Origin of the sequence: Rhizobium sp. ARZ01 (assembly GCF_014851675.1) — a bacterium.
GTDB lineage: Bacteria > Pseudomonadota > Alphaproteobacteria > Rhizobiales > Rhizobiaceae > Mycoplana.
In genome coordinates, this window is the sequence record NZ_JACVAE010000002.1 from 397,133 (window position 1) to 510,186 (window position 113,054).

Annotated in this window: 103 protein-coding genes, 3 tRNA genes and 1 pseudogene (2 of these 107 running past the window's edge); 50 read left to right on the forward strand and 57 right to left on the reverse strand. The window is 62.3% G+C overall.

The features are described from left to right. Positions 1 to 352: the 3' portion of a 5'-methylthioadenosine/S-adenosylhomocysteine nucleosidase gene (locus IB238_RS16045; protein ID WP_192248866.1), read on the forward strand. Its footprint begins 287 nt before the window's first position; the window shows 352 of its 639 coding nt (coding positions 288-639); its start codon lies beyond the left edge, outside the window; its stop codon occupies positions 350 to 352. A gap of 60 nt (positions 353 to 412) precedes the next feature. Next, positions 413 to 1,975, forward strand: a complete 1,563-nt coding sequence (guaA, locus tag IB238_RS16050; RefSeq protein WP_192248869.1) for a glutamine-hydrolyzing GMP synthase — start codon at positions 413 to 415, stop codon at positions 1,973 to 1,975. Positions 1,976 to 2,224: 249 nt separating this feature from the next. Here guaA and IB238_RS16055 read toward each other — a convergent pair whose 3' ends face one another. After that, a complete protein-coding gene (locus tag IB238_RS16055; protein WP_192248872.1) occupies positions 2,225 to 2,785 on the reverse strand; it encodes a methylated-DNA--[protein]-cysteine S-methyltransferase in 561 nt (186 codons plus the stop codon). Positions 2,786 to 3,108: 323 nt separating this feature from the next. Here IB238_RS16055 and IB238_RS16060 point away from each other — a divergent pair, with 323 nt between their 5' ends. After that, complete coding sequence (locus IB238_RS16060) at positions 3,109 to 4,167, forward strand: succinylglutamate desuccinylase/aspartoacylase family protein (protein ID WP_192249726.1); 1,059 nt, start codon at positions 3,109 to 3,111, stop codon at positions 4,165 to 4,167. 166 nt (positions 4,168 to 4,333) lie between these two features. Beyond that, entirely contained in the window at positions 4,334 to 5,797 is a 1,464-nt protein-coding gene (locus tag IB238_RS16065) for a phospholipase D-like domain-containing protein (RefSeq protein ID WP_192248876.1), read from the forward strand. 10 nt (positions 5,798 to 5,807) lie between these two features. Here the strand turns inward: IB238_RS16065 and IB238_RS16070 are convergent, their stop codons facing one another. Next, positions 5,808 to 6,656, reverse strand: coding sequence for an endonuclease/exonuclease/phosphatase family protein (locus IB238_RS16070; protein ID WP_192248879.1), 849 nt, complete (start codon positions 6,654 to 6,656; stop codon positions 5,808 to 5,810). Between the two features lie 263 nt (positions 6,657 to 6,919). On the opposite strand from IB238_RS16070, the gene IB238_RS16075 reads away from it, so the two are divergent. After that, a complete protein-coding gene (locus tag IB238_RS16075; protein ID WP_192248882.1) occupies positions 6,920 to 8,089 on the forward strand; it encodes an amino acid aminotransferase in 1,170 nt (389 codons plus the stop codon). A gap of 106 nt (positions 8,090 to 8,195) precedes the next feature. Beyond that, positions 8,196 to 8,546: an ArsC family reductase gene (locus tag IB238_RS16080; RefSeq protein WP_192248885.1), complete on the forward strand. Its 351-nt coding sequence runs from the start codon at positions 8,196 to 8,198 to the stop codon at positions 8,544 to 8,546. A gap of 61 nt (positions 8,547 to 8,607) precedes the next feature. Here IB238_RS16080 and IB238_RS16085 read toward each other — a convergent pair whose 3' ends face one another. Next, complete coding sequence (locus IB238_RS16085; protein WP_192248888.1) at positions 8,608 to 9,921, reverse strand: calcium-binding protein; 1,314 nt, start codon at positions 9,919 to 9,921, stop codon at positions 8,608 to 8,610. 329 nt (positions 9,922 to 10,250) lie between these two features. Here IB238_RS16085 and IB238_RS16090 point away from each other — a divergent pair, with 329 nt between their 5' ends. Continuing rightward, the gene (locus IB238_RS16090) at positions 10,251 to 12,209 is read left to right on the forward strand and encodes a HAMP domain-containing methyl-accepting chemotaxis protein (protein ID WP_192248891.1); all 1,959 of its coding nucleotides are present in this window, start codon (positions 10,251 to 10,253) and stop codon (positions 12,207 to 12,209) included. A 132-nt stretch (positions 12,210 to 12,341) separates the two neighbouring features. On the opposite strand, the gene IB238_RS16095 is transcribed toward IB238_RS16090, so the two are convergent. The 10 genes from IB238_RS16095 to pcaD form a co-directional block, all read right to left on the reverse strand. Next, positions 12,342 to 13,058: an ABC transporter ATP-binding protein gene (locus IB238_RS16095; RefSeq protein WP_192248894.1), complete on the reverse strand. Its 717-nt coding sequence runs from the start codon at positions 13,056 to 13,058 to the stop codon at positions 12,342 to 12,344. Beyond that, positions 13,039 to 13,803, reverse strand: a complete 765-nt coding sequence (locus IB238_RS16100; RefSeq protein WP_192248897.1) for an ABC transporter ATP-binding protein — start codon at positions 13,801 to 13,803, stop codon at positions 13,039 to 13,041. Before IB238_RS16100 ends, IB238_RS16095 begins: the two co-directional genes overlap by 20 nt. Next, entirely contained in the window at positions 13,800 to 14,807 is a 1,008-nt protein-coding gene (locus tag IB238_RS16105) for a branched-chain amino acid ABC transporter permease (protein ID WP_192248900.1), read from the reverse strand. The genes IB238_RS16100 and IB238_RS16105 overlap by 4 nt, the downstream gene beginning before the upstream one ends. Then, complete coding sequence (locus tag IB238_RS16110; protein WP_192248903.1) at positions 14,807 to 15,670, reverse strand: branched-chain amino acid ABC transporter permease; 864 nt, start codon at positions 15,668 to 15,670, stop codon at positions 14,807 to 14,809. The genes IB238_RS16105 and IB238_RS16110 overlap by 1 nt, the downstream gene beginning before the upstream one ends. A 161-nt stretch (positions 15,671 to 15,831) precedes the next feature. Then, positions 15,832 to 17,004: an ABC transporter substrate-binding protein gene (locus tag IB238_RS16115; protein WP_192248906.1), complete on the reverse strand. Its 1,173-nt coding sequence runs from the start codon at positions 17,002 to 17,004 to the stop codon at positions 15,832 to 15,834. Positions 17,005 to 17,254: 250 nt separating this feature from the next. After that, entirely contained in the window at positions 17,255 to 18,316 is a 1,062-nt protein-coding gene (locus IB238_RS16120; protein WP_192248909.1) for a 3-carboxy-cis,cis-muconate cycloisomerase, read from the reverse strand. Positions 18,317 to 18,438: 122 nt separating this feature from the next. Next, complete coding sequence (gene pcaG / locus IB238_RS16125) at positions 18,439 to 19,053, reverse strand: protocatechuate 3,4-dioxygenase subunit alpha (RefSeq protein WP_192248913.1); 615 nt, start codon at positions 19,051 to 19,053, stop codon at positions 18,439 to 18,441. 1 nt (position 19,054) lies between these two features. Further along, complete coding sequence (pcaH, locus tag IB238_RS16130; RefSeq protein ID WP_192248916.1) at positions 19,055 to 19,804, reverse strand: protocatechuate 3,4-dioxygenase subunit beta; 750 nt, start codon at positions 19,802 to 19,804, stop codon at positions 19,055 to 19,057. Between the two features lie 20 nt (positions 19,805 to 19,824). Beyond that, the gene (gene pcaC / locus IB238_RS16135; RefSeq protein ID WP_192248919.1) at positions 19,825 to 20,229 is read right to left on the reverse strand and encodes a 4-carboxymuconolactone decarboxylase; all 405 of its coding nucleotides are present in this window, start codon (positions 20,227 to 20,229) and stop codon (positions 19,825 to 19,827) included. Further along, positions 20,222 to 21,034 carry a 3-oxoadipate enol-lactonase gene (pcaD, locus tag IB238_RS16140; protein ID WP_192248922.1) on the reverse strand — a complete coding sequence of 271 codons (813 nt, stop codon included), beginning with the start codon at positions 21,032 to 21,034 and terminating at the stop codon, positions 20,222 to 20,224. The genes pcaC and pcaD overlap by 8 nt, the downstream gene beginning before the upstream one ends. Positions 21,035 to 21,147: 113 nt before the next feature. On the opposite strand from pcaD, the gene pcaQ reads away from it, so the two are divergent. Continuing rightward, the gene (gene pcaQ / locus IB238_RS16145; RefSeq protein WP_192248925.1) at positions 21,148 to 22,071 is read left to right on the forward strand and encodes a pca operon transcription factor PcaQ; all 924 of its coding nucleotides are present in this window, start codon (positions 21,148 to 21,150) and stop codon (positions 22,069 to 22,071) included. 64 nt (positions 22,072 to 22,135) lie between these two features. Further along, entirely contained in the window at positions 22,136 to 22,873 is a 738-nt protein-coding gene (locus tag IB238_RS16150; protein WP_192248928.1) for a 3-keto-5-aminohexanoate cleavage protein, read from the forward strand. Here the strand turns inward: IB238_RS16150 and pobA are convergent. Next, a complete protein-coding gene (gene pobA, locus IB238_RS16155) occupies positions 22,867 to 24,039 on the reverse strand; it encodes a 4-hydroxybenzoate 3-monooxygenase (protein WP_192248932.1) in 1,173 nt (390 codons plus the stop codon). The two genes, IB238_RS16150 and pobA, sit on opposite strands and share 7 nt — an antisense overlap. Before the next feature lie 120 nt (positions 24,040 to 24,159). Between pobA and IB238_RS16160 the strand changes: the two genes are divergently transcribed. After that, a complete protein-coding gene (locus IB238_RS16160; RefSeq protein WP_192248935.1) occupies positions 24,160 to 25,041 on the forward strand; it encodes a helix-turn-helix domain-containing protein in 882 nt (293 codons plus the stop codon). A 38-nt stretch (positions 25,042 to 25,079) separates the two neighbouring features. Here IB238_RS16160 and IB238_RS16165 read toward each other — a convergent pair whose 3' ends face one another. Together IB238_RS16165 and IB238_RS16170 are read right to left on the reverse strand one after the other, a co-directional pair. After that, entirely contained in the window at positions 25,080 to 25,742 is a 663-nt protein-coding gene (locus IB238_RS16165; protein ID WP_192248938.1) for a sulfite oxidase-like oxidoreductase, read from the reverse strand. A 67-nt stretch (positions 25,743 to 25,809) separates the two neighbouring features. Beyond that, positions 25,810 to 26,565 (reverse strand): IclR family transcriptional regulator, encoded by a 756-nt coding sequence (locus tag IB238_RS16170; RefSeq protein WP_192248941.1) that lies wholly within the window; start codon positions 26,563 to 26,565, stop codon positions 25,810 to 25,812. 210 nt (positions 26,566 to 26,775) lie between these two features. Here IB238_RS16170 and IB238_RS16175 point away from each other — a divergent pair, with 210 nt between their 5' ends. From IB238_RS16175 to pcaF, 3 genes are read left to right on the forward strand one after another with little or no spacing between them, the layout of a single operon-like run. Next, positions 26,776 to 27,633 (forward strand): CoA transferase subunit A, encoded by an 858-nt coding sequence (locus tag IB238_RS16175; RefSeq protein WP_192248944.1) that lies wholly within the window; start codon positions 26,776 to 26,778, stop codon positions 27,631 to 27,633. Between the two features lie 12 nt (positions 27,634 to 27,645). Continuing rightward, positions 27,646 to 28,434, forward strand: a complete 789-nt coding sequence (locus IB238_RS16180; protein ID WP_192248947.1) for a CoA-transferase subunit beta — start codon at positions 27,646 to 27,648, stop codon at positions 28,432 to 28,434. Between the two features lies 1 nt (position 28,435). Then, positions 28,436 to 29,641, forward strand: a complete 1,206-nt coding sequence (pcaF, locus tag IB238_RS16185; protein WP_192248950.1) for a 3-oxoadipyl-CoA thiolase — start codon at positions 28,436 to 28,438, stop codon at positions 29,639 to 29,641. A gap of 59 nt (positions 29,642 to 29,700) precedes the next feature. On the opposite strand, the gene IB238_RS16190 is transcribed toward pcaF, so the two are convergent. Then, positions 29,701 to 30,609, reverse strand: coding sequence for a ribokinase (locus IB238_RS16190; RefSeq protein ID WP_192248953.1), 909 nt, complete (start codon positions 30,607 to 30,609; stop codon positions 29,701 to 29,703). A gap of 47 nt (positions 30,610 to 30,656) precedes the next feature. Further along, on the reverse strand, positions 30,657 to 31,790 hold the full coding sequence (rmuC, locus tag IB238_RS16195; protein ID WP_192249727.1) for a DNA recombination protein RmuC: 1,134 nt from the start codon (positions 31,788 to 31,790) through the stop codon (positions 30,657 to 30,659). A 225-nt stretch (positions 31,791 to 32,015) separates the two neighbouring features. Between rmuC and def the strand changes: the two genes are divergently transcribed. From def to truA, 3 genes are all read left to right on the forward strand, one after another. Then, on the forward strand, positions 32,016 to 32,540 hold the full coding sequence (gene def / locus IB238_RS16200) for a peptide deformylase (protein WP_192248956.1): 525 nt from the start codon (positions 32,016 to 32,018) through the stop codon (positions 32,538 to 32,540). A gap of 94 nt (positions 32,541 to 32,634) precedes the next feature. Further along, positions 32,635 to 33,573, forward strand: coding sequence for a methionyl-tRNA formyltransferase (gene fmt / locus IB238_RS16205; RefSeq protein ID WP_192248959.1), 939 nt, complete (start codon positions 32,635 to 32,637; stop codon positions 33,571 to 33,573). Next, a complete protein-coding gene (truA, locus tag IB238_RS16210) occupies positions 33,573 to 34,316 on the forward strand; it encodes a tRNA pseudouridine(38-40) synthase TruA (protein ID WP_192248962.1) in 744 nt (247 codons plus the stop codon). Before fmt ends, truA begins: the two co-directional genes overlap by 1 nt. 6 nt (positions 34,317 to 34,322) lie before the next feature. Here truA and IB238_RS16215 read toward each other — a convergent pair whose 3' ends face one another. The 4 genes from IB238_RS16215 to dapD all read right to left on the reverse strand — a co-directional run bounded on the left by IB238_RS16215 (position 34,323) and on the right by dapD (position 37,459). Continuing rightward, positions 34,323 to 34,937, reverse strand: coding sequence for a hypothetical protein (locus tag IB238_RS16215; RefSeq protein WP_246723682.1), 615 nt, complete (start codon positions 34,935 to 34,937; stop codon positions 34,323 to 34,325). Then, the gene (gene dapE / locus IB238_RS16220) at positions 34,906 to 36,099 is read right to left on the reverse strand and encodes a succinyl-diaminopimelate desuccinylase (RefSeq protein ID WP_192249732.1); all 1,194 of its coding nucleotides are present in this window, start codon (positions 36,097 to 36,099) and stop codon (positions 34,906 to 34,908) included. Before dapE ends, IB238_RS16215 begins: the two co-directional genes overlap by 32 nt. A 115-nt stretch (positions 36,100 to 36,214) precedes the next feature. After that, positions 36,215 to 36,598: a DUF805 domain-containing protein gene (locus tag IB238_RS16225; protein WP_192248965.1), complete on the reverse strand. Its 384-nt coding sequence runs from the start codon at positions 36,596 to 36,598 to the stop codon at positions 36,215 to 36,217. Between the two features lie 3 nt (positions 36,599 to 36,601). Beyond that, the gene (dapD, locus tag IB238_RS16230) at positions 36,602 to 37,459 is read right to left on the reverse strand and encodes a 2,3,4,5-tetrahydropyridine-2,6-dicarboxylate N-succinyltransferase (protein ID WP_192248969.1); all 858 of its coding nucleotides are present in this window, start codon (positions 37,457 to 37,459) and stop codon (positions 36,602 to 36,604) included. Between the two features lie 219 nt (positions 37,460 to 37,678). Here dapD and IB238_RS16235 point away from each other — a divergent pair, with 219 nt between their 5' ends. Beyond that, positions 37,679 to 38,572 (forward strand): LOG family protein, encoded by an 894-nt coding sequence (locus tag IB238_RS16235; RefSeq protein WP_192248972.1) that lies wholly within the window; start codon positions 37,679 to 37,681, stop codon positions 38,570 to 38,572. 127 nt (positions 38,573 to 38,699) lie between these two features. Here IB238_RS16235 and IB238_RS16240 read toward each other — a convergent pair whose 3' ends face one another. Further along, positions 38,700 to 39,410 carry a pyrimidine 5'-nucleotidase gene (locus IB238_RS16240; protein WP_192248975.1) on the reverse strand — a complete coding sequence of 237 codons (711 nt, stop codon included), beginning with the start codon at positions 39,408 to 39,410 and terminating at the stop codon, positions 38,700 to 38,702. 98 nt (positions 39,411 to 39,508) lie between these two features. On the opposite strand from IB238_RS16240, the gene IB238_RS16245 reads away from it, so the two are divergent. The 4 genes and pseudogenes from IB238_RS16245 (at position 39,509) to IB238_RS16260 (ending at position 43,420) form a co-directional block, all read left to right on the forward strand. Next, positions 39,509 to 40,414: an EamA family transporter gene (locus IB238_RS16245; protein WP_192248978.1), complete on the forward strand. Its 906-nt coding sequence runs from the start codon at positions 39,509 to 39,511 to the stop codon at positions 40,412 to 40,414. Between the two features lie 71 nt (positions 40,415 to 40,485). Then, entirely contained in the window at positions 40,486 to 41,577 is a 1,092-nt protein-coding gene (locus IB238_RS16250; RefSeq protein ID WP_192248981.1) for a trifunctional transcriptional activator/DNA repair protein Ada/methylated-DNA--[protein]-cysteine S-methyltransferase, read from the forward strand. After that, positions 41,562 to 42,665, forward strand: a complete 1,104-nt coding sequence (locus tag IB238_RS16255; protein ID WP_192248984.1) for a methylated-DNA--[protein]-cysteine S-methyltransferase — start codon at positions 41,562 to 41,564, stop codon at positions 42,663 to 42,665. The genes IB238_RS16250 and IB238_RS16255 overlap by 16 nt, the downstream gene beginning before the upstream one ends. After that, positions 42,650 to 43,420: pseudogene (locus IB238_RS16260) on the forward strand (isocitrate lyase/phosphoenolpyruvate mutase family protein). Before IB238_RS16255 ends, IB238_RS16260 begins: the two are co-directional and overlap by 16 nt. A gap of 39 nt (positions 43,421 to 43,459) precedes the next feature. Here IB238_RS16260 and argB read toward each other — a convergent pair. Beyond that, positions 43,460 to 44,347 carry an acetylglutamate kinase gene (gene argB, locus IB238_RS16265; protein WP_192248987.1) on the reverse strand — a complete coding sequence of 296 codons (888 nt, stop codon included), beginning with the start codon at positions 44,345 to 44,347 and terminating at the stop codon, positions 43,460 to 43,462. Positions 44,348 to 44,617: 270 nt separating this feature from the next. Here argB and IB238_RS16270 point away from each other — a divergent pair, with 270 nt between their 5' ends. Together IB238_RS16270 and IB238_RS16275 are read left to right on the forward strand one after the other, a co-directional pair. Next, positions 44,618 to 45,157 (forward strand): sigma-70 family RNA polymerase sigma factor, encoded by a 540-nt coding sequence (locus IB238_RS16270; RefSeq protein WP_192248990.1) that lies wholly within the window; start codon positions 44,618 to 44,620, stop codon positions 45,155 to 45,157. Further along, positions 45,154 to 45,876, forward strand: coding sequence for an anti-sigma factor (locus IB238_RS16275; RefSeq protein ID WP_192248994.1), 723 nt, complete (start codon positions 45,154 to 45,156; stop codon positions 45,874 to 45,876). Before IB238_RS16270 ends, IB238_RS16275 begins: the two co-directional genes overlap by 4 nt. A 125-nt stretch (positions 45,877 to 46,001) precedes the next feature. Here IB238_RS16275 and IB238_RS16280 read toward each other — a convergent pair whose 3' ends face one another. From IB238_RS16280 to rpmH, 6 genes are all read right to left on the reverse strand, one after another. Continuing rightward, a complete protein-coding gene (locus IB238_RS16280; RefSeq protein WP_192248997.1) occupies positions 46,002 to 46,532 on the reverse strand; it encodes a DUF1269 domain-containing protein in 531 nt (176 codons plus the stop codon). Positions 46,533 to 46,697: 165 nt separating this feature from the next. Next, positions 46,698 to 47,351: a ribosome biogenesis GTP-binding protein YihA/YsxC gene (gene yihA, locus IB238_RS16285; protein WP_192249000.1), complete on the reverse strand. Its 654-nt coding sequence runs from the start codon at positions 47,349 to 47,351 to the stop codon at positions 46,698 to 46,700. 75 nt (positions 47,352 to 47,426) lie between these two features. Beyond that, the gene (locus tag IB238_RS16290; RefSeq protein WP_192249003.1) at positions 47,427 to 48,335 is read right to left on the reverse strand and encodes a DMT family transporter; all 909 of its coding nucleotides are present in this window, start codon (positions 48,333 to 48,335) and stop codon (positions 47,427 to 47,429) included. 156 nt (positions 48,336 to 48,491) lie between these two features. Continuing rightward, the gene (gene yidC / locus IB238_RS16295) at positions 48,492 to 50,285 is read right to left on the reverse strand and encodes a membrane protein insertase YidC (RefSeq protein ID WP_246723683.1); all 1,794 of its coding nucleotides are present in this window, start codon (positions 50,283 to 50,285) and stop codon (positions 48,492 to 48,494) included. Continuing rightward, on the reverse strand, positions 50,282 to 50,671 hold the full coding sequence (rnpA, locus tag IB238_RS16300; RefSeq protein WP_192249008.1) for a ribonuclease P protein component: 390 nt from the start codon (positions 50,669 to 50,671) through the stop codon (positions 50,282 to 50,284). Before rnpA ends, yidC begins: the two co-directional genes overlap by 4 nt. A gap of 33 nt (positions 50,672 to 50,704) precedes the next feature. Next, entirely contained in the window at positions 50,705 to 50,842 is a 138-nt protein-coding gene (rpmH, locus tag IB238_RS16305) for a 50S ribosomal protein L34 (protein ID WP_108001706.1), read from the reverse strand. A 414-nt stretch (positions 50,843 to 51,256) separates the two neighbouring features. Between rpmH and IB238_RS16310 the strand changes: the two genes are divergently transcribed. The 3 genes from IB238_RS16310 to IB238_RS16320 all read left to right on the forward strand — a co-directional run bounded on the left by IB238_RS16310 (position 51,257) and on the right by IB238_RS16320 (position 55,310). Then, positions 51,257 to 53,260: a methyl-accepting chemotaxis protein gene (locus tag IB238_RS16310; RefSeq protein WP_192249011.1), complete on the forward strand. Its 2,004-nt coding sequence runs from the start codon at positions 51,257 to 51,259 to the stop codon at positions 53,258 to 53,260. A gap of 366 nt (positions 53,261 to 53,626) precedes the next feature. Then, on the forward strand, positions 53,627 to 55,093 hold the full coding sequence (locus IB238_RS16315; RefSeq protein ID WP_192249014.1) for a HAMP domain-containing sensor histidine kinase: 1,467 nt from the start codon (positions 53,627 to 53,629) through the stop codon (positions 55,091 to 55,093). Positions 55,094 to 55,233: 140 nt separating this feature from the next. Then, a tRNA-Arg gene (locus tag IB238_RS16320) sits at positions 55,234 to 55,310 on the forward strand. Between the two features lie 171 nt (positions 55,311 to 55,481). Here IB238_RS16320 and IB238_RS16325 read toward each other — a convergent pair. The 14 genes from IB238_RS16325 to IB238_RS16390 form a co-directional block, all read right to left on the reverse strand. Continuing rightward, entirely contained in the window at positions 55,482 to 56,675 is a 1,194-nt protein-coding gene (locus tag IB238_RS16325) for a succinylglutamate desuccinylase/aspartoacylase family protein (protein ID WP_192249736.1), read from the reverse strand. Positions 56,676 to 57,024: 349 nt separating this feature from the next. Then, positions 57,025 to 58,557 (reverse strand): gamma-glutamyltransferase, encoded by a 1,533-nt coding sequence (gene ggt, locus IB238_RS16330; protein WP_192249017.1) that lies wholly within the window; start codon positions 58,555 to 58,557, stop codon positions 57,025 to 57,027. A 374-nt stretch (positions 58,558 to 58,931) separates the two neighbouring features. Further along, positions 58,932 to 59,189 carry a hypothetical protein gene (locus IB238_RS16335; RefSeq protein ID WP_192249020.1) on the reverse strand — a complete coding sequence of 86 codons (258 nt, stop codon included), beginning with the start codon at positions 59,187 to 59,189 and terminating at the stop codon, positions 58,932 to 58,934. Between the two features lie 279 nt (positions 59,190 to 59,468). Continuing rightward, positions 59,469 to 60,014: a DUF2478 domain-containing protein gene (locus IB238_RS16340; protein ID WP_192249023.1), complete on the reverse strand. Its 546-nt coding sequence runs from the start codon at positions 60,012 to 60,014 to the stop codon at positions 59,469 to 59,471. Between the two features lie 21 nt (positions 60,015 to 60,035). Next, positions 60,036 to 60,737, reverse strand: coding sequence for a carbonate dehydratase (gene can / locus IB238_RS16345; RefSeq protein WP_192249049.1), 702 nt, complete (start codon positions 60,735 to 60,737; stop codon positions 60,036 to 60,038). 99 nt (positions 60,738 to 60,836) lie between these two features. After that, the gene (locus IB238_RS16350) at positions 60,837 to 61,736 is read right to left on the reverse strand and encodes a peptidylprolyl isomerase (RefSeq protein ID WP_246723707.1); all 900 of its coding nucleotides are present in this window, start codon (positions 61,734 to 61,736) and stop codon (positions 60,837 to 60,839) included. 25 nt (positions 61,737 to 61,761) lie between these two features. Next, positions 61,762 to 62,481, reverse strand: coding sequence for a respiratory nitrate reductase subunit gamma (gene narI / locus IB238_RS16355; protein ID WP_192249055.1), 720 nt, complete (start codon positions 62,479 to 62,481; stop codon positions 61,762 to 61,764). Between the two features lie 13 nt (positions 62,482 to 62,494). Continuing rightward, positions 62,495 to 63,208, reverse strand: a complete 714-nt coding sequence (narJ, locus tag IB238_RS16360; RefSeq protein ID WP_192249058.1) for a nitrate reductase molybdenum cofactor assembly chaperone — start codon at positions 63,206 to 63,208, stop codon at positions 62,495 to 62,497. Beyond that, a complete protein-coding gene (narH, locus tag IB238_RS16365; RefSeq protein WP_192249061.1) occupies positions 63,208 to 64,746 on the reverse strand; it encodes a nitrate reductase subunit beta in 1,539 nt (512 codons plus the stop codon). Before narH ends, narJ begins: the two co-directional genes overlap by 1 nt. After that, the gene (locus IB238_RS16370; RefSeq protein ID WP_192249063.1) at positions 64,743 to 68,501 is read right to left on the reverse strand and encodes a nitrate reductase subunit alpha; all 3,759 of its coding nucleotides are present in this window, start codon (positions 68,499 to 68,501) and stop codon (positions 64,743 to 64,745) included. Before IB238_RS16370 ends, narH begins: the two co-directional genes overlap by 4 nt. 16 nt (positions 68,502 to 68,517) lie before the next feature. Continuing rightward, positions 68,518 to 71,256: an MFS transporter gene (locus tag IB238_RS16375; protein WP_192249066.1), complete on the reverse strand. Its 2,739-nt coding sequence runs from the start codon at positions 71,254 to 71,256 to the stop codon at positions 68,518 to 68,520. A 491-nt stretch (positions 71,257 to 71,747) separates the two neighbouring features. Further along, positions 71,748 to 72,371, reverse strand: a complete 624-nt coding sequence (locus IB238_RS16380) for a TerC family protein (RefSeq protein WP_192249069.1) — start codon at positions 72,369 to 72,371, stop codon at positions 71,748 to 71,750. A 200-nt stretch (positions 72,372 to 72,571) separates the two neighbouring features. Further along, positions 72,572 to 72,647 (reverse strand) — tRNA-Ala (locus IB238_RS16385). 147 nt (positions 72,648 to 72,794) lie between these two features. After that, a complete protein-coding gene (locus tag IB238_RS16390) occupies positions 72,795 to 73,184 on the reverse strand; it encodes a TIGR02300 family protein (protein WP_192249072.1) in 390 nt (129 codons plus the stop codon). Positions 73,185 to 73,502: 318 nt separating this feature from the next. Here IB238_RS16390 and aroA point away from each other — a divergent pair, with 318 nt between their 5' ends. The 4 genes from aroA to rpsA all read left to right on the forward strand — a co-directional run bounded on the left by aroA (position 73,503) and on the right by rpsA (position 78,133). Beyond that, positions 73,503 to 74,861 carry a 3-phosphoshikimate 1-carboxyvinyltransferase gene (aroA, locus tag IB238_RS16395; RefSeq protein ID WP_192249075.1) on the forward strand — a complete coding sequence of 453 codons (1,359 nt, stop codon included), beginning with the start codon at positions 73,503 to 73,505 and terminating at the stop codon, positions 74,859 to 74,861. Between the two features lie 70 nt (positions 74,862 to 74,931). Then, on the forward strand, positions 74,932 to 75,534 hold the full coding sequence (locus tag IB238_RS16400; RefSeq protein WP_192249078.1) for a hypothetical protein: 603 nt from the start codon (positions 74,932 to 74,934) through the stop codon (positions 75,532 to 75,534). A gap of 150 nt (positions 75,535 to 75,684) precedes the next feature. Beyond that, a complete protein-coding gene (gene cmk, locus IB238_RS16405; protein WP_192249081.1) occupies positions 75,685 to 76,314 on the forward strand; it encodes a (d)CMP kinase in 630 nt (209 codons plus the stop codon). A gap of 112 nt (positions 76,315 to 76,426) precedes the next feature. After that, positions 76,427 to 78,133, forward strand: coding sequence for a 30S ribosomal protein S1 (rpsA, locus tag IB238_RS16410; RefSeq protein ID WP_192249084.1), 1,707 nt, complete (start codon positions 76,427 to 76,429; stop codon positions 78,131 to 78,133). 99 nt (positions 78,134 to 78,232) lie between these two features. Here the strand turns inward: rpsA and IB238_RS16415 are convergent, their stop codons facing one another. After that, a complete protein-coding gene (locus IB238_RS16415; protein ID WP_192249087.1) occupies positions 78,233 to 79,879 on the reverse strand; it encodes a hypothetical protein in 1,647 nt (548 codons plus the stop codon). 388 nt (positions 79,880 to 80,267) lie between these two features. On the opposite strand from IB238_RS16415, the gene IB238_RS16420 reads away from it, so the two are divergent. Next, on the forward strand, positions 80,268 to 80,594 hold the full coding sequence (locus IB238_RS16420; protein WP_192249090.1) for a DUF6665 family protein: 327 nt from the start codon (positions 80,268 to 80,270) through the stop codon (positions 80,592 to 80,594). Between the two features lie 28 nt (positions 80,595 to 80,622). Here IB238_RS16420 and IB238_RS16425 read toward each other — a convergent pair whose 3' ends face one another. Continuing rightward, positions 80,623 to 81,849, reverse strand: coding sequence for a hypothetical protein (locus IB238_RS16425; RefSeq protein WP_192249093.1), 1,227 nt, complete (start codon positions 81,847 to 81,849; stop codon positions 80,623 to 80,625). 104 nt (positions 81,850 to 81,953) lie between these two features. Beyond that, on the reverse strand, positions 81,954 to 82,580 hold the full coding sequence (locus tag IB238_RS16430) for a ribonuclease D (protein WP_192249096.1): 627 nt from the start codon (positions 82,578 to 82,580) through the stop codon (positions 81,954 to 81,956). Positions 82,581 to 82,689: 109 nt separating this feature from the next. On the opposite strand from IB238_RS16430, the gene IB238_RS16435 reads away from it, so the two are divergent. Continuing rightward, on the forward strand, positions 82,690 to 83,019 hold the full coding sequence (locus IB238_RS16435) for a hypothetical protein (RefSeq protein ID WP_192249099.1): 330 nt from the start codon (positions 82,690 to 82,692) through the stop codon (positions 83,017 to 83,019). A 70-nt stretch (positions 83,020 to 83,089) separates the two neighbouring features. After that, entirely contained in the window at positions 83,090 to 84,121 is a 1,032-nt protein-coding gene (locus IB238_RS16440; protein ID WP_192249102.1) for a hydroxyacid dehydrogenase, read from the forward strand. 40 nt (positions 84,122 to 84,161) lie between these two features. On the opposite strand, the gene IB238_RS16445 is transcribed toward IB238_RS16440, so the two are convergent. The 3 genes from IB238_RS16445 to IB238_RS16455 all read right to left on the reverse strand — a co-directional run bounded on the left by IB238_RS16445 (position 84,162) and on the right by IB238_RS16455 (position 87,248). Continuing rightward, positions 84,162 to 84,911: a F0F1 ATP synthase subunit A gene (locus tag IB238_RS16445; RefSeq protein ID WP_192249105.1), complete on the reverse strand. Its 750-nt coding sequence runs from the start codon at positions 84,909 to 84,911 to the stop codon at positions 84,162 to 84,164. 174 nt (positions 84,912 to 85,085) lie between these two features. Then, positions 85,086 to 85,832, reverse strand: coding sequence for a type 1 glutamine amidotransferase (locus IB238_RS16450; protein ID WP_192249108.1), 747 nt, complete (start codon positions 85,830 to 85,832; stop codon positions 85,086 to 85,088). 189 nt (positions 85,833 to 86,021) lie between these two features. Further along, a complete protein-coding gene (locus IB238_RS16455) occupies positions 86,022 to 87,248 on the reverse strand; it encodes an ROK family transcriptional regulator (RefSeq protein ID WP_192249111.1) in 1,227 nt (408 codons plus the stop codon). Positions 87,249 to 87,520: 272 nt separating this feature from the next. On the opposite strand from IB238_RS16455, the gene IB238_RS16460 reads away from it, so the two are divergent. The 6 genes from IB238_RS16460 (at position 87,521) to pyrC (ending at position 92,778) form a co-directional block, all read left to right on the forward strand. Then, positions 87,521 to 88,546: a sugar ABC transporter substrate-binding protein gene (locus IB238_RS16460; protein WP_192249114.1), complete on the forward strand. Its 1,026-nt coding sequence runs from the start codon at positions 87,521 to 87,523 to the stop codon at positions 88,544 to 88,546. A 175-nt stretch (positions 88,547 to 88,721) separates the two neighbouring features. Beyond that, the gene (locus tag IB238_RS16465; protein ID WP_192249116.1) at positions 88,722 to 89,807 is read left to right on the forward strand and encodes an ABC transporter permease; all 1,086 of its coding nucleotides are present in this window, start codon (positions 88,722 to 88,724) and stop codon (positions 89,805 to 89,807) included. Next, positions 89,807 to 90,589, forward strand: coding sequence for an ATP-binding cassette domain-containing protein (locus IB238_RS16470; protein WP_192249119.1), 783 nt, complete (start codon positions 89,807 to 89,809; stop codon positions 90,587 to 90,589). Before IB238_RS16465 ends, IB238_RS16470 begins: the two co-directional genes overlap by 1 nt. Continuing rightward, complete coding sequence (locus tag IB238_RS16475) at positions 90,586 to 91,212, forward strand: nucleoside triphosphate hydrolase (protein ID WP_192249122.1); 627 nt, start codon at positions 90,586 to 90,588, stop codon at positions 91,210 to 91,212. The genes IB238_RS16470 and IB238_RS16475 overlap by 4 nt, the downstream gene beginning before the upstream one ends. A 98-nt stretch (positions 91,213 to 91,310) precedes the next feature. After that, a complete protein-coding gene (locus tag IB238_RS16480) occupies positions 91,311 to 91,661 on the forward strand; it encodes a DUF805 domain-containing protein (protein ID WP_192249125.1) in 351 nt (116 codons plus the stop codon). 76 nt (positions 91,662 to 91,737) lie between these two features. Next, positions 91,738 to 92,778: a dihydroorotase gene (gene pyrC, locus IB238_RS16485; protein WP_192249128.1), complete on the forward strand. Its 1,041-nt coding sequence runs from the start codon at positions 91,738 to 91,740 to the stop codon at positions 92,776 to 92,778. A 5-nt stretch (positions 92,779 to 92,783) separates the two neighbouring features. Here the strand turns inward: pyrC and IB238_RS16490 are convergent, their stop codons facing one another. Then, positions 92,784 to 93,536 carry a Crp/Fnr family transcriptional regulator gene (locus tag IB238_RS16490; RefSeq protein WP_192249131.1) on the reverse strand — a complete coding sequence of 251 codons (753 nt, stop codon included), beginning with the start codon at positions 93,534 to 93,536 and terminating at the stop codon, positions 92,784 to 92,786. A 212-nt stretch (positions 93,537 to 93,748) separates the two neighbouring features. Here IB238_RS16490 and IB238_RS16495 point away from each other — a divergent pair, with 212 nt between their 5' ends. Further along, positions 93,749 to 94,186: a hypothetical protein gene (locus IB238_RS16495; RefSeq protein ID WP_192249134.1), complete on the forward strand. Its 438-nt coding sequence runs from the start codon at positions 93,749 to 93,751 to the stop codon at positions 94,184 to 94,186. Here IB238_RS16495 and IB238_RS16500 read toward each other — a convergent pair. Next, positions 94,123 to 94,572: a DoxX family protein gene (locus tag IB238_RS16500; protein ID WP_192249137.1), complete on the reverse strand. Its 450-nt coding sequence runs from the start codon at positions 94,570 to 94,572 to the stop codon at positions 94,123 to 94,125. The two genes, IB238_RS16495 and IB238_RS16500, sit on opposite strands and share 64 nt — an antisense overlap. A 176-nt stretch (positions 94,573 to 94,748) precedes the next feature. Here IB238_RS16500 and IB238_RS16505 point away from each other — a divergent pair, with 176 nt between their 5' ends. Then, complete coding sequence (locus tag IB238_RS16505; RefSeq protein ID WP_192249140.1) at positions 94,749 to 95,033, forward strand: SelT/SelW/SelH family protein; 285 nt, start codon at positions 94,749 to 94,751, stop codon at positions 95,031 to 95,033. 19 nt (positions 95,034 to 95,052) lie between these two features. On the opposite strand, the gene IB238_RS24620 is transcribed toward IB238_RS16505, so the two are convergent. After that, positions 95,053 to 95,532 (reverse strand): BA14K family protein, encoded by a 480-nt coding sequence (locus IB238_RS24620; RefSeq protein WP_246723685.1) that lies wholly within the window; start codon positions 95,530 to 95,532, stop codon positions 95,053 to 95,055. Between the two features lie 196 nt (positions 95,533 to 95,728). On the opposite strand from IB238_RS24620, the gene IB238_RS16515 reads away from it, so the two are divergent. Beyond that, entirely contained in the window at positions 95,729 to 97,153 is a 1,425-nt protein-coding gene (locus IB238_RS16515; RefSeq protein ID WP_192249143.1) for a phosphomannomutase, read from the forward strand. A gap of 85 nt (positions 97,154 to 97,238) precedes the next feature. After that, positions 97,239 to 97,325, forward strand: a tRNA-Leu gene (locus tag IB238_RS16520). Between the two features lie 1,010 nt (positions 97,326 to 98,335). Here the strand turns inward: IB238_RS16520 and IB238_RS16525 are convergent. Continuing rightward, entirely contained in the window at positions 98,336 to 99,751 is a 1,416-nt protein-coding gene (locus IB238_RS16525) for an XRE family transcriptional regulator (protein WP_192249146.1), read from the reverse strand. Between the two features lie 120 nt (positions 99,752 to 99,871). On the opposite strand from IB238_RS16525, the gene IB238_RS16530 reads away from it, so the two are divergent. From IB238_RS16530 to scpA, 4 genes are all read left to right on the forward strand, one after another. Continuing rightward, entirely contained in the window at positions 99,872 to 101,404 is a 1,533-nt protein-coding gene (locus tag IB238_RS16530; protein ID WP_192249149.1) for an acyl-CoA carboxylase subunit beta, read from the forward strand. A gap of 16 nt (positions 101,405 to 101,420) precedes the next feature. Continuing rightward, positions 101,421 to 101,798, forward strand: coding sequence for a hypothetical protein (locus IB238_RS16535; protein ID WP_192249152.1), 378 nt, complete (start codon positions 101,421 to 101,423; stop codon positions 101,796 to 101,798). 2 nt (positions 101,799 to 101,800) lie between these two features. Beyond that, entirely contained in the window at positions 101,801 to 103,807 is a 2,007-nt protein-coding gene (locus tag IB238_RS16540) for an acetyl/propionyl/methylcrotonyl-CoA carboxylase subunit alpha (protein ID WP_192249155.1), read from the forward strand. Positions 103,808 to 103,923: 116 nt separating this feature from the next. Beyond that, positions 103,924 to 106,065, forward strand: coding sequence for a methylmalonyl-CoA mutase (gene scpA / locus IB238_RS16545; RefSeq protein ID WP_192249157.1), 2,142 nt, complete (start codon positions 103,924 to 103,926; stop codon positions 106,063 to 106,065). Between the two features lie 311 nt (positions 106,066 to 106,376). Here the strand turns inward: scpA and IB238_RS16550 are convergent, their stop codons facing one another. Beyond that, positions 106,377 to 107,936, reverse strand: a complete 1,560-nt coding sequence (locus tag IB238_RS16550) for a D-aminopeptidase (protein ID WP_192249159.1) — start codon at positions 107,934 to 107,936, stop codon at positions 106,377 to 106,379. A gap of 192 nt (positions 107,937 to 108,128) precedes the next feature. On the opposite strand from IB238_RS16550, the gene IB238_RS16555 reads away from it, so the two are divergent. Beyond that, positions 108,129 to 108,719 (forward strand): sugar O-acetyltransferase, encoded by a 591-nt coding sequence (locus IB238_RS16555; protein WP_246723686.1) that lies wholly within the window; start codon positions 108,129 to 108,131, stop codon positions 108,717 to 108,719. Continuing rightward, a complete protein-coding gene (locus tag IB238_RS16560; RefSeq protein WP_192249161.1) occupies positions 108,716 to 109,219 on the forward strand; it encodes a GNAT family N-acetyltransferase in 504 nt (167 codons plus the stop codon). The genes IB238_RS16555 and IB238_RS16560 overlap by 4 nt, the downstream gene beginning before the upstream one ends. A 61-nt stretch (positions 109,220 to 109,280) precedes the next feature. On the opposite strand, the gene lepA is transcribed toward IB238_RS16560, so the two are convergent. Together lepA and IB238_RS16570 are read right to left on the reverse strand one after the other, a co-directional pair. After that, positions 109,281 to 111,113: a translation elongation factor 4 gene (lepA, locus tag IB238_RS16565; protein WP_192249163.1), complete on the reverse strand. Its 1,833-nt coding sequence runs from the start codon at positions 111,111 to 111,113 to the stop codon at positions 109,281 to 109,283. Positions 111,114 to 111,177: 64 nt separating this feature from the next. Beyond that, positions 111,178 to 112,437, reverse strand: coding sequence for an MFS transporter (locus tag IB238_RS16570; RefSeq protein ID WP_192249165.1), 1,260 nt, complete (start codon positions 112,435 to 112,437; stop codon positions 111,178 to 111,180). Positions 112,438 to 112,594: 157 nt separating this feature from the next. On the opposite strand from IB238_RS16570, the gene IB238_RS16575 reads away from it, so the two are divergent. Then, positions 112,595 to 113,054, forward strand: the 5' portion of a protein-coding gene (locus tag IB238_RS16575; protein ID WP_192249167.1) for a helix-turn-helix domain-containing protein. It continues 119 nt past the right edge of the window; 460 of the gene's 579 nt are visible here — the first part of the coding sequence; it begins with the start codon at positions 112,595 to 112,597; its stop codon lies off the right edge, out of view.

The window sequence follows — 113,054 nt, forward strand, 5'->3', positions numbered from 1 at the left end:
CGGATTTGCCAAGGGCGTGACGCCGTTCCTCGACCTGCCCGCGACCGTTCCCCTGCCGCTGCGCGTGCCTGGTATTGCCGAGGCGCGGCTATCGACCGGGGCCAACATCGTCACGGGCGCTGCCTATGAAACGATCGATGCGGACATGGTCGAGATGGAGACCTTTGCCGTCCTTCGTGCCTGCCAGGCCTTCGGCGTCCCCTTGATCGGCCTGCGCGGCATTTCCGACGGCAAGGCGGAACTGAAGCATGTCGGCGACTGGACCGAATACCTGCACGTCATCGACGAGAAACTTGCGGACGCCGTCGACCGTCTCGAACAGGCCATCCTGGACGGATCGATCGCCGTTTGAAGCCTCAATTTCCGGGCTGCCCCGGTTGCGCGCTGCGGCAAATTTCATTAAAGGCTCGCCATGACCCAGACACCCCATCCCGACAGCGTTCTCATCATCGATTTCGGCAGCCAGGTGACCCAGCTCATCGGCCGGCGCGTGCGCGAAGCAGGCGTCTATTGCGAAATCATCCCCTTCCAGTCCGCCGAAGAGGCGTTCCACCGGATGAAGCCGAAGGCGATCATCTTCTCCGGCGGCCCGGCCTCCGTGCTCGACCACGGCAGCCCGCGCGCGCCGCAGATCGTGTTCGAGTCCGGCCTGCCGATCCTCGCCATCTGCTACGGTCAGCAGACGCTGGCAACCCAGCTCGGCGGCAAGGTGGAAGGCGGCCACGCGCGCGAATTCGGTCGCGCCGACGTGGCGATCCTGAAAGATAGCCCGCTGTTCGATGGCATCTGGGAAGTCGGCAAGAAATATCCGGTCTGGATGAGCCACGGCGACCGCGTCACAGTGGCGCCCGAAGGCTTCGAAGTGATCGGCGTATCCGAGAACGCGCCCTTTGCCATCTGTGTCAACGAGGCGAAGCGCTACTACACCACGATGTTTCATCCGGAAGTGGTGCACACGCCGGACGGGGCGAAGCTTCTGTCCAACTTCGTGCACAAGATCGCCGGGATTACCGGCGACTGGTCGATGTCGGCCTACCGCGCCCGCGCCGTCGAGGCGATCCGCGAGCAGGTCGGCAACAAGCGCGTCATCTGCGCCCTGTCGGGCGGCGTCGACAGCTCGGTTGCCGCGCTTCTCATCCACGAGGCCGTCGGCGAGCAGCTGACCTGCATCCTCGTCGACCACGGCCTGATGCGCAAGAACGAGGCAGCCAACGTCGTCGCCATGTTCCATGAGCACTACAACCTGCACCTGATCCACGTTGACGCCTCCGATCGCTTCATCGGCGAACTGGAGGGCGTCAGCGACCCGGAAACCAAGCGCAAGATCATCGGCCGCCTGTTCATCGAGGTGTTCGAGGAAGAGGCGAAGAAGCTCGGTGGTGCAGAATTCCTGGCACAGGGCACGCTTTATCCTGATGTCATCGAGAGTGTTTCCTTCACCGGCGGCCCGTCAGTGACGATCAAGTCGCACCACAATGTCGGCGGCCTGCCCGAGCGCATGAACATGCAGCTCGTCGAGCCGCTGCGCGAGCTGTTCAAGGACGAAGTGCGCGTGCTCGGCCGCGAACTCGGCCTGCCCGACAGTTTCATCGGCCGCCATCCCTTCCCCGGACCGGGCCTGGCCATCCGCTGCCCCGGCGGCATCTCCCGCGAGAAGCTGGAGATCCTGCGCGAGGCGGACGCGATCTATCTCGACGAGATCCGCAAGGCCGGCCTCTACGACAAGATCTGGCAGGCCTTCGCCGTGCTTCTGCCGGTGCAGACTGTCGGCGTGATGGGCGACGGACGCACCTACGAGTTCGTCTGCGCGCTGCGCGCCGTCACCTCGGTGGATGGCATGACGGCCGACTTCTACCACTATGACATGAACTTCCTCGGCCGTGCGGCCACGCGCATCATCAACGAAGTTCGCGGCATCAACCGTGTCGTCTACGACGTGACGAGCAAGCCGCCCGGCACGATCGAGTGGGAATGAGGGCGCGCCCCTCGCTTTCGTGACATTTGAAAGCCCCGGCGCTGCACGTCGGGGTTTTTGTTTTGCCGCGGACGGCGCAGCGCTGACGCGCCTTCTTCGAGGCTTGCCTGCTGGGCGATGCGACGGTGGCGGCAAGATGCTTCCCGAAGGCCGTGGGAAATCGTAGAGGGCCAGATCGCCGCCATCCACATAAACCCGCGACCCGGGCAATCTGGCCGGAGCAAGATGGCTCGGCTCACCGCAATCCAACTAGAACCCGAACGACTGTTGCGCCGGTTCCGGCCCAGCGAAGGAGACGCCCTCCAGCGCCAACATCTTCAGCTTGGACGAGGCGCCGCCCGGGGCGGAGAAGCCGCCGATCTTGCCGCCGGCGGCGAGCACCCGGTGGCAGGGGATGATGAGGGCGACGGGATTCTTCGCCATGGCCTGACCGACATCACGCGCCGCTTCCGGGCCGGCGCCGAGTTGGCGGGCGAGCGCGCCGTAGGTGATTATCTCCCCCCAGCGGACTTGCCGGACGGCATCGTAAATCGCCTTGAAGAAGGGCGACTGGCCGGTAAGGTCGACGGGTACGCCAGTAAGGTCGACCTCCTTACCGGAAAAATAGCGATCAATCGCCGCGACCGCCGCCGCAATGGCCGGCGGAGGCTCCGCCGGCTCGGCGGAAGGCAGCCGATGCTGCAGCAGGCGGCGCGTCGTGTCCGCGTCCTGCCCCGGCAGTTGGAAGCGCACGACGCCGGCATCGTTCCAGGCGATGGCGCAATGACCGCCCGCCGTTTCAAAGACCAGGTAACTGACCGCGCCGGACATGATGAAAACTCCGTGTTCGCATATGTCCCAAGATTATGCTTCGCCGGCAGGAGTTCAACCCGATTGCCGTCTATGCCGGCATCAGCGTTTGTGGGAACAGCTCTGCGGCGAAACTTCGTATCCACCTTTCGCCTGAATAACCAAGCCCCCGACCCGCGGGGCATACATCGCCGGGACGGCGTTTCGTGCTGAAGTTGCCAAATCCCGACCTTGCGACCACAAGGAAAGGAATTTCTTGTCGACCGATGCTCGGTCAGCTAACCATGGAACGCTCCGGCAACGACCGTCGTTCAGCCGAAGACAGCACAGGCATCGAGCACGACATGAATATTTCCGAACTCATTATCCCCGGCGACACCCCTGGCATCGAATGGCGGATCCCGGTGCTGCGTTTTGCCGGCACATCGGCCGCCGCACCGAAGGTCTATATCCAGGCCGCGCTGCATGCCAACGAACTGCCTGGAACGGCTTTGATCCATTTCCTGTGCGAGCGCCTGCGCGAAGCGGAATCCGAAGGGGCGATTCTTGGCGACATCACGATCGTGCCGCAAGCGAACCCGATCGGCGCGGCGCAATCGCATTTCGGCGAGATGCAGGGGCGTTTCGACCTTGCCTCACGGACCAATTTCAACCGGGATTTCCCGCTGGTCGCGCTTGCCGAGCGGGACAGCCTGCTTTCGGATCTCGACGACCAGACGGCGGTGAACTGTTTGAAGCGGAAGCTGTTGCATGTCGCGCTCGGTGCCGAACTCGTGCTCGATCTGCATTGTGACGACGAATCCATCCAGTATGCCTATATCGACGAGGCTTTCTGGCCGGAGGCCTCCGATCTCGCCAGCGCGCTTGCAATGAAGGCGGTTTTCCTGTCGGACGGCGAAAGCACGGCATTCGAAGAGGCAGTGGGTTATGCCTTCAAGCGGCAGGGCGGGGACAAGCTGGCGCAGGTGCCGGGACGACTTGCCGTCACCGTCGAGCTTCGCGGGCGGCGCGACGTCTACCCGGACACGGCGAAAGAGGACGCAGCCGGGCTCTGGAAGTTCCTTGCCGCACGCGGCGCTGTTCGCGATCAGAACGTTCGACTGCCCGAATACACCGGACCGGCAGTGCCGCTCGACAATATCGAGATGGTACGCGCGGTCGAGGCCGGAACGGTCCTGTTCCACAAGGACATCGGCGATACGGTCGAGGCGGGCGACGTGCTTGCCACGCTGATCACGCAACCCGGCGCGGCAGACGGCTCCGTCGAGATCCGCGCCGCCCGGGCAGGACTGGTTGCGACCCGCGCCTCCGATCGTTTCGTTCGCCGTGGGGGTGACCTGATGAAGATCGCCTGCAGCGAAGTAACCCGCGAGAATCGTAAGCCGGGCACGCTCGAGGACTGAACGACGTCCGGCACGAGTTCCAGAAAACAACGGCCAGTGCTATTGGCAGTCCATCTCAACAAGGCACGCGGCGAGTGCCGGCGAAACGGCTTTCATTGCCCCGTTCACCGTTCTAAGGTGGTTTTCGCTAACGCGTTCAATCACTAGGGCGGTGACCGGGACCATTATGCTGCAGACGATATCCGACTACTGGCCACATTTTCTGGTCGTCCTGTCGATCGTTCTCGGCACACCCGCTGCCATTCACGCAACGATGACGAAGGAGGAGGTGCGCGCGGCGATCGGCTGGGTCGGCGTCATCCTGCTTTCACCAATCCTCGGTGCCGTCATCTATTATGTCGTGGGTGTGAACCGCGTCCGCCGCAAGACGCTGGCGTTTCAGCGCTCAGGGCGGGTGGCAAAGAGGGGCCAACACCATCCGGTTCATTACGATGTGGCGGACGAAGCGGTCCATGCCCGATATGGCGGCGCGCTCGCGGCCATGAAGCATCTCGGCGACAATGTCGGACGCTTCCCTCTCACCTCGGGCAACCGGATCGAGGTACTGGAAACCGGTGACGCCGCCTATGCAGCCATGCTCGACGCGATCAGCGCAGCCAATCGCAGCATCCTGCTAGAAACCTACATCTTCGATCGCGACAGCATGGGCATGCGCTTTGCCGAAGCACTGGCGGCCGCGGCGGCACGTGGCGTTGCGGTCCATGTCCTGATCGATGCAGTGGGTGCGCGCTACTCGACGCCCAGCATCGTTCATACGCTGTGGCACGCCGGCGTCTCGGCACGCGTATTCAACGGCAACATTATCATGGGGCTACGGCTGCCCTATGCTAACCTTCGCACACACCGGAAGATCCTGGTGGTCGACGGACAGGTTGCCTTCACCGGCGGCCTCAATATTCGCGCAGCCTTCACGAGCGAGTTCGCGGGCGAACTGGTTGCCAAGGACACACATTTTCGCGTCACAGGTCCGATCGTCGGCGACATTTTTCACATCGCCTATGAAGATTGGCGCTTTTCCGGCGGCGAGGCGCTCGACAGCGAGGCCTGGCAGGTTGAACCGCCGATGGTCGAACCGAACACGGAACTTTTGGCCCGCGTCGTGCCCTCCGGCCCTGACAAAAGCATCGAAACCAACCAGCGCATGCTGATGGGCGCGATCTCGGTCGCCAAGAGCCACATCCGCATCATGTCACCCTATTTCCTGCCCGAACGCGATCTCATCAGCGCGCTGGCAACGGCGGCACGGCGCGGTGTGCGCATCGACATCGTCGTGCCGGGAGCCAACAACCTGAAGCTGGTGGACCTGGCCATGACCGCGCAGTTCGACCAGTTGTTGAAAGCAGGATGCCGGATTTGGCGGGCGAGCGGCACCTTCAACCACTCGAAGCTGACGGTCATCGACGGCGTCTGGGCCTATATCGGCTCATCGAACCTGGATCCGCGCTCGCTCCGCCTGAACTTTGAGATCGACATCGAGGTGTTCGACACATTCTTCGCCGCCGAAATCGAGGCGCGAATCGGCAAGGCCCTGAAATCTGCCAAAGTGATTGACCTGCAGGCACTGCGTGCGCGACCGTTCTCCCGCCGTCTTGTTGAGCGGATCGTCTGGCTGGGATCACCCTATCTTTAGGGCGCAGACGTCAAACGGCTTCAAGCACCCTGGGTCCCGGCTGGCGATAGGACCGCTCCCAAATCGCTTTCAGATCGATGTGCGCCTTGATCGGCAAGTGGTCGGACGCAACCTTGGCAAGTGGGCTGTCGTGCACCTCGACGGCGGCGACGAGATCGTGGGGGTGACCCAGCACGCGATCGAGCGCGAGAACCGGGAAACGCGAGGGAAAGCTCGGCACGGCCCCCGAGGTCGGGTCGAACACCGGTGACAGCGGGGAAAGCGAGGAGCGCCGACCGATGCGCCACTCGTTGAGGTCGCCGATCAGGATCGTCGGCATTTCCTCCTCCTGTGCCACGGATGCGAGGACGTGCTTGGCCTGCAACTCGCGCGAACGCTTGAGAAGGCCGAAGTGAGCAGCGACGACCCGGAGCTTGCCGGTCGGAAAGTCGATGTTGACCACCAAGGCGCCGCGGGGTTCGACCCCCGGCAGCTTCAACTGACGGACATTCAGCACCGTGCCCTTGCGGAACATCAGCATGTTGCCGTGCCAGCCGTGACCAGTGCTGGATAGCGAGGCGATCGGCACGGGCACGAGGCCGCTGACCCGCTCCAGTGTCGCGAGGTCCAGCAGGCCCGAACGGCAGCCGAAGCGCTTGTCCGCTTCCTGTATCGCAATCACGTCGGCATCGATTTCGGAAATGACCTCGGCCACGCGCTCCGGATCGAATTTCCGGTCAACGCCGACGCATTTGTGGACATTGTAGGAGGCGATGACCGTGTCGCCGCCGTCGCGATTGGCGGAAATCGGCCGATGCCCACGGCGGTTGCGGATCGCAGACAGGGCTGCGGTACTCACCTTTTCGTTCAGTTTTTTCAACGAACCTTCCTTCGCACGATCGTGCAGTCAGAAGATAGGGGACGCTACGGTGCACCGCAACCGTAAAGCCATAAAATGTGCCGGGATGGCTGGGCCTCGGCGCCGGCACGAAAGATCACGCTCGAAATCCGCCGCGATATCCCGTAAACCGTCGCTCAAAGCGCGTCGCGATCTTCAGGCCCGTCGCGCTTTTTGGTCTTTGTTGTTTCGCTGTCTCGCGAAATCGAGGCACGCTTCGACTTCCACGCAGCAGGGGTTCTGCCATGTTCGATACGCTCGCCCGCCAGCCCGACGATCCACTCCTTGCCCTGATTGGGCTCTACAAAGCTGATCCGAGACCCGGCAAGGTCGACCTTGGCGTCGGCGTCTACCGCGACGAAGAGGGTGCCACGCCGATCTTCCGGGCCGTGAAGGAGGCCGAACGGCGCCTGCTGGAGGGCCAGATCACGAAGTCCTATGTCGGCCCCGAGGGGGACCCCGTATTCCTTGAGCGGCTCTGGAATCTGACGACCGGACCGGCTGGCCACGATCTTGCGACCGCTGCCGTGCAGACACCGGGCGGATCAGGCGCCGTCCGCCTCGCCGCAGACCTCATGGTTCGATTGGGCATCAAGAAGATCTGGCTCGGCCTGCCGACCTGGCCCAACCATGCAGCCATCTTCAAGGCGGCTGGCCTCGAGGTCATTTCCTACCCGTTCTTCGACGTGCCCTCGCAGACCGTGTTGTTCGACAGCATGATGGAGGCGCTGCAGGGGGCGAAAGCCGGCGATGCCGTATTGCTGCATGCAAGCTGCCACAACCCGACCGGGGGCGTCCTCTCGCCTGAGCAATGGGCAGCCGTTTCCGCATTGATCGCAGCGCGCGGCCTGCTGCCGCTCGTCGACAGTGCCTACCAAGGCTTCGGCAGGGGGCTCGAGGCGGATTCGGAGGGCTTGCGCACACTGCTTGCAGCCGTGCCTGAAGCCCTCGTCGCGGTCTCTTGCTCGAAGAACTTCGGGCTCTACCGCGAGCGCACCGGCGCCATCTTTGCCGTGGCTTCATCAAAGGCATCTGCGGACTCCGTGCGGACAAACCTCGCCGGTCTCGCCCGCACCAGCTACTCCATGCCGCCGGATCACGGCGCAGCCATCGTCAGCACGATTCTCGGCGACGCCGCGTTGACGGCGGACTGGATGGCGGAACTGGAGACGATGCGCAGCCGCGTCGCATCGATCCGCGAACGGCTTGCCGCGGGCCTTGCACGTCGCTGGCAGGTGATGACGGCCATCGCCGGGCAGGAAGGGATGTTCTCGCTGCTGCCGCTGAAGGAGGCCGACGTCATGCGCCTTCGCGCCGAGCATGCGATCTACATGCCGGGTTCCGGTCGGATCAACATCGCCGGCCTCAAGAGCGCCGAGGTCGACTCGGTGGTCGAGAAATTCCTCAGCCTTTGACAACGTGACGAGGGCACGGGACCGTGCCGATGTCCGGAGCATTGACCACCGGCGGATGATGTCCGCCGGCAACGTCGTGCCAGGTGGGCACGCAAAGGAGCAAGTGGTGACGGTCACCCTTTACGGCATCAAGAACTGCGACACGATGAAGAAGGCGCGGACATGGCTGGATGACCGGCAGATCGCCTACCGCTTCCACGACTACAAGGCAGAAGGCATCGATGCGACCTCGATCGGGCGCTGGATCGATGCGCTCGGCTGGGAGACGGTCCTCAATCGTGCCGGAACGACCTTTCGCGCGCTTGCGCCAGCCGACAAGACCGACCTGAACGCGCAAAAGGCTGTTGCGCTCATGCTCGCGCAGCCCGCAATGATCAAACGCCCCATCCTCGATCTTGACGGCAAGTATCTGGCCGGCTTCAAGCCAGAGCTCTACGAAGCGGCATTCTCCGCCTAACGGCAAGCGCGGCCGGGACGCCTTTCGAAGCGTCCCCTTTTTCCCGCACTGTTCGGCGACATCAAAAGGTAAAGAAGTCGTCAGCCGTCATCTTCAATCCAGCATCCAGCACTGCGAAGAGCACGCGACCGCCGGATGCACTCCCGTTCCAATCGTAGTAGAGATTTCCAGCATCCTTTTCGTAGATGATCCGATCGCTCGCGTCCGCGGCAGTGCCGGTATTGTTGGCGCAGAACTGCGCGGCGGTCAGTACTCCAGTCCCCGTCAGCTTCGTAAAAATCGCGTTCTCGAGTCTGATCGTATCGTAAACGACGTTGAAGTCGTCGATCTCGTCGACATTGGTGCTCGCGCTCAGCTTCGTATTGAAGACGAACGAATCCTTTCCGCTGTCGCCGCGCAGCAAGTCGTTGCCGAGACCGCCCGCAATCATGTCGTTGCCGCCGTCGCCGCGCAGCCAGTTGTCGCCTGAACTGCCCGTCAGCTTGTCAGCAAACGCGGTGCCGCGCACCCCCTCGATGCTCGTTAAGGTGTCCGTCTTTCCGAAGCCATCAACGGCGGTGCCGGCCTGCAGGTTGACGGTGACACCGACCTTGCCGCCGTCATTGTTCTGGTCCCGGTGATAGCTGACCGTATCGAAGCCGCCGCGGCCATCGATGATGTCCCGGCCGCCAATGCCCTGAAAGTCCTCGTCTCGCGCCGACCCCTTCATGACGTCCCTGAACTGGGTGCCGCGGAATGTCTCGAAATTCTGAAAGGTCTCGACATTGCCGTAAGGGTCCGTGACCTTACCCGTCGCAGCGTCCAGCGATATGCCGCCACGGGCATTGGAATTGTGGCGGGCGTCCTGAAAACTCAGATTGTCCCACCCCGTACCGCCGTCATAGGTATCCTTCCCCTCGCCGCCGATGACGAAGTCATCGCCGCCATTGGCATTGATAACGTCGTTGCCGGCGAACCCCTCCAGGTCGTCATTGCCGGCCGATCCGTTCAGCTTGTCGCTGCCCTTCAATATCCAGGCCTGGAGGTTCCATGGATCAAAGGACTGGGCGGCATTGTCGAGCGCCTCCAGAGACAGGCTGAGCCCCTCGATCTTCGACACCAGAGTGGTGCCGTTCGACTGAAACAATTCGATCTTGGTCACCTTGCCGCCCGTAGGACTTCCATCGGAACCGTAGGTGAAATCGGTTCCGGAAAACCGTAGCTTAAGGCCATTGTCCAGCTTCATATCCACTTTGGTCGGCGTTTTGGTGACGACGGTTGCAGTCGAGGGATCCACAAGCTCCCCGAACATCGGATTGTAGTCGAAACCTGGTATCGCCGGCGAATAGCTCTGCGGATATTTGCCGTTGGGAAAGAAAACCGTGTAGGTCGCCATCTCTCTTCACCTCCCAATATTAGGTGGCGAGAATGTACCGCGCACTGTTCGAAGCTGTCGATAGAACCCCCTTTCACTCGAAGGAGGTAAGCGCACGCATGGTGATCGGCGCTTCAGCATCGCCTTCACCCCGATCGGATGTCTGCCGTTGTTCGCGCGCCGTTCGACAACAGGATTTCGTGGGGTGATCACTTAATCCTTTCTTTAGGCGGGCTACTTACTGATCTGATGAGCGGACCCCGCGCCTCGCCATGAAAGCGTTGATCACACCTCCCAATCATTTCCTTTCGTCGCCCCTGCGCATGTTCGCGGGCGGTTAGGTCACATCCATGAACATTCTGAACAACCTCTCGATCCGAACCAAGATCATGTCCATCGTCGCCAGCCTTGCGGCAGTTATGGCGATCGGCGCGATCTTTGCAGCCCAAGCGACCAACTCGCTGGTATCGAGCTACAATGACTTTCTGGCAAAAGAGACCCAAGCGGCAATCAATTTGACCGCGGCAAACCGGAACTTGCAGGGCGTCGGATATGCAGCATATCAGTCGCTGCGTTACGACAGTGGTACCGAGCAGAATCTGGAAGCGGTCAAGAACTATCGTTCGAACGCCAAGAATTATGTCGAGCGCATGAAGCTAGCGGCTACGTCCCTGCCCGAGGAAACTGCAACCTTCGACGGTTTTCTGAACCACTTCGAAGAAATTCAGAAGCTGGTCGACCGGGCCGTCGCCTTGGGCGCCGAAAACCGCAATGATGAGTCTGCAGCCCTCTTGGGGCAGGCGGACGGCATGGTCACCGCCCTAGCGCTGAACATGCAAAAATCAGCCACCGCTTTGCGTGCACAGGTAGACGAACAGACGCAACTGCTGGGCGCTGAGGCGGCAGACATGGTGCTTGCCATCGAGATCGGCGCTGCGGCCGCCATCCTGATCGCGCTCGCGGGCGCCTATTGGTTCGCGTCCAACGGCATCTCCCGCCCGCTGCAGGCTGTAACCGAGCGGATGAAGGCGCTTGCCAACGGCGATACGGATTCGCCCATCGCGGGCGTGGATCGCGGCGACGAAGTGGGAACGGTCGCAAAGGCATTGAACATTTTTCGCGAAGCAGCCCTTGAAAACCGCCGCCTTGGCGAGGAAGCTGACGCCAACCGCTCGCATGCCGAAAAGGAGCGCATCGCCCGCGAAGAACAAAAGGCCCGCGAGGCGGAGGAAATCCGCTTTGCCGTCGACGCTCTGGCATCCGGCCTCGGCAGGCTTTCCGACGGGGATGTCTCGTCCTCGATCGACACGCCCTTTGTCCAGCATCTCGACAAGCTGCGCCATGACTTCAATTCGACAGTTGCTACGCTGCAAAGCACGTTGAAGGCCGTCGGAGACAACGCACGCGCGATCGACTCCGGAGCGAACGAGATCCGCTCGGCCGCCGACGATCTGTCGAAGCGCACCGAGCAGCAGGCCGCATCCGTCGAAGAAACCGCGGCCGCGCTCGAGCAAATCACCACGACGGTCAAGGACGCTTCCCACCGCGCCGAGGAGGCAGGCCAGCTTGTCCAGCGCACGAAGTCGGGTGCAGAGAAATCCGGCGAGATCGTTCAGAGTGCCATCCACGCCATGAGTGAGATCGAGCGTTCCTCGACCGAGATCACCAACATCATCGGCGTCATCGATGAAATCGCGTTCCAGACGAACCTGCTGGCGCTCAATGCCGGTGTAGAGGCGGCGCGGGCGGGTGAAGCCGGCAAGGGCTTTGCCGTCGTCGCACAGGAAGTGCGCGAACTCGCCCAGCGTTCGGCTGCCGCTGCGAAGGAGATCAAGTCGCTGATCAGCGCCTCCTCGCAACATGTCGAGCGCGGCGTCGGTCTGGTAGCCGACACCGGCAAGGCGCTGCAGGCGATCGTCTCCGAGGTGCAGGAGATCAATCGTCTGGTGGCCGGCATCGTCGAATCCGCCCGCGAGCAGTCGGTCGGCCTCAACGAGATTAACATGGCGGTCAACACGATTGATCAGAACACGCAGCAGAACGCGGCGATGGTCGAAGAGTCGAATGCCGCCAGCCATAGCCTTGCCCGCGAAGCCGAGGCCCTGAACCGGCTGATCGCCCAGTTCAACGTGGGCGACGGCAGACAGACGAGGGCACCGGTGGCCGTCTCCGTGCCGTCTGGTACCGGAACGGCACCCCGCGCATCGAAGCCGGCGTCGAACCCTGTGCGAGCGCTGGGCCGCAAGGTCGCAGCCGCCTTCGTCGGCAACGCCGCCGTCAAGGTCAGCGACGACTGGGAAGAATTCTGATCCTGCGCTGACATTTCTGAGGACAGTCACGGCCACGCCCACACGTCGGCCGTGATTTTTTTCACATTGCGGCTGCATGAAGCAGACCCAGATCGCACGTCGATGTCGACCCGCGCCATGTCGCGCAGCGGGCTAGTGCAGCCCGCCAACGCCAAGAAGCGTCTCCACCGCGTGCTGATCGGCCGAAAGCTCGGCGGGCGTCCCGGTCCAGGCGATGCGCCCGCGCTCGAGAACGACAATCTTCTCGGCGAAATCGAGTGCGCTCTGGATGCGCTGCTCGACGAGCAGAATCGTCATCTCGCCCGAAGCAGCCAGCTTGTGGAAGGCAGCCATCAGTTCCTCGCAGATCACCGGGGCCAATCCCTCCAGCGGCTCATCCAGAAGCAACACCGTGGGTCTGCCCAGGATCGTGCGCATCGTGGTCAACATCTGCTGCTCGCCACCGGAGAGCTGGGAGCCGAGGTTTTTCCGCCGCTCCTTCAGCCGCGGAAACATTTCGTAGGCTTCCTCGATTGCCGACTTCGGACGATCCTTCAAGCCAACGAAGAGGTTTTCCTCCACCGTCAGGGTCGGGAAGACATCACGAGACTGCGGCACATAGCCGAGGCCTTTGCGCGCCCGGGAGGCGCTGTCGAGCGCGGTCACATCCGTTCCGTCGATGCGGATCTCGCCGCCGTAACGCCGCGTCTGTCCGGCCAGCGTCGCAAAGAGCGTCGACTTGCCCATGCCGTTTCTGCCGAGCACGCCCAGACGCGAGCCGGCGGGAGCGATAAGCGCAATATCTTCCAGAATGCGCGTCTGGCCATAGCCGGCACTGAGGCCGGAAATTTCAAGCGACGCTGCGGGCATCGGCATAGCTCCCGAGATAGGCCTGTCGGACGCGCGCGTCCTTGATGACGTCGGCCGGAAGGCCGTCGAAGATGATTTCGCCTGCGGCGAGAACGACCACACGCCTGGCAAAGCGGAAGATCAGATCCATGTCGTGATCGATCATCAGCACAGCAAGATCGGACGGAAGCTCGGCAAGGGCGCGCTCGATGCGGGCCGTGTCGCTCTGCGGCACACCGGCAGCGGGCTCGTCCAGAAGGAGGACCTTCGGCTTCAGCGCCAGCGCAAGCGCAAGCTCTAAGAGCCGCTGCTGACCATAGGCGATCTCGCTGACCTTGCGGTTCGCGAGCTCGGAAAGGCCGAGCGTGGCGAGAAGATGGTTTGCCTCCGCCATGACGGCCGGCATCGCCCGGTGGCTGCCGAACATGCGGCCTGAACGGCCCTCGCGCTGGAGGATGGCGAGCGAGAGGTGCTCCTGCGGCGTCATCTCGGAAAAGAGCCGGGTAACCTGGAATGAACGAACGAGACCGCGCCGGACGCGCTGCATCGCGCTCAGGAAGGAGACATCCTCCCCGCCGAGATGGACGTTGCCGGAACTCACATGAAGATTGCCGGTGACGAGATTGACGAAGGTGGTCTTGCCGGCCCCGTTCGGGCCGATCAGGGCCACGCGGTCACCAGGCGCCATCGAAATCGACACATCGTTCGTCACATGCAGGCCGCCGAAAGTCTTCTTCAGATTGCGGACTTCGAAGATCGCGCTCATGCGGATTTCCTCCCGCGCCGTTCGACATAGGCGGCAAGCGTGCCGTAAAGACCTTTTGGCGCAAACAGCACGACCGCGATGAGCAGCGCGCCGACGATCGTCAGCCAGTGGAACGGATTGGCGGCCGAGACAACATCCTCGAACCACATGAACGACAGCGTACCGACAAGTGCACCGACCAGCGAGCCCGTTCCGCCGAGGACAAGCATCACGAGTGCCTCGGCGGAAAGCGTAAACGACAAGCTGTCGAGGCCTACGACCTGCGTGGAGATGGCGTTCAAGGCCCCACCTGCCCCGGCCACTGCGCCGGAGATCACATACATCTTCAGCAGCGTCGCCTGGACCGAGGCGCCCATGGCGCGGACGCGGACCGGATCCTGCTTGATGCCGCGGCAGAGCATGCCGAACGGCGAGCGGACGATCTGGCGCAGGATCGCGAAAACCACAAGCAGCAGCACGATGCCGAAGACATAGGCCGTACGCCCCCAGAGATCGAATTCGAACATGCCGAGGACGGGATCAGGCGTGATGCCGGAAAGCCCGTCGCTGCCGCCGGTCCAACCGGATGCCTTGTTGGCCGCCTCGTGGGCGAGGTGAATGATGGCGATCGACAGCACGAGCTGCGGCAGGCCGTGGGCGCGCAAGATGACCACGCCGGAGACCAGCCCCATGATTGCGCCGGCGACGACACCGACCCCAAGCATGGCGATCGGATCGGTAATGCCGAAATGGACGGCGGCGATGCCTGCACCATAGGCACCTGCGCCGAAGAGCGCCGCATGGCCGAGGGTGGCGATCCCGCAATAACCCGTCACCAGATCAAGGGACAAAACCAGGAGCGCAATGGCCGTGATCCGCGTCAGCAGCGCCAGGTTGTTGGGGAAGAGAAAATAGCCGGCGACCGCAAAGGCCGCGATCACGAGAATGGCGAGCGCATCCCGTGTCAGCCGGGCACGCCGGTCGGCCGCGGTCGTCACGATATCGGTGTTCATGATGACAGCCATTACTTGGCCCTCCCCGCTAGACCGCGCGGGAACAGGCAGACGATGGCGATCACGGCCAGATAGAAGAAGAACTCACCGAACTCGGGCATCAGGTAGCGCCCGGCCGTATCGATCGCGCCGAGCAGCAGGCACGCCGCAAGCGCACCGGGAATGGAACCGGCGCCACCAACCGAGACCACGACGAGGAAGGTGACCATGTAGCGCAGCGCATAGTAGGGTTCGATCGGCAGCAGTTCCGCACCGACCACACCGCCGAAGGCCGCAAGGCCGACGGCGACGGCGAAACTCACCGCATAGACGATCTGGGTGCGGACGCCGAGTGCGCGCGCCATGGCAGCATTGTCGACGGCCGCCCGCAGCTTCACACCGAAGGCTGTGCGTTCGATGAAGTACCAGAGGCCGATCGCAACGGCCACGCCGCAGGCGATGGCGAAGAGGCGGTGGGCGGAAATGCTACGGAAACCGAGGCTGACGGACTGCTGCAATTCGGCGGGAACGGGGATGGTCTTCAGCGTCGGACCGAAGACATAATTGGCGATGCCGATGATGCAGAAGGTGATGCCGATGGTCATCAGCACCTGCGTCAGTTCGGGTGCCCCATAGATGCGGCGATAGAGCAGCCTCTCGATCGGAATGGCGATCAGGATCGTACCGACGACGGCAAGAAGTACGGCTATGCTGTAGCTGAGCCCCATGTCCTTCGCGGCATACGAAGCAATGTAGCCACCGATCATGGCGAAAGCGCCGTGGGCAAGATTGACGACACGCATCAGGCCCATCGTGACCGATAGACCGATGGAAATGACGAAGAGCACCATGCCATAGGCAAGCGCGTCGATGGCAATGCTGAATACCGTTTGCATGGTTCTGTCCTGGGAGCTTCCTGGAACCGTTCGATGTTGCGAGCGCCAAGTGCCGCTGCCCATGGCCCAGAGCTTTCGCATACTTTGAAGGCCGGACCGTTGCCGCATGTCCCTCTCCCCGCCGCCAAGACGGAGAGAGGGACAGACCGCGGCGAACTACCTCATTTCGCCGTGGCGAGACCGGGATCACCCTGCTTTTCGAAAGTCTGGATTTCCTTGTTGTAATAGGTGCCGTCGTCGGCCTTCGTAACTTCACGCAGATAGATGTTCTGCGTGATGTGGCGGCTTTCCGGGTCGATGGTAGCCGGACCGCGCGGGCTTTCCCACGAAAGCCCTTTGACCGCCTCGACCGCCTTGGCCGCATCCTGCTCGCCACCGGTCGCCTCGATCATCTTGTAGATGACGTGCATGCCGTCATAGGCGCCGACCGAGGGGAACGACAGTTCGGCCGGATTGCCGATCGCCTTGGCGGCCGCCTCCACGAACTTCTTGTTCTCAGGAGTGTCATGCGAAACGGCATAGTGGAAGGTCGTCTGCAGGCCGAGCGCCGCGTCGCCCAGCGCCGGCAGGTCGGATTCCTGCGTCAGGTCGCCCGGGGCGAAAAACTTGATACCGCCGTCCTTGAGGCCGTTCTCCTTGAACGACTTGACGAAGCCGAGCGTCGTCGGGCCGGAAGGCAGGAACGCAAAGACGCCTTGCGCGCCGGAGTCCTTGATGCGTTGCATGATCGGCGAGAAGTCGTTCGTCTGCAGCGGCATGCGGATAGCCTCGACAACCTCGCCGCCGGCAGCAGTAAACGCCGCCTTGAAGGCGTTTTCGGCATCGACGCCTGGACCGTAGTCGCTGACGACCGAGATCACCTTCTTCACGCCGGAATCAAAGGCGACCTTGGCGATCGGCGTGGACGTCTGCCAGGTGGTGAAGGAGGTACGGACCACGTAGGGGCTCTTCGTGACGATCGCCGAGGTGGCGGCGTTCATCACGACCATCGGCACGTTTGCCTGTTCCAGAAGCGGGGTCGCAGCCATGGCATCGGGGGTGAAGTAAAAGCCGGCGAGATACTGCACGCCCTCCTTGACCACGAGTTCCTGTGAGAGCGCCTTGGATTGCGCCGGATCGGCCGTCGGAATGTCGCGGTAGATGATCTCGATCGTGTCGTCGCCAACCGTATTGCCGTTGAGTGCCATGTAGGCGTCGATCCCGGCCTTGAAATTCTTGCCCTGTAGCGCGAACGGACCGGAGAACGGCCCGATGACGCCAACCTTGATCGTATCGGCATGAGCAACGCCACCCATCAGCGCGGCCGCAAAGGCGGCGATCGCAAATCTCTTCATGTTTTCCTCCCTTTGGGCCGGCTCTCTCCGACCAGCCGCCTACCTGATACTTGCAGATTGACTAAAGTCAGATTGGCAGATGAAACGGTAATGCAAAAATGAATTCATAGCCCAATGCCATAACCGCCAAGTTATGAGAAGACCAAACACGTGCCTGATGGCAACCTCAGTTCCACTCGGCAAATCTCGCGGCCGACAATGCATGACAACCAAAAAATGCGTCCCATTTTCAATAACTTCCCAAGCTGCCCTACACTCGCCTCTGCCCGATATCGGCGATCGAACTGACGAGGCCGCTCGCCAGCCGCGTTGCGGCGCCTGCAGCGACGACCATCTGCGGCAGGAGCATCCATTCGAGCGTCCAGGCGCTGCCTGACCGTTCCTGCTCGTGCACCAGCGCCTGATGAACCCCCGCGAGGGCAGTGGCATTGAAACGCGCCAGGGTCACGAGGGCTTCCGCCGAAACCGGGTTCTGCTTGTGCGGCATGGCGGAGGAGCCACCACCACCGGAAAGTACGATTTCGTTGCCGTCCTGCGCCATCAGCGCGACGTCCTGGCCGAACTTGCCGAGGCTTCCGGTGATCAGCGACAGCAGATTTGCAAAATCTGCAAGGCGCTCGCGCTGGCTGTGCCACTGGGGCACGTCGGCGAGCGAAAGCGCCTCGGCAAGCAGCGTGCGTACGTCCTGTCCCTTGTCGCCGAATGCCGCAAGCGTCCCTGCCGCTCCGCCGAACTGGAGGGGAAAGCGGCGTTCAATAGCAAGGACGAGCCTTTCCATGTGGCCCTCAAGCGGCCGGCGCCAGGCCGAGAGCCGGTCGGAGACGGAAATTTCGATGGCCGCCTGCATGCGGGTGCGTCCCATCAGCACGCGCTCGCCATGGCGCTCATCTAGCTCGATCAGCCCCCCCACGATAGCGCCGAGGCGCTCGATGAAGATGGGAGCGGCCCGTGACAGGCGGACCATCAGGCCACTGTCGATCACGTCCTGGCTGGTGGTGCCGACATGAAAGTAGGGCGCATCCTCCGGTGGAAGGAACTGCCGGAACTGGCGTACCAATTCCGGAACGACAACACCATCGCGCGCGGTCGCCTGACGCAGGGCCGCAACATCCGGCGCAAACCGTCGCGCTGCGGTTTCGATCGTAAGCGCTGATGTGAGAGGCATCACCCCTTTGGCCGCCTGCGCTCGGGCGAGTGCGACCTCAAAAGCCAGCATCGCCTCCAATTCGGAGGCAACAGAAAAAAGGCCGGCAATTTCCTCGTCTCCGAGGAGCCCGGAGAGATAGGGGTGGTCGAAAGGGGAAACGGTCATCGGGTTCTCCTGAAACTGGAATCACCGTTTGAGGGGCTCGTTCGCCTATCCGGGTACGCAAGCGACGCGGAAGCACTTTGAAACAAGGTACGATCGATCCCGCGCACACGCTCCAGGTGCCCCTAGATGTCGAAGAAGACCGTTTCCTTCTCGCCTTGCAGATGGATATCGAAACGATAGGACGAACCATCGGCGTGCGCAATCAGCGTCGGGACGCGGACGCGATGCTCGATGCGGGCCAGGATCGGGTCCTCGGCGTTCGCAGCCTCCTCGTCGCCGAAATACATCCGCGTGCTCAGGCCCAGATTGATGCCGCGGGCGACGATCCAGAAATTGATGTGCGGCGCCATCCTGTGCCCGTCCTTGAACGGAACGCGGCCGGGCTTGATCGTCTCAAAGCGAAACTCGCCGGTCACGCCATCGGAAGCGCAGCGGCCCCAGCCCGTGAAGTTCGGATCGGCGGCGCCGCGCAACTCCGACGGGCTGTTGTAGAGCCCGGCGGCGTCGGCCTGCCAGATCTCGATCAGCGCATCCTTCAGGGGCGTGCCGGTGCCGTCCAGCACCCGGCCGGTGATGGTGATGCGGCTGCCGAGGGTCTTGTCGTTCACCATCGCAGCGCCGAGATCGGAAGCGTAGACGCCCTCGATCCCGCCGTGATTGGGGGTCAGGCCGATATGCACGTAAGGCCCCGCCGTCTGCGAGGGCGTTTCCTTCAGACAGTTGAGCGGCTGTACCATCTCAGTTGCCCTCCAGCCGGTTTTCGAACAGGGTCGAGCGGCGTCCGCGCAGAACGATGTCGAACTTGTAGGCGCGCGCATCCATCGGGATGGTGTTGCTCCAGTCGAGTGGCGCGATCAGTTGCTCGACCGCGGCACGATCCGGGATCGTCGCGACGATCGGACATTTCCAGATCATCGGGTCGCCCTCGAAATACATCTGCGTGATCAGCCGCTGGGCGAAGCCGTGACCGAAAATGGAGAAATGGATATGCGCCGGCCGCCAGTCGTTGACGCCGTTCGGCCAGGGATAGGGACCGGGCTTGATCGTGCGAAACGCATAGAAACCATCCTCGTCAGTGATCGTGCGACCGCAGCCGCCGAAATTCGGATCGAGCGCGGCGAGATAGGTTTCCTTCTTGTGGCGATAGCGCCCGCCGGCATTCGCCTGCCAGAATTCAAGCAGAGCCCCCGGCACTGGCCGAGCCCGCTCATCCAGCACGCGCCCGTGCACGATGATGCGCTCGCCGATGGCGCTCTCGCCGGGGCGGGCGAAGTTGTGGATGAGGTCATTGTCGAGCTCGCCGAGCATCGAATGACCGAAGACCGGCCCTGATATCTCCGAGATCGTTCCATCGAGCGACAAAAGCGCTTTCTGCGGCGAGCGCAGGACTGACGTCTTATAACCAGGCGTGAAGGCTGGTGGATGCCAGTCGCGGTCGCGCGGAAAAAAGGCGCCCGTCTCCGGCTTGCGGTTCGGTATATCGGTCATCGCTTACCTCAGATGCTCCCTCAGGCCGCCTTCTCGGCGTCCATCTCCTCGAAGACGTGCTTGGCAATCTTGATCGCCCGGTTGGCGGCGGGAACGCCGGCATAGATCGCCACGTGCAGCAGCGCCTCGCCGATGTCCTCGCGCGTCGCACCGGTGTTCGCCGTGGCACGCACATGCATCGCCACCTCTTCGTCATGGCCAAGCGCAGCCAGCAGCGCGATCGTCACCATCGAGCGTTCACGCGGCGTCCAGGTGGGGCGTGACCAGACCGTCCCCCAGGCGCTCTCGGTGATAAGTTCCTGGAACGGCCGGTCGAAATCGGTCGACGCGGACTGAGCGCGATCCACATGGCTGTCGCCCAGAACCGAACGGCGTGTCACCATGCCCTGGCGGTAGCGATCGGAATAGGTGTGCGCATCAGCCATTTGGCTTGTCTCCATGAACCAGCGGATCGATGAATGCCCGGAGGATGCTTGTCAGCGCCTCCGGCTGTTCGACGCAGGGGATATGTCCCGCGCCGGGGATGACTTCGTAGCGCGCACCCGGTATGAGCTTTGCCGTCGAGAGTACAAGGTCCGGCGGCGTCGAGCCATCCTGATCACCGACGATGCAGAGCGTCGGCACGGCGATGCGCAAAGCAGTATCCGTAAAATCGGCGTCCCGGATTGCGGCGCAGGTGGCGACGTATCCGATCGCCGGCTGACGAACCAGCATGTTGCGATAACCATGATAGGCGGTGTTTTCCGGCCGGCGGAAGGCGGGCGTGAACCAGAGTCCCATGACCGCGTCGACGATGCTTTCAATGCCGTCATGCTCGACGGTGGCGATGCGCGCATTCCAGCTTTCGGCCGTGCCGATCTTGTGGGCGGTGTCGCAGAGGACAAGCGCCTTCACCAGTTCCGGCCGCGCCGCGTAGAGGCCCTGTGCGATCAGACCGCCGACAGACAGCCCGACGATGACAGCCTCCTTCACGGCATAGAGATCAAGCAGGCCCGACAGGTCGCTGACGTGGTCGTCGATGGAATACGGCACCTGGCCGATATCCGACAGGCCGTGGCCGCGCTTGTCATAGAGGATCATCGGGTACTCGCCGGCGAGCCGCACGATGACATCGCGCCAGATGCGGAAATCCGTCCCGAGCGAATTGGCGAAGACAAGGACGGGCTTGTCCTTCGGACCGCCGATCACTTGATGGTGAAGGCTGATGTCGTTGATCCGGGCGAACTGCAAGGGATGTCTCCTCCTGACGCCGCACAGTGGTCTCTTGATTTGGTTAGGTAAAATGATATTTCGTGCTTTTTAGCTAACCTCCAAGTTATGAATTGCCAGGCAGAGGCAAAAGCATGGTCGATAACCGCATCAAGTTCCGCCATCTGCAGACCTTTGTCGAGGTCGCACGGCAAAAGAGCGTCATGAAGGCGGCCGAGCTCTTGCATGTCAGCCAGCCGGCCGTGACGAAGACGATCCGCGAACTGGAAGACGTGCTCGGCGTTTCCGTGTTCGAGCGCGATGGGCGCGGCATCAAGATCACCCGCTACGGCGAGGTCTTCCTCAAGCATGCGGGGGCGGCGCTGACGGCGCTGCGGCAGGGCTTCGATTCGGTCTCGCAGGCGGTGCACGGCGATGCCCCGCCGATCCGCATCGGCGCGCTGCCAACCGTCTCGACCCGCATCATGCCGAAGGCCATGCAGCTCTTCCTCGCAGAGGGCACCGGCGCGCGGATCAAGATCGTCACGGGCGAGAATGCCGTGTTGCTGGAACAGCTGCGCGTCGGCGATCTCGATCTCATGGTGGGGCGGCTTGCGGCGCCGGAAAAGATGGCGGGCTTCTCCTTCGAGCACCTCTATTCGGAAAAGGTCGTCTTCTGCGTGCGGGCCGGCCATCCGCTGCTGTCGCAAGGCTCGGTCTTTGCGGGGCTCGATGCCTATCCGGTGCTGATGCCGACGCGCGCCTCGATCATCCGCCCCTTCGTTGAGAGCTTTCTTATCGCCAACGGCATTGCCGGCCTGCCGAACCAGATTGAGACCGTCTCCGACGCCTTTGGTCGCGCCTTCGTGCGCCAAAGCGACGCGATCTGGATGATCTCCGAAGGCGTCGTCGCGGCGGACATCGCCGAGGGCACGCTGGCAGCGCTGCCGGTCGACACCAGCGGCACGCAAGGCCCCGTCGGCCTGACGGTGCGCACCGATGCCGTCCCCTCCATGCCGCTTTCCATCCTCATGCAGACGATCCGCGAGGTGGCGGGCAACGTGTCGCCCGCCGCCTGAGCGATTGCGCGCGCCGCCGACGTGTGTCAGCCTCCCCGCCCCGATTGCTTTTGGCGAGCATGACATGATTGTTCAGGCCTGCATCAACGGCGCGCGTGAAGCGAGCTTTCATCCGGCGCTGCCACTGACCCCAGACGCCATGGCTGCCGATGCTGCAGCCTGCATCGCGGCGGGCGCAGCGGAAATCCATCTTCACACACGCGGGCCTGACGGGCGTGAAAGCCTTGCGGCGGAGGTCGTCGACAGGACGGTCCGGCTCGTGCGCATGGCAGTCCCCGGCACTTTGATCGGCATTTCGACGGGTGCATGGATCGAGGCGAGCGAGATGCGCACGCTTTCCGCCATTGCCGGCTGGCGCGTGCTACCGGATTATGCGTCGGTCAATCTGTCAGAGGCTACGGCACCTGCCGTCATGCGCCAGCTTGCCGCCCGCGGGGTGGGCATCGAGGCAGGCCTTGCCTCTGTCGGCGACGCGGAACGCCTCGTCGGGCTTGCGCTGGAAAGGCCGCCGCTGCGCATCCTCATCGAAATCGGAGAGCAGGACGTCGACGAGGCGACGGATGTCGCCGATCGCATTCATGGCGTTCTGGACAAGGCTGGCATTTTGCGACCGATCCAACTGCATGGCATGGGTGATACGGTCTGGCATTTCGCACGCCGCGCCGCCGCGCGCCGCTGGTCCACGCGGGTCGGGCTGGAGGACGGCAAAACACTGCCGGACGGCGCGCCGGCAGCGGACAATGCCGCCCTCGTCCGCGCTGCCGTCGAGATCTATCGGCAAGCGCGCGCCGCCCTTCAGTAGGGCAAGCCGACGTAGTTTTCCGCCAGCACCGTTTCGGCGGCACGGGAGTGCGTCAGATAATCGAGCTCGGCTTCCTGGATCTTCTGGTCGAAATCGCTGGTCTCGGGGAAGCGGTGCAGCATGGTGGTCATCCACCAGGAGAAGCGGACCGCCTTCCAGACGCGGGCAAGCGCACGGGACGAGTAGGCGTCGATGCCGGCGTTCGAGCGATCCTGGTAGTGTTCGAGGAGACCGGCGAAGAGATAATGCACGTCGCTCGCCGCCAGGTTCAGCCCCTTGGCACCGGTTGGCGGAACGATGTGGGCGGCATCGCCGACGAGGAACATGCGGCCAAAGCGCATCGGTTCGGCGACGAAGGACCGCAGAGGGGCGATCGACTTTTCAAAGGACGGCCCCGTGACCATCGCTTCGGCATGATGGGCGGGGAGCCGGCGACGGATCTCGTCCCAGAAACGGTCGTCGGACCAGTCCTCGATCTTCTCGTCGAGCGAGCACTGGATGTAGTAGCGGCTGCGGGTATGCGAACGCATCGAACAGAGCGCGAAGCCACGCGGATGGTTGGCATAGATCAGTTCGTCGTTGACAGGCGGAACATCGGCCAGGATGCCGAGCCAGCCGAACGGATAGACCTTTTCGAAGGTCCTGATTGCCGCTGCCGGCACCGCTTTGCGGCTTGCGCCATGAAAACCGTCGCAGCCGGCGATGAAATCGCAATCGATCCGATGGCTGACACCGTCCTTCTCGTACGTGACATAGGGCGACTGGCTTTCAAAATCCTGGGGGGTGACGTTCACGGCCTCATAGGCGGTGGGTGTGCCGAGGGCCGTCCGCCGGTCCATCAGGTCATGCGTCAATTCCGTCTGGCCATAGACCATCACGCGCTTGCCGCCGGTCAGTTCGAAGAGATCGATGCGATGATCGCGGCCGTCAAAGGCAAGCGAGAAGCCGTCGTGCGGCAGCCCTTCGGCGTGCATGCGCGCGCCGACCCCAGCCTCGTCCATCAAGCCGACCGTACCTTGCTCCAAAACGCCGGCCCGGACGCGCGACAGCACATGCTCCTTGCTGGAACGCTCGAGAATGACATTGTCAATGCCGGCATTGGTCAGAAGCTGGCCGAGCAGCAGGCCCGACGGACCCGAACCGATGATAACGACCTGGGTGCGCATGTTTTCCTCCCGCCCTCCAAATTTGCTTTTGCGCAAATTGTGAGAAGGACGGCACGATCCAGCAATGGACTTCCATGCCGGAAACTTGCACAAATCGAACATCGAGGCGGAGAGGCACAGATGAAGAGGACGGTCCCGACATACGACCTCTACGGCGAAAAGCCTGCAGGGGCGACAGAGTTCTGGCTGCATTGCGAGACGATCCCCTCGCGCAGCAGTCTGCACCACTGGGAGATCGGCCTGCACCGGCACGAAAACCTCTTCCAGATCCTCTACGCCGCAAACGGTTCGGGCGACGCGGTGTTTGGCGACACGATTGTGCGGATCGTACCGCCGGCAGTCGTGACAGTGCCACCGGCGACTGGCCACGGTTTCCGCTTTTCGACGGATATCGATGGATTTGTCTTCACCATGCCGGTCGGCCATCTGCGCGCCGCCCCCGGCGATCGCAGCCGCCTCGGGGTCTTCCTGGCCGAGCCGCGCGTGACGCCGCTTGATCCGGGCAATCCAGATGCGCGCTATGTCAGCGGTACCCTCGAACGGCTCGGGACCGAATGGCTCGCCCGGCGCAGCGGCCGCACGGATCTGATGGAAGCCTACCTCACGGCGGCGCTGACCCTGGTGACCAGGCTATCTGTTTCGAATGCCGAAGAGGGCGCCGGCGACGAGAACGAGCGGCGGATCGAACTGCTGACGGCACTCGTGCAACAGCACTTCCGCTCCCACAAGCCGGCCTCCTTCTATGCCGATCAGCTCGGCATATCGCCGACGCACCTGAACCGGGTGGTGAAGAGCATGACCGGCGCGGGCGCGCACGAATTCATCAATCGCAAGCTGGTGGAGGAAGCAAAGCGCGAACTGGTTTTCACCTCGACGACTGCGCAGGAAATCGGCTTTCGCCTCGGCTTTTCCGATCCGGCCTACTTCTCTCGCTATTTCCTGCGCCATACCGGACTGACGCCGCGGGCGTGGCGGGAGGCGGAGCGGGAAAAGCGCTCGTGATCTCCGATCACTCTGCGCCCGCGGCATGACGGAGCGGTTCAGTCCCCCGAATAGCGCTCCTCGGTCCAGGGGTCGCCACGCATGTGATAACCGTTGCGCTCCCAGTAGCCCGCCTTGTCTCCCCCCAGAAATTCGATGCGGTTGACCCACTTCGCGCTCTTCCAGAAATAGAGATGCGGCACGACGACGCGAACGGGCCCGCCATGTTCGACGGTCAAGGGCTCGCCCTCCCAATGCGTGGCGAGCAGCGCATCGGTGGCCGCGAAATCCGAGAGCGGCAGATTGGTGGTGTAGCCGTCATAGCTCGACAGCAGGACATGCGTGGCCGAAGGGTTCGGCATGACGAGGTCCAGCAGGTCGTAGGTGGAGACACCCTGCCAGCGATTGTCGTAACGCGACCAGGTCGTCACACAGTGAATGTCCGTGACCTTGTCGCTCTGGGGCAGCGCGTGGAAGGCGTGCCAGTCGAGCGAGATGGCATTCTCCACCTCGCCGCGGATGTCGAGGCGCCAGCTTTGCGGCCGGATCACCGGCTGCTGGCCGAGATCGAGCACCGGCCAGTTCTTGACGAGGTGTTGGCCGGGCGGCAGGCGGACGGAGTCCGGTCGCGCGATCCGGCCGGTGAGGAACTTGCCTTGCTCCGCCCAGCGCCGCTTGGTCTGCGTCAGCTTGGTCTCGGGAGTCTCATTGCCATCGCTCATCTGCCGCTCCTTCCCGCTGCGCAGTACGACTAGGGGCCGACTCCTCCGCGCGTGTCAAGCAGACGGATTATTGCAGCAATGGACGGAGGGCAGATTGTACCTCACGCATCGCCGGCAGGAGGAGCGTCGTCATGTCCTCAACCGGAACCGCCCCCGCCGGCGCGCCGATGTTGAGCGCTGCCACGACGCGCCCGCGGGCGTTTTCGAGCGGGACGGCGATCGAGCGCAGCCCAATCTCGAGTTCCTGATCGATGATCGCGTAGCCCTGAGCGCGGGCGCGGGCGAGTTCCGTCATCAGTTCGTCGGGGTCCGTTATCGTATGGACCGTGTTGGCCTTCATGTCCGTAGCCATAATCAGGGCGCGCGCTTCGGCCACCGGCAAGGCGGCCAACAGCACCCGCCCCATGGATGCGCAATAGGCGGGAAGCCGCGAGCCGGGCATCAGGCTGATCGACATGACCCGCTTCTGCGCGGCGCGCGCGACATAGACGATCTCCGCTCCGTCGAGGACCGAGACGGAGGCGCTCTGGCCGACCTTTTCGGAAAGCTGATCGAGATAGGGCTGCACGAGACGCGGCAGGGGCGTGGCCGAGAGGTATGCATGACCGAGGCGAAGAATGCGCGGCGTCAGCTCAAAGAACTTGCCGTCATAGGCGGCATAGCCAAGCTCGGACAATGTGAGGAGGCAACGGCGCGCCGTCGCGCGATCCAATCCGGTGGCCTTGCCGATGTCGGTTATCGTCATTCGCGGATGATCCTCACCAAAGGCTTCGATCACCTTGAGGCCTTTGGCAAAGCCTCCGAGCAAGTCCGTTTCCCGCATGATCTCCTCCAATTCTTCATGGTCCATTTTTGTGCGATATATGAACAAATGTCAATTATCGCACAAACTGTTTGACGGAGGCATTTTTCCGGCGCCTATTTTCCGCCCAGGAGACCACTCACCACGCTCCCACACCGAACCGGCAAAGGAGCACGCAGCGCGAAACGGGCTGCGCGTGGTGAGGGAGCGCAACAACGGGAAGGAGACGACATGGCGAAGATCACATCGCTGGCGGAGGCGATCACCGAGAACGTGAAGGACGGCGACACCATCTCGATGGAGGGCTTCACCCACCTCATTCCCTATGCGGCGGCACACGAGATCATCCGGCAGGGCAAGAAGGACCTCTTCCTGATCCGCATGACGCCGGACCTGATCTACGACCAGTTGATCGGCGTCGGTGCTGCGCGCGGCATGAAGTTTTCCTGGGGCGGCAATCCCGGTGTCGGCTCGCTTCACCGGTTCCGCGACGCGGTCGAAAACCAGTGGCCGCGGCCGCTGGAGATCGAGGAGCATTCGCACGCGGCCATGGCCAATGCCTACGAGGCAGGCGCTGCGAACCTGCCGTTTGCGACCTTCCGCGGCTATATCGGCGCCGACCTGCCGAAGGTGAACCCGAACATCAGGTCCGTCACCTGCCCGTTTACCGGCGAGGTGCTTGCCGCCGTCCCCGCAATCCGCCCGGACGTTACGATCATCCATGCGCTGAAGGCGGACCGGAAAGGCAACGTGCTGCTCGAGGGCATTGTCGGCGTGCAGAAGGAGGCGGTGCTCGCCGCCAAGCGTTCTATCGTCACGGTGGAAGAGATCGTCGACGACCTGAACCCGCCCTCCCCCAACTCGGTCGTTCTGCCGACCTGGACGATCACGGCGGTCTGTGAAGTGCCGGGCGGCGCCTTCCCCGCTTACGCGCATGGCTACTATCCCCGTTCGAACGCCTTCTACATCGCCTGGGACGAGATCGCCCGCGACCGCGACACTTTCAGGGCATGGATCGAGGAGAACGTGATGAAGGCGACACCGGCAGACTTCGCCAAGCATGCGAAGAAGCCGGGCAAGGTGGCGTAAGGAGCAATGACGATGAGCAGCGATTTCACCCCCACCGAAATGATGACCATCGCCGCGGCCCGGGCGCTGACCAACGACGACGTCTGCTTCGTCGGCATCGGCGCACCGTCCGCAGCCTGCAATGTCGCGCGCCTGACACATGCGCCGGACATTACGCTAATCTATGAGAGCGGCACCGTCGGCACGAAGCCGGATGTGCTGCCGCTTTCGATCGGCGACGGCGAACTCTGCGATACCGCGCTCTTCACAGTGCCGGTGCCGGAGATGTTCCGCTACTGGTTGCAGGGCGGGCGCATCACCACGGGTTTCCTCGGCGGCGCGCAGATCGACCGCTTCGCCAACCTCAACACCACCGTCGTCGGTTCATACGACAAGCCCAAAGTTCGTCTGCCGGGTGGCGGCGGCGCGCCGGAGATCGCCTCGAACTGCGGCCGCATCTTCATCACCATGGCGCTCTCCAAGCGCGGCTTCGTCGACAAGCTGCCCTTCATCACCTCGATGGGCCATGGCGAAGGCGGCGACCACCGCGAGCGGCTAGGCCTCAAAACGGCGGGGCCGACGCAGGTCATCACTGATCTGTGCATCCTCGAGCCAGATCCGCAGACGAAGGAACTCACCGTCACGTCGATCCACAGGGGTGTCTCCCGCGAGCAGATCGTCGAGAATTGCGGTTGGCCGATCAAATTCGCCGACAACGTCGCCGAAACGCCGGTTCCGACCGAAACCGAACTTACCGTGCTGCGCGACATCAATGCGCGGACAAAGAAGGCCCATTCGAGCGAAGGCAAAGAGGCTGCCTGACATGACCGAAGCCTATATCTGCGACTACATCCGCACCCCCATCGGCCGCTTCGGCGGCTCGCTCTCCTCGGTTCGGGCCGACGATCTCGGTGCAATTCCGCTGAAGGCGCTGATGGAACGCAATAGCTCGGTCGACTGGGACGCGGTTGATGACGTGATCTTCGGCTGCGCCAACCAGGCGGGCGAGGACAACCGCAACGTCGCGCGCATGTCCTCGCTGCTCGCCGGGCTACCGGTCAGCGTACCCGGGACCACGATCAACCGGCTCTGTGGTTCGGGCATGGACGCGATCATTGCGGCGGCCCGCGCCATCAAGGCCGGCGAGACCGAACTTATGATCGCCGGCGGCGTCGAGAGCATGAGCCGCGCCCCCTTCGTCATGCCGAAGGCCGACGCCGCGTTTTCCCGCAATGCCGAGATCTACGACACGACGATCGGCTGGCGCTTCGTCAACCCGCTGATGCAGAAGCAGTACGGCGTCGATTCCATGCCGGAAACCGGCGAGAACGTCGCGGAAGACTTCAAGGTCAGCCGCCAGGACCAGGATGCGTTCGCGCTGCGCAGCCAGGCAAAGGCCGCTGCGGCCCAGGCGAATGGCCGGTTGGCGAAGGAAATCACTGTGGTGACGATCCCCCAGCGCAAGGGCGATCCGGTCTTGGTCGAGCGGGATGAGCACCCGCGCGCAACCACCATGGAGGCGCTTGCAAAGCTCGGCACGCCCTTCAGGAAGGAAGGCGGGACCGTGACGGCGGGGAATGCCTCGGGCGTCAACGACGGGGCGGCCGCACTCATCATTGCTTCGGAAGCAGCCGCGAAGAAGCATGGCCTGAGCCCGATCGTCCGCATCCTCGGCGGGGCGACCGCCGGCGTTCCGCCACGCATCATGGGCATCGGCCCGGCACCGGCCTCGCGGAAGCTGATGGCGCGGCTTGGCCTGACGCAGGACCAGTTCGACGTGATCGAGCTGAACGAGGCCTTCGCCAGCCAGGGTCTGGCGACGCTGCGCCAGCTCGACATTGCCGATGACGACGCCCGCGTGAACCGCAACGGCGGCGCCATCGCGCTTGGTCACCCGCTCGGCATGTCTGGCGCGCGCATCACCGGAACGGCCGCTCTGGAGCTGCAACTAACCGGTGGCAAGCGGTCGCTCTCTACCATGTGCATCGGTGTCGGCCAGGGCATCGCGATCGCACTGGAGCGCGTTTGAGACTGTAGCGGCGTCCGTGCCTCGGCGCCTTCACTTCCATCGCTTGTGGGAAGGGGACACTACGTGTCCTGCATCCGCGCATCGACCTCGACGGCATCCGGGATCGACGGCTGGGCGCCGCGCTTCAGGCAGGCGAGCGAGCCGGCGATCGCAGCGCGCCGGAGGCAATCGGCAAACGGCAGGCCCGCATCGAGCGAGGCGGCCAGGTAGCCGCAGAAGCTGTCACCGGCGCCAACCGTGTCGACCGGCTCGATCTTCAGGCCCGGGGCACGAAAAACATTGCCCTTGCGGATCGCGATGACGCCGTCCGCGCCGAGGGTGACGATGATCGTCTGCCCGGTCTGATCGTGGATCGAGCGCATTTCTGCCTCCCGCTCCGCATCGGAAAGGCCGGACTTGCCGGCGAACAGCTCGAACTCGATCTCGTTGGTCACGACGATATCCGCCTTGGCGCCGAGCCTGCGGGCATCCGCCGTCATCGGTGCGAGGTTGATGACGGACGTCACCCGCCGCGCCTTGGCCGCGTCCAACGCCATCTCGACAGCCTCTGGCGGCACTTCGAGCTGCAGCACCAGGATATCGCCGGCCGACATCTGCGACACCGCCGCCTTGGCATCTGCCGCAGTGACATCGCCATTTGCACCGGCGACGACAACGATGACATTTTCACCATCGTCGGCAACAAGGATATGGGCCGTGCCGGTCGGCTCGTCCGCGACCTTGACGAGATCGAGATTCACTGCGGACTGGGTCAACAGCACCAGCGACTCGGCGGCAAATGCATCGCCGCCGACGGCACCCGCCATGCGCACGAGCGAGCCCGCCCGCCGTGCCGCAAGCGCCTGGTTTGCGCCCTTGCCGCCAGCCGCCGTGGTAAAACTGTGTCCCGGCACCGTTTCGCTGGGATTTGGCAGGCGTTCGGTCGTGGCGATGAGATCCATGTTGATGGATCCGAAGACGGTGATCATGGGGTTGCGTTCCTCCGGTATGCCTTAGCGGACACTGCCCGAGTGGATCAGTCCTCGTCAACCACTCTCAGATTCAATTGGCCGGTGCGGCTTTCGACCGCACGCTCCACTGGCGCGGAAGCGGGCATTGCCTGCGATGTAGTCGTCATCGCCTCGAACTCCATTTCGCCGATCCGCGCGCCGCGCCGGGCAAGCTTGTCCGTCGAGGTCAGGATCTGGTCCACGTCCTTCTGCGCCGAGGTGAAGTGACCGTGCAGCTTGCGAACCCTATCGTCGAGACGCCCAAGATCGTCCATCAGACGGATCACCTCGCCCTGGATGACGTGCGCCTGCTCGCGCATGCGCTGGTCCTTCAGCAACGCCTGCAGCACCTGAATCGACAAAAGCAGGAGCGACGGCGAGACGATGACGATGCGGGCGCGATGCGCACGCTGAACGATGGCCTCGAAGCTCTCGTGGATGGCGGCGAAAATCGATTCCGAAGGGACGAAGAGAAATGCGGTGTCCTGCGTTTCGCCCGGCTGCAGGTATTTTTCGGAGATATCGCGGATGTGGACTTCCATGTCCCGCCGGAACTGCTGGCCCGCGACCTTCGAGGCTTCCGCATTCGCAGCCGCACCCATGGCGTTCCAGGCCTCCAGCGGAAACTTCGCATCGATGACGAGCGGCGGCTGGCCGTTCGGCATGCGGATGATGCAGTCCGGGCGGACGCCGTTTGGAAGCTGCGCCTGGAACTGGTAGGCGCCGATCGGCAGGCCATCGGCCACGATCGTCTCCATCCGCGCCTGACCGAAGGCGCCGCGGGTCTGCTTGTTCGCCAGGATCGCCTGCAGGCCGACCACGTCCTTGGCCAGCGACTGGATGTTCGTCTGCGCCGTATCGATCACCGCGAGCCGCTCCTGCAGCCGGCGAAGGTTCTCGTGCGTGGCGCGTGTCTGTTCGCTGATCGACTGACCGAGGCGCTGCGTCAACCCGTCCAGGCGCTGGTTGATCGCCTGGTTCGTCTCGGCCTGGCGCGCCCCGAATACCTCCGCCATCGCAGCGATACGGCCCTGCATCTCGTTCTGCGCCCGCAGGAGTTCGGCAAGACGCAACTCCGCGGCCGCCGCCGCCTCGCGCTGGCGGCTTCCGGTGCGACGGGCAAGGACGATCCAGCCGGCCGCAACCAGTACGGCGAACATGCAGGCCAACTGCAGCGCCGGATCGCGGGCGACCGCATCGAAAAGCCGAATCAACGCGTTCTGGAGGGCTGGTTCTGGATTCATGGGGCAAACATAGCATCATTTGCACGCGAAGATAGATCATAACGTGAACAAACCACGCCGAGCGTCCGACGGACTTCCCTGGGATTTGCGATGAAGCGCAAGACGATTGAAAGCCGGCCGGCAAACCGCTAAGTGAGGCCCATGACGATCAAACCGCTGATTATTCTCCCCGATCCCACCCTTCGCCAGGTCTCCGCGCCGTTGGAGAGCGTCAACGACGAGGCGCGACGCCTCGCCGACGACATGCTGGAGACGATGTACGACGCGCCCGGCATCGGGCTTGCGGCGATCCAGATCGGTGTGGCGCGCCGCATGCTGGTGCTGGACGTGTCGAAGGAAGGCGAGGACAAGACGCCGCTGGTCTTTATCAACCCCGAAATCGTCAAGGCCTCGGACGCGCGCTCGGTCTACGAGGAAGGGTGCCTTTCGATCCCGGACTACTATGCCGAAGTCGAGCGGCCGGCCGAGATCACGGTTCGCTATATCGACCGCGACGGCAAGGAGCAGACAATCGAGGCCGACGGGCTGCTCGCCACCTGCCTGCAGCACGAGATCGACCACCTGAACGGCGTCCTCTTCATCGACCATATTTCCAAGCTCAAGCGTGACATGGTGATCCGCAAGTTCACCAAGGCTGCAAAGACGCGCGGCGCCAAGGCGATCTGACCGCTCTCGCAACGCCTTGCAGCACGCAAGGGCTTGATTGACGCGCGCAAACCCGATTGAACGGACCCCCTAGCTTAGACGGGAGCAATGCCGCATGGCGCTTCGCATCATCTTTATGGGTACGCCGGAGTTTTCGGTACCGACGCTGACGGCGCTTGCCGAGGCCGGACATACGATCGTCGCCGCCTATTCGCAGCCGCCGCGCCCCGGCGGACGGCGCGGCCTGGAATTGCAGAAGTCACCGGTGCACCAGGCGGCCGAGCGACTGGGGATCCCGGTGTTCACGCCGCTGAACTTCAAGGAGGAGGAGGATCGGACCGCCTTTCGCGCGCTGGATGCCGATGTCGCCGTCGTCGTCGCTTACGGCCTTCTGCTGCCCGAAGCGATCCTCACCGGCACGCGGCTTGGCTGCTACAACGGCCACGCGTCGCTTTTGCCGCGCTGGCGGGGCGCTGCGCCGATCCAGCGCGCAATCATGGCCGGGGACGCGGAGACCGGCATGATGGTGATGAAGATGGACAAGGGACTGGACACCGGTCCGGTGGCGCTGACAAAGCGCGTGGCGATCGGCCCCGACATGACGGGCGGCGAACTGCACGACGCGCTGATGCTGACCGGCGGCGGGCTGATGGTGGAAGCGATGGCGCGCCTCGAGGCGGGCGACCTGCCGCTGACATCGCAGGCCGAGGATGGCGTCCTCTACGCCGCAAAGATCGACAAGGCGGAAACCCGCATCGACTTCACCCGCCCGGCGTCGGAGGTGCACAACCACATCCGCGCGCTTGCGCCCTTCCCTGGTGCCTGGTTCGAATTGCCGGTTGCCGGAAAGGCGGAACGGGTCAAGGTACTGGGTTCCAGCCTTGCGGCGGGATCAGGAGGGCCGGGAATGGTGCTTGACTCCGACGGGCTCGTCGTCGCCTGCGGTGACGGCGCCGTCTCGCTGACGCGGATGCAGAAGGCCGGCGGCAAGCAGCTCGATGTGTCGGACTTCCTGCGCGGCACACCCGTCACTGCCGGAACGGTGCTGTCCTGATGCCGCGCTACCGTCTGATCATCGAGTATGACGGAACGCCCTATGTCGGTTGGCAGCGGCAGGAGAACGGGCCCTCCGTACAGGGCGCGGTCGAGAAGGCCATCCTGTCGCTGACCAGCGAAGCGGTCTCGATCCGCGGCGCTGGCCGCACCGATTCCGGCGTGCACGCCATGGGGCAGGTCGCCAATGTCGATCTTACACGCGCCTGGAAGGACCATACGCTGCGCAACGCCCTGAACGCGCATCTGGCACAGAACGGCGAGCGAGTTGCCATTCTTGATGCCGCCCAGGTGGCGGACGATTTCGACGCCCGGTTCTCGGCACTGCGCCGCCACTATCTTTACCGCATCATCTCCCGCCGCGCGCCGCTGGCGCTGGAGGCCAAGCGCGCCTGGTTCGTGGCGAAGCCGCTCGATCACGCGGCGATGCATGCGGCCGCTCAGGTTCTCGTCGGCAAGCACGACTTCACCACCTTCCGCTCGGCCCACTGCCAGGCAAACAGCCCGGTGCGCACGATCGACCGGCTGGATGTGACGCGCAGCGGCGAACTGATCGAGATTCGCGCGACGGCACAGAGCTTCCTGCACAACCAGATCCGATCCTTCGCCGGAACGCTGAAACTGGCCGGCGAAGGCAAATGGAGCGTCGACGACGTGCGCGCTGCGCTGGAAGCGCGTGACCGCAAGGCCTGCGGTCCCGTCGCGCCACCGGAGGGGCTCTATTTCATGCAGGTCGACTACTGAGCGCAGTCAATTCGGCAAAGTGCCCAACGCCACCTGCAGGCCCTGCCCCACCAGAAGCGGCGGCAGCACGAAGAGGGCCGTGAGTGTGGCCGCAAGCAACGTCTGCTTGCCAAGGCACATCAACAGAAGCCGATACTGCAGAACGATGCTGGCGCCAAAGACAGCGTAGAGCAGCAATCCCGAGAAGGCGGAGAAGGCTGGCACCACAAGCGCGAGCGCGAAGGGGATGGCTGTCGCATAGGCGAACGGGACGGCGATCCAGTTGCTTGCAATCACGATGGTCGCCAGATGCTGGGCGTAACCGAGCGGCCGGGCGAGCAACGCCAACAGCGCCAACGGCAGAATCCAGCCGACCACATCGATCACGAACAGCTTCAGGATGAAATCGAGGCCTGCGGTTGTGCCTTCCGGCATGCGGCCGATGAAGTAAAGGCGCCAGGATGCCCAGATGACGGCGAGCGCCGGCAGGCTCCAGACGAAGGCCCAGAAGGAGCGGACAAGCCCGCGCCAGCTCAGATCGAGCCAGCGAAACCCGTCCGGCCTTTGCCGAACGAGCTGCCAGATGCCGGTCAGGTAGTGCAGGACCTCGTCAAGCGCCGGCATTTCCGAACCAGCGCGCAAGGAATGTTTCGTAGATCGCCGTCAGCGTCTCCAGGTCGGCGACTGCGACGCGCTCGTCGACCATGTGCATGGTCTGGCCGACCAGACCGAATTCCACCACCGGGCAGTAGTCCTTGATGAAGCGTGCATCCGAAGTGCCCCCGGTGGTCGAGAGCTTCGGCACACGGCCGATCGCGGCCTCGATTGCGGACGAGAGCGAGGCAATCAGACGGTCGTCGCGGGTCAGGAACACATGGCTCGGGCGCTCGGCCCATTTGATCTCGTAGCGCGCGGCCGCACGGCCGGGCCGCAGGCGGTCGTTGGCAGCCGCCTTGTCCAGGCGCCGCACGATCTCGGCCTTGACGGTTTCAGCCGTCCAGGTGTCGTTGAAGCGAATGTTGAAGCTCGCCGTCGCCCTGGCTGGAATGACGTTGACCGCCCGGTTGCCCACATCGATGGTCGTCACCTCCAGATTGGAGGCCTGGAAATCGGCAGTACCGGCATCGAAGGGCGGATCCATCAACGCATCGGCAAGCGCGATCACGCTGCGGATCGGGTTGTCGGCCAGATGCGGATAGGCGGCATGCCCCTGCACACCATGAACGGTGATGGCGCCCGACACCGAACCGCGCCTGCCGATCTTGATCATGTCGCCGAGCTGGTCGGGATTAGTCGGCTCGCCGACGAGGCAGGCGTCCCATCGCTCGCCACGCGCGGCCGCCCATTCAAGCAGCTTGCTCGTACCGTTGATCGAGGGCCCTTCCTCATCACCGGTGATGAGGAAGGAGATGGAGCCGTTCGGTGGACCGTGCCTGTCGATGTGGCGGGCGACCGCGGCGGCAAAGCAGGCGATCCCACCCTTCATGTCGACGGCGCCGCGACCGTACATTTCACCACCGGCAATCTCGGCGGAGAAGGGGCCATGCGTCCAGGCTGCCTCGTCGCCGACCGGCACCACGTCGGTATGGCCGGCAAACATCAGATGCGGGCCTTCGGTGCCGATGCGCGCATAGAGGTTTTCGACATCTGGCGTTCCCGGCTCGGACATTACCATACGGTCCACCCGGAAGCCGAGCGGTACAAGCATCGCCTCAAGTGCCGCAAGCGCCCCGCCCTCGGCGGGCGTCACGGACGGGCAACGGATAAGGGTGGCGAGGTTCTGGACGGGATCGTTTGCGGTCATTGCCTTGCTGCCTGCCGGCGGGTTGGTCGCGCGAAATGCGTCGCCGGGCTCGCCTTCCGGTCTAGCCCAAAGGCTTGCCGCTGTCATCAGCCTTCGCCCAGGGGCTCCACTGCCGCTAATCCTTCGGTCGGTCAGGCAGGAGGCCATGCGCATTCGGCCCGGGCGTACCGGGCCAGATCATGAATGCGACCAGTGCGAAGAGGGAGATGGCCGGCACGAAGAGGCAAAGGACGAGCGGTGCCGGCAGGGCCATGTCGTGCAGTCGCTTGATCGTCAGCATTACAGAGGAGATCGTCGAAACGACGCCGACGGCGAAGAAAGCAAGCGTCCAGGTGACGAAGGCTGGCTCTTCATGCGGCGTCATCACCATGCGTGTCAGGAAGGCCGCCGCCAGCATCATCCAGAATCCCCAAGCGAGTGCGTAGGGCAAACGGGAAAGGCGGCCGGACCAGCCGAAGAAAAGCCATGTCAGGCTTGGAGGCTGGTCCGGGTTCGCCATCGATCAATCCCTGAGCAATTCGTTGATACCCGTCTTGGAGCGGGTCTTCTCGTCAACGCGCTTGACGATCACGGCGCAGTAGAGGTTCGGCGCGGGTTGGCCGTTGGCCATGGTGCCGCCGGAGGGCATGGAACCGGCAACCACGACCGAATAGGCCGGCACCTCGCCATACGTGATCTCGCCGCTGGCGCGATCGACGATCTTGGTCGACTTGCCGATAAATACGCCCATGCCGAGAACCGAACCCTCGCGCACGATGCAGCCCTCGACCACCTCGGAACGGGCGCCGATGAAGCAATTGTCCTCGATAATGGTGGGACCGGCCTGCATAGGCTCCAGCACGCCGCCGATGCCTACGCCGCCGGACAGGTGCACGTTCTTACCGATCTGGGCGCAGGAGCCGACCGTCGCCCATGTATCGACCATGGTGCCCTCGCCGACATAGGCGCCGAGGTTGACGAAGGAGGGCATCAGGATTGCGTTCGGAGCGATGTAGGCCGAGCGACGGACAACGCAGTTCGGCACAGCGCGGAACCCTGCCCTTTCGAATTCGTTGACGCTCCAGCCGTCGAACTTGGAAGGCACCTTGTCCCACCAGACCGACGCGCCGGGCCCGCCCGGAACGATTTCCATCGGGCTCAGCCGGAAGGACAGGAGAACGGCCTTCTTGAGCCACTGGTTGACAGTCCAACTGCCGTCCGCCCCGCGCTCGGCCACACGCACCTTGCCGCTATCGAGAAGGTTCAAAGCGGCATCGACTGCATCGCGGACCTCGCCGCGGGTCGAGGTGTTGATCGTTTCGCGTTCCTCGAAGGCGCGCTCGACGATGGCTTCAAGGGCGGCAACATTGGAGTTGTTCATCGGAATTCCTTAAACTTCGGCCACTATCCTGACGTATCGGGATGCCGGAGAGGGGCATGATGTTTCCGGTGCCAAGTCCTAGAGCATGATCCCGGAAAGTTGAAGCCCCTTTTCCGGCGGATGATATCGCGACGGCGTCGGTGAGATGCTACAGCCGGAGATAGCGCGAATGACAAAGAAGAACAGGCCGACGCGCAGGCCATCGAAACGGAAAGTGAAATGGCACGACTGAAGAAAAAGAACCTCCGCAACAAGAGTGGCGTATGGGATCCCCTCGCAGACAGCGCGTTCGACAAGCATAGAGCGTCAGTCGTTCCCCAGACCCCCCAGTCGACATCTGCCGCCTATCGCCTCGCCTACGTGGACGACGAGTTTCTCTGCCGCGAGGAACTGCGGCCCGTCCGCCTGCAACTCGAGCTTCTGAAGGTCGAGATGATGCTGGCCGAGCGCGGCATCAACTCCACGGTCGTGATGTTTGGCGGCGCCCGGATCCCGGCACCCGGGCAGGAAGCCTGGGCGGCGCGCAACGAGACCCAGCGACAGAACCTCGAAGCAGCTTCCGTCTATTACGAAGAGGCGCGCAAGTTCGCAAAGCTCTGCTCGGCGCGCTCGGCAGAAACCGGGTACAAGGAATTCGTCGTCGTCACCGGTGGCGGACCGGGCGTCATGGAGGCGGGCAACCGCGGCGCGGCGGAGTCGGGGGCGCCCTCGATCGGGCTGAATATCGTCCTGCCGCACGAGCAGGCGCCGAATGTCTATGTGACGCCCGACCTGAGCTTCAACTTCCACTATTTCGCCGTGCGCAAGATGCATTTCCTGCTGCGGGCGAAGGCGGTCACCGTCTTCCCGGGCGGCTTCGGCACGCTGGACGAGCTGTTCGAGACGGTAACGCTGATGCAGACCGGGCGCATGGCACTGGTGCCGCTGATCCTGTTCGGCAAGGAATTCTGGAACTCGATCATCAATCTCGAGGCACTGGCGGAATTCGGCACCATTTCACCCAGCGATGTCGAACTGATGCAGTTCGTCGACACCGCGGAGGAAGCCTGGAGCATCATCGAGGCCTTCTACGAGAAGCTCGACAAGGAAGGTGCGAACGGAACGGGGAAGTGACCCCCGAGCTTGTGGCCCTTCGGGCGGCTCGGGCTCCTTGATTTTTCCGCATGTTGCGTAAGACCGCTGGATAGTTTTGCGCAACATGCTCCAACTTCGGCCGTCCGAAATTCGACGGCCGGCCGGCTCAACCGTCAATCAAACGTGTCAGGAAACTGGTGAGGTCCGACGTCGTATAGTCGATGTGCTGATCCTCGTCGGTCTTCTTCTCCCAGGCGTCGACGAACTCGTGGTTGTCGTCGCGCGGCATGAGGAGCACGGTCTTCATCCCGAGCGCCTTCGGCACCAGCAGATTGCGGGGAAGATCCTCGAACATCGCGGCATGCGCGGTATCGACGCGGTGCAATGCCATGAACTTGTCGTAGGTGCTGCCGGCCGGCTTCGGCACGTATTCCGCAGCGACGATATCGAAGATGTCGTGGAAATGATCGAGGATGCCAAGCGCGCGCGCTGTCATCTCCGCATGCTTGACGCTGCCGTTGGTGAAAATGAACTTCCGCCCCGGCAACGCACGAATTGCCTCGCCGAGAAGCGGATCGGGCGGGAGCACGCCATAGTCGATCGCATGCGCCATCTCCAGGAACTCCGACGGATCGATGCCGTGGTGTATCATCAGCCCCTGCAGGGTCGTGCCATGTTCCAGATAGTAGCGCTTCTGGATCGCACGCGCCTCTTCACGCGACAGGCCGAGCAACGTGGAGACATAGCTTGTCATGTTGCGGTCGATCTGCGCGAAGAGATCGATGTGGTGCGGATAGAGCGTATTGTCGAGGTCGAACACCCACTCGGTGACATGGGCGAAGTCGGAACGGGTCGGAAGGCGGTGCGTCTCTGTCATGGACGCCCTTATGACACGGGTGCATCAGGAAGCAAAAAGGATTCGTCATCGCAGCGGCCTCGATGGATTTGTGCTGGCGGCCATGCTAGCCGGCAGGCATGGAAGCCTGGGTTGTCATCACCATCTGTGCCGCTTTTTTGCAGAACCTTCGATCGGCGCTGCAGAAGCACCTGCGCAGTTCGCTCGGAACGACAGGCGCGAGTTTCGTGCGTTTCGGCTATGGCTTCCCGCTCGCCATTGCCTATGTGATCGCTCTCCATCACTTCGCCGGCTACGAATTTGCTGCCCTCAATGCGACGTTCGCCTTCTGGTCGGTCGTCGGCGGGCTTGCGCAGATCTTCGCGACCATCCTGCTTGTCTACCTGTTCTCGCTGCGCAACTTCGCCGTCGGCACGGCTTACTCCAAGACCGAGCCCGTGCAGGCGGCGATCTTCGGCCTGATCCTGCTTGGCGAACGCCTAACGCCCGGTGCGGTCGGTGCCATCATCGTCGGGGTCATCGGGGTGATGATGATCTCGGTCGCCCGCATGCCGCTCTCCTGGCGCAACCTGCTATCAGCGATGACAGGACGCACGGCACTGATCGGCATCGCCTCTGGCGCGATCTTCGGAATATCGGCCGTTGCCTATCGCTCGGCAGCCCTCGCGCTGGACGGCCCCAACCCGATCATGCAGGCGGCGGTGACGCTTGCCTGCGTCACGACCTTCCAGACGATTTTCATGCTCGTCTGGATGCTGATCAAGGATCCCGCCGAGATCGGCCGAGTCGCCCGCTCCTGGCGTTCCTCTTCGCTCGTCGGATTGGCCGGCGTGACCGGCTCGGCCTGCTGGTTCACGGCGATGGCTTTGCAGCAGGTGGCCTATGTGCGCGCACTCGGACAGATCGAACTGCTCTTCACCTTCGCCGCATCCGTCTTCGTCTTTCGCGAACGCATCAATCGAATGGAAGTGGCCGGCTGTTTGCTGATCGTCGCGGGGATCCTGCTGCTGCTGATGTGGAAATAGGCCTCACTTTGGGAAAATAGCTGCCCGAAAATCGGCGCCGGCCCGCGCCGAATCGGTGTTAGATATCGCCCATGCTGTTCGATCTTCCCAATGACGACGTCCTTTACGACGCGCTTATCTCTCGCAGCGATGCCTATGAAGGGCGGGCCTATGTCTGCGTCACGACCACGGGCGTCTTCTGCCGGCTGACGTGCCCTGCGCGCAAGCCGCTCAAGCAGAACACCTTCTTTTGCTCATCAATCGGCACCTGCATGGCGGCCGGCTTCCGGCCCTGCCTGCGCTGCCGTCCGATGGATGGCGTGCGCGGCAGGGACGAGACCGTCGATCTCCTGCTGTCGGCCCTCGAGCGGCAGCCGGAACGGCGCTGGTCGGAGGATGACATCGTGGCGCTCGGGCTCGATCCCTCGACGGTCCGTCGCGCCTTCAAGCGCACGATTGGCACCACTTTCCTGGACTATGCGCGCCATCGCCGGCTGGGCCTTGCAGCACGCCACCTGTCCGGCGGCGGCCGCGTGATTGAAGCCCAGTTCGAGGCGGGCTATGAATCCCCAAGCGGTTTTCGGGCGGCCTTTGCCCGGCTTCTGGGTAAGGCGCCGGCTATGTCTTCCGGAAACGATCTGCTGTTTGCCGACTGGACCGAGACTCCGCTGGGACCGATGGTGGTGGTCGGCGACCAGACGCATCTCCACCTCCTCGAGTTTCACGACCGCAAGGCCTTGCCCGCCGAGTTGAGGTCGTTGCAGGCGAAAACGAAGGCCAGTGTCGTTCCCGGCCGCTCACCGCCGATCGAACAGATGGAGCGCGAACTCACGGCCTATTTTTCTGGCGAGTCCGCCGAGTTCAAGACGCCGCTGGCACTCAACGGATCGGATTTCGAGAAGAAAGTCTGGCGGGCGCTGCTGGAAATCCCGGTTGGCGAGACCAGATCCTATGGCGACATCGCCCGCAAGGTCGATACGATCGACAGCGTCCGGGCGGTAGCGCGGGCCAATGGCACGAACCGGATCGCCATTGTCGTCCCCTGCCACCGCTGCATCGGCGCGGACGGATCGCTGACCGGCTATGGCGGCGGACTGTGGCGCAAGCAGTGGCTGTTGCGACACGAGGCCAAGATGCGGCCAGCGGGCCTATTTGCGGTGGAGCAGGCATGGAACAAGCGTTGAGAGCGAAGGCGTTTTCAGAACTGCATCGCAAGGGCGACCCGCTGGTGCTTTACAACATCTGGGACGCCGGCAGCGCAAAGGCGGTCGCGGCCGCTGGCGCCAAGGCGATCGCGACGGGGAGTTGGTCGGTTGCCGCCGCCAATGGTTATCCGGACGGGGAAGCGATACCGTTGCTTCGGCTTGCAGATATCGCCCGTTCGATCGTGGAAGCGACTGAGCTTCCCGTGACGATCGACTTCGAAGGCGGCTATGCCGTCGACCCGGACGATGTCGCGCTGAACGTGGCGCGGATCGTCGAGGATGACATCGTGGCGCTCGGGCTCGATCCCTCGACGGTCCGTCGCGCCTTCAAGCGCACGATTGGCACCACTTTCCTGGACTATGCGCGCCATCGCCGGCTGGGCCTTGCAGCACGCCACCTGTCCGGCGGCGGCCGCGTGATTGAAGCCCAGTTCGAGGCGGGCTATGAATCCCCAAGCGGTTTTCGGGCGGCCTTTGCCCGGCTTCTGGGTAAGGCGCCGGCTATGTCTTCCGGAAACGATCTGCTGTTTGCCGACTGGACCGAGACTCCGCTGGGACCGATGGTGGTGGTCGGCGACCAGACGCATCTCCACCTCCTCGAGTTTCACGACCGCAAGGCCTTGCCCGCCGAGTTGAGGTCGTTGCAGGCGAAAACGAAGGCCAGTGTCGTTCCCGGCCGCTCACCGCCGATCGAACAGATGGAGCGCGAACTCACGGCCTATTTTTCTGGCGAGTCCGCCGAGTTCAAGACGCCGCTGGCACTCAACGGATCGGATTTCGAGAAGAAAGTCTGGCGGGCGCTGCTGGAAATCCCGGTTGGCGAGACCAGATCCTATGGCGACATCGCCCGCAAGGTCGATACGATCGACAGCGTCCGGGCGGTAGCGCGGGCCAATGGCACGAACCGGATCGCCATTGTCGTCCCCTGCCACCGCTGCATCGGCGCGGACGGATCGCTGACCGGCTATGGCGGCGGACTGTGGCGCAAGCAGTGGCTGTTGCGACACGAGGCCAAGATGCGGCCAGCGGGCCTATTTGCGGTGGAGCAGGCATGGAACAAGCGTTGAGAGCGAAGGCGTTTTCAGAACTGCATCGCAAGGGCGACCCGCTGGTGCTTTACAACATCTGGGACGCCGGCAGCGCAAAGGCGGTCGCGGCCGCTGGCGCCAAGGCGATCGCGACGGGGAGTTGGTCGGTTGCCGCCGCCAATGGTTATCCGGACGGGGAAGCGATACCGTTGCTTCGGCTTGCAGATATCGCCCGTTCGATCGTGGAAGCGACTGAGCTTCCCGTGACGATCGACTTCGAAGGCGGCTATGCCGTCGACCCGGACGATGTCGCGCTGAACGTGGCGCGGATCGTCGATGCGGGCGCAGTCGGCATCAATTTCGAGGATCAGGTCGTCGGCGGCTCCGGCATCTAGCCGATCGAGCAACAGGCATTACGGATCCGCGCTATCCGGCTGATGACCGAGAACCGGCAGACGCCGTTCTTCATTAATGCCCGCACCGATCTATTCCTGCAGGAATCGGATGCCGCCCGTCACGGGGCGTTGGTGGAGCAAGCGATCGATCGCGGCAAAGCCTATGCCGATGCCGGTGCAAGCGGCTTCTTCGTGCCCGGGCTTGCCGACCCGGACCTGATCGGACGCATCTGCGAGGCAGTCCCGAAGCCTGTCAATGTGATGATGAGGGCTGGCGTGCCTGACGTCACTGCACTCGCCAGGCTCGGGGTGGCCCGCGTCAGCCACGGGCCTGGCCCCTATCGGGCGATGATCGAGTGGCTCAGCCGTCAGGCTGCTGACGTCTACGGGACCAAATGAACGGTGCGGCGGGTCGCAGTGTCCGGTCTGCCCAGTTTGTCAGGGAACGATCAATGTCCCTGCGCCGCGCTCGGTGAAGATTTCAAGCAGCACCGAATGCGGCGTCTTGCCGTTGAGAATGACGACGCCCTGAACGCCGGCCTTGATCGCGTCGATACAGGTCTCGACCTTCGGGATCATGCCGCCCGAGATCGTGCCGTCCTTGATCAGCGCGCGGGCTTCTGCGACCGACAATTCCTTGATCAGCTCGCCCTGCTTGTTCAGCACGCCGGGAACATCCGTCAGGAACAGAAGGCGGGTGGCGTTCAGCGCACCGGCGATGGCGCCGGCGAATGTATCGGCGTTGATGTTGTAGGTGTGGCCGTCACGGCCGGGCGCAACCGGTGCGATGACCGGGATCATCTCGGATTTCGCCAGGAGGTCGATCAGTCTGCGGTCGACCTCGACCACCTCGCCAACGAAGCCGAGGTCGAGGATACGTTCGATGTTGCTGTCCGGATCGACAACGGTCTTCTTCGCCTTTTCCGCGAACACCATGTTGCCGTCCTTGCCGCAGAGGCCGATTGCCCATTCACCGGTCTGGTTGATCAGCGCCACGATCTCCTTGTTGATCGAGCCAGCCAGGACCATCTCGACGATCTCGACGGTCTTTTCGTCGGTGACGCGCAGGCCGCCTTCGAACTTCGAATCGATGCCCATCTTCGTCAGCATCGCGCCGATCTGCGGACCACCGCCGTGGACGACGACCGGGTTCACTCCGGACTGCTTCAGTAGGGCGATGTCGCTGGCAAAAGCCTTGCCCAGTTCGGGATTGCCCATTGCATGGCCGCCGTATTTCACGACGATCGTCTTGTTTTCGTAGCGCTGCATGTAGGGCAGGGCCTGCGCAAGCAGCCGGGCCTGGGTTTCGCTTTCGGTCAGGGACATGGGGGCCTCGCAAATCTAGCGCATAATCCTGTCTCCAAATCGAGGCCGCTTTGGAGACAGGATTATGCGCAACATCATCAATGACGCGCGCGGTGCTGTCGTCGGGCGCCTGTTTAACGCATGTTGTGTGACGATGGAATGATCCAGACTGGCACCCAGCCAAATTCATCCATTCTGCTAAGGGGTGAACAACTGGCGCCCCTCCTCGCCCGCCTGATATGCTCCGCCCGGATTTGGAAAGCTCGGCCCCGCCAGCCAGGAAGGCCGCCCGTGCGTGACGACGAGATTGCTTACCTGATCGGGCGGATTTGTCTGCAAGACAGGCAGGCGTTTCGCCGTCTGTACGAATTGACGGGCGCGAAACTCTTCCCCATCTGCCTGCGTATGCTGGGCAAGCGCGAGGACGCCGAGGAGGCGCTGCAGGATATCTACGTGAAAATCTGGCAACGGGCGGACCGGTTCGCACCGGACGAAACGAGCGCTTTTGCCTGGCTCGCTGCTGTCGCCCGCTACCATGCGATCGACGTGATCCGAGCGCGAAGACCAGTGGCAAGCGACATCGAGGAAGCATATGATATCGGCGATGCCGAACCTGGCCCCGAGGCACGCTCCACCCTGATATCCGAAGCGCGGCGCATCGAAGCCAGCTTGAAGCAACTGGAGGCTGAAAAGGCTTCGGCAGTGCGACAGGCCTATGTGGAGGCAATGAGCTACGAGGAACTCGCTACGCAATTTGGCGTTCCGCTCAACACCATGAAGACCTGGCTTCGACAAAGTCTACTGATACTGAGAGAGTGCCTGGGACCATGACATCGTCCGACCAGAACAGCAGGGACCCACGCCGCGACGAGGTGATCGCCGGCGAGTATGTGCTTGGGGTCCTGTCGGCCGAGGATCGCCGCAAGGTCGAGGACCGCCTCCGTAGCGATCGCGCCTTCGCGGCGATGGTCAACCGCTGGGAAGAGAATCTCTCTGCCATCAACCAGGAGCTCGAGACAGTGACGCCGCCCTCACGGGTCTATGCGGCTGTCGAACACCGGTTGTTCGACGCAAGCGACGCCCGCCTGTCAGGGTCGGGACGCGGTTTTTGGAATTCGCTCGCACTCTGGCGTTCGGTGGCGCTTGCCTCGCTCGCCGCCATTGCCACGCTGCTTGTGGCCTGGTCCGAGTTGTTGGCCCCTTCATCGCCGAACCGGCTGATTGCCGAACTGTCCGGCAAGGACAATCCAATCAGCCTGGTGGCACATTATGACGAGGCGAAGGGCGTGCTGACCGTGACACCGATGGCAGCGGCGCAGGAAAGTGCAAAATCGCTCGAACTCTGGCTCCTGCAGGAGGGACGACCGCCGGCCTCCCTTGGCGTACTTCCGCAGTCAGGCGAGGGAAAGCTCACCGTTTCGCCGGGAATGCGCTCGAGGCTAACCCGCGACGCCGTTCTTGCCGTAAGTGTGGAACCACTAGGCGGCTCACCCACCGGTGCGGCTACTGGCCCGGTCATCGCGTCCGGCAGGACCCAGTCGGTCCGCTGACCGGGATAAACGGCTCTCAGAACCGCGGCAGCACCACCTCGCTTGCGAAGGTGGTGCCAGCGAGGTGATACAAGTTCGCGTCGGGTGGTTCGCGCCGCAGGTCAGCAGCGGAGCCGTGCTGTAGATCAGGATGTAGTGGGGGCGTTGGTCGCGCCGGACAATGCCTCTTGCAGCTTCTTCTCTTGTTCCGGTGATAGCGATGTCTTCAAGACCCGGCCGCGCAGACCTTCGAACTCGGCCAAGACCTTTTCGGGCTGCACCTTGCGGACAAGCACGAAGAGGGCCGAGGAATTGTTCGGAATCGTTTCGCCCAGCGACTTGATGAACTTGTCATCGATGCCGTAGTCGGTGAGGGAACCGGAAAGCGCCCCTGCGCCAGCACCGACCGCACCGCCGATCGCAAAGCCCGCCAGCGGGTTCAGGAACAGAAGCCCGACAAGACCGCCCCACAACGCGCCGGAGAGCAGGCCGGAGGAAGCACCGATCGCCGTCAGGTTGAGGCTTTGCTTCAGGTGGACCTTTCCGGCCGCGTCACGGACGACGACGACGGCATCCTCCAGATCGATCAGATATTCCTTTTTCAGACCACTCAGCTTCACCAGGACCTTGTCCGCCTCATCCGGCGTGTCGAATCCAATTACAACCAAATCTGACATGAGTGTGCTCCTGTTTGCGAACGTGATGGCGAAAGCCATTCACAAGCAGCTTCCAAACAAAGCTGCGCCCCCTTGCACGCCGAGCGGCGTGCTGCGAGGTAGACATAGGGCAGGTTTCATGACCGGGTAGTGACACCGATCAATTGTTTCGGGGGATGTGCCTTTTCAACGCGCGATAGTGGTCACAATCGCGTTACGCAGGGTATCGAGCCCCCTGCCCTTCTCCGACGACGTGGCAAGGATCTCGGGATAGGCCGCCGGACGCTTCCGGATCTTCTCAGTCGCCTCCCTCACAAGCCGCGGAACGCCTGCTTCCTTGATCTTGTCCGTCTTGGTCAGGACGAGTTGATAGGAGACCGCGGCCTTGTCGAGAAGATCCAGGACGTCCTCATCGTTCTTCTTGATGCCGTGGCGACTGTCGATCAGTACATAGACCCGCTTGAGCGTCGATCGCCCACGGAGATAGTCGAAGACGAGCTTCGTCCACGCGTCGACCTGCTCCTTGGGCGCCTGTGCGTAGCCATAGCCGGGCATGTCGACGAGCGCCATCGGCGGAAGGTCTCCCGCCTCGCCGGAATAGCCGTCGGGCACGAAATAGTTCAGCTCCTGGGTTCGGCCGGGTGTGTTGGACGTGCGGGCAAGCCCCTTGTGGCCGACCAGGGCATTGATCAGCGAGGACTTGCCGACGTTCGAGCGGCCGGCGAAAGCGATCTCCGGCGGACCCTCCGGCGGCAGGAACTTCATGGCCGGCACGCCGCGAATGAAGATCCACGGCCGGCCGAAGAGCGGTTTATCGTCGCCGGAATTTGTCGAAGTCATCGTCTGGCCTTCCCGAACTGTCCGCCCCGGCTTCACGGTTTTGGCCCGCAATGTCAAGCGACAAGCGCTCCACCGTCAGCTACGCCTTTGCCGCCACACCTCAACGCCAAGATAACCAAGTAAAGCGGCAAGCACGATGAAACCGCCGACGATAGTGCGCTCGCCCGGCACTTCGCCAAGAAAGATCGCCACCCAAAGGGGCGCCAAGACAGTTTCCGCCGTGCCAAGCAGCGCAGCAAGCGCCGAGGGGACCAGCCGGGCGCCTGTCACGAACAGTGCAAGACCCAAGCCGAAATTGAACGCGCCGAACACGACAAGGATCCCGAGATCCGACGGGGTGACGGAATAGTCCGTCGCTTGCGTCGCCGCCATACCGCAAGCCAGAACCGTTCCAGTAAAAACCGCCGGCGTCATCCGCACATGGGAAAAACGCCGGGTGATCACAGTGGCGGACGCGAATGCGAAGGCGATTAGCAGCGCGAGCGCATCTCCGATCGGCGAGACCGTGCCGGTGATCGATCCCGAAACCATCACCCCGACGCCACAAATGACGACGGCGATCGCGATCCAGGTATGCAGCGCTATTCGTTCCCGAAAAAGTACCCAACTCATCAGGGCCGCAATCAGAGGAACACTGGCCTGGATCAGGAGGATGTTGGCGACGGTGGTATATGCGAGCGCCAGAATGAATGAAGTCGAGGCAGTTGCAAAGCACACCCCGACGGCGATGCCCGGCAGACCCATTTCAGAGAACATCCGGGCGGTGCCGCGGCGGCCGTCGCGCACGAGCATGAAGCCAAGGAGGAAAAAGGCCGCAAACAGCGAGCGCCAGAAGACAACTGTCCAGCCGTCCTCGATGTCGAGCATTCTCGCAAGCGTACCGCCGAAGCTCCAGACGATCGCCGATCCGAGCACGAGTGCCGCGCCATAGCCGCGCTTGCGGGCCTCGGAGTTGGCGGTTGGGTGGGTCACAGGTGCGGACATGGTTGCTTTCGTGCGAATTGATAAGACATGGCAGATGGCCAGCAAGCAGGGCACGTAGCAGCGACGCCCCTGTGTCGCAAGTGCGGGAATTGGGGATGGCAAACGAAAGAAGCCCCGGCGTACCGGGGCTTCGAAGTGTTGAGAACGAGGGTCCGGCTATTTCGCCGGATCCGCTTTTTTCCCGAACAGGCCCTTCAGGTTGCTGAACAGTTCCACCTTGACGCCATGGCGCTTCATGATGACTGCCTGCTGAATGATCGAGAGCGTGTTGTTCCAGGCCCAGTAGATGACGAGGCCGGCCGGGAAGCTCGCGAGCATGAAGGTGAAGACAACCGGCATCCAGGTGAAGATCATCGCCTGGGTCGGATCGGGCGGCGTCGGATTCATGCGCATCTGCAGGAACATGGTGACGCCCATGACCAGCGGCCATACGCCGATCAGCAGTGCCTGCGGTACGTCAAACGGCAGCAGGCCGAACAGGTTGAAGATCGAAGTCGGATCCGGTGCAGACAGGTCCTGTATCCAGCCGAAGAAGGGCGCGTGCCGCATTTCGATCGTGATGTAGATGACCTTGTATAGCGCGAAGAAGACCGGGATTTGCAGAAGAATCGGCCAGCAACCCGCAAGCGGATTGATCTTCTCTTCCTTATAGAGTGCCATCATCGCCTGCTGCAGGCCCATCTTGTCGTCGCCGAACTTGGCCTTCAGTTCCTCCATTTTCGGCTGCAGCCGCTTCATGTTCGCCATCGAAGCGTACTGCTTGCTGGCGAGCGGGAAAAAGAGCCCCTTCACCACGATCGTGGTGATCAGGATCGCCACACCGAAATTGCCGAAATAGCGGAAGAAGAAGTCCAGAAGCTGGAACATTGGCTTGGTGAAGAACCAGAACCAGCCCCAGTCGATCATCAGATCGAAGCGGGGAATCGAGAGGTTCGTCTTGTAGCCGTCGATAACAGGCACTTCCTTGGCGCCACCGAACACCATGTTCTTGACTTCACCCTTCTGGCCCGGCGCGATGGTGATCGCGTCCTGGCGGAAATCCGCCTGGAAGCGAGGGCGGCCGTCGGTGAAGTGCGAGAAGCGGGTCTGGTAGGGGATCGTCTGCGGCGGGATCAGCGCCGTTGCCCAGTACTTGTCGGTGATACCGAGCCAGCCGCTGGTGGCGCTGCCGGGCTCGATCGTCGTGTCCTCTTCAGCGGCCGAGTACTTCACCTCGTGCAGACCGAGTTCGCCGAGGTAGCCGATAAAGCCCTCGTGCAACACGTAGATGCTGGGTGTCGAGGGCTTGGAGAAGCGGGTGACGCGGCCGTAGCTGGAGAGCGACAGCGGAACGCCCGTCGTGTTCTCGATCGAGTCGGCGATCTGGAACATGTAGTGTTCGTCGACCGAGATGGTGCGGACGAACTTGATGCCCTTGTCGTTGGTGTAGGTCAGCGTGACCGGGGTAGCCATCGTCAGCTTGCCCGTGCCTTCCTGCGTCCAGACCGTCTGTGGGCCGGGCACCTGGCCAGTGGTTTCGTTGCCGACGTAGCCGACCTCCGCGAAATAGCCGTGCTCGGTCTCGGCGGGGCTCAAAAGCGTAATGATCGGGCTTGAGCGATCGACGGTCTCGTGAAACTCCCGCAGCTTCAGGTCGTCAAAACGCGCGCCGGTCAGATTGATCGAGCCCTGCAGCGCGTCGGTCTCGATGGCAACGCGCGGCGACGCTGTGACAGCGGCCTCGCGGCTTTCCGCTGTCGCACCGGGAACTGCAGCACCGGAGGGCGATGGCGTGGTGGTCGTCGCCGTGCCCGTCGCGGCGTCAGGCTTGGCCTTATCCATGTCCGCCTGCAACTCGGCGACCGCCCTTTCGCGCTCGATCTTCGGATTGACGTAGAGGAACTGCCAGCCGATCAGGATCAGCACGGACAGCGCAATCGCCACGAAATAATTGCGGTTGTTTTCCATCATTCTTTCCCGGGGCCCGCGGAAGCCGGCCTCTTGTGTTTCTGCCTGTTGCTGATGCGCTCGCGAAGGCGGTCCTTGATTTCTGCAAAGGACGCATGAAGGATGTCGCGTCTGGCGACAATGACATAGTCGTGTCCGGGCTGCATTGCAAACCCGGCGGATAGTCGCACGGCCTCCTTCAGGCGCCGGCGCATCCGGTTCCGTTCAACGGCATTGCCATGCTTCTTTGTAACGGTAAAGCCGACGCGCGGCAGAGAATCCGGTTCATGCCGGTCGCGCATCTCCAGAAGGAAGAGCGGCCCTTTGCGCTTCTCACCCTCCCGCACATAAAGAAACTGCGGGCGGCTCTTCAGCCGTCCGACAGTCGATTTTTCGTCATTCTTCGTCATTGCCCGGCAATCTCGCTTCGGGCAAGCGCGGCCTTAGGCCGAAAGACGCTTGCGGCCGCGTGCACGGCGAGCGGACAGAACCGCGCGACCGCCCTTGGTGGCCATGCGGGCACGGAAGCCGTGGCGGCGCTTGCGAACAAGCTTGGAAGGCTGATAGGTACGCTTCGACATTTATTTTAATACCGCGGTGTGCGGCCCTTCTTGGGTTTGCGTTAAGCAAGGAGCGTTACGTTCGCTGACACGGCAAGTGCTTCCGGGAAGCCGAGCCTGTCCGAACGTGGGCGGCTTATAGGGCGAAAGCAGCGGAAAAGTCAATTCCGGGTGGCAGCATCGGCCACTACCGAAATCGTTAACGCGAAATGGCAACCAAAGCCTGCGCCAGCGATCGCCTCAACGCGATTGCCTCACGGCGCATCAATTAGAATCCCATTGTATTCTTGATAAAAAACAAAATTGCCCAGCCCCTCGCGCGCTGAAATCATTAGATTTCTCATTAACCTTTAACGAGTAGCGTCGCAAAATACGCGTCAAGACATATCAGCTGGATCGCGATTTTTTCGGCTGTGCATTCGGGGGATACCGCACATGAAGATACGTACAAAGATCTACCTCATCGTCGGGGTCATGGGGTTGATTTCGATCCTCATCGGCGGCATGGCGCTCGGCGTCGTCTACCAATACGATCAGAAGCTGCGGCAATATGAGAACGCCGCCGACCGCGCCTATTTGGGCGAACACCTGAACCGCCAGGTCACCGCCGTCGTCATGGAAGCACGCGGCGTCTACAGCTCGGACACGACCGACGCGGCCAAGAAATTCGCCGACGGCATCCTGAAGCAACTCGACGGCATCGACGCAACCCTGAACGAATGGAAACCGAAGGTTCCGGAAGCGCAATTGCCGGCGTTCGAAGCCGTCGTCAGCCGCGCGGCGGAATTCCGCACCTTCCGTGCGGAGACGGCCCGCCTTGGCACCGACGTCTCGCCGCAGTCTGCAAACGAGCAGGGCAACAACGAAGCAAACCGCGCCAACCGCAAGGCCTTCCAGGAGGAAATCGACGCGGTCGTGCAGACCGACCGGGAAAACCTTGATGCGATCAAGGCCGACATCTCGGCCTTCGAGACGCTGATGCTCACGCTCGTGCTTTCAACTGTCGTTCTCGGCCTTGCCGCAGGCGGTGGCGCGGCTTTCTACGTCGCGACCAACCAGCTCAGCCGGCCGATCCAGAACGTGACCGACACGATGAAGAAACTCGCCGCTGGCGATCTTTCGACAGAAGTGCCTTATGGCGGCCGCAAGGACGAAATCGGTGACATGGCTGCCGCCGTCGCCGTGTTCCGCCAGAACGCCATCGAGGTGCGTGACTTGAACGCCCAGGAACACATCCTGCGCGAGAAGAGTGCCGACTTACAGTCGAGCATCGCAACGGTGGTGAATGCCGCCGCAGCGGGCGACTTCAAGCAGCGCATCCACAAGGACTACGGCAACGACGACCTGAACCGGTTCGCCGCGAGCGTCAACGAACTCGTTGGCAGCGTCGACGCTGGCATCAACGAGACCCGTCGCGTCATCGCCGCACTTGCCGAGGGCGACCTGACCGGCAAAATGAATGGATCCTACCAGGGCGCCTTCGCCGAACTGCAGACGAACGTCAACAATACGCTGGCGACGCTGCAAAAGGCGATGCGTGAGGTTCGCGCCTCGACGGACTCGATCAATGCCAACTCCGGCGAACTTCGCACCGCTTCGGACGACCTGTCCAAGCGCACCGAGCAGCAGGCAGCCGCCCTAGAGGAAACCTCCGCGGCACTGGAGGAAATCACCGCGGCCGTGAAGAACTCCACCGAGCGGGCGCAGGAGGCCACCGTGATGGTGGGCGAGGCAACCCGCAGCGCCAAGCAGTCCGGTGACGTCGTTCGCAACGCCGTCGATGCAATGGGTCGCATCGAACAGGCATCCAACGAGATCACCCAGATCATCAACGTCATCGACGAGATCGCCTTCCAGACGAACCTGCTCGCACTGAACGCAGGTGTGGAGGCCGCACGCGCCGGGGACGCCGGCAAGGGCTTTGCAGTCGTCGCCCAGGAAGTGCGCGAGCTTGCTCAGCGTGCCGCAAGTGCAGCCAAGGACATCAAGGGGCTCATCACCAAGTCCAGCGACGAGGTTGCGATCGGCGTGAAATATGTCCAGGCAACCGGCGAGTCGCTTTCGGACATCGAGAACCGCGTGCTGAAGATCAACGAATACATCCACTCGATCGCAACAGCGGCGCGCGAACAGGCGACCGGCCTCCACGAGGTCTCCACCGCCGTCAACCAGATGGACCAGGTCACGCAACACAATGCGGCGATGGTAGAGGAAAGCTCGGCTGCGACCCACAAGCTCAACACCGAAGCCGACAGCCTCGCAAGCCTCGTCTCGCGGTTCCGCACCGGCGACGCCCCACAGCATGTTGCATCCGCGCAGCCGACACATCGGCCGGTCGCATCCCCTGCACGCCGCATGATGGGCAATGTCGCCCGGGCCTTCGGCGGCCGGGGAAGCGCTGCCCAGGCGGTTGCCCAGGAGGGCTGGGAGGAGTTCTGATCCCACTTCGCATCCATCTCGCCAAGGGGCGGCGGAACCAAATCCGCCGCCCCTTGTCGTTTGAGAGGGGGACAGATCAGCCTGCTGCCAAATGCGACACCCTGCAGTGGTTGACTTCGGATCGCAACCGTTATGATTTGCCGAGTTCCACAGAAGGCCCGGGCCGCGCGCGGTTGGAAATTGGCATCACATCCCCTATGATGTTGCTTGATTTGGAGGGCGCGCAAGCGCCCGCGGATTCGACCTCGAGAGAATGCAACAGCCTGCACTCCGCAGGCTTCGAGGCGTCGCAGACCCGGAGGGGTTTGGTATGGTCCGTCGCCAGCATGCCGCCATGACGTACTGCGGAATGGCCAGGAGTTCGCCATGAAGGATAACGAAGCGCCCCCGATGCTGGGTGATGTGCCGATGCCGAGCGCGCTCTCCGGCCTTTCCGGTAGGCTGCTGCTCCTGACGGTCGCCTTCATCATGTTGGCTGAGGTTCTGATCTTCGTCCCCTACATTGCCAACATGCGGGTGCGCTGGCTCGGCGATCGACTGAACACGGCGGCAGCGGCGGCTGTCGTCGTCGACGGATTTCCTCAGCAGGATCTTTCGCGCGCACTGCAGGACGAAACACTGATGGCGACGGGGACCAAGGCCATCGTACTCAGGCGCCACGACGCCTCGCGGCTAATTGCGATCGCCGACATGCCGCCAAAAGTGGATGCACAATACAACCTGGCGGCTGTGGAACCGATCTCGGCCATCCGCGACGCCTTCGACACGCTGATCTTCGGTGGTGATCGCATTATTCGCGCCTATGGCCCGATCGGCGACAGCAACGCGACGATCGAGATCGTGCTGGCGGACAAGGCGCTGCGCAAAGCCATGCTGGTCTATGCGCGCAACGTCCTCATCCTGACGGTCATTCTATCGGCGATCGCCGGCGGCCTCATTTTTCTGGCCCTCAATCGGATGCTGATCCGGCCGATTCGCCGGATGACCGGCAGCATGCGCGACTTCGCCGCCGACCCGACCGACCCCGCCCGCGTGCTCCAGCCCTCCGAGGGGCATGACGAACTGGCAGTCGCCGGCGTCCACCTCGCGGAAATGCAAAGAGCGCTGCAGGGAACGCTGCGGGAACAGAAGAACCTCGCCGACCTCGGGCTTGCCGTGTCGAAGATCAACCACGACATGCGCAACATCCTTTCGTCGGCACAATTGATGTCGGATCGGCTGGCGGATGTGGACGATCCCGTCGTCAAGCGCTTCGCGCCGAAGCTTTTGCGCACGATCGACCGGGCCGTCGGCTACACCACCGATGTGCTCGCCTATGGGCGGATGCGCGAACCGGCGCCGCGCCGCCGTTTCCTTCCGCTGAAACCCCTTGTGGTGGACGTCTCGGAAATGCTCGCGATCGACCCGCTTTCGGAGATTGATTTCGCCTTGCAGATCGAATCCTCCCTGGAGGTGGATGCCGACAGCGAACAACTCTTCCGGATTATTCACAACATCTGCCGCAATGCCGTCGAGGCGCTGACCCAGCATCCGGGACGCGAACGAGGCCGCCTGAGCGTCTCGGCAGTGCGCACCGGCAGCGTGGTTTCGATCACGATCGACGATACCGGCCCCGGCATGCCGGCCAAGGCGCGCGAGAACCTGTTTACGGCCTTCCGCGGTTCTGCTCGCTCGGGCGGAACCGGGCTTGGGCTCGCCATTGCCCGCGAGCTGGTCCTCGCCCACGGGGGGACAATTGCGCTTGTGGAGAAGGCGAGCGAAGGCACACAGTTCCGCATCGAACTTCCCGACCGCCCGGTTTCGCTTGCCGCCTTCCGTAACAAGGCGTCCTAGTTTCATGCACCCGGTGCCGCTCGTGCCGTGCCGCCGGAACCAGTTCCTGTTTGAATTTTTTTCGAAAAGGCGCTTGCATTAGCGCGGCGGACCCTTTAGGAGATCGCTCGCAGCCGGGCAACACGCCCACCGCTGAAAACGCACCCGTAGCTCAGCTGGATAGAGCACCAGACTACGAATCTGGGGGTCAGGAGTTCGAATCTCTTCGGGTGCGCCATTTCCTTCCACCACGCCAGAACAAACTGGGTACTGCTGTGTTCCGCGATCGACCCAGCAGAAACGCGCTCGTAGTCAACGGCATCTACGACAAGCCCCGCAAAAGACGAGCTAGCCATCGTGAACGGCCACACTGAAGGTCGTGTCATCGGCCTTGACGCTGATGCGGCAACTACTCGGGATAGACCTGAACGTCCTCCGGCCCCGGCCTATTGAAAAGGATGAACACCAAGGGGTTGCCGGGCTCGGACATTGCATCGCTGCGCTGACCCGTTATCTCTCCGGCCACGCCGCTTGTATACTCGGCAACCACCTCACCGAAGCTATCGCGCTGGATGGCAACCTTCTGTCCGGCTTCAACCTTGTCGTTGAGTTTAACCAGATGCTCAACAAGCCCGCCCGCGGTGGCCAGGATCGGGAACGCGCTGTTACCGACAAAGACAGTGACGTCCTTGCTTGTACGTCCGATCGGCCCGGCAACGATGCCGTGATGTTTGAGGACGTTCATCGTGCCTTCCACGAAGAGCGAGATCATCTCAAGATTCAGGACACGCGCAGCGCCGATTTCCGGCGTAAAAGACGGGATGCCCACGTCCATAAACGCGTTGTGCAGGACACCGGGATATACATGATTGTCGAAGATCTGGCCGACGGGATAGAGCTCCACCATCGCCTTGACCTCGGGGACATCCATGCCGCCAATATTGAATGCGGTGACTTCGAAGCCGGTTGTCCCGGTGTGGAAGTCGATCGCGAAGTCGGCGTTCGGCCGCAGCAGCCGGTTGAACAGAAGACCGGCGTGTCGGCTGGCTGCGGTGGCGCCGTTCTCGTTGCCGGGCCACTCCCTGTTCATATCGATCAGATCGATGCCTCTGCCCTGATTGGGCCATCTGCGCTGCATGCTTACCAGGGCCGGGCGTGACACGTCTGTGACCGCCATCACTGTTCCCGACATCTGCGCTGGGTCGAGCTGGTTCATCACGGTCTGGACCGTATGCACAGAACTCATCTCGTCGCCATGGACGCCACTGGTCAGGACGCCGCGCTTGCCTGGCCGCACGCCCTTGGCCACCATCACCGATACATACCAATGCTGTCCGGTCGGCATCTCGACGCCCTGAAAATACAAAAGGTGCTTCTTGCCGGGCTCCAGATCGTCGACGTCGAGCGCACTGACAACCTTTTTGCCTTCGATAACATCGCCGGTGTAGACCGTTCCTGATGCCGGATTGGCAGGGGATGTCGCTGTATCCTTGGCATTCGCAGCACCAGCGCTGACGGCGGCCGCGGCCGCGGCGCCGACCGTGGCAATGGATGCCATTATCAATTCGCGGCGATCGATGCCTTTTGCAGACTTGTCCGGCATGATGAACTCCATTGTGATTGTGAACGGCAACTGTCATCGTGAAAGGCAAGGTTCGTACGACGCCGCGGAATGCACATCGTTTGCAAAATACCGCGTGGCTTAAAATACGGGTATGCCGCTGACGCGCAAGGTTGTGTGATTTCTGCGGGAGGCATGTCGGCGCTTGCGATCTTGCGGCAACGTTCGTCAGGGTCCAGAGATGGCGCAAAGCTGAGCTGCCGCTTAAATATGCCGCGTTCCCAACTTCCTCCTGTCGGGTGCGCCATTTCCTGATCATCGGGGCGCCAAAGCAGAAATGGGGTACCGGCATAGATGCCGAGGCCGAAACGCAGATCGCCCGTTGGCAACCTCAGTAGCCGATGGCGCAGCCGTCCTTGCGGTGGTCGGAGCCGCCAATCAGATTGCCGTTCTCCCAGTCGATGACAATACCCTGCCCGCCACCAAGCGGCATCTGACGGAGCACGATATTGTGTCCGCGTGACCTCAACGCGGAAATCACCTCTTCGGTCACGCCGCGCTCTGCCTCTGTGATCTCGCCCGCGTAAAAAGCGCGCGGCGCGTCGATCGCCTGCTGAATATCCATTCCGTAGTCGACCATGTTGGTGACGAGATGCGCCTGCCCCATCGGCTGGAAGTCTGCGCCCATCACGCCGAATGAGATCGCGCAACGCCCATCGCGCATCGCAAGTGCCGGCATCATCGTATGCATCGGTCGCTTGCCGGGCGCTATGGCGTTTGGGTGGTCCGGCTCGATCACAAACCCACTTCCCCGGTTGTGCAACATCACGCCTGTCTTCTCTGTGCAGATACCGGTGCCAAATCCTGAATAGAGCGAGTTGATGAGCGACACAGCCATGCGGTCGCGGTCCACGACCGTGAGATAGACCGTATCACTCGATGGCGTAGGCGCTGTCGGTAGCGGCACCCGCCTGCCGGGATCGAGCAGCTTCGCAAGCTTCTTTGCAAAATCCTTGTCGAGCAGCCCGGCGGTCGGCTCACGCATGGACTGAGGATCTGCGATGTGCAGATCGCGTATGCCGAACGCGAGCCGTGCGGCTTCGAGCGCAAGATGCAGCCGCGGCGCACCCAGCGGATCGAGACTCTTCAGATCAAACGCCTCAAGGATATTCAGCAATACCAGCGCCGTCAGCCCCTGACCGTTCGGTGGCAATTCGACAATATCAAGCCCACGATAGTTCGTCGAAATCGGCTCGACGACATCGCCTTTGTGACGTGCCAGGTCTTCTGATGTAAGCAGTCCGCCTGCGTCTTGAACGGTTGCGGCGATATCAGCGGCGATCGCTCCCTCATAGAGCGCCTGCGCACCGCCTGCAGCGATCGCTTGCAGGGTCGCGGCAAGCGCCGGCATGCGCATCACCTGTCCAACCCCCGGCGGCTTGCCGTTCACCAGAAAATGCTTCGCCGAGCCAGCATGCGGAATGAGTTTGTCTACCAACATGGCCCAGTCGGTTGCGACGCGCGGTGCGATCGGAAAGCCGTCTTCAGCAAGGCGGATGGCGCACTGCAACACCTTGCCAAGGTCGAATCGGCCGTGTGCCCTGAGGATCGTCTCCCATGCGTCGATCGCGCCTGGCACTGTAACTGCATGCGGCGAGGTCGCCGGAATCTTGCGCGGCAGCCCCTCCGCGAGCATCCGCTGGATCGTGGCGTTAGACGCCGCGCGGCCCGAGCCGTTGTAGCCCCATACCGGCGCATTTGGCTTCGCCACGAGGCAAAAGCAGTCCCCACCGATACCCGTCATCGCCGGCTCGACGACGCAAAGCGTGGCGACCGCCGCGACGGCCGCATCGGCCGCCGTACCGCCAGCCTTGAGAATGTCGACGGCTGCCACGCTCGCAAGCGGATGGGAGGTCGCGGCCATTCCTTCGCGTGCGTAGACAGGCGACCGACCGGGGATATGGAAATCGCGTGGCGTCATGGTCGTTTGAGCAAGGCGGATGAGCACGACGGTACACGCAAGCAGTACTTGGGTCTATGGGCGGATTTCCGGTGGCCACAATCGTGTTGCGCCTGAAATCATACCCGACTCTTTGATCCATCACATATTGAAAGATGGCGGCCAACATGGCTCAATTTCAGGCTATCATGCAGACCAATACTGCCATTACACAGGGAGCGTTAAGCTTGTCCCGCATGCGCAGACGCCCAACCTCTGCGTGAGGGGACTCAACCTCCCGCATTTGGTTATTATCTGCATTTATCCCGATTTCAGTCTCCACTTTCAGGAGAGATGCACTAGTTCACCCTACCTCTATGATAGATTTCCGTCAGGCGATCTGAATTGGTGTGGCGCTTTCGCTTGCGAAAGATCGCCAGATAGACCGAACGATCTCTGACGCCAGCTCTGTAGAGCTGCATTACGCGCTTGGCGACCTCATCAGCGGCTGCGGAGCGGTGGGCGATATGTTCCTGCTGGCACAGGTTGTCGAACAGGTCTTGAAGCGTGGCCAGATCGGCGGGATCCATATCTTGGGAACTCATGAAATTGGGCATTCATGCACCTCCCTTCGAGGCAAGCGCCTCCCGATGGGGGTGGCAAGTTTGCTCCCGACCGCTCCAACCGGCAACCGACTAAGACGATAGTAGCTGATGAATACCTCAGATCCCTGCTTACGCGCCTATTTGGATAGGGTTGGGCATCACCCGGAAGGCTCCGAGGCGTTTGTCCACGCGTAATGACGGGGGGCAATCGCGCGCCGCGAAAGGGCTGGCTCATCACAGGGATCGATGAGCGACGGCGTATCCGGCCCTGGCCCAAATTCAATCTGCCGTTCACGCCGCATCACGCGACCGTCTCGCAGTGGAACTCGCTCGCCGAACCCAATCGACGACGCTGGCCTGTGTGGGGAGCAAGAGTATGCCGAGCTCGCCGGCGAAGGCCAGCCAACTCTCGACATAGCCTTCGCGCACGGCTGTCAGCACCGGAATGCCGCGTGCACAGGCCTCCTCGATCGCGGCGCGAAACCCTTGTCCCTCAGCTTCGCCCTTGCCGAAGCGGTTGAGGATCAACAGATCGGGTTCGCCATCGAGACTCGAATGCAACGGACCGGCAACAGCGGCAAGGGCCTGTGGGTCAAGGCGACAGCCACGTGCTCCTGATCCGAGCGCCTGAGAAATGACGAAGCTGGCGCCGGTGGCGATCTCCTGCAGCTCGATCCGGCCGCAACACTCCCCTTCGCCGGTACTCTCCCGTTGCAGGAAGCCGGCGACCCTGCCTCCGTCGGCGATCAGCGCGTCTGCAGCGGCTTTAAGGAGGTCATCAACTGAATGGTCCTTTTCAGCCCTGATCGCAGCCAGGAGAGGAAGTTCATTGTCCATTATGTGACCTTCCATGCGAAATCAGCGCTCCCGAATGGCACCCACGATAGCGGGGGTGTTGCGGGCATGGAACCCTCCGTCACTCCGATCGAAGCAACGCTCCTCCGTCCCGTCACAGCGAAACTGCGTCGAACTGCGGTCGCAATCGCAATTGAGGTCACGCAGCAGTCCATCTTTCAGCCCATAGATCCAACCGTGAACCGTGAGATTTCGGCCGCGCTTCCAGGCCGACTGCAAGATCGGCGTGCGCGACAGGCTTTCGACCTGCGAGGCCACAGCCATTTCGCAAAGGCGGTTCAATCGATCCTCCGGCTCTGCAAGGGCCGAAAGTTCGGCACAATGGACTTGCGCGACGTCCCGTATCGGTTGCAGCCAATGATCGATGAGCCCGTGGCGGTGCCCGTCCATGGCGGCGCGCACCCCGCCGCAGCCATAGTGACCGCAGACGATGATGTGCGTAACCTCCAGCGTCTCGACGGCGAATTCGAGCACCGACAACAGGTTGAGGTCGGCACGGTGGACGAGGTTCGCCACGTTGCGATGAACGAAGACCTCACCCGGCTGGAGGCCGGTGATGACATTGGCAGGCACGCGGCTGTCGGAACAGCCGATCCAAAGATAATCCGGACGCTGGAGCGCCGACAGTTTGTCGAAGTAATCCGGATCCTCGGTCTGCTTGGCCGCAGCCCAGCGTCTATTGTGATCAAAGAGATCAGAAAGCATGCAAGCACTCCTTTCAGATCGCCCTTCCCGGGCGGTCTGGCAAGGCGGAGCGGAGCGCCTCGTCGAGACTTCTCCACCTTGCGGGTCATCTTCACCGCACTACTGCACCAGGCCGCCATCGGCGCCGAGGAGGTCAATCCCGGTGATCGCGGCCTCGGCAGCGAGGATCGCGATGAATTGCGAAACAGCCTTCGACCAGGTCGACGCTTCCAGCCATCCGCCAATCCGCTCCCGCACGAAGTCGAACGGCAGATCTTCGCCGTCGATCCGGCGCTCCAGCCGGATGATGTGAAACCCGAAACGGCTTTCCACCGGGTTGGTGGTGATCTCGCCCTCCTCAAGCCGCTGCAATGCGCGTTCGAATTCCGCAACGGTGCTGCCGCGCGTCAGTTGCCCAAGATTGCCGCCCTGGGCAGCCGACGGACAGGCGGAATGGGTTCGCGCCATCGTCGTGAACTCGCTTGGGTGCTCAATGAGAACACCGGTCAATCGCTGCGCATCCAGGCATGCCGTGTCGCGCGCCTTCGCGTCCGCCGGATCGGCGGCAATCAGGATGTGGCTCGCCTCGAAGATCGGCTCGCTGCGAAACCTCGCCCGGTTACTCTCATAGAAGCGCAAGCACTCCTCTGCTGTCGCGGACGGCACTTCGACTTCCTGCTCGATGAGCATCCGGATCTTGGCGTCCTCACCCGTCTCGGCGCGTCCCTCGGCATCCTCTTCCGGCTTAGGGGCAAGGCCGATCTCCATCGCCCGCTGCAACAGCAGTTCACGGATTGCCAGCGCCCTTGCCGCAGCGGCGAGTGCAGCACCCGGATTTTCGGCCGGGTGGTTCTGCGCCTCGGCGAGGATGTCGCTCTCGGCAATCTCCACGCCATTGACCGACACCGCGCCAAACAGCGGCCGGGCCCTGGGCGGCACGCGGGTGTCCGGCTCCTGGTAGGTGGAATAGCTGCCCGTGGGAGCATCCTTGGGCGACGGCACGGAGCCGCCATCGCGCATTTTGTCGAAAAGCGTGACCATCGCCCTACTCCGCCGCAACATGACTGGTGGGCGAGCTATGGTTGCGCTGGCGCACCACCTGATAGCCCGGCCGCCGGAGATAGCGCACCGGCGCGCTCAGCATGTGGACGAGCCGTGTGAAGGGGAAGAGAAGGAAGATCGTCAATCCGAGGAAGAGGTGCAGTTTGAACACCAGCGCGGCATCGGCGACATAGGAGGCTGCTGCCGGGTCGAAGGTAAAGATCCCCTGCGCCCAGTTCATGAACTTCACCATTTCATGACCGTCCAGATGGGCAAGCGACGTCGGAATAGTCGAAAGCCCGAGGAACAGCTGAATCCACAGCAGGATAATGATCAGCGTGTCCGAGGTAGTCGATGACGCCCGCACCCGCTCATCGAACAGGCGCCGATGGACGAGAAGCGTCGCGCCGACGATCGCGAAGGAGCCCGCCACGCCGCCGGCGACGACTGCCAGCATCTGCTTGGCGCTGTGACTGATGCCCAGCGCATCGAAAATGGCGATCGGCGTCAATAGGCCGACCAGATGGCCGAAGAAGATGAACAGCACGCCCAGATGGAACAGAACCGAACCCCACATCAATTGCCGGCGCCGCAGAAGCTGGCTCGACCCGGAGCGCCAGCTGTAGGGCTCGCGGTCGTAGCGGATGATGGAGCCGAGGGCCAGAACGACCAGTGCAATGTATGGATAGATACCGAACAGTGCGAAATTGAGATAAGCAGACATCGCCTGTTCTCCTCTAGACTGATGGGGTGATCGCCGGACCGTCCGGCCTGCGGGACGCCGCCCGGATCTGCGTGCGCAGTCGGTCGGGGCCGCAGCTGTTTTCACCGGCATTGCCGCCGAAGGTGACCGCCTCTTCCTCCCAGATGCGATCGAGCGCTGCGAGGTCGTCCGGATCGTCCTCCGTTCCCTTGAGCAACTCATCGAGAAGCTTGCTGTCGGGTTTGTTGCGGCTCAGAAGGCCGAGTGCGGCAAACGCGTTCGCATAAATCGAGCGGCACTTCTTCAGCCGCTCGCCCAACGCTGCCGTGATATGTCCGGTCTGCGCCAGGAGTTCGTCGATCTCCGCCTGCGGCCGGGTCGACAGGTATTCGAGAAAGAGCGGCAGATAGTCCGGCAACTCTTTCGCGTCGATGAGGAAGCCGTTGTCCTCGTACATCGCCATGAGGTCGACCATGGCCTGGCCGCGGTCGCGGCTTTCGCCATGCACATGCTCAAAAAGATGCAGCGACAGCGAGCGCGTGCGATCAAACAGGTGCACGTAGCGCTCCTGCGCATCGTAGAGCTCGTGACCGGCAAGGTCGTCGAGGAGCCGAGCGAGCAGTTGCTTTCCCTCCGGTCCGATCGCCTTTTCCGCCTGCAGCGCCGTTTTCAACTCCCCGCAGGCGGATAACAGTTCCTCGTCCGGATAGCTCAGAAGCAGCGATACGATCTTCAAAACCCGGTTCATCACACATTCTCCTTGAAGATGTCGGTCGGGGTCTGCACGACCTTGCGACGCTTGGCACCGAAGAGATCGCCGTCGGAGCTGCCGCCGGAGCAGCCGTTGCCGAAGGAGAAACCGCAGGAGCCGCGAACGTCGTAAGCGTCCTCGGTGACCTCGCGATGCGTCGTCGGGATGACGAAACGGTCTTCGTAGTTGGCGATGGCCATGATGTGGTACATCTCTTCGATCATCTCGCCGCTCATGCCGACCTTGGCGGCGATGCCCGAGTCGATCACGCCGTCTATGGTTTTGGTGCGCATATAGGCGCGCATGGCGAGCATGCGTTCGAGCGCCGAAACGATCGGCGCTTCCTTGCCGGCGGTCAGCAGGTTAGCGAGGTAGCGAACCGGGATACGCATGGACCGGACGTCCGGCAGCGGGCCGTCCATGCCGAGCTTGCCCGACTGGGCGGCAGACTGGAGCGGCGAGAGCGGCGGAATGTACCAGACCATCGGCAAGGTGCGGTACTCCGGATGGAGCGGGAAGGCGATCTTCCAGTCCATGGCCATTTTGTAGACCGGCGAGCGCTTGGCTGCCTCCAGCCAGGCTTCCGGCACGCCGTCCTTGCGGGCCTGGGCGATGACAACCGGGTCATTCGGATCGAGGAAGATCTTCAGCTGCTCCTCGTAGAGGTCCTGGTCGCTCGCCGTTGATGCTGCGTGCGAAATCCGGTCGGCGTCGTAGAGGATGACGCCGAGATAGCGGATGCGTCCGACACAGGTTTCCGAGCAGACGGTCGGATGGCCCGCCTCGATGCGAGGGTAGCAGAAGATGCACTTCTCGGATTTGCCCGAATTCCAGTTGTAGTAGATCTTCTTATAGGGACAACCCGAGACGCACATGCGCCAGCCGCGGCATTTCTCCTGGTCGATCAGGACGATGCCGTCGTCCTCGCGCTTGTAGATCGCTCCGGACGGACAGGCCGCCACGCAGGTCGGGTTGAGGCAGTGCTCGCACAGCCTCGGCAGGTACATCATGAAGGTGTTCTCGAACTGGCCGTAGATCTCCTTCTCGACGCCGTCGAAATTGTAGTCCTTGGAGCGCTTGTTGAATTCGCCGCCGAGGATTTCCTCCCAGTTGGGGCCCCATTCGATCTTTTCCATCCGCTCTCCGGTCAACATCGAACGCGGGCGCGCTGTCGGCGTTGCCCGGCTCTCGCCGGCGCTCTGCAGATGACCGTAGTCAAAGTCGAACGGCTCGTAGTAGTCGTCGATCTCCGGCAGGTCCGGATTGGCGAAGATCTTTGCCAGGATGCGCCACTTCGCACCCATCTTCGGCTCGATCTTGCCGTTTTTCTTGCGGACCCAGCCGCCGTTCCACTTCTTCTGGTTTTCCCATTCCTTCGGGAAACCGACGCCCGGCTTCGTCTCGACGTTGTTGAACCAGGCGTATTCGACCCCTTCCCGGTTGGTCCAGACGTTCTTGCAGGTGACCGAACAAGTGTGGCAGCCGATGCACTTGTCGAGGTTCAGGACCATACCAATCTGTGCGCGGATTTTCATACTGCCGCCTCCTTCTTGTAAGCCGTCGCGTCCGGGTGCGGGCCTTCCATCCAGTCCACGGTTTCGAGCCTGCGCACGACGACGAATTCGTCGCGGTTGGAGCCGACGGTGCCATAGTAGTTGAAGCCATAGGACTGATGGGCGTAGCCGCCGATCATGTGGGTAGGCTTGGTGATTGCCCGCGTCACCGAGTTGTGAATGCCGCCGCGCTGGCCGGTGAGCGGCGAGCCAGGCGTGTTCACGATCTTTTCCTGCGCGTGATACATGAATATCGTTCCGTCCTTCATGCGCTGGGAAACGACCGCGCGGGCAACAATCGCGCCGTTGGCGTTGTAGACCTCGACCCAGTCGTTGTCGGCAATCCCCGCTCGCTTGGCATCCGGCTCGGAAATCCAGACGACCGGACCACCGCGGTTGAGCGTCAGCATCATCAGGTTGTCGCTGTAGGTGGAGTGGATGCCCCACTTCTGGTGCGGGGTGATGAAGTTCAGCACCAGATGCGGCTTGCCGTCCGCCTTTGCCCGGATCGTCGGATTGACGGTCTTGGTGTCGATCGGCGGCCGGTAGACGCAGAAGCCTTCACCGAAGGCGCGCATCCACAGGTGGTCCTGGTAGAGCTGCTGGCGGCCCGTCAGGGTGCGCCAAGGGATCAGCTCGTGCACGTTGGTGTAGCCGGCGTTGTAGCAAACCTTCTCCGATTCCAGGCCCGACCAGGTTGGCGAAGAGATGATCTTGCGCGGTTGGGCAACGACATCACGGAAGCGGATCTTCTCGTCTTCCTTCGGGATGGCGAGATGGGTGTGGTCCCGGCCGGTGAACTTGGAAAGCGCCTCCCAGGCTTTGACCGCAACTTCGCCGTTGGTTTCCGGCGCGAGCGACAGGATGACTTCCGTCGCATCGATGTCGCTCTCGATCCGCGGCCGCCCCTTGGTGACGCCTTCCTCCTGTACGACGCCGTTCAGACGGGCAAGCAGGTCGACTTCGTGATCGGTGTTCCAGGCAATGCCCTTGCCGCCGTTGCCAAGCTTTTCGAGCAACGTGCCGACCGAGGTGAACTTCTTATAGAGGTTCGGATAGTCCCGCTCGACAACTGCGACCGTCGGCATGGTCTTGCCGGGGATTGGTTCGATCTCGCCCTTCTTCCAATCCTTGACATCAAGCGGCTGGGCCAGCTCGCCGGCGGTATCGTGAAGCGTCGGGACGAGCACGACGTCCTTCTCCACGCCGAGGATTTCCGGCGCTATGTCGGAGAATTTCTTAGCGATGCCCTTGAAGATCTCCCAGTCGCTGCGCGCCTCCCAGGCCGGGTCCGCAGCACTCGACAGCGGGTGGATGAAGGGATGCATGTCCGAGGTGTTGAGGTCGTTCTTCTCGTACCAGGTGGCAGTCGGCAGCACGATGTCCGAATAGACGCAGGTGGTCGACATCCGGAAGTCGAGTGTCACCAGGAGATCGAGCTTTCCTTCCGGCGCCTCGTCGTGCCACACGGCCTCCTTGGCCGCCTGCCGCCCCTCCTCGCCGAGGTCCTTGCCGAGCACGCCGTGCTGCGTGCCAAGCAGGTGCTTGAGGAAATACTCATGCCCCTTGCCCGACGAGCCGAGCAGGTTGGAACGCCAGACGAACAGGTTGCGCGGCCAGTTGGCCTGATGGTCGGGGTCCTCGCAGGACATCGACAGCGTCCCGGCCTTCAATTGCTCGGCCACGTAGTCCTTGGCGTCCTTTCCTGCCGCACTCGCATCCTTCGATACCTGCAGCGGATTGGTCTTGAGCTGAGGGGCCGACGGCAGCCAGCCCATACGCTCGGCACGGATATTGTAGTCGATCAGCGTCCCGTCCCACGGTCCTTCCGGTGCCGTGGGCGACAGGATCTCGTCGACCTTCAGCGTCTCGTAGCGCCACTGGTCGGTGTGCGCATAGAAGAACGAGGTCGAGTTCATGTGGCGCGGCGGCCGGTTCCAATCGAGTGCGAAGGCAAGCGCAGTCCAGCCGGTCTGCGGTCGCAGCTTCTCCTGCCCGACATAGTGGCTCCAGCCCCCGCCGGACTGGCCAATGCAGCCGCACATCACAAGCATGTTGATGATGCCGCGATAGTTCATGTCCATGTGGTACCAGTGGTTCAGACCGGCACCGAGGATGACCATGGAACGACCGTTGGTCTTTTCGGCATTGCTGGCGAATTCACGGGCAACCGCGATGATCTGGTCGCGCGGCACGCCGGTGATCTTTTCGGCCCAGGCCGGCGTGTAAGGCAGATTGTCCTGATAGGATTTGGCCGAGTTCGGATCGTCGAGCCCCCTGTCGAGGCCGTAGTTGGCGACGAACAGATCGAACACCGTTGCGACGAGGATCTCGCCGTCGGCAAGCTTGACCTTGCGGGCCGGCACCTTGCGCACGAGCACGCTGTCGTGGTCGGTGCCCTCGAAGAAGTCGTGCTCACGATTGCCGAAATAGGGGAAGGCGACATCGGCGATCGCATCGTGTTCGCCGTCGAGTATGAAGCTCATGGCAAGTTCGACGTCGTTGCCCTTGCCGTCCTTCTCCTCGAGGTTCCATTTGCCCTGTTCGCCCCAGCGATAGCCGATCGAGCCGCCCGGCGAGACGAACTGCTTGGACTTGCTGTCGACAGCGACCGTCTTCCATTCCGGATTGTTGGCCTGAGCGAGACCACCGGTGAAGTCCGAGGCGCGAACGAAACGGTCGGGGATGTAATGGCCGTCCTTGCCGACCAGTTTGACCAGCATCGGCATGTCCGTATAGCGCCGACAGTAGTCCTCGAAATACTCGCATTGCCGGTCGAGATGGAACTCCCGCAGGATGACGTGGCCCATCGCCATGGCGAGCGCGGCGTCGGTGCCCTGCTTGGGGTGCAGCCAGAGGTCAGAGAATTTCGCAGCCTCCGAATAGTCCGGCGAGACGACGACGGATTTTGCGCCCTTGTAGCGCGCCTCGGTATAGAAGTGGGCGTCTGGCGTGCGGGTCTGCGGCACGTTGGAGCCCCAGAGGATCAGGAAGCCGGAATTGTACCAGTCGGCCGACTCCGGCACATCGGTCTGCTCGCCCCAGGTCATGGGCGAGGCCGGCGGCAGGTCGCAGTACCAGTCGTAGAAGGACATGCAGACGCCGCCGAGCAGCGACAGGTAGCGCGAGCCCGCGGCATAGGAGACCATCGACATCGCCGGAATGGGCGAAAAGCCGATGACCCGGTCAGGCCCGTAGGTCTTCACCGTATAGGCGTTCGCCGCGGCAATGATCTCGTTCACTTCATCCCAGGTCGCCCGCACAAAGCCGCCATGCCCGCGCAGCTTCATGTAGTCGGCGCGCTTTTCCGGGTTTTCCTGGATCGCCGCCCAGGCGCCGATCGGCGTCTTGATCGCGCGTTCCTTGCGCCACAGCTTCAGGAGGCGGGAGCGGATCAACGGATATTTCACCCGGTTGGCGGAATACATGTACCAGCTGTAGCTGGCACCGCGCGAACAGCCGCGCGGCTCGTGGTTGGGAAGATCCGGTCGGGTACGCGGATAGTCGGTCTGCTGCGTTTCCCAGGTGACGATCCCGCCCTTGACATAGATCTTCCACGAACAGGAGCCGGTGCAGTTTGCTCCGTGAGTTGATCGGACGATCTTGTCGTGCTGCCAGCGTTTGCGATAGGCGTCCTCCCAGTCGCGATTCTCGCCGGTGGTCACGCCGTGACCCTCGGAAAAAGTTCCGACATTCTTCCGCGTCAGGAAGTTCAGGCGGTCCAGTAGATGGCTCATGCTATGCTCCTGCGTTTCAGGCTTTGGCGACTACGCCGGGACGATGGCGCTCGACGTCATGCAACAGGCCGCCCCGTCGGGTGTAGACGGCCCAAGTGATCACCAGACAGGTGACATAGAAGATCAGGAAGGCCCACAACGCCGCCTCCGGTCCGCCCGTCAGCGCGATCGAGGTGCCGTAGCCCTTCGGGATGAAGAAGGCGCCGAAAGCAGCGATCGCCGAGGTGAAGCCGGTGATGGCGGCCGATTCCTTCTCTGCCTGGAGACGGCGGGCATCTGGCGTTGCCGTCGGCATCAAGCGGGTCATTTCCTTGCCCATGATCGCCGGAATCATCTGGAAGGTGGAGGCATTGCCGACGCCTGTGGCGCAAAACAGCAACAGGAAGGAGGCGAAGAAGCCCCAGAAGGCATGTGGCTGGTCCTTGATGCCGATGAAATAGAGTACGCCGCTGACACCCGCCATCATCACCAGGAAGACCCAGAAGGTGACGCGCGCTCCGCCAAACTTGTCGGCGAGCCAGCCGGTACCGGAGCGAGAGAGCGCGCCGACCAACGGCCCGAGGAAGGCGAATTGCAGCGCGTTGACATCCGGAAAGAGGGTCTTGCTCAACAGCGGGAAGCCGGCGGAATAGCCAATGAAGGAACCGAACGTGCCCGTGTAAAGCCAGCACATGATCCAGTTGTGCCGCCGCTGGAAGATCACCGCCTGTTCCGTGAACGAGGCCCTGGCCGAGGCGATGTCGTTCATGCCGAACCAGTTGCCGAGCGCGGCAATGATGATGAAGGGCACGAAGACGAAGCCGGCGTTCTGCAGCCACAGCGGTGCTTCGCCGGTCGGCGATGCGACCATCACCGGGTCGCCGCCGAAGCCACCGAACAGGCTGGTGGTGATGGCGAGCGGCACCACGAACTGCACCACACTGACGCCGAGGTTTCCGAGACCGGCATTGAGCGCAAGCGCATTGCCCTTCTCCGCCTTCGGGAAGAAGAAGGAGATGTTTGCCATGGAGGACGCGAAGTTACCGCCGCCAAAACCGCACAGAAGCGCCAACAGAAGCAGGATCGCATATGGTGTGTCGGGGTTTTGCACGGCGTAGCCGATGCCGAGCGCCGGAATGATCAGGGACCAGGTGGTCAAGGTCGTCCACAGCCGGCCACCGAAGATCGGCACCATGAAGGAGTAGAAGATCCGGAGCGTCGCGCCCGACAGACCGGGCAGAGCGGCAAGCCAGAACAACTGGTCGGTGGTGAAGGTGAAACCGACCAGCGGCAGCTTGGCAACCACGACCGACCAGACCTGCCAGATGGCAAAGGAAAGAAGTAGCGACGGGATCGAGAGCCACAAGTTGCGGCGGGCGATCTTGCGACCGTTTTCGTTCCAAAAGGTCTTGTCCTCCGGGCGCCAGTCGGTGAGCACCGTCGCGGAAGGTTTGACGCCCCGGTGCGCGAGCTTGCCCATGCCCTGCATTTCCGGGAAGGGCGGCAATTCGCCTAGCTCGTCGCCGGCGGTCTCCTTCTCCATCTGCCGGATAGCCAGATGCATCCAGACGAGCGCACCGCCGGCAATCAAAAACAGCAGCATGAAACAGCTGGTCCACAGACCCGTGAGATCAAGCAGCAAGCCGAAGACGATTGGCAGGATGAAGCCGCCAAGACCACCGATCATGCCGACCAGGCCGCCGACCGAGCCGACATTTCCAGGATAGTAAACCGGGATATGCTTGAAGACGGCCGCCTTACCGAGGGCCATGAAGAAGCCGAGGATGAAAACGGTTACGGTGAACCCGACGACGCTCATTTCGGCGTGAAAGGCGATCGGCCCGTTGACACCCTGCACGACATAGTCGGTCGGCGGATAGGAGAGGACGAAGGTCGCGGCCACCGAGACGAGGAAGGTCCAGTACATGACGCGGCGCGCACCGTAGACGTCGGAAAGATGCCCGCCATAGGCGCGGAACAGGCTGGCCGGAACCGAGAAGAAGGCCGCAATGATGCCGGCGAGGCGAATGTCGACGCCATAGACCTTGATCAGGTACTGTGGCAGCCACAATGCGAGCGCGACGAAAGCGCCAAAGACGAAGAAATAGTAGAGCGAGAAGCGCCAGACCTGCACGTTCTTCAGCGGCTCGAGCTCCATCCAGGTGCTCTTCGGTTTCTCGCCGGTGCGGCGGCGCTCGATGAGGACCGGATCATCCTTTGTGGTGAACCAGAAGACGAGTGCCATCACCACCAGTGCGGCGGCCCAGACCTGGGCGACCGCGTGCCAGCCGAAAGCGACGAGCACCATTGGCGCGAAGAACTTGGTGACGGCGGAACCGACGTTGCCGGCACCGAAGATGCCGAGCGCCGTACCCTGCTTTTCCGGCGGATACCAGCGCGACACATAGGCGACACCCACGGAGAAAGATCCGCCAGCGATGCCGACGCCGAGGGCGGCGAACAGCATCTGCGGATAGGTGGTTGCATAGGTGAGCAGGAAAGTGGCGAGCGCCGCAGCCAACATGGTGGCGACGAAGACGATCCGTCCGCCGTACCGATCGGTCCAGATCCCGAGTGCCACGCGGATCAGCGAGCCGGTGAGGATCGGCGTGCCGACCAGCAATCCGAACTGCGTCTCGGTAAGGTTGAGTTCCTTGCTGATCTGGATGCCGATGATTGCGAAGATTGTCCAAACGGCAAAACAAACCGTGAAGGCTGTTGTGCTCATAGCCAACGCGGTTTTCTGACCCGGACTGGCCTGTACTGCTTTATGCATCGCCCTACTCCGAAATAAAGGATGGTTCCTTTATTTCAGGAGATCGCACCTTTTAGTCAGCGAATTTGATCTGCATCAAAGCAATAAACAATTCTTGATTTGAACCGTTTTGACTTTACCAAACAGCAATTTTCATCATTGAATCCTTCAAAACCATGCATTTACAGTCAAGATATTTCCTTAATACTTGTCAATATTTTGGAAACCTTCAACTCTAGACAGGTATAGGCGCTATGTTTCGGGAAAGGACTTTTACAGCCAGTCTGGAGACATCGGAAACACGCGTACCGAAGCAATCACTCAGCTGAAAGCAGCATTTCGACCGACTAGGCACAAAGGCATTGGCTTGCCCTGCTTTGAACGCTCCAACACTTTTTGCTGTCACATCGGCACGCGAACGCTGCCGCGCCATAAGCGCGGGCACCTTGCCCAGCGGCGAGCCGATTATCTTAAAGGACGAATGGTCTGGGCCAGGGCTCAGCCGCACTGCGCTACAGCGCCGCGACCAAATGAGGCCACACCTCTATAGAGCCGCGATAAATCATGTGTAGGGCTACGTAGAGAATAAGCGCGAGACCGACATAGGCAATCCAGTGATATCGGTTCAGAAGGCTAGCAATGAAGTTTGCCGCGATACCCATCATTGCAATCGACAGCACGAGCCCAATAACAAGCACGGTTGGATGTTCGCGTGACGCGCCCGCTACCGCCAGCACGTTGTCCAGCGACATCGAGACATCCGCGATGACGATCTGTATCGCGGCTTGCATGAAAGATTTCTGAGCCGCAGGCGTGCCCTTCTCGTCCACTTCATCTCCGTCAGCACCGATGGCGGCACGAAGCTCTCGCCACATCTTCCAGCACACCCAGAGCAGAAGGATGCCGCCGGCCAGAAGCAGACCGATGATATCGAGCAATTGAACGGTAACGCTGGCAAGGGCGATACGCAGGATCGTAGCAGCCAGAATACCGACGAGAATCGCCTTCTTACGCTGCTCTGGCGGGAGACCGGCCGCAGCCAGACCGATGACAACTGCGTTGTCTCCCGCGAGCACCAGGTCGATCATGATGACCTGCAGGAGTGCCAGCAGTCCGGCCGACGTGAAAATTTCCATGATTTGCGCCTTGTGGGAGAGTCGATTGCAGGGATAGAGCCGAACATGCGACTTGGCAAGAACGGCCTATGTGCGTGCATCTATCCTCGCCACCGGATCCGCGCGCGAAAACGATGTGCCGGCCAAACGCCACACTTCCGAAAGCGGCCGCGAGCATTTCGGAACTATCCGGAAAAGCTGTCTGCATTTTCTGAAAGATTTGGTGGAGCTAAGCGGGATCGAACCGCTGACCTCTTGCATGCCATGCAAGCGCTCTCCCAGCTGAGCTATAGCCCCATCAAGGGTCCGGCGAGGCCGGTTCCGGGATACCGAACCGGGGTTTTCCCCGGCAGGTGCGGCTTCATACTTCTGGTTTCCGAAGATGGCAAGCCGAAAAATCCATTCCGGCCGGAAATTTTTGATTCCGGCCGGAAAATCAAACTCTTAGACTTCTTCGTCGTCGCCGGTGACGCCGATGATGCCGCTCATGTCGTTGTCGTCGTCATCCTCGTCCTGCTCAAGGAAGGTGTCGTCGTCCTCGTCACCCATCTCGACGTCGTCGTCGCCCAGATCCGGCAGGTCGTCGCCGCCCGCTGCCTCGTCGTCTGCGTCCTCGAGCGAGACCAGTTCGACTTCGGTGTTTTCTGCGTCGACTTCGTTGACCTCTTCGTCCTCGTCCTTCTCCATTACGGCAGCTGCGGAGGTTTCCTCGAAGAAGGAGAGCGGATAGGACTTGCCCGTGTAGGGCGAGACAATCGGATCGCGGTTCAGGTCGTAGAACTTACGGCCGGTTTCCGGGTCGATGCGCTTGGTTCCAAGTTCCGGTTTTGCCACTGTCAAAGCCTCTTGAATGGCCGAATATTTCCGGCGAAGCCGGATAACCGGCGGGATGATCGAGAAAAAGAATTAGTCGGTCCCCATAATCGTCTTGCCGGCCGCTGTCAAAGCCTAACTTTGCAGGGGTTTGCGGGGCCTGTGGGCGCAGGAATTCCGACGTGAAATCGAAGGCGGCATTTTCGCCCCGCGAAAGGATGACGCTCCCGGCGCTTTGTGGTAGCAAGCCGCACAACTTTGGTGGGGGACGGTGCCAGGACAGATGCGTTTGCAGGCCGGCCGGGTCGTCCAGCACGCTCTGAAAGAGGATCTCCGCCCATGTCACATGGTGTCCAGCCAAAACCCGCAACTGCACGCAAGTCATCGAAGGCCCTTTCCGGGACCATCCGCATTCCAGGCGACAAATCGATCTCGCACCGTTCTTTCATGTTTGGCGGGCTTGCCAGCGGCGAGACGAGAATCACTGGCCTTCTCGAAGGCGAGGATGTGATCAACACGGGTAAAGCCATGCAGGCCATGGGCGCAAAAATCCGGAAGGAAGGCGACACCTGGATTATCAACGGCGTAGGCAACGGCGCTCTGCTTGCGCCGGAAGCCCCGCTCGACTTCGGCAATGCAGGAACCGGGTGCCGCCTGACGATGGGCCTCGTCGGCGTCTATGATTTTGACTCGACCTTCATCGGCGACGCTTCGCTGACCAAGCGGCCGATGGGGCGCGTGTTGAACCCATTGCGCGAAATGGGCGTGCAAGTGAAGGCCGCAGACGGCGACCGCCTGCCGGTAACGTTGCGCGGACCGAGGGCGGCAACGCCGATCACCTATCGCGTGCCGATGGCATCCGCTCAGGTAAAATCGGCCGTATTGCTCGCCGGCCTCAACACGCCGGGCATCACCACGGTCATCGAGCCCATCATGACGCGCGACCATACGGAGAAGATGCTGCAGGGCTTCGGCGCAAACCTGACGGTCGATACCGATGCAGGAGGCGTCCGCACCATCCGGCTCGAAGGCCAGGGCAAGCTCACCGGCCAGGTGATCGACGTACCCGGAGACCCCTCCTCCACCGCGTTCCCGCTGGTCGCCGCCCTTCTCGTGCCCGGTTCTGATGTTACCATCCTTAACGTGCTAATGAACCCGACGCGCACAGGGCTGATCCTGACGCTCCAGGAGATGGGCGCAAACATCGAGGTGCTGGATGCCCGCCTTGCCGGCGGCGAGGACGTGGCCGACCTGCGCGTGCGCCATTCCCAGCTTAAGGGCGTCACCGTACCGGAAGATCGCGCTCCCTCGATGATCGACGAATATCCGATCCTCGCCGTCGCAGCCGCTTTTGCAAATGGTGCGACCGTGATGAACGGGCTAGAGGAACTCCGGGTGAAGGAGTCGGACCGGCTGACCGCCGTCGCGGACGGCCTGAAGCTGAACGGCGTCGACTGCGACGAGGGCGAGACATCACTGGTCGTGCGCGGCCGGCCGGACGGCAAGGGTCTCGGAAACGCCTCGGGTGCTGCTGTGGCCACCCATCTCGACCACCGCATCGCCATGAGCTTCCTTGTCATGGGCCTCGCCTCCGAACATCCGGTGACGGTTGACGATGCAACGATGATCGCGACCAGCTTTCCGGAATTCATGGGCATGATGACGGGGCTGGGGGCGCAGATCGAAAGCAAAGCTTAAGATTGCAACCATCACGGGAACGAGACATTAATGCCCGTCGGTTAGGCTTCGCTGAAACCGGAGGACAAGCATGACAAAGCTCCCCAGCCGCATTGTGCGCCGTCTCGATGACGGGCGTGTGGTCTATCGCCGTCACTTGCGGGCGAAGGCGGTCGTGCTGAGCGAGGCGGACCATCAGGCGGTGGAGACACTGGGACAGCGCAAATCGCTGAGCGCTGCAGCCATTGCATTGTTGATGCTCATTTCGTTCCTGTTGTACCGTCAGGGTGCGCTGCCGGCGCCATTGGCAGCGCTGTGCGCCGCGGTCTTCTTCTCTCTGTCGTTCCTGGCCGAGGCGGTCTGGGGCCGGCGGCAGAACGCTATCCTCGACACAGCTCCGCTGTTCGAAGGTGAGGGACTAGAACCTATGCCATCGATGCTGGATTTGATCCGCACCGCACCAACCGACCTCCTAAGAACGATTGACAATAGAGGGCTTCGCTCAGGCATCATCCTCTTTGGTGCAACCCTTTTCGCCTCCTTGTTCGTGCTCTGGAAGCAAATCGAGGGCAGCAACCCGACCGTTCCTGACACCCATCCTGTTGTCCTTGTCCTGATGGCAGCGGTTTCCGCCATGGCCTTACGGGCCGTCCTCAAGGAGCGCCGACGACGGAAGGCGGAGAAGTCCCGATAGGTTCGAGCCAGGCCTGGCCGACCACTCGCCTTGCGATCGTCAGAGCGTGAGAGAGCGCTTCTGGCGGCAGGTATTCTCATTCGCCCTTGGCATCACGCCCTGTTTTCCGCTAACACGTACCGTGAACGCGGATGTACGCAAGGATTCCCAATGACGACGATTGCCATCGACGGTCCAGCGGCTGCCGGCAAGGGCACACTCTCGCGTCGGATCGCCGAGGAATACGGCTTTCATCATCTCGACACCGGGCTGACTTATCGGGCCACGGCAAAGGCGCTGCTCGACCGCGGCCTTCCGCTGGACGACGAAGCGGTCGCCGCCAATGTCGCGCGCACGCTGGACCTTGGCGGGCTCGACAGATCCGTGCTCTCCGCCCATGAGATCGGCGAGGCCGCCTCGAAGATTGCCATTATGCCGGCGGTGCGCCGTGCGCTGGTCGAGGCGCAGCGAGAATTCGCCGGGCGGAAACCGGGCACGGTGCTGGACGGACGCGACATCGGCACCGTCGTCTGCCCAGATGCGGCCGTAAAGCTGTATGTCACGGCTTCGGCCGACGTGCGCGCGCGCCGGCGCTATAACGAGATCGTCGCCAATGGCGGCATGGCGGACTACGATGCCGTGTACAAGGATGTGCGCCGCCGCGACGAACGAGACATGGGCCGCGCCGACAGCCCGCTGCGGCCGGCGGATAACGCGCACTTGCTTGATACCTCGGAAATGAGTATAGAGGCGGCGTTTTCGGCGGCGAAATCCATCATCGACGCTGTCCTTAAGCACTAGAGCGATTGCCGTCCCCGCGCCGGTTTTGCTTCCGATGAGGAAGCGGACGTGCCTCGCTCCTTGTCAACGCTAACCCCCGGCGCCCGTGCCATCAGGCACATCAGGAGTTTCCATGTCCCAAGCTAATCCCACGCGCGACGATTTCGCAGCCCTCCTGCAGGAATCCTTCGCCACCCACGACCTGGCCGAAGGCTATGTTACCAAGGGCATCATCACGGCCATTGAGAAGGACGTTGCCATTGTTGACGTCGGCCTCAAGGTCGAGGGCCGCATCGCGCTTAAGGAATTCGGCGCCAAGTCCAAGGACGGCACGCTGAAGGTCGGCGACGAAGTCGAGGTCTACGTCGAGCGCATCGAAAACGCACTCGGCGAAGCCGTTCTTTCGCGCGAAAAAGCTCGCCGCGAAGAGAGCTGGGCCAAGCTCGAAGTCAAGTTCGAAGCTGGCGAGCGCGTCGAAGGCGTTATCTTCAACCAGGTCAAGGGTGGCTTCACCGTCGATCTCGACGGCGCCGTTGCCTTCCTGCCGCGTTCGCAGGTCGACATCCGTCCGATCCGCGACGTCACGCCGCTCATGCACAACCCGCAGCCCTTCGAAATCCTCAAGATGGACAAGCGCCGTGGCAACATCGTCGTTTCGCGTCGTACGGTCCTCGAAGAGTCCCGTGCCGAGCAGCGTTCTGAAATCGTTCAGAACCTCGAAGAAGGCCAGGTTGTTGACGGCGTCGTCAAGAACATCACCGATTACGGTGCGTTCGTCGACCTCGGCGGCATCGACGGCCTGCTGCACGTCACCGACATGGCCTGGCGCCGCGTCAACCATCCGTCGGAGATCCTGTCCATCGGCCAGCAGGTCAAGGTTCAGATCATCCGCATCAACCAGGAAACCCACCGTATCTCGCTCGGCATGAAGCAGCTCGAGAGCGATCCGTGGGATGGCATCGGCACGAAGTACCCGACCGGCAAGAAGATCTCCGGTACGGTTACGAACATCACCGACTACGGTGCGTTCGTCGAGCTGGAGCCGGGCATCGAAGGCCTGATCCACATCTCCGAAATGTCCTGGACCAAGAAGAACGTACACCCCGGCAAGATCCTGTCCACGAGCCAGGAAGTCGACGTTGTCGTTCTCGAAGTCGACCCGACCAAGCGCCGCATCTCGCTCGGCCTCAAGCAGACGCTTGAAAATCCGTGGGAAGCATTCGCGCACAGCCACCCCGCTGGCACCGAAGTCGAAGGCGAAGTCAAGAACAAGACCGAATTCGGCCTGTTCATTGGCCTCGAAGGCGACGTCGACGGCATGGTCCACCTCTCCGACCTCGACTGGAACCGTCCGGGCGAGCAGGTCATCGAGGAGTACAACAAGGGCGACGTCGTCAAGGCTGTCGTTCTCGATGTGGACGTCGACAAGGAGCGCATCTCCCTCGGCATCAAGCAGCTCGGCCGTGACTCGGTCGGCGACGCTGCTGCCTCGGGCGACCTTCGCAAGAACGCTGTCGTTTCGTGCGAAGTCATCGCGATCAACGATGGCGGCATCGAAGTGAAGCTCGTCGACCACGAGGACATCGTCTCGTTCATCCGCCGCAACGATCTGTCGCGCGACCGTGACGAACAGCGTCCGGAGCGTTTCTCGGTTGGTCAGGTTGTTGACGCCCGCGTCCTCAACTTCTCCAAGAAGGATCGCAAGATCCAGCTGTCGATCAAGGCGCTGGAAATTGCAGAAGAGAAGGAAGCCGTCGCACAGTTCGGCTCGTCCGACTCGGGCGCTTCGCTCGGCGACATCCTGGGTGCTGCCCTGAAGAACCGCGGCAACGCCGAGTAATCGGCGCGCAGCGCGAAATACGAAGCCCGCGGAGAGCGATCTCCGCGGGCTTTTTCGTGGCGGCTGTGCCGCTCATTGATACAATCCGCGTTGCGCGGATCAGGTCCAGTAGTCCCCGAGCTTCTGGTAGAAGGTGAAGCCCGGATCGGGTGGCCCGACAAACGCCTCTATCCTGCTGCGGCGGCGCGCGAGATCGGGATCGGCAACGGGTTCCTGTTCCATTGGCAGATCCTGGTCGTTTCCTTCCCCACTGCCCTCGTCGGTTTCGTTTTCACCATCGGTGTCAGACCCCTCCTCGTCGTCCTCGGCCTTCTCCTCTTGCACGGCATCCAGGCTGTCGAGGTCATCCTGAGCCGGCAGGTAGGGCACGACGGGCGCGCCAATTCCCTCGCGGATCACAACGGGTATGGGAAGTCTTTCAGCCGGGCGATCCGGCTGGGGGACTGCATTGGCGGCAGGTCGCACTGCCTTGTCGCTATTTTCGGGCTTGAGCGCCTCGTCACCGCCGTCTTCCTGCCGCGCGACGGGCGCTTTGGAGGCGTCTGTATCGCCTTCAGCTGCTTCCAACGACGATGGATCGAGCCCAGCGCGCGAGCGCGCCGCGGCATCGTTGGATAGATCTGCTCCTTCCGCTGGCTGCCCCGAGGCTGAGTTGTCAGCAGGCGGTTCGGGCGGCAGCGATTGATCCCCGCTCGGCGCGGACGATTCAGGCAGCGGTGCTCCCAGCAGAAGGCGCAGGATAAGCGTTTCGTCCTCCGTAAGATTTGAGACGATGCCGGCGATCAGTTGCCGCACAGATTCCTGCGTGGGCACATTCGCACGTTTCACCGCCTCATCACGTGCATTCTCTGTCGCTCCGGTGGACTTACCGATCGGCCTGTCGTCGTTATCCGCCTCGATGTGGGAGGATTGTCCTTCGTCCATACCGCTTGCCAGTTGACCCGGTGCAGTGGACGATGCGGCTTGCGAATTGGCACGTGTACTCTCGTTGCTCCTGGGCACGCCCGTATTCTGCCCTCTGTCGGCACCATGCCCCGATGTTTCGGCAGGCGCTACAGGCGTCGCAGGAGCCTGCGTCGGCGCTGGCGAGCGCGCTACCGCGGTCCGCGAGTCGATACCAGTCTCGAAAAGCCGGCGCAGTGCCGCTTGCAATTCTCCGCCGTTCCCTGGGCTCGTAGCGCCAGCGCCAGGGGACAAACCTTGCCGCACATTTCTTGCCGATGCCGCGAGACGCGCATCAAGATTGGCAAATCGCTGGCTCTCCCCTCTGGCTGCTGGCTGCTCGCCATCGTGTTGTTCTGCGGCCGCGGCGTGGAGAAGCGCCTGCGCCAGCCGCTGTGCGTCCGGCCCACCGGGATTGCGGATGGTTTCCATGAGCACGCGCGTTGAAGCAACTGAGAAGGCGGTTGTCAGGAGACGCTCGATTGACGGCCGCATCTCGGCCGGAAGACGTGACAGCAGCGCAGCGAGGCGCCGAGCTGGCTCGTTGTCCTGGCCGTTGCGTGGTGGCAGCGCCTTCATCGCGGCAAACAGGACATCAAGCAGTTGAAGGGCGACGTTACCCTTGTCTCCGTTTTGCCCCACCTGGCGCATCAGCGCCTCGAGCAGCCGGAGAACTAGGGCGGCGCGCAGATTTGTCAGCGCCTCGGCGGAGAGCGCCGGGCGTGAGCCGCCGGGTGCGACTTCATTTGTCGCCTCCTGTGACGGGATCGGGACGGTGATTGGCGTCGCAATACGCGGCAACATCACTTTCTCCATCCGGCATCTTCCAGGTGCCGCCATCCGACCGACACGATGCCTCTCTCCAACAATCCATTTTCAGGCTGGGAGGCATCATGCGCGCCCACGGGTTGATGACTGGCGAGCTCCCCTTGGCGGAACTCTTCAAAGCACTTGGCAGAAGCGGCGGTCACTGACTCAGAAAATGACGATGCGCGTACTGGATGCAATGGTGCGGGGTCTGTCCTTGATCGGTTCCGCCGCAATACTGAATGCCATCAAGGTTTCGCATTGCATGGTTAATATTTGGTAAAGAGCGCCCTACGGTATCACGGGAACGCGGTATTTGCTCCTTTTCGAGCATACGATGTCGCTCTGGCGGCGGAGCCGAGAGGCAACAGGATTGGAGATTTTCATGCCCGTGCGTCCACCGCAATCATTTGTCCAGTCGGCGGCCAGCGGCTTCAACGTGCTTGAATACGAACTGATGGCCGAACGCGCCGAGGCGCTCGGTCGCCACGGGCACCGGGTTGAGAAAGCGTTGGAGCGGCTGAAGACGAATCCCGGCTGCGAGCCAAAGCAGCGCGATGAGTTGCTGGACGCGGCGGCAGATGCCGTCTGGGCCTTTTTCATCCAGCGCGAGATCTGCGGCCTGCGGAACCAGCGCGACGTCATCCGTCGATATGAGATCCCGAAAGAAGTTCTCGCGCGGGTCGGGATCGTCCGCCAAGCGCGGCCCTGAGCGAACGGGCGAGCAATGTCGGCAGGCCTCAGGCGGCCTTCCGGCGGAGCAGTTCGTAAATCCCGATATCATCTACTGGCAGCACCAGGATGCCCTCACGATCGATGGCTTCGGAAAGCTGCAGAATGTCGCGAACTTCTCGTTCAGCTTGCGATCCCGGTGCTGCTTCCGACAGGCTCTCGGCTGCAGTCTCGCTTGAAGCGCTGTTGTCGTTGACCGCGCCGTCGTCGCCCGCTTCATGCTTGACCGACTGGGACGCAAGGACCTGGATGATCTGCAAGCTGCCGTCAGTAGCGGTAGTACCATCACCGGCACTTTCGGCATCCTCGAGATGCTCCTTCACCGCATCCTGCTGTTCGCGGACATCTTCCAGCTTCTCGGCGTTATCGAGGTTCTGTATGTCCTGCTTGCGCTCCGCCTTGGTCTCCGTATCCTCGACCCGACCGGGCTCGGACTTTGTATCCCGTAGTTTCAATTCCTCAGCAGTCTTTGGATCTGCAACATCCTCAAGGCGCTGAATGACCTTTTTCATTTCACGCGTCATGGCCATTCGGCCTTCGGCTTGGCCGGAAAGCGCATTCTTCACCTTCCGCGCGGCATCGCTCCACGGATTTGCAATCGCGTCCAGCATGTCTTGCGCCGTGAGGCCGAGATCCTTCAGGCCGGTCATTTTTTCAAGGGCCTTGTCGTCTTCCGGCAGCGTCGATCGCATCGCCATCAGTGCGAAGGACATCTGTTCGCCGAAGTCGTCTTCCTCCCCGGTCAATCCAGCATCCCTCGCGATGCGTGCAGCCATTTCCGCCATCGGATTCTGCTCGCCTGTTGCAGTTCCTTTCAAGATGGAAGCCACCTCATCCTGCGTGGCGCCAAGAGACTTCAACGTGATTTTTACCGGCTCGCCTCCCGCGTGGGTCTTGCCGAAGGCCAACATCGTCACGGCGTCGCCGAGGCGTCTCGCAAAAGAAAAACTGGTTTCATCCGGGTTCTGTTGGATGCCGAGCGCGGAAGCGAAGCGCGCAATCAATTTAACCAATGCATCCGGGTCGACTTTCAGCGATCCGAAGAAATGGGCATTGATCTTTGCGTTTGCGGCCGCTGAGACAGGATCCGGGGTTGCGCCGACGATCCTGTCGTCCTTGTCCTTGCCCGCGGCCTTGTCCTCAGCTTCCTTGCGTCGAGCCTCCATGTCGTCGAGCATCGAGCGAAGCTGGTCGGCGGCAAACGAGGCGGTTGACTGCTGAAACGGCGGGAGCATGCAATTATCCTGATTGCAAAATCGATAGACTCTGCAGCCGAGGATAGAGTTTGTTGGTTAAGTGGGCGTTACCCGGAAATACGCAGATTTCCGGGTCTCAGCGCTCAACTGTGGGCGAAGATGTCCGTCTCTTCCCAGCCGAGTAGATCAAGCTTTGCCCGCGTCGGCAGGAAAGCGAAGCAGGCTTCGGCATGCTGCAGTCGGCCGTCGCGGACAAGCCGCGCCATCAGTTTGTCGCGCAACGCATGCAGGTGCAGCACGTCGGAGGCGGCATACTCGAGTTGCGCCTGCGAGAGCGTTTCGGCGGCCCAATCAGAGGATTGCTGCTGCTTGGAAATGTCGATTTCCAACAGCTCCTTCAGATTGTCCTTCAGACCGTGCCGGTCGGTGTAGGTCCGCGTCAATCGAGAGGCGATCTTGGTGCAGAATACGGGCGAACAGGTGACACCGAAGGTATGGAACAGCACGGCGATGTCGAAGCGGCCATAGTGGAAAATCTTCTGGCGCGACGGGTCGCTCAGCATCGCGACGAGGTTGGGCGCACGCGTCTGGCCGGCAGCGATCTTGATGACGTCGGCCGTTCCGTCTCCGGGCGAAAGCTGGACAACGCAAAGCCGGTCGCGGCGTGGGATCAGGCCGAGCGTCTCCGTGTCGATCGCAACCGCGCCGGTGTAGCGCGCCGCATCCGCCGCCGGAATGTCGCCCTCGTGATATCGTATTGCATTCGCCATCGGAGACCCCACATGAAACCGCACAAACTGTGAGTGCGCTATATCGCATGTTTTGCCGGCGGGGTACTACAAAGCGCCGATATTGCGCCTCCCATCGCGATGAAACGACATGAAATTGCACAGTGCACTCCGAACGACCGCCCTCGCCCTGACCGTGCTTGCCTTGTCATCGCCGACACTCGCACAACAGGCTGGTGCTTTTACCGGCGGCGAGCGACTTTATCCCTTCACCGATTTACCTGGCGTGACGACGCCAGAGGCAAATTCAGCGGGCAAATCCAGCGATGTGGTCTGCACACAGAGCTACGACGACGTCGAGCCGCGGCGGTGGGGCGAGTTCAAGCAACCGGTCTACACCTGTACCCAGAATGGCAGGACCTTCACCAGCACAAAACCTCCGGTTTCGCGCGAACGCGACCTTCGGGGCATCGGCTGGTAGGCTGCCAAGGGCAAAACCGTGCTATCAGACACTCCGGAGAGCGTGGTGGTTGCCGCGCAGGAGGAAAGATATGGTGGAAACAGCAACACCATTGGTCATCAGCGCACCCGAGCCGCGCACGCTCGACCTGATCTTCACGCCGGAAGCGTATGGGCGCCTGACGGCGAACTACCGGATCGTCGAGGCAGATCCCAACAACATCGCCGGGCTCGATGACGCCGCCCTCTCTGAGGCGTGCTACATCATTGGACAACCGCCGCTCACCGCCGAGACGCTTGGGCGGATGCCGAAGCTGCGCTGTATCCTCAACGTCGAGAGCAATCTCATCAACAACATGCCCTACGAGATCCTTTTTGCTCGGGGCATACACGTGGTCACGACCGGGCAGGTCTTCGCCGAGCCGGTGGCCGAGCTCGGCCTCGCCATGGCGCTGAACCTAGCCCGGGGCGTGATCGACGCTGACATCGACTTCCGCGAGGGACGCGAGCGCTGGGACGGCGAAGGCAACGCAGGCGCGCGTCTCATCTCCGGATCGGATATCGGCATCATCGGCTTCGGTGACCTCGGCAAGGCACTGAACCGCGTTCTCTCCGGCTTTCGCGCCCATATCCGCGTGTTCGATCCCTGGATGCCGGCCTCGATCCTGAAGGAGGCTGGCGTCGAACCGGCATCGCTCGACACCGTTCTGTCCGAAAGCAACTTCGTCTTCGTGGTCGCCGCCGTAACCAGCGAGAACAAGGGCTTTCTCGGCACCGAGGCCTTCGCACGCATGCGCAAGGGAGCGGCCTTCATCCTGCTCAGCCGCGCCGACGTCGTCGATTTCGATGCGCTGATCGCAGCTGTCGAAAGCGGTCGGATCGTGGCGGCAAGTGATGTCTATCCGCAGGAACCGCTTGCCGCAGATCACCCGGTCCGCCGCCTAAAAGGCTTCATCCGCTCGGCGCACCGGGCCGGCGCGCTCGACAGCGCTTTCAAAAAGATGGGCGAAATGGTGCTGGAAGACATGGACCTGATGGATCGCGGCCTCCCGCCGATGCGCTGCAAGCGGGCAGAGCGCGAAACGGTCTCGCGCATGCGCTCCAAGCCGGTCAGCGTCAACTGATCTGAACCGCCGCCGGGTGGAACCCGTCGGCGGCTCGGTCCTAGTGCCCGGGGTGCAGCGCGTCGTTCAGGTACATGCAGGTTAGCATGGTGAAGATGTAGGCCTGGATCACGGCCATCAGCAGTTCGAGACCGGTAAGCGCAACCGTCATTGTGAGCGGCGCGATCGCAGAAAGCATGCCGAGCGAACCGAGACTTCCCAGACCAACGACGAAGCCGGCGAACACTTTCAGCGTGATGTGCCCGGACAGCATGACGGCGAAGAGACGTACCGAATGGCTGACCGGGCGCGAAAGATAGGAGATCACCTCGATCGGAACGATGAGCGGCGCAAGAACGATCGGCACACCGGATGGCAGGAAAAGACGAAAGAAGCCGAGGCCGTGGCGGACGATCCCGCAAATCGTCACCGTGAGAAAGACCAGCATCGCAAACGCGAAGGTGACGACGATGTGGCTGGTCACCGTGAAGGCGAACGGGAACATGCCGATCAGGTTTGCCGTCAAAATAAACATGAAGAGCGAGAAGACGAGCGGAAAGAAGCGGGCTCCCGCCTCTCCGGCGTTCTCCCGGAGCGTCTTCGCAACGAATTCGTAAAGCAGCTCGCTCGCGGACTGCCAGCGATTGGGCACCAGCAGACGACGGCTCGTGGTGAGTATCAGGAACACGGCGGCAACGACTGCGGTCAACATCATGTAGGCCGCAGAATTGGTGAAATCGATATCAACCGCGCCGAACTCGGCGACGTCGAAGAGTGATTTGATTTCGAATTGTTCGATCGGCCCTGCCATCATCGACCCCCTGGGTTGGTGGGGCCGTCCCCGATGAAGTGCAGCGGCATAGGTCGTCCTATGCAGGGGCTCGGTACTACGTAAGGGGAAAGCGATCAACTCGCTGCGGCAAAATGACCAGCGGTGCCACCGGCTTCGAAACCCACCGCTCTCAAACCTCGGCGGCGTAGGCTCTCAGTCCACACGAGAGACAGTCTCAGCGCTTGCAAGCGCCACCCCCTCGGCAATCGTCGACACCCAGGCACGCGCGATCGCAATTCCCGCCGCCTCGGCGTCCGGCCCGTGCGCTGCTCCAAGATCGTCGTGACGATCGAGCCAACCCGGCGACATGCGCTCCATCAGGTCCGGAAAGGTGTCGCGCCAATACTCGGCGACAGTTCTGTCGACCTCGAAATGAAACTGCGTCCCGTAGGCTGCGCGGCCGATGCGAAAGGCCTGGTTTGTGGCGACCTTATTGTGCGCCAGATGCGTTGCCCCCTCCGGCAAGGTGAAGGTGTCGCTATGCCACTGGAAGATCGGGAAGGTACCGCCAACCGAGGCCAGCACCGGATCGGCAAGACCTTCGTCTGTGGGGTGGATCTCGCACCAGCCAAACTCGGGTGCGGCCCCGATCAGGTTTGCCGCGCCGTAGCCACGTGCCAGCAATTGGCTGCCAAGACATATGCCGAGCACCGACTTTCCGGCATCGCCGCTGCGGCGCATCAAGTCGGCGAGCTCTGGCAGATAGGGGTGCTTCTCGTCATCGATCGCCGATTGCGGCCCGCCCATGACGACGAGAGCGTCGTAGCTCGTCTCGTCCGATGGAAGGGCCTCTCCCGCATGGGGCCGGCAAAGCACGATCTCGGCCCCGGCCTCCCGCAGCGCCACTTCCACCTGTCCAAGGGCCGTCACCCGGTCATTTTCGACGACAAGTACCCGCATGCGATTCTCCACGTCAATAATCGCGCGCAAGGAAGCACGGGCAGTTGCGCGTTTCAAGGACGCACAAAAAAGTGCCCGACTGCGTCAACAGCCGGGCCAGCGGGAGGATATCGAAAGCACGATTACCATCGCATGATCTGCCGGTCCCAGCTGTTCCCTAAGGAACAGGCTTGAATTGAAAGCCGCGCCTCAGGCCGGCTCCTTGAAAAGCACGTTCTGGTCGAGCAGGTAGCGGGCAAAGAGCGGCAGGCTGGCGGCGCCGATGGTCCGCGCCTGGCTTCCGGCTTCGCCTTCCAATATCTCCGGCATGATCACGCCCTGGAGATCATGCCTTTCAAGGGCGATGCGGGTCGCAGCGACGATCCGCTCGCGCACCCATGCAGGAAATCCGCCATCGATCACCGCGGCCGAGAAGTCGATGACCGAAGCCGCGGCAACCACCGCCTGGGCAAGGGCAGCAGCGGTGTCCTGGATCCAGGTCTCCAACGGCTCGCCGAAGTCGATCCAGTCATCAGGCGAGTACCACAATGGCTTCGGGTCGATTTCCCGCGCGCGCAGAAAGTTCTCCAGCACGAAGATCGAGGCGATCTTCAGAAGCTGCACGGTTCTCCCATCCCTGCCCTGCACCGGCAGCGGGCCGATCGCACCAGCAGTCCCGGTGCGGCCAGAGAAAAGCGCAGAGTTGAGCACCACGCCACCGCCGATGAATGAGCCGATGAAGAGATAGATGAAATCGGGATAACGCTGCCCCAAGCCGAAGACCAGTTCGGCGGCGCAGGCGCTGGTCGCATCGTTCTGGAGAAAAACCGGGTGGGCAATGCGTCGGGCAACGTCCCGCTGCAGATCGACACCACGCCACCGATCCATGTCCTGCTGCGGCGCGCCGACCTCCGCCGCCCAGTTCCACAATTCGAACGGCGTCGCGATGCCGATCCCGGCGATCCGCTGGCGCTGCTCATCAGTCAGTTGCCCTTCCAATTCGGCGATACCATCAATGATGAACGACAGAATGTCGTCCGGCATGGGATAGGCATAGATGCGACGGAGCTGCAATCGAACCTGTCCGACAAAATCCATGACGGCGAGCTCGGCGCTGCGGCGCCCGATCTTGACGCCGAAGGAATAGACCGCGTCCGGATTGAGCCGCATCGGCGTCGAGGGCTGACCGACCTTGCCGCGCATGGGCTCGCCGCGGATCAGCAATCCATCAGCCTCGAGCGCACGCATGATGACGGTGACGGTCTGGGGCGAGAGGCCGCTGCGGCGGGCGATTTCCGCCTTGGAAAGCTCGCCGTGCCGGCGCACAAGCGACATGACGAGTCGCTCGTTGTAGGCCCGCACGCGCACCTGGTTCGACCCGCCGGACGGGTCCAGAATAACCGCCGGCGACAGTGCCGGTGCGGTTCCCTCAACCATGTCAGTATCCTCCCGAAATCCGGCAAAGGATTTCACTTCGAGCATGCCGCGCCGTCCTGATCCAAGGGCTGGCGCATCTGCTGCGGGCTATGCCCCGTTTTGCCGCAGCATGCCACATCGAATTAATAATTCAATTCGATTTATTTATTGACAGCGCCTATCTTCGGTGTTTCCTTTGAGGACGGAAGCACGGCCGGCTGCGAGGCGCAGAAACGGCACCGGCATCCGAAATGCGCGAATGGCGCATACCGTTTTGTCCTTGGGAGGATTGCATGAAGAAAACCATTGTGAGCGCTGCTCTCGGCGCACTCGCGCTCGGCGTTGCCTTTGCTTCGCCGGCCGCCGCCGCTGATATCACCGCCTGCCTGATCACCAAGACCGACACCAATCCCTTCTTCGTCAAGATGAAGGAAGGTGCAACCGCCAAGGCCGCCGAGCTCGGTATGACGCTCAAGGCCTATGCCGGCAAGATCGACGGCGACCACGACAGCCAGGTGGCCGCGGTCGAATCCTGCATCGCCGATGGCGCCAAGGGCATCCTGATCGCCGCTTCCGACACCAAGGCGATCGTCGACCAGGTCAAGAAGGCACAGGCCGCCGGCCTGCTCGTCATCGCCCTCGACACCCCACTTGATCCGGCCACGGCCGCCGACGCGACGTTTGCGACCGACAACCTTCTCGCCGGCAAGCTGATCGGACAGTGGGCCGCCGCGACGCTCGGCGACAAGGCCAAGGACGCCAAGATCGGTTTCCTTGACCTGATCCCATCGCAGCCGACGGTCGACGTTCTGCGTGACCAGGGCTTCATGATCGGCTTTGGCATCGATCCGAAAGATCCGAACAAGATCGGCGACGAGGACGATCCGCGCATCGTCGGCCACGACGTGACCAACGGCAACGAGGAAGGCGGTCGGACCGCCATGGAAAACCTCCTGCAGAAGGATCCGGACATCAACGTGATCCACACCATCAACGAACCGGCCGCCGTCGGCGCTTATCAGGCGCTTAAGGCCGTCGGCAAGGAGAGCGACGTGCTGATTGTTTCGGTCGACGGCGGCTGCCCGGGCGTCAAGTCGGTTGCCGAAGGCGTGATCGGCGCCACCTCGCAGCAGTACCCTCTGATGATGGCGGCACTCGGCGTCGAGGCGATCAAGAAGTTCGCCGAGACCGGCGAAAAGCCGAAGCCGACCGAAGGCAAGGACTTCTTCGACACCGGCGTGGCGCTCGTGACCGGCAAGCCGGCACAAGGCGTGGAGTCGATCGACGTCAAGACCGGCACGGACAAGTGCTGGGGCTAAGAATAGCCTCGGCAACGTCAAATACGAGCGAAGGGCGGCCCGGCCGCCCTTCGCATACCGACGCTTTGACAAGACAATAAAACCGCGCAGCTTTCCAGGCATACCGGGTCTGGTCGCAGGCAGGTCGCGCGGAGCGCATTGCACGCCCCTTGAAGCGGGGCACGGAGGAAGGTTCATGGCCGAGCCCAACGCAGCCGCACAGCCATCGCAGGAATTCGAGAAAGTCCTGGTTCACAGCGCGATCGAGGTCGCTTCGTTCGACACCCACGACAAGACTGCGGTTCAGAAAATCCAGCATTTCCTGCATTCAACGCCCGCAGCGATACCATTTATCGTGCTCGTCGCGGCGATCATCATCTTCGGCATGGCGATCGGCGGAAAATTCTTCTCCTCCTATACACTGACGCTGATCCTGCAGCAGATCGCGATCGTCGGCATGCTGGGCGCCGCACAGACGCTGGTCATCCTGACGGCCGGCATTGATCTTTCGATCGGCGTCATCATGGTGTTCTCCGCCGTGATCATGGGCAACTTCGCCGTCACCTACGGCCTGCCGGCGCCGCTCGCCGTGCTGGCGGGCTTCGGCGTCGGCGGCCTGTGCGGCTTCGTCAACGGCTTTCTCGTCTCCCGGATCAAGCTGCCGCCCTTCATCGTCACGCTCGGCACCTGGTATGTCATCATGTCGACCAACTTCATCTACTCGGCGAACGCGACGATCCGCGAGGCCGATGTGACGGCTGTGACACCGCTGCTGCACGTTTTCGGCGTCAGCTTCAAGGTCGGCTCGGCTGTATTCACGCTCGGCGTGCTGACAATGGTGCTGCTTGTCTTCGGGCTCTGGTACGCTTTGAACCATACCGCCTGGGGCCGGCACCTCTATGCCGTAGGCGATGATGCCGAAGCGGCCAAGCTCTCCGGTATTCGTGTCGATCGCGTGTTGCTTAGCGCCTATACGCTGGCCGGCCTGATCGCAGCACTGGCCGCCTGGGTCTCCATCGGCCGCAACGGCTCGATCTCGCCGTCTGCCGCTGTCACCGACTACAATCTGCAGGCCATTACCGCAGCCGTGATCGGCGGCATCTCGCTGTTCGGCGGTCGCGGCTCGATCCTCGGCACGCTGATCGGCGCCATGATCGTGGGCGTGGTTTCGATGGGCCTCAACATGCTCGGCGCGGACCCGCAATGGAAGGTCTTCCTCACCGGCGTTCTCATCATCACGGCTGTCGCCGTCGACCAGTGGATCAGAAAGGTAGCAGGCTGATGGCCAAAGAACCGATCCTCACCGCACGCGGTCTCGTCAAGCGCTACGGCCGTGTCACCGCGCTCGACAATGCCGATTTCGACCTTTACCCCGGCGAGATCCTTGCCGTGATCGGCGACAACGGTGCGGGCAAGTCGACACTGATCAAGGCAATCTCGGGCGCCGTGACGCCCGACGAGGGCGAGATCCGGTTGGACGGCCAGCCCGTGCATTTCCACTCCCCGATCGAGGCCCGGCGCGCCGGCATCGAAACTGTGTATCAGAACCTCGCACTCTCTCCGGCGCTCTCGATCGCCGACAACATGTTCCTCGGCCGCGAGATCCGGAAGCCCGGCGTGCTCGGCGGCTGGTTCCGCAAGCTCGATCGCACGGCCATGGAAAAATTCGCCCGCAGCAAGCTGTCCGAGCTTGGCCTGATGACGATCCAGAACATCAACCAGGCGGTCGAAACGCTATCGGGCGGACAGCGTCAGGGCGTCGCGGTGGCGCGCGCCGCAGCCTTCGGCTCGAAGGTCGTTATCCTCGACGAGCCGACCGCCGCCCTCGGCGTGAAGGAAAGCCGCCGCGTGCTGGAACTGATCCTCGACGTGCGCTCGCGCGGGCTGCCGATCGTGCTGATCTCGCACAACATGCCGCATGTCTTCGAAGTGGCCGACCGCATCCACGTGCACCGGCTCGGCCGGCGACTGTGCGTCATCGATCCGAAGGAACACACCATGTCGGATGCGGTCGCCTTCATGACCGGCGCCAAGGAACCGCCCGTGGAAGCACTGGCCGCATGACTATGCCGATCGAGGACATCGCCGGCGAGATCGTGCGACGGGCCACCGATGCGAAGCGCGTCCTCATCGCCATCGCCGGCCCGCCCGGCGCCGGCAAGTCGACCATGGCGGACCAGTTGGCAGGTACCCTCAGAATGAGAGGAGAAGGCGCCGAAGTTCTGCCTATGGACGGTTTCCACATGGACAACGCCGTTCTGATCGCGCGTGGGCTCCTGGCACGCAAGGGCGTACCGGAGAGCTTCGACGTTCGCGGCTTCCTCGACATCATTCGCGCGGTTCGTGCGGCCGACCAGGAGGTCCTGGTCCCTGTGTTCGACCGGTCACGCGAAATCGCCATCGCCTCGGCGCGTGTTGTCTCGCCTGCGCATCGCTTCATCATCGTGGAGGGCAATTACCTGCTGCTGAACCAGGGCCAGTGGGCTGAGCTGGAGGGCCTGTTTGACTACTCCATCATGATCGCACCACCAATTGAAGTGCTGGAAGAAAGACTCTGGGCACGCTGGCGAGGCTACAAACTGAGCGAGGAAGCCGCGCACGCGAAGGTATACGGAAACGACCTGCCGAACGGACGCCTCATCCTCGAAAACCGACGCCCCGCCGACCTTACGTTGGAGCAGACCTGACAATACCCGCTCACATTGCGTTCGCGAGCGAATCGTTGCAGTTTTCGCGCGACACAACCTTGGTATTGTAATTTCTCAGTCATGGGGCCAGAGGGATCATGAATTTTCAGGAAGCAGTCTCGACCGTCTTTTCAAAGTATGCCGATTTCACCGGCCGTGCTGGCCGTGCCGAATTCTGGTGGTTTGCGCTTTTCAATCTCATCGCCTCGGTGATCCTCGGTCTCATCGACCAGGCAATTTTCGGCCAAGAGATCCTCGGCATCATCTTCGCGCTCGGCGTGCTGCTGCCAGGCATTGCCGTGGCTGCCCGGCGTCTGCACGATATCGGTCGGTCCGGCTGGTGGCTGCTAATCGGCCTCATTCCGCTGATCGGCTGGATCGTGCTGCTCTACTGGTATATCAGCGAAGGCACGCCCGGAGCCAACCAGTACGGGCCCCAGCCGGCCTAAGGCGGCAAAACGTTTGCCACAGGCCACGTCGGGGTGATAATGCGCGCGACATCCCCTTGCCGCGGAGTCAAAGCGCATGAAAACGATCACCATCCGCCGCCCCGACGACTGGCATCTGCACCTGCGTGACGGCGAGATGCTGAAAGGCGTGATCGCCGACACGAGCCGTCATTTTGCCCGCGCGATCATCATGCCGAACCTCGTCCCGCCGGTGGTCACGACGGCCGATGCGAGGGCCTACCGCGAACGGATCATGGCAGCAGTGCCCGCAGGCGACCGCTTCCAGCCGCTGATGACGCTGTACCTGACGGAGAACACCAGCCCCGACGACGTCGAAGCCGGCAAGGCAAGCGGCCTCGTCACGGCGGTAAAGCTCTATCCTGCGGGCGCGACGACGAATTCCCATGGCGGCGTGCGCGACATCGAAAAGGCGATGCCGGTGCTGGAACGCATGGCGAAGGTCGGCCTGCCGCTCTGCGTCCATGGCGAGGTGACGACGCCGGAAGTCGATATCTTCGACCGCGAGGCCGTCTTCATCGACACCGTGCTCGATCCGCTGCGCCGGCGCCTGCCGGACCTGAAGGTCACGATGGAACACGTGACGACGAAGGATGGTATCGACTATATCAAAGCGTCGAAGGCCAATCTTGCCGGCTCGATCACGACCCATCACCTGATCATCAACCGCAACGCCATCCTCGTCGGCGGCATCAAGCCGCACTATTATTGCCTGCCGGTCGCCAAGCGCGAACAGCACCGGCTGGCATTGCGCGCCGCGGCCGTCTCCGGTGATGCGCGCTTCTTCCTCGGCACCGATTCCGCCCCGCATGTGGACCCATTGAAGGAATGCGCCTGCGGCTGCGCCGGCATCTACACCTCGATCAACACCATGAGTTGCCTGGCGCACGTGTTCGAGGAAGAGAAGGCGCTCGACCGGCTGGAGGCCTTCGCGTCGATGAACGGGCCGGCCTGGTACGGCCTGCCCGCCAACGAGGAGACGATCCGGCTCGTGCGCCGCGAAACGCCCGTCGCCTTCCCGGCGAAGATCGAGACGGGCGCCGGTCCGGTGACGGTTTTCGACCCGATGTTTCCGCTCTATTGGGATGTGGAGACCTGACGATCTCAGATAAACGGGCGGGCCGTTTCCTTCAGGCCCTCCCATCCGGAAACCCTTAGCAGTTCGTCTGCCTCCAACACCTCACAGCCGCCGTCCTGCCATCTGATGAGCCGTCGTTCCGCAAGCCTGCGAAGTGTCTTGTTGGTGTGCACCAGCGACAGGCCGAGCGTGTCTGCCAGATGTTGCTGGGTGAGCGGAATGATTTTTTTCGCTCCGCCGCTACCGGCAACCGCATTTCCCCGCTGATGAATGTAGGAGAGGAGGTAGGCGGTCCGCTCAAGCGCGGAGCGTCGACCGATGCTCAAGAGATGTTCATCGAGGATTCGCTCTTCCCGCGCGGCAATCCACGTCAGGTCATAGGCGAGCGAGGCATGCCGCTCGAACAGGCTTTCCAGCTTGGAGCGCTCGAAGACGCAGAGCGTGATCGGCGTCAGCGCCTCAACGGAATGATCCAGTTCGCCCATCAACACACCCTGGAGACCGAGAAGATCACCGGGAAAGGCATAGTTCATGATCTGGCGTCGGCCATCTTCGAGCAACTTGTAGCGAAAGCCCAACCCGCTCAGAACGGTATAGATGTGCGGACTGTGCGTTCCCTCGACCAGGATCGTGGCGCCCCGCTCAACCGACAGCTCCCCGGCTTTGAAACGTGACACGAAGTCCAGTTCGTCTGCGGAAAACTCACGAAAGTGCTTGAGGGCGCGCAAAGGGCATTTCGCGCAAGGGGTATGCCATTTGCCTGCCACCGCATCGGGCATTCGTCGTCCTCCAAAAAGAAGCGCGAGAATGGGGCTTGCGTCTCCTACCTCCCGGCTGCAACGGTGAAAACAACGCAACCGACGTGATGCAGTTCCCGAATTCCGGCCGACTATGTCTTATTTAAATGACGGCTCGGGTTACGGACGCGAAGATGCTTTCGGCGCGGCGGATTGTCCGCATCGGGCCTGTCTTCGCCCCAGAGTGTCATCGAATGAACACGTCCGAACCGAGAATAGCTGTCATCGAGGAAGAATTCCTGATCGCGCTCGACGCCGAATTCTTGATCGGCCAGACGCTGCACGGTCGCGTCCACACCGTTCGGCCCGATCAGTTTGCGCGTTGGACCGACAGTGACCTCTCGGCCATCGATCTGTGCCTGATCGACGTGCCGATGCAGGCGGAGCAGGCGGCCGCCACGGCCCGACGACTTGTGCGCCTGGGCACGCCATTCATCTTCACCACCGTGTCGGAAGTATACCGGCATGGTGTCGAGGGGTTTAATGGCACCCCTGTCTTGATGAAGCCTTATGACGGCGAGATCCTGTTCGCCGTCGTGACCACGATGCTGCGCAGCGAGGAAAGCCCTCAGAACTGGCGACCGATCCGGGCGTCGACCGACTGGCCGTTGGCGCCACGAACGGCAAAGTAGAGCATGATTGCCGCCCAGAGAATGGACTTCTCCGCCCCCATGAACCCTTCGGCCTTGACGATCCAGTGGAAGTAGATGGTTACAGCGAGGACGATCATCGAGGCGAACGCAGCCGGGCGTGTGAACAACCCGATCGCAACCAGGATGCCGCCGAAGAACTCGGTCGCCGCCAGCAGTGGCGACCAGACCACGCCCGGATAGAAGCCGAGGTTCTCCACCATGCCGGCCGCCCCGAAGGGATTGAGGATCTTGCCATAGCCGTGAACGGCAAAGAGCGCGCCGGCAAGAAAGCGCAGCAGCGTCTCTGCGCTTTCGCTGAAGGAGGAGTAGACAGGGCCGAGGAAAGGCAGGAGCAGCCGAGGCTGTCGGGATGTGATATCGCTCATGGGAATCCAGTCAGGAAATGTTGCATCGTGCACCGTTTCGGGGCTGGCCTATTCCGACGCAAGCCTGGTTGCGATAAAACCTAATGAATTCAGTTGACATATTCGTGAGCCGAGCGGCAGGTCTCAGAAGAGCTGAAAACGGGTGCGCCAGGCTTACGCACGGCGGAGCGAACGACATGAACGGGCAGAAGCCGCGCATCTCCATTCTCTACTGCACGCAGTGCAACTGGCTTTTGCGCGCCGGCTGGATGGCTCAGGAACTCTTGCAGACTTTTGGCGACGCCTTGCGAGAAGTCGCACTTCTTCCGGGCACCGGCGGGAACTTCGAAATCCGGGTCAACGATGAGCTCATCTGGGAGCGCAAGCGCGACGGCGGCTTTCCGGGACCGAAGGAACTGAAGCAACGCGTGCGCGACGTCATCGAGCCGGATCGCGATCTCGGCCACGTCGATCGAACCTGAGGCCCAGGCGCCTGCGGGTTCAGCGGTACGGCGAATAGCAGAGGCGGTATACGCCACCGCCGGCATGATATCGGTCCGTTGACGGATTGTAGGTGCGGTAGCGGTTCAGGCACCAGCTCACATGCGGGCTGTAACCGCTGTAGGTTGGCGCAGTGTAGTAAGGGCTGTCGTAGGGGCTACGATAGGTTCCGTAGGGCGGGTAATACGGCCGGTTGTAGGGGCCATTGTAATAGGGTCTGTAGTAAGGCCTGTAGGCCGGCCAGTAGTACGATCGATAGTATGGACGGTAGATCGGATTGTAGTAGGGGCGATAGTAGGGACTGTAGAGCGGCGCAAAATTCGAGCAGCTATAAGCATTGCAGATGACGCGGGCAGCAACAACATCTGAGCCCATGCCGTGATCCGGAACCGCTGGCGGCAGGGCGCTGGCGGAGAGCGGGATAAGGACGCCGACAAGGCTCGTGGCGCCGGCGAGAACGAGACTGCGAAACCTGGACATTGCGATCCTCTTTGCGTTTCTGGAGAACGAATTTGCTCTGCGTCCCTTTTTCGTTCGACACTTCGCGTGCCGATCCATTCCCGCGCCTCGATCCGAAGGCTGCCCGGTGTCTTGCGTCTCGGAAGGAGAGGACAAGACGGAGAAAATCGGGCATGAGATGCGGGTGACATCAGGATACTACAACTCGGAGCACGGCATGAGTCTGAAATTCGGCACCAGCGGACTGCGCGGTCTTTCAAGCGATCTCGAAGGCCCGCCGGCCGCACTCTATGCTACTGCCTTCGCCGGGCACCTTCTCCAATCCGGCCTGGCACGAGCGGGCGACGCGATCCTGGTCGGCCGCGACTTCCGGCCGTCGAGCCCGGCAATCGCCGCGATCGTCATCGGTGCGCTGCGGCAGGTAGGGTTTGAACCGTTCGATTGCGGCACGATCCCCACGCCCGCGCTTGCGCTCCTCGGCCTGAAGCGCCGTGCCGCCAGCTTGATGATCACCGGCTCGCATATTCCGGCCGATCGCAACGGCATCAAGTTCTACCGGCCGGACGGCGAGATCGGCAAAGCCGACGAAGCAGCGATCATGGCGATCGCCGAATCGATATCGGCCGCCGGCGCCATTGAGGCCTCGCCCGCTGCCGCTGGCGACGCTTCACACGAAGCCGAGGCATTGTTCCTCGAGCGCTACGCCGGTCTCCTGCCGTCCGGCACACTCAAGGGATTACGGATCGGCGTCTATCAGCACAGCACGGTTGCCCGCGATCTTTTCGTGACGCTTCTCACCAGCCTTGGAGCCGAGTGCGTCGCGCTCGGGCGCTCGGACATTTTCATTCCGGTCGACACGGAAGCGGTTTCCGCCGACACGATCGATCAGTTGCGCCGCTGGGTATACGAGCATCGGCTCGACGCCATTGTTTCTGCGGATGGCGACGGCGACCGTCCACTGGTCGCCGACGAGGCCGGTATCCCGCTGCGCGGCGACCTGCTCGGCCTGATCGCGGCGAATTTTCTCGGTGCCGACGTTGTGGCCACGCCGGTCACCTCCAATTCGGGCATCGAGGCCGCCGGCCGTTTCAAGGTGCTGCGAACGCGGGTGGGCTCGCCCTTCGTGATCGCGGCCATGGAAGAGGCGGTGGCGAACGGCGCCAAGGCAGTCGTCGGGTTCGAGGCAAACGGCGGCACACTCACGGCCACGCCGTGTACCGTTAACGGCAAGGTTCTTGCCGCTCTTCCGACCCGCGACAGCTTCCTGCCTGCGCTTGCCGTCCTTGCGCTTGCCGCCGAGCGCGGAGAACCGCTGTCGGCGGTCGCCTCCTCGTTCCATCTCCCGGTCGCCGCCGCCGACCGTCTGGAAAACTATCCGATCGAGACGAGCGCACCCCTGATGACCATGCTGCGCTCCGGCCCGGGGGCCGTCGCGGCATTCCTGGCGCCAATCGGCATTCCGGCACGCATCAGCGATATCGACGGGCTGCGGGTGACGCTGGCGGACAAGAGAATCATCCACTTCCGCCCCTCCGGCAACGCCCCGGAAATGCGTTGCTATGTCGAGGCAGCCACGGACGATGCGGCGCAGACCCTGCTCCACCAAGGCCTGACCCTGATCCGAGACTGGGCCGCGCGCTAGAAATGAGCGATTTGCACATGTCATTGCAAAAACTTCAAAAAGCCCGTTGACACCGACGGGCTATCCCCGTACATCCGCCTCCGTCGCCCAGATGGCGGAATTGGTAGACGCGCCAGCTTCAGGTGCTGGTACTCGCAAGGGTGTGGAGGTTCGAGTCCTCTTCTGGGCACCATTCCTACTCCGAAGGCGCTTCGTAGCGTTCCATATCGGATTGAAAAACCCCGGCTTTCCGGGGTTTTTTCGTTTCCGGATTTTAGCTTTAGATGAGAAACTGCCCCTAGTTCTCCAGTCCACTCCTTCATTGTTGGGCTTGCGTCCCCGGCCCGCTTGAGGCCTCTCCGTACCGGCGCAGATAACGTTCTACGATTGCTTGTACCTCTGATGGCGTACGACTGAAACCGAGAATAGGAATGTCGATAGTCGACCAGGCCAAGCCAACATTAAACCGCGCTATTGCGGCAACTAGTTCCTTATCACTGCCTTGCTTCAACTGAACCCGCAGCGCTTTTCCCCATGGGCTTGGCCGCAACAAAACCACTGCCACCTTCTCGATTGACGACCAAGGAATGCGCTTCCGCAACATTTGATGGTCAATTCCATCAGATGATATGGTTACCACAGGCTTTCTATAATTTAGCCGTCCAATATAATAGGCTAGCAGCCCAAAGGACGGAACAAGGACGATCAGGAAAACTATCGCTACTTCAGCAGAAGTTCGTTTGCTGACTATCTCTCCAGAGGCAACCAGTCCAAAATAGACAATTGTAAACAACCAGACGATCGCGAAAACGATCGCTTGCCAAGGCCTGTACCAACAATCCAAACGAGGTATATAAGCGCCTTGCATTCTCAGCCAGCATTACCTTTTTGACGCCTAAGCAATAATGAGTATAGTAGATACTTGCAAGTGCAACTAGTCTCTTGACTTCTGCAAGACCTTGGTAGACTCCAGATATGTTCTACAAAAAGCTCTCCGCTGCCCATCGGTTATGTGGCTAATGCGCGCCCCCTTGGCACCCCCGTCCAGCCCTTGGAAACTCCCTGCCAGTTTCGGCTGTCGATTCCATTGCGACGCTGTCCGGCGTAGCCCTCTGGTTCCGCCTCGGGTCCCGCCGGTATCCCGGCAACGAGAGGACCAGCAAGTGGGGGGCCTTCAGCTTTTGGGCGGCGGCTGCCGCCTCCTCAGCTTTCGAGCCCGTAGGGTACGACGCGCCTTACATGGTGATCCACCTGCAGGCGGCGCTTGAAGGGCGGGACGGCGCGGCTGGCGCAGTTTGAACGCTCACAAATGCGGCATGAAATGCCGATCGGATCGAAGGCTTCGGCGTTGTCCAGATCGAGATTGTCGGCATAGACGAAGGCACGGGCGTAGGAGATCTCGCAACCGAGCGCCAGCGCATATTCCGGGCGGGCAACCCGGAAACCGCCGCTTCCCTTCGAGGCATGGGTCGCCAGACAGAGATAGCGCACGCCGTCCGGCGTCTCGGCGAGTTGGCGCAGAATGCGGCCCGGGCGCTCGAAGGCTTCGTGCGCGTTCCAGAGGGGACAGGCCGCACCGAAACGGGCGAACTGAAACCGTGCCGCACTGTGGCGCTTGGTGATGTTGCCGGCCCGGTCGATGCGGGCGAAGAAGATCGGGACTCCCTTGCGGCCGGGCCGCTGCAGCGTGCTCAGGCGGTGACAGACCTGTTCGATCGAGGCGCCGAAACGAGCGGCCAGAAGCTCAAGATCATGCCGCAATTCCTGCGCTGCAGCCAAAAATGCACCATAAGGCAGGAGCAGCGCCCCAGCGAAATAGTTCTGCAGACCCATGCGGCAGATTTCCAGCGCCTCCTCGGAACGGAAGCCTGCCCCTTGCGCCACAGCGTCGATCTCGCCCGCCGCCTGTAATTGGGCGATCTGCAGTGCCAGCTGAAAATCGCGTGTGGAGGCGGCGGCATATGGATTGATGGTCAGAATGCGGGCGTCGGGATCGTAGCGGCGAATGGCATCGTCACCGGCCGCGCCGCGGGCAACATGTACGCCAAACCTCTTCTTGAGATGTTCCGCCAGCACCGACTGGTTGTCGCCCCTGCCGATGCCAAGTTCGCCCGCCAGCGCTTCAGCCATCACGTCGATCTCATGAATGTAGTTGTCGACGAAATGAAAGAAGTCACGCACTTCCTCATACGGCGTCGTCTCGGCCGGTCCACCGGCACGCCCAAGCGTTGCGTCAAAGCTCGCAAGGCGTTCCGAGTTGCGGCGATAGGCCTGGTGACAGGCGATCAGCGCGTGCGCCAGACCCGGAGCATTCTGGGTGACGAGCTTCAGCTCCTGCAGGCTCGGCGAGTAGGTCTCGAACAATGGATCGGTCAAAGCCTCGGACAGCGCCGACAGCAGCCGGTCGTTCTCACCGACCGAGAGTTCGGAAATGTCGAGACGGAACTTGTCGGCGAGCGCCAGCAAAACGGCAGCGGAGACCGGACGCTGGTTGTTCTCAATCTGGTTGAGGTAGCTGGTGGAGATGCCGATGCGTTCGGCGAACTGGCTCTGCGTCGTATTGCTGGCCAGCCGCAGATCGCGCACCTTGCGTCCTATGAAGAGTTTTCCGATCGCCATATTTGCAACTTCGCAATTTCAGTTTTGCTTTTTTATATTTCTGCCTTTGCACATCTTCAACTGTTTTCAAGCGTAAAAGATCGGCATAATGGCGCCCGATACAGGTCCAAGGGAGTAAAAATGCGCCCCATACTCGAACAGTTGCAAGCCCGTCGCGACGAAGCCTATCTCGGCGGTGGTCAGAAGCGGATCGACGCACAGCATGGCAAGGGCAAACTGACGGCGCGCGAACGCCTCGAAGTGCTGCTCGATCCGGGCTCGTTCGAAGAATATGACATGTATGTCACCCACCGCGCGGTCGATTTCGGCATGGCCGAGCAGAAGATCGCCGGCGACGGTGTCGTGACCGGCTGGGGCACGATCAACGGCCGGCAGGTCTATGTGTTCAGCCAGGATTTCACCGTGCTCGGCGGCTCGCTGTCCGAAACGCACGCGCAGAAAATCTGCAAGATCATGGACATGGCTGTGCGTAACGGCGCGCCGGTGATCGGGCTGAACGATTCTGGCGGCGCGCGCATCCAGGAGGGGGTCGCCTCGCTCGCAGGATACGCGGAAGTGTTCCGCCGCAACGCGGAGGCGTCCGGCGTCATCCCGCAGATCTCCATCATCATGGGTCCCTGCGCCGGCGGTGCCGTCTATTCGCCTGCCATGACCGATTTCATCTTCATGGTGCGTGACTCGTCCTACATGTTCGTCACCGGCCCGGACGTGGTGAAGACGGTAACGAACGAGATCGTCACCGCCGAAGAACTCGGCGGCGCCGGCACGCACACGAAGAAGTCGTCGGTCGCCGATGCTGCCTATGAAAACGACATCGAGACGCTGGAGCATGTACGGCTGCTCTTCGACTTCCTACCGCTCAACAACCGCGAGAAGCCGCCGGTGCGTCCGTTCCACGACGATCCGGCACGGCTGGAGGCGCGGCTCGATTCGCTGATCCCGGATAGTTCCAATAAGCCCTACGACATGAAGGAGCTGATCCACGCGATCGCCGACGAGGGCGACTTCTTCGAGCTTCAGGAGAATTTCGCCAAGAACATCGTCACCGGCTATATCCGACTCGAGGGCCAGACGGTTGGCGTCGTCGCCAACCAGCCGATGGTGCTGGCCGGCTGCCTCGACATCGATTCGTCCCGCAAGGCCGCCAAGTTCGTCCGCTTCTGCGATGCCTTCAACATTCCGCTCCTGACGCTCGTCGACGTGCCGGGCTTCCTGCCGGGCACGGCGCAGGAATATGGCGGTGTCATCAAGCACGGCGCCAAGCTGCTGTTCGCCTACAGCCAGGCGACCGTGCCGATGGTGACGCTGATCACCCGCAAGGCCTATGGCGGCGCCTATGACGTCATGGCGTCGAAGCATATCGGCGCCGACGTCAACTATGCCTGGCCGACAGCAGAAATCGCCGTGATGGGCGCCAAGGGCGCCACAGAGATCCTCTATCGCTCTGAGCTCGGCAATCCGGAAAAGATCGCCGCCCGCACGGCCGAATACGAAGAGCGCTTCGCCAATCCCTTCGTCGCCGCCGAACGCGGCTTCATCGACGAGGTGATCATGCCGCACTCCTCACGCAAGCGCATTGCCCGGGCATTTGCGGCCCTGCGCAACAAGCAGGTCGATACCCGCTGGCGCAAGCACGACACTATACCGTTGTAAGGGAAGATCAGGATCGATGGCCAACCTTCCCGACATGACGAAGCATCGTGGCTTCCCTTCCGGCATGCCGGGTACGGGTGTCCAGTTCACCATCCGCCGTGCCAATCCGAAAGGCGTGACGCCGGTCAAGGCGCTGCCCCGCCGCGCCCGGCCGGGCTCGGCCGAGCACAAGATCGATGCAGCGTTCCTGCATGCGCTCTGGCACCATTTCGGACCGGAACCTTTCGAGCGTGGCAATCTCGATGCCGCCCGGCTCAACCTGCTCTTTGGCCGCGAGGTGCTGGCCGCGGAAAAGGATTTCGACCCGACCTCCTACGAGGCATTGCTGGTAATTGACGAGAAGGTGGCCCGTACCTCCTTCCCAGAGTCGTTTGAAGACGTGATGGAGATCTAGCCTTGGCGATCAACAAAATCCTCATTGCCAATCGTGGCGAAATCGCTTGCCGCGTCATCAAGACCGCCAAGAAGCTCGGCATCGCGACCGTCGCCGTCTATTCGGATGCCGACCGCGACGCGCTGCATGTGCAGATGGCCGACGAGGCGGTGCATATCGGACCGGCGCCGTCCAACCAGTCCTACATCGTCATCGACAGGATCATCGACGCGATCCGCCAAACAGGCGCTGATGCCGTGCATCCCGGCTACGGCTTCCTATCGGAAAACGCCGCCTTTGCCGAAGCCCTGGAGAAGGAAGGCGTTGCCTTCATCGGCCCGCCGGTCGTCGCGATCCAGGCGATGGGCGACAAGATCACCTCCAAGAAGATCGCAGCCGAAGCCGGCGTCAACACGGTGCCCGGCCACATGGGGCTGATCGAGGATGCCGACGAGGCGGTGGCGATCGCGTCGAAGATCGGCTATCCGGTGATGATTAAGGCGTCCGCCGGCGGCGGCGGCAAGGGCATGCGGATTGCCTGGAACGACCAGGAGGCGCGCGAGGGCTTCCAGTCCTCGAAGAACGAGGCCAAGAGTTCGTTCGGTGACGACCGCATCTTCATCGAAAAATTCGTCACCCAGCCGCGCCACATCGAGATCCAGGTGCTCGGCGACAAGCACGGCACCACGCTCTATCTCGGTGAGCGCGAATGCTCGATCCAGCGGCGAAACCAGAAGGTGGTCGAGGAAGCCCCCTCACCCTTCCTTGACGAGACGACAAGGCGGGCCATGGGCGAGCAGGCGGTCGCGCTTGCCAAGGCTGTCGGCTACCACTCGGCCGGCACCGTAGAGTTCATCGTCGACGGCAGCCGCAACTTCTACTTCCTCGAGATGAACACGCGCCTGCAGGTCGAGCATCCGGTGACCGAACTGATCACCGGCATCGACCTCGTAGAGCAGATGATCCGGGTTGCCGCCGGCGAGAAGCTTTCCTTCGGCCAGAAGGACGTGAAGCTCACAGGCTGGGCGATCGAAAGCCGGCTTTATGCCGAGGATCCCTACCGCAATTTCCTGCCCTCGATCGGCCGACTGACACGCTACCGCCCGCCGGCGGAGGGACAGCACGAAGACGGCACGATGGTGCGCAACGATACCGGCGTCTACGAGGGCGGCGAGATCTCGATGTACTACGACCCGATGGTCGCGAAGCTTTGCACCTGGGGTTCAGACCGCGCAGCCGCGATCGAGGCAATGGGCCGGGCGCTGGATGATTTCGAGGTCGAAGGCATCGGCCATAACCTCCCCTTCCTTTCGGCCGTGATGCTCAACAAGCGTTTTCGCGAAGGGCATCTGACAACCGCCTTCATCGCCGAGGAATTTCCGGACGGCTTCCACGGCGTGGAGCCGGACGCAGCGTCTGCACGGAAGATTGCCGCCGTGGCAGCGCTGATCAACGACCGGCTGCAGCGCCGCGCGACGAAGATTTCCGGCACGATCGGCAACCATCGTCGCCGCATCGGCGCGGACTGGGTCGTCGCTCTGGGGCATGACACTGTCGATGTGACTCTGGCGCAGGAAGGTGACGCCTCGCGTATCACCTTTGCGGACGGCGAGACCGTCGCAATCCGCAGTGACTGGCTGCCCGGCCAGACGCATGCAACCTTCTTCATCAATGATGCGCCGATGGGCGTGAAGGTCAACAAGATCGGCCATGCGCTGCGGTTGCGCTGGCATGGCATCGATGTGGTCGCCCGCGTACGCGAGCCGCGGGTTGCCGAACTTGCAGCACTGATGCCCGTCAAACTGCCGCCGGACACCTCGAAGATGCTGCTCTGCCCGATGCCGGGCCTGATCACAGCGATCGCGGTTTCGGAAGGCGACACGGTCGAGGCCGGGCAGGCGCTGGCAACGGTCGAGGCGATGAAGATGGAAAACATCCTGCGCGCCGAGAAGAAGGCGGTGGTCAAGCGGGTGCCGGTCTCGGTCGGTGCCAGCCTCGCCGTCGACGAGATCATCATGGAGTTCGAATAGCGCGAGCCTCATGCCCGCCTCGCGGTGGTAGGATAGCGCGAACCGGAATACGACATCGCTCGCCGGCGAAAGACCCGCCGGCGAACGGATACCAACGAGACGACAGGACAGCGACGATGACGACCAAGACCTTCCCGGAAAGCTGGACCAAGCTCGCCGAACGCGAACTGAGGGCCTCGCCCGAGACGCTGACCTGGCACACACCTGAGGGCATCGACGTCAAACCGCTCTACACGGCCGAAGACCTCAAAGGCATCGACCATCTCACCTCAATTCCGGGCGAGGCGCCCTTCGTGCGCGGTCCGCGCGCCACCATGTATGCCGGCCGTCCCTGGACGATCCGCCAATATGCCGGCTTCTCGACAGCCGAGGCGTCGAACGCGTTCTACCGCAAGAATCTCGCGGCCGGGCAGAAGGGGCTGTCGGTCGCCTTCGACCTTGCCACCCACCGCGGCTACGACAGCGATCATCCACGCGTCCTAGGCGACGTCGGCAAAGCCGGTGTCGCAATCGATTCCGTCGAGGACATGAAAATCTTGTTCGACGGCATCCCGCTGAATGAGATGTCCGTCTCCATGACGATGAACGGCGCGGTGATCCCGATCCTTGCCAGTTTCATCGTCGCCGGCGAGGAACAGGGCGTTTCCCGCGCCGAGCTGTCCGGGACCATCCAGAACGACATCCTCAAGGAGTTCATGGTCCGCAACACCTACATCTACCCGCCCGAACCCTCGATGCGGATCGTTGCCGACATCATCGAGTACACGGCGAGGGAGATGCCGAAGTTCAACTCGATCTCGATTTCCGGCTACCACATGCAGGAGGCCGGCGCGACGCTGGTGCAGGAACTGGCGTTCACGCTCGCCGATGGGCGCGAATACGTGCGCGCGGCACTTGCCAAGGGGCTGAATGTCGACGACTTCGCCGGCCGTCTCTCCTTCTTCTTCGCCATCGGCATGAACTTCTTCATGGAAGCGGCAAAGCTGCGCGCCGCGCGCCTGCTCTGGACCCGCATCATGCAGGAGTTCGAGCCGAAGAAGGCCTCGTCGCTGATGCTGCGCACCCACTGCCAGACTTCGGGCGTATCGTTGCAGGAGCAGGATCCCTACAACAACATCATCCGCACCGCCTTTGAGGCAATGTCGGCAGCCCTCGGCGGCACGCAGTCGCTGCACACCAACTCCTTCGACGAGGCGATCGCGCTGCCGACGGAGTTTTCCGCCCGCATCGCCCGCAACACCCAGCTGATCCTGCAGCACGAAACGGGCGTGACCAAGGTCGTCGATCCGCTCGCCGGCTCCTACTATGTCGAAAGCCTGACCGACGATCTGGCCAAGCAGGCCTGGGCGCTGATCGAGGAGGTGGAAAAGCTCGGCGGCATGACGAAGGCCGTGAACGACGGCTTGCCGAAGCGGATGATCGAGGAGGCAGCGGCCCGGCGTCAGGCGGCGGTCGACAAGGGCGACGAGGTGATCGTCGGCGTCAACAAGTACCGGCTGGAAAACGAGCAGCCGATCGACATTCTCGAAATCGACAACAGCGCGGTGCGCGCCGCCCAGATCAAGCGGATCGAGGAAACGAAGCGCCGGCGCGACAGCGCCAAAGTGCGCGCGGCCCTCGAGGCACTGGCCGAGGTCGCCCGCAGCGGCACGGGCAATCTCCTCGCGGCTGCCGTCGAGGCGGCACGCGCCCGCGCCACCGTCGGCGAAATCTCCGATGCGATGCGCGAGGCTTTCGGCGATCACGCTGCAACGCCGAAGGTGATCAAGGATGTCTACGGCGAGGCCTATCGTGACGAACCGGAGCTTGCCGTTCTGAGATCTCGGATGGATGGCGTGTCCAGCAAGCTCGGGCGCAAGCCGAAGATCATGGTCGCCAAGCTCGGCCAGGACGGCCACGACCGCGGCGCCAAGGTGATCGCCTCGGCCTTCGGCGACATCGGCTTCGACGTTCTGGCCGGCCCGCTGTTCCAGACGCCGGAGGAGGCGGTGGAATTGGCGCTTGGCGAAAAGGTCAACGTCATCGGCGTTTCTTCACTGGCCGCCGGCCACAAGACGCTGCTGCCGCAGCTCATCGAGGATCTGAAGAAGAAGGGCGGCGGCGACGTGATCGTCGTCTGCGGCGGCGTCATCCCGCGGCAGGATTACGATTTCCTGCATGACCACGGCGTCGCCGCCGTCTTCGGCCCCGGCACCAACGTCATCGAGGCAGCGAATTCCGTGCTAGACCTTCTGGAAGGCCGCCGGCGCAACATTTGAGGCACGAGCAGGCTGAAAAAACGTGTAGGCGCCGCCTCACGCAGTGTGATCGGCCGATTGATCAGCAGGGCCAGGCCGCACGGCCAACCTTTTCAGCCGGCCTGACCTGATAAGAGGTTAGCTGGCGTTACGCCCACTCAGTCTTCCGTCATCCCGGCCTTGAGCCGGGATCCAGCCGAGCCGCGTCTGCGGCGAGAATAGCTTACTTGCGCGCGCTGGATGCCGGATCGGGGTCCGGCATGACGGAACGATTTGGGTGTCCCTCCAATTCATGCGCCTTACGAAGATGTTCTACGGCACCTGCAGGCGGCTCAGCCGGCCTTGACGTATTCGACCTTGCGGGCGAGCCAGCAACCGACCGTCAGGCCGCAAACCTCGCCGGCCACATCCCTCCGCACCAGAATGGTCCAGTCGCCGGGCGCCGGCGCATCCATGGAGCGGCGGCAGGAGAGGCGCCAGACGTCCCTGCCGACCGGATGGATCGGCTGCATCGCGCCTTTGCCGAGGAAACCTTCGAAGGCGCCATAACACGCGCCGCCGGCCGAGACGATCTCGAACGACGCTTCGAGCTCCTCCGACACGAAGCGGCCGGCAATGTCGTCGCGATTTCCGGCAGGAATACGATGGGCGGTCACGCGCAGGTTTTCGCCGGGCCGCTCCATGCGGATGGCATCGCCGTCGCGCGTTAGTGTCATGGAAGACGAGCGGGCGATGCCGTCGGCATCCACGGCAAGGTCCTCGGACGACGTGGCGAAATGCACCTTCAGCCCCGCGGGCGTCGTTGTGATTCGCAGGCTGAGGCCGGACGAGGGCTCCAGGTAGTTGCCGTTCCACTCGGGCGTGGGCGCGTTTTTCACGGCCGGCGCATCGGCCCGCCCGAGCGCGGCACGCAGGATGGCAGTCGCCGTTCCATGCGCATCGCCCTCGTGGTTGAACATGACGACGACCGAGAGGCGTTCGGAGGCCGCGTGCAGCCTGCGGGCGCGGAAACCGCGCAGGGCGCCGCCGTGGCCGGTCAGGGCGATCTCGTCCACGGTTTCACGGGCAAGGCCGAAGCCGTAGCGCGAGGGCGTGCCGTCGGCGAAAGGTTGGGGTGCGGAGATGCGATTGTAGAGGCCATCAGGATCATCGCGCGTGCGGTCGATGAAGCGCTCCCAAGCGAGCATGTCGTCCAGCGAAGCGGCGATGCCGGCATCACCCGACCAGAAGATACGGTTGGCGGCGGGGAAATAGCCGACCGTCTCGTTGCCCTCGTAGCCGACGACGCCGTTGAGCGGCGCGGACGTATCAGAGGCGAGGACAGCGGTTTCCATGCCGGCCGGGCCGAACAGGCGGTCACGATAGACTTCGGCCAGCGGCTTGCCGGCAGCGCCCTCGATCAGGTCGGAGAGGATACGGAAGTTGCCGTTGGAATAGGAATAGTGGCTGCCCGGCTCGAAATGGGTCTTGCGCATGCGAGCGAACAACCGCGCGGTATCCTCCCGGGAAAACACGCCATCGGCCATCGCACCGTGCAGCACCGTCAGCGCCCAGTAGTCGCGCAGGCCCGACTGGTTGTTGCACAGGTCCGCCACCGTCGGCCGCCGGTCTTCGAGGTTCGGCAAGTGGCGCGCGAGCGGCGCATCCAGCCTTGCCGGATCGCCGACGACATCGAGCAGTGCCGCGCAGGTGAACTGCTTGGTGATCGAGCAGATCGGGATGAGCGTGACTTCGGTCATCGGCACCCGCTTGTCGAGATCGGCAAAGCCCCATGCATGGCGCAGGATCACTTCGCCATTCTTGACGAGGCCGACAACGCCGCCGGGACCTTTGATGCGCTCAGGGAGGGAATGGACCGCAGCTTCCAGCGCGGCGAGATCGATATCGGACATGGGGAACTTCGAAAGAATGGATTAAGAGGAAACGGCCGGGACCCGGCCGCAGGCGACTCCTACCGCGCAAGGTCCGTGGAGGCAACGCCTCCGTGCGGCGTCCGGGCCGCGGCGTCAGGCAATCTTCCGCCTTGCCAGCGCCGGGACCGGCGATGCAGTATTCCGCCGAACATCAAATTGGGAATCGGCCAATTGGCGAGCGACGAGCGGACAAAAATGGCGGCCTGCGAGTGGTATTGCTGCCGCGATCCAGAACTGGACACCCTGCGCTGGAGCGCGCGTGCGGCAATTCACCAGCACAACACTATGGATCCCGCCGACCGGGGGAACCTGGCGCCGGAGTTGCGCGCGATCCTGGCATATGCCGCGCCCGACGCCTTCATCGAGGCACCGTTCCACTGTGCATATGGGATCAACATCTCGCTTGCGGCCGGTGTCTACCTCAACGCCGGCTGCACGATCCTCGACAGCGGCCGCGTCACGATCGGCGCCGGTACGATGCTGGGGCCGGGTGTGCAGATCTATTGCGCGGAGCATCACAAGGACGTCGAACTGCGGCGCCTTGGCCTCGAGATCGCAAGGCCGGTCGCTATCGGAGCGGATGTGTGGATTGGCGGCGGCGCTATCATTCTCGGCGGGGTGATGATAGGCGACGGCGCCATCATCGGTGCGGGGGCGGTCGTCACAAGGAGCGTACCTGCCGGGGCAACGGTCGTCGGGAACCCGGCGCGACCGATCGGCCGGCATAGACCTCCAGCAAAACGCGGCGAAGAGGGAATATGAGCATAGACTTGCATGCGATCGAAGTCCGCCCGGCCCAGCTCGAGGATGTGCCCACGCTCTGCGCCTTCTTCAACGAGCTCATTCGCATCGGCGGCACAACCGCGCACGAGACACCGTTCACCCTTGAGCGCTTCAGCACACATTTCCTGGACGGCCCCGCCTGCGTCAACTGTTTCGTCGCTCTCGACGCAGGCGGAAGGCCTTGTGCATTCCAAGGGCTGGAACGGCACGACGGCCTCCCCGCGGAGTGGGTCGATATCGGCACTTTTGCCCGTCCGGAAAACAAGGTCTCCGGTGCAGGGACTGCTCTTTTCACGGCAAGCCGTGTGCTGGCGCGCGAGAAGGGCTTCCTTGCGATCAACGCCACCATCCGCGCCGACAATGTCGGCGGGTTGGCCTACTACAGCAAGATGGGCTTTACCGACTACAAGGTCGACAAGGCCGCGCCGCTCAAGGACGGCCGACTGGTGGACCGCATATCGAAGCGCTACCTGCTCTGAGCAAGGCCTCAGAAAGGGAAAGGGGGCCGCAGCCCCCTTTTTTATCGTCGGTGCCGGCGACCTATTCGTCGCCCATCTTCAGAGCGGCAATAAACGCTTCCTGCGGGATCTCGACCTTGCCGAACTGGCGCATGCGCTTCTTGCCTTCCTTCTGCTTTTCCAGCAGCTTGCGCTTGCGGGTGGCGTCGCCGCCATAGCACTTGGCCGTCACGTCCTTGCGCAGCGCACGCACCGTCTCGCGGGCGATGACCTTGCCACCGATCGCGGCCTGAATCGGGATCTGGAACATATGCGGCGGGATCAGGTCCTTCAGCTTTTCGCACATGGTGCGGCCGCGCCGGTCTGCTGCCGAGCGGTGCACGAGCATGGACAGCGCATCGACCGGCTCGGCGTTGACGAGGATCGACAACTTGACGAGATCGCTCTCGCGATAGTCCGCCAGGTTGTAATCGAACGAAGCGTAGCCCTTCGAGATCGACTTCAGCCGGTCGTAGAAATCGAAGACGACTTCGTTGAGCGGCAGTTCATACGTCAGCATCGCGCGGCTGCCGACATAGGTCAGTTCCGTCTGGATGCCGCGCCTGTCCTGGCAGAGCTTTAGGATGCCGCCGAGATAGTCGTCCGGCGTCAGGATCGTCGCCTTGATCCAAGGCTCGCGGAATTCCTCGATCTTCACCACGTCCGGCATGTCGGCCGGGTTGTGCAGCTCCTTTTCGGTGCCGTCGGTCATGGTGAGCTGATAGACGACCGAGGGGGCCGTCGCGATCAGGTCGAGGTCGAACTCGCGGCTGAGACGCTCCTGGATGATTTCGAGGTGCAAGAGGCCGAGGAAGCCACAGCGGAAGCCGAAGCCAAGCGCTGCCGAGCTTTCCATTTCGAAAGAGAACGAAGCGTCGTTCAGGCGCAGCTTGCCCATCGCCGAGCGCAATTCCTCGAAGTCGGCCGCATCGACCGGGAAGAGTCCGCAGAAAACCACCGGCTGCGCCGGCTTGAAACCCGGCAGCGCCGACGCGGTCGGGCGCTTGTCCTCGGTGATCGTGTCGCCGACGCGGGTGTCGGCCACTTCCTTGATGGAAGCGGTGATGAAGCCGATCTCGCCGGGGCCGAGTGAATCCATCGCCACCATCTTCGGCGTCAGCACGCCGACGCGCTCGATCGAATACTTCGCGCCGGTACCCATCATGCGGATGGTCTGGCCCTTGGTCAGCCGCCCCTCGATGACGCGCACGAGCACCATGACGCCAAGATAGGTGTCGTACCAGCTGTCGACCAGCAGCGCCTTCAGCGGCGCGGTCTCGCCGCCCGGGCTCTTCGGCGCCGGCAGCTTATGGACAATGGCTTCGAGCACGTCGGGAATGCCGAGACCGGTCTTGGCCGAGATCAAGACAGCGTCGGAGGCGTCGATGCCGATCACTTCCTCGATCTGCTCCTTGATCCGGTCGGGTTCGGCCGCCGGCAGGTCGATCTTGTTGAGGACCGTGACCAGCTCGTGGTTGTTGTCGATCGCCTGGTAGACGTTGGCGAGCGTCTGGGCCTCGACACCCTGCGACGCGTCGACGACGAGCAGCGAGCCTTCGCAGGCCGACAGCGAGCGCGAAACTTCGTAGGCAAAGTCGACGTGGCCGGGCGTGTCGATCAGATTGAGGATATAGGTCTCGCCGTTGTTCGCCTTGTAGTGCAGGCGAACAGTCTGGGCCTTGATGGTGATGCCGCGCTCGCGCTCGATCTCCATGTTGTCGAGCACCTGCTCGGACATCTCGCGATCGGCAAGGCCGCCTGTCGACTGGATCAGCCGGTCGGCCAGCGTCGACTTGCCGTGGTCGATGTGGGCCACGATCGAGAAGTTGCGGATATGGTCCAGGGGCGTCGAAGAATTGGTGCTCATTGGCGCCATATAGCAGCGGCTTCAACGCCCGCAAAGCGGTAAATGAACGAGCGCTTTACCATGTTTGCGGGCCTCACATGCCGGGAGCCTGCTCGTCTGCGCCCTCCACCAGCGCGCCAGCATTTGGAAGTTGCGCACTCTTCAGCTCGAAGTGCTCGCGGTCGGCCACCGGAACGGTCTCACGGGTCCGCAACCGCAGTAGAACGAAGCAGGCATAGGCGACCGCTACGATCGCTGCCGCGTAGATGAACGTCTTGGGACCAAGTGTCGGCGTCAGCAATGTGACGCTGAGAGGCACGACTGTCGCCGCAACCGACCAGGCGACGAGAAGCGTGGAGGCCAGAGGCACGAATTCGGCCGGATCAGCCCGGTCGTTGGCATGGGCGTTGGCGATCGAATAGACGCTCTCGACCGCACCGGCCCAGATCGCGAACACCAGGATCAGCAGGAACAGATTGGAGAAGGAAACCCCGAGCGCCAAGACCGCTACGCCGGCAATCAGCAGACAGGTGATGATCAGCACGATGCGGCGGTCGATGCGGTCGGAGAGAAGCCCAAGCGGGTACTGGACGAAGAACAGGCCGAACTGCATGCCGAACATCAGCACCGCGATGTCCTTCTGCCCGACGTTACTGGCGGCGGCATAGATCGGCGTGAAACCCTGGACGACCATGGAAAGGCCGCCGGCGGCAAGAACCCCGACAAGGGCGACCGGCGAATTCCGCCATGCCATGGCGATGTCGACGCTGACTTTTGCCGGCGCCGGCGGCGTGGCAAGCTGCGTCAGGCCGATGGGCAGCAGCGCAATCGTCGTGAAGAAGATTGTCGCAATCGGCGCCATGTTGCCTTCGGCGGGAATCAGCCCGAAAAGCCAGGCGCCGAGGCCGAGGCAGATTACATAGGTCATATAGAAGAATGACATCGCCTTGCCGCGCCAGCTGTTCTCGCTGGCATGGTTGAGCCAGCTTTGGGCGATGATGAAATTGATGTTGCCGGCCACCCCGTAGACGCCACGCGCAAAGACCCAGAGCACAGGGTGGACGCCAAGACTGATGAGGACGGCTGCGAGTATCACCAGGGCAAGCGAACAGGAAAAGGCGCGCGCATGACCAACGCGACGGATGAGCGGGCCAGCCACGACGCAGCCGACAAGACCACCGAAGGCGATCGCGGTAACCGCCGCTCCCGGCGCCCAGTCCGGGCCACCTCCCCGCGAAAGCACGAACGGGACGTAGGCGAGCATCAGGCCATTGCCGATTGCGACGCCGGCCATCGAGACGACGATAGCCATGATGGACCGCAGCGACGAAGCGGGCGCCTTTTGAACCTGCATTTCTATCCGCTCCCACGTCGGCATTCGTCGCAACCATAGCGACAGATCCGCGCACTTATTGTCGCGGCAGCGGCATGGCAAGGCTTTATTTTGATGGCCGATCAAACGTGGTATCGGCACGCTTGACTCCATCATTATTCCGAATAAATCTACTATAATGGAACATAGTTTGGACCAGATCGATACCGCCATCGCCGCGCGATTGAAGGCATTGCGCACCTTGCGCGCACTGACACTCGACGATCTGGCTGGCCGTTCAGGTGTCAGCCGCGCGATGATCTCGCGCATCGAGCGGGGTGAGGCCAGCCCGACGGCGCAGTTGCTCTCGCGGCTCTGCACGGCACTCGACGTGACGCTTTCTTCTTTCTTCGCTCCTGGGGGCAAGGGGGCGGATCCGGTTTCCCGCCGCGCGGAGCAGCCGGTCTGGAAGGACCCGGAAACGGGTTACCAACGCCGGGCCGTCTCGCCGGCCGGCACGCCCTCCCGTGTGGAAGTGATCGATGTGGAGTTTCCAGCAGGAGCGCGCATTGCCTATCCACCGGAGACTGCCAAGGAAGGCATGACCCAGCACCTCTGGCTGTTTTCCGGACGGTTGGACATGACGATCGGGGATACTA

Excerpts from the sequence above, each read along its gene's own strand:
- guaA (WP_192248869.1), top strand. The coding sequence starts at position 413 with ATGACCCAGACACCCCATCCCGACAGCGTTCTCATCATCGATTTCGGC.
- IB238_RS16055 (WP_192248872.1), bottom strand. The coding sequence starts at position 2,785 with ATGTCCGGCGCGGTCAGTTACCTGGTCTTTGAAACGGCGGGCGGTCAT.
- IB238_RS16060 (WP_192249726.1), top strand. The coding sequence starts at position 3,109 with ATGAATATTTCCGAACTCATTATCCCCGGCGACACCCCTGGCATCGAA.
- IB238_RS16065 (WP_192248876.1), top strand. The coding sequence starts at position 4,334 with ATGCTGCAGACGATATCCGACTACTGGCCACATTTTCTGGTCGTCCTG.
- IB238_RS16075 (WP_192248882.1), top strand. The coding sequence starts at position 6,920 with ATGTTCGATACGCTCGCCCGCCAGCCCGACGATCCACTCCTTGCCCTG.
- IB238_RS16085 (WP_192248888.1), bottom strand. The coding sequence starts at position 9,921 with ATGGCGACCTACACGGTTTTCTTTCCCAACGGCAAATATCCGCAGAGC.
- IB238_RS16090 (WP_192248891.1), top strand. The coding sequence starts at position 10,251 with ATGAACATTCTGAACAACCTCTCGATCCGAACCAAGATCATGTCCATC.
- IB238_RS16095 (WP_192248894.1), bottom strand. The coding sequence starts at position 13,058 with ATGCCCGCAGCGTCGCTTGAAATTTCCGGCCTCAGTGCCGGCTATGGC.
- IB238_RS16100 (WP_192248897.1), bottom strand. The coding sequence starts at position 13,803 with ATGAGCGCGATCTTCGAAGTCCGCAATCTGAAGAAGACTTTCGGCGGC.
- IB238_RS16105 (WP_192248900.1), bottom strand. The coding sequence starts at position 14,807 with ATGGCTGTCATCATGAACACCGATATCGTGACGACCGCGGCCGACCGG.
- IB238_RS16110 (WP_192248903.1), bottom strand. The coding sequence starts at position 15,670 with ATGCAAACGGTATTCAGCATTGCCATCGACGCGCTTGCCTATGGCATG.
- IB238_RS16115 (WP_192248906.1), bottom strand. The coding sequence starts at position 17,004 with ATGAAGAGATTTGCGATCGCCGCCTTTGCGGCCGCGCTGATGGGTGGC.
- IB238_RS16120 (WP_192248909.1), bottom strand. The coding sequence starts at position 18,316 with ATGACCGTTTCCCCTTTCGACCACCCCTATCTCTCCGGGCTCCTCGGA.
- pcaG (WP_192248913.1), bottom strand. The coding sequence starts at position 19,053 with ATGGTACAGCCGCTCAACTGTCTGAAGGAAACGCCCTCGCAGACGGCG.
- pcaH (WP_192248916.1), bottom strand. The coding sequence starts at position 19,804 with ATGACCGATATACCGAACCGCAAGCCGGAGACGGGCGCCTTTTTTCCG.
- pcaC (WP_192248919.1), bottom strand. The coding sequence starts at position 20,229 with ATGGCTGATGCGCACACCTATTCCGATCGCTACCGCCAGGGCATGGTG.
- pcaQ (WP_192248925.1), top strand. The coding sequence starts at position 21,148 with ATGGTCGATAACCGCATCAAGTTCCGCCATCTGCAGACCTTTGTCGAG.
- IB238_RS16150 (WP_192248928.1), top strand. The coding sequence starts at position 22,136 with ATGATTGTTCAGGCCTGCATCAACGGCGCGCGTGAAGCGAGCTTTCAT.
- pobA (WP_192248932.1), bottom strand. The coding sequence starts at position 24,039 with ATGCGCACCCAGGTCGTTATCATCGGTTCGGGTCCGTCGGGCCTGCTG.
- IB238_RS16160 (WP_192248935.1), top strand. The coding sequence starts at position 24,160 with ATGAAGAGGACGGTCCCGACATACGACCTCTACGGCGAAAAGCCTGCA.
- IB238_RS16165 (WP_192248938.1), bottom strand. The coding sequence starts at position 25,742 with ATGAGCGATGGCAATGAGACTCCCGAGACCAAGCTGACGCAGACCAAG.
- IB238_RS16170 (WP_192248941.1), bottom strand. The coding sequence starts at position 26,565 with ATGCGGGAAACGGACTTGCTCGGAGGCTTTGCCAAAGGCCTCAAGGTG.
- IB238_RS16175 (WP_192248944.1), top strand. The coding sequence starts at position 26,776 with ATGGCGAAGATCACATCGCTGGCGGAGGCGATCACCGAGAACGTGAAG.
- IB238_RS16180 (WP_192248947.1), top strand. The coding sequence starts at position 27,646 with ATGAGCAGCGATTTCACCCCCACCGAAATGATGACCATCGCCGCGGCC.
- pcaF (WP_192248950.1), top strand. The coding sequence starts at position 28,436 with ATGACCGAAGCCTATATCTGCGACTACATCCGCACCCCCATCGGCCGC.
- IB238_RS16190 (WP_192248953.1), bottom strand. The coding sequence starts at position 30,609 with ATGATCACCGTCTTCGGATCCATCAACATGGATCTCATCGCCACGACC.
- rmuC (WP_192249727.1), bottom strand. The coding sequence starts at position 31,790 with ATGTTCGCCGTACTGGTTGCGGCCGGCTGGATCGTCCTTGCCCGTCGC.
- def (WP_192248956.1), top strand. The coding sequence starts at position 32,016 with ATGACGATCAAACCGCTGATTATTCTCCCCGATCCCACCCTTCGCCAG.
- fmt (WP_192248959.1), top strand. The coding sequence starts at position 32,635 with ATGGCGCTTCGCATCATCTTTATGGGTACGCCGGAGTTTTCGGTACCG.
- truA (WP_192248962.1), top strand. The coding sequence starts at position 33,573 with ATGCCGCGCTACCGTCTGATCATCGAGTATGACGGAACGCCCTATGTC.
- dapE (WP_192249732.1), bottom strand. The coding sequence starts at position 36,099 with ATGACCGCAAACGATCCCGTCCAGAACCTCGCCACCCTTATCCGTTGC.
- IB238_RS16225 (WP_192248965.1), bottom strand. The coding sequence starts at position 36,598 with ATGGCGAACCCGGACCAGCCTCCAAGCCTGACATGGCTTTTCTTCGGC.
- dapD (WP_192248969.1), bottom strand. The coding sequence starts at position 37,459 with ATGAACAACTCCAATGTTGCCGCCCTTGAAGCCATCGTCGAGCGCGCC.
- IB238_RS16235 (WP_192248972.1), top strand. The coding sequence starts at position 37,679 with ATGGCACGACTGAAGAAAAAGAACCTCCGCAACAAGAGTGGCGTATGG.
- IB238_RS16240 (WP_192248975.1), bottom strand. The coding sequence starts at position 39,410 with ATGACAGAGACGCACCGCCTTCCGACCCGTTCCGACTTCGCCCATGTC.
- IB238_RS16245 (WP_192248978.1), top strand. The coding sequence starts at position 39,509 with ATGGAAGCCTGGGTTGTCATCACCATCTGTGCCGCTTTTTTGCAGAAC.
- IB238_RS16250 (WP_192248981.1), top strand. The coding sequence starts at position 40,486 with ATGCTGTTCGATCTTCCCAATGACGACGTCCTTTACGACGCGCTTATC.
- IB238_RS16255 (WP_192248984.1), top strand. The coding sequence starts at position 41,562 with ATGGAACAAGCGTTGAGAGCGAAGGCGTTTTCAGAACTGCATCGCAAG.
- argB (WP_192248987.1), bottom strand. The coding sequence starts at position 44,347 with ATGTCCCTGACCGAAAGCGAAACCCAGGCCCGGCTGCTTGCGCAGGCC.
- IB238_RS16275 (WP_192248994.1), top strand. The coding sequence starts at position 45,154 with ATGACATCGTCCGACCAGAACAGCAGGGACCCACGCCGCGACGAGGTG.
- IB238_RS16280 (WP_192248997.1), bottom strand. The coding sequence starts at position 46,532 with ATGTCAGATTTGGTTGTAATTGGATTCGACACGCCGGATGAGGCGGAC.
- yihA (WP_192249000.1), bottom strand. The coding sequence starts at position 47,351 with ATGACTTCGACAAATTCCGGCGACGATAAACCGCTCTTCGGCCGGCCG.
- IB238_RS16290 (WP_192249003.1), bottom strand. The coding sequence starts at position 48,335 with ATGTCCGCACCTGTGACCCACCCAACCGCCAACTCCGAGGCCCGCAAG.
- yidC (WP_246723683.1), bottom strand. The coding sequence starts at position 50,285 with ATGATGGAAAACAACCGCAATTATTTCGTGGCGATTGCGCTGTCCGTG.
- rnpA (WP_192249008.1), bottom strand. The coding sequence starts at position 50,671 with ATGACGAAGAATGACGAAAAATCGACTGTCGGACGGCTGAAGAGCCGC.
- rpmH (WP_108001706.1), bottom strand. The coding sequence starts at position 50,842 with ATGTCGAAGCGTACCTATCAGCCTTCCAAGCTTGTTCGCAAGCGCCGC.
- IB238_RS16310 (WP_192249011.1), top strand. The coding sequence starts at position 51,257 with ATGAAGATACGTACAAAGATCTACCTCATCGTCGGGGTCATGGGGTTG.
- IB238_RS16315 (WP_192249014.1), top strand. The coding sequence starts at position 53,627 with ATGAAGGATAACGAAGCGCCCCCGATGCTGGGTGATGTGCCGATGCCG.
- IB238_RS16325 (WP_192249736.1), bottom strand. The coding sequence starts at position 56,675 with ATGCCGGACAAGTCTGCAAAAGGCATCGATCGCCGCGAATTGATAATG.
- ggt (WP_192249017.1), bottom strand. The coding sequence starts at position 58,557 with ATGGCCGCGACCTCCCATCCGCTTGCGAGCGTGGCAGCCGTCGACATT.
- IB238_RS16335 (WP_192249020.1), bottom strand. The coding sequence starts at position 59,189 with ATGCCCAATTTCATGAGTTCCCAAGATATGGATCCCGCCGATCTGGCC.
- IB238_RS16340 (WP_192249023.1), bottom strand. The coding sequence starts at position 60,014 with ATGGACAATGAACTTCCTCTCCTGGCTGCGATCAGGGCTGAAAAGGAC.
- can (WP_192249049.1), bottom strand. The coding sequence starts at position 60,737 with ATGCTTTCTGATCTCTTTGATCACAATAGACGCTGGGCTGCGGCCAAG.
- IB238_RS16350 (WP_246723707.1), bottom strand. The coding sequence starts at position 61,736 with ATGCGCGATGGCGGCTCCGTGCCGTCGCCCAAGGATGCTCCCACGGGC.
- narI (WP_192249055.1), bottom strand. The coding sequence starts at position 62,481 with ATGTCTGCTTATCTCAATTTCGCACTGTTCGGTATCTATCCATACATT.
- narJ (WP_192249058.1), bottom strand. The coding sequence starts at position 63,208 with ATGAACCGGGTTTTGAAGATCGTATCGCTGCTTCTGAGCTATCCGGAC.
- narH (WP_192249061.1), bottom strand. The coding sequence starts at position 64,746 with ATGAAAATCCGCGCACAGATTGGTATGGTCCTGAACCTCGACAAGTGC.
- IB238_RS16370 (WP_192249063.1), bottom strand. The coding sequence starts at position 68,501 with ATGAGCCATCTACTGGACCGCCTGAACTTCCTGACGCGGAAGAATGTC.
- IB238_RS16375 (WP_192249066.1), bottom strand. The coding sequence starts at position 71,256 with ATGCATAAAGCAGTACAGGCCAGTCCGGGTCAGAAAACCGCGTTGGCT.
- IB238_RS16380 (WP_192249069.1), bottom strand. The coding sequence starts at position 72,371 with ATGGAAATTTTCACGTCGGCCGGACTGCTGGCACTCCTGCAGGTCATC.
- aroA (WP_192249075.1), top strand. The coding sequence starts at position 73,503 with ATGTCACATGGTGTCCAGCCAAAACCCGCAACTGCACGCAAGTCATCG.
- IB238_RS16400 (WP_192249078.1), top strand. The coding sequence starts at position 74,932 with ATGACAAAGCTCCCCAGCCGCATTGTGCGCCGTCTCGATGACGGGCGT.
- cmk (WP_192249081.1), top strand. The coding sequence starts at position 75,685 with ATGACGACGATTGCCATCGACGGTCCAGCGGCTGCCGGCAAGGGCACA.
- rpsA (WP_192249084.1), top strand. The coding sequence starts at position 76,427 with ATGTCCCAAGCTAATCCCACGCGCGACGATTTCGCAGCCCTCCTGCAG.
- IB238_RS16415 (WP_192249087.1), bottom strand. The coding sequence starts at position 79,879 with ATGTTGCCGCGTATTGCGACGCCAATCACCGTCCCGATCCCGTCACAG.
- IB238_RS16420 (WP_192249090.1), top strand. The coding sequence starts at position 80,268 with ATGCCCGTGCGTCCACCGCAATCATTTGTCCAGTCGGCGGCCAGCGGC.
- IB238_RS16425 (WP_192249093.1), bottom strand. The coding sequence starts at position 81,849 with ATGCTCCCGCCGTTTCAGCAGTCAACCGCCTCGTTTGCCGCCGACCAG.
- IB238_RS16430 (WP_192249096.1), bottom strand. The coding sequence starts at position 82,580 with ATGGCGAATGCAATACGATATCACGAGGGCGACATTCCGGCGGCGGAT.
- IB238_RS16435 (WP_192249099.1), top strand. The coding sequence starts at position 82,690 with ATGAAATTGCACAGTGCACTCCGAACGACCGCCCTCGCCCTGACCGTG.
- IB238_RS16440 (WP_192249102.1), top strand. The coding sequence starts at position 83,090 with ATGGTGGAAACAGCAACACCATTGGTCATCAGCGCACCCGAGCCGCGC.
- IB238_RS16445 (WP_192249105.1), bottom strand. The coding sequence starts at position 84,911 with ATGGCAGGGCCGATCGAACAATTCGAAATCAAATCACTCTTCGACGTC.
- IB238_RS16450 (WP_192249108.1), bottom strand. The coding sequence starts at position 85,832 with ATGCGGGTACTTGTCGTCGAAAATGACCGGGTGACGGCCCTTGGACAG.
- IB238_RS16455 (WP_192249111.1), bottom strand. The coding sequence starts at position 87,248 with ATGGTTGAGGGAACCGCACCGGCACTGTCGCCGGCGGTTATTCTGGAC.
- IB238_RS16460 (WP_192249114.1), top strand. The coding sequence starts at position 87,521 with ATGAAGAAAACCATTGTGAGCGCTGCTCTCGGCGCACTCGCGCTCGGC.
- IB238_RS16465 (WP_192249116.1), top strand. The coding sequence starts at position 88,722 with ATGGCCGAGCCCAACGCAGCCGCACAGCCATCGCAGGAATTCGAGAAA.
- IB238_RS16470 (WP_192249119.1), top strand. The coding sequence starts at position 89,807 with ATGGCCAAAGAACCGATCCTCACCGCACGCGGTCTCGTCAAGCGCTAC.
- IB238_RS16475 (WP_192249122.1), top strand. The coding sequence starts at position 90,586 with ATGACTATGCCGATCGAGGACATCGCCGGCGAGATCGTGCGACGGGCC.
- IB238_RS16480 (WP_192249125.1), top strand. The coding sequence starts at position 91,311 with ATGAATTTTCAGGAAGCAGTCTCGACCGTCTTTTCAAAGTATGCCGAT.
- pyrC (WP_192249128.1), top strand. The coding sequence starts at position 91,738 with ATGAAAACGATCACCATCCGCCGCCCCGACGACTGGCATCTGCACCTG.
- IB238_RS16490 (WP_192249131.1), bottom strand. The coding sequence starts at position 93,536 with ATGCCCGATGCGGTGGCAGGCAAATGGCATACCCCTTGCGCGAAATGC.
- IB238_RS16495 (WP_192249134.1), top strand. The coding sequence starts at position 93,749 with ATGAACACGTCCGAACCGAGAATAGCTGTCATCGAGGAAGAATTCCTG.
- IB238_RS16500 (WP_192249137.1), bottom strand. The coding sequence starts at position 94,572 with ATGAGCGATATCACATCCCGACAGCCTCGGCTGCTCCTGCCTTTCCTC.
- IB238_RS16505 (WP_192249140.1), top strand. The coding sequence starts at position 94,749 with ATGAACGGGCAGAAGCCGCGCATCTCCATTCTCTACTGCACGCAGTGC.
- IB238_RS24620 (WP_246723685.1), bottom strand. The coding sequence starts at position 95,532 with ATGTCCAGGTTTCGCAGTCTCGTTCTCGCCGGCGCCACGAGCCTTGTC.
- IB238_RS16515 (WP_192249143.1), top strand. The coding sequence starts at position 95,729 with ATGAGTCTGAAATTCGGCACCAGCGGACTGCGCGGTCTTTCAAGCGAT.
- IB238_RS16525 (WP_192249146.1), bottom strand. The coding sequence starts at position 99,751 with ATGGCGATCGGAAAACTCTTCATAGGACGCAAGGTGCGCGATCTGCGG.
- IB238_RS16530 (WP_192249149.1), top strand. The coding sequence starts at position 99,872 with ATGCGCCCCATACTCGAACAGTTGCAAGCCCGTCGCGACGAAGCCTAT.
- IB238_RS16535 (WP_192249152.1), top strand. The coding sequence starts at position 101,421 with ATGGCCAACCTTCCCGACATGACGAAGCATCGTGGCTTCCCTTCCGGC.
- scpA (WP_192249157.1), top strand. The coding sequence starts at position 103,924 with ATGACGACCAAGACCTTCCCGGAAAGCTGGACCAAGCTCGCCGAACGC.
- IB238_RS16550 (WP_192249159.1), bottom strand. The coding sequence starts at position 107,936 with ATGTCCGATATCGATCTCGCCGCGCTGGAAGCTGCGGTCCATTCCCTC.
- IB238_RS16560 (WP_192249161.1), top strand. The coding sequence starts at position 108,716 with ATGAGCATAGACTTGCATGCGATCGAAGTCCGCCCGGCCCAGCTCGAG.
- lepA (WP_192249163.1), bottom strand. The coding sequence starts at position 111,113 with ATGGCGCCAATGAGCACCAATTCTTCGACGCCCCTGGACCATATCCGC.
- IB238_RS16570 (WP_192249165.1), bottom strand. The coding sequence starts at position 112,437 with ATGCAGGTTCAAAAGGCGCCCGCTTCGTCGCTGCGGTCCATCATGGCT.